Source organism: Chryseobacterium aahli, from assembly GCF_022699665.1.
GTDB lineage: Bacteria > Bacteroidota > Bacteroidia > Flavobacteriales > Weeksellaceae > Chryseobacterium > Chryseobacterium aahli.
Window position 1 is genome coordinate 57,672 of the sequence record NZ_JALDNB010000003.1, and the last position, 115,343, is coordinate 173,014.

Annotated in this window: 102 protein-coding genes and 2 pseudogenes (2 of these 104 cut by a window edge); 64 read left to right on the plus strand and 40 right to left on the minus strand. The window is 34.1% G+C overall.

Features of this window, described 5'->3' with window-relative positions; genetic code table 11:
• The 20 genes from MQX03_RS06380 to rimO all read left to right on the plus strand — a co-directional run.
• Nucleotides 1-344 carry the 3' end of a glycosyltransferase gene (locus MQX03_RS06380; RefSeq protein ID WP_242802165.1) on the plus strand. 859 nt of this gene lie to the left of the window's left edge, so 344 of the gene's 1,203 nt are visible here — the last part of the coding sequence; the start codon falls outside the window, past its left edge; the stop codon is at nt 342-344.
• The gene (locus MQX03_RS06385) at nt 334-1,506 is read left to right on the plus strand and encodes a glycosyltransferase (RefSeq protein WP_242802166.1); all 1,173 of its coding nucleotides are present in this window, start codon (nt 334-336) and stop codon (nt 1,504-1,506) included. Before MQX03_RS06380 ends, MQX03_RS06385 begins: the two co-directional genes overlap by 11 nt.
• 20 nt (nt 1,507-1,526) lie before the next feature.
• Nucleotides 1,527-2,804 (plus strand): hypothetical protein, encoded by a 1,278-nt coding sequence (locus MQX03_RS06390; protein ID WP_242802167.1) that lies wholly within the window; start codon nt 1,527-1,529, stop codon nt 2,802-2,804.
• Between the two features lie 590 nt (nt 2,805-3,394).
• Nucleotides 3,395-4,537 (plus strand): N-acetyl sugar amidotransferase, encoded by a 1,143-nt coding sequence (locus MQX03_RS06395; protein ID WP_262916916.1) that lies wholly within the window; start codon nt 3,395-3,397, stop codon nt 4,535-4,537.
• Nucleotides 4,538-5,152: an imidazole glycerol phosphate synthase subunit HisH gene (gene hisH, locus MQX03_RS06400; protein WP_242802169.1), complete on the plus strand. Its 615-nt coding sequence runs from the start codon at nt 4,538-4,540 to the stop codon at nt 5,150-5,152.
• A 3-nt stretch (nt 5,153-5,155) separates the two neighbouring features.
• Nucleotides 5,156-5,929, plus strand: a complete 774-nt coding sequence (locus MQX03_RS06405; protein ID WP_242802170.1) for an AglZ/HisF2 family acetamidino modification protein — start codon at nt 5,156-5,158, stop codon at nt 5,927-5,929.
• A gap of 37 nt (nt 5,930-5,966) precedes the next feature.
• Nucleotides 5,967-7,001: a polysaccharide biosynthesis protein gene (locus tag MQX03_RS06410; RefSeq protein WP_242802171.1), complete on the plus strand. Its 1,035-nt coding sequence runs from the start codon at nt 5,967-5,969 to the stop codon at nt 6,999-7,001.
• A gap of 24 nt (nt 7,002-7,025) precedes the next feature.
• Nucleotides 7,026-7,430 (plus strand): WxcM-like domain-containing protein, encoded by a 405-nt coding sequence (locus MQX03_RS06415; RefSeq protein ID WP_242802172.1) that lies wholly within the window; start codon nt 7,026-7,028, stop codon nt 7,428-7,430.
• A 55-nt stretch (nt 7,431-7,485) separates the two neighbouring features.
• Nucleotides 7,486-8,604, plus strand: coding sequence for a polysaccharide biosynthesis C-terminal domain-containing protein (locus tag MQX03_RS06420; RefSeq protein WP_242802173.1), 1,119 nt, complete (start codon nt 7,486-7,488; stop codon nt 8,602-8,604).
• Nucleotides 8,605-8,624: 20 nt separating this feature from the next.
• Nucleotides 8,625-9,758, plus strand: coding sequence for a non-hydrolyzing UDP-N-acetylglucosamine 2-epimerase (wecB, locus tag MQX03_RS06425; RefSeq protein WP_242802174.1), 1,134 nt, complete (start codon nt 8,625-8,627; stop codon nt 9,756-9,758).
• Nucleotides 9,759-9,853: 95 nt separating this feature from the next.
• Nucleotides 9,854-10,975 (plus strand): glycosyltransferase family 4 protein, encoded by a 1,122-nt coding sequence (locus tag MQX03_RS06430; RefSeq protein ID WP_242802175.1) that lies wholly within the window; start codon nt 9,854-9,856, stop codon nt 10,973-10,975.
• A 39-nt stretch (nt 10,976-11,014) separates the two neighbouring features.
• A complete protein-coding gene (locus tag MQX03_RS06435; RefSeq protein ID WP_242802176.1) occupies nt 11,015-11,242 on the plus strand; it encodes an acyl carrier protein in 228 nt (75 codons plus the stop codon).
• A complete protein-coding gene (locus tag MQX03_RS06440; RefSeq protein ID WP_242802177.1) occupies nt 11,243-11,989 on the plus strand; it encodes an SDR family NAD(P)-dependent oxidoreductase in 747 nt (248 codons plus the stop codon). It begins immediately after the preceding gene.
• A gap of 5 nt (nt 11,990-11,994) precedes the next feature.
• Nucleotides 11,995-12,993 carry a 3-oxoacyl-ACP synthase III family protein gene (locus MQX03_RS06445; protein WP_242802178.1) on the plus strand — a complete coding sequence of 333 codons (999 nt, stop codon included), beginning with the start codon at nt 11,995-11,997 and terminating at the stop codon, nt 12,991-12,993.
• A gap of 1 nt (nt 12,994) precedes the next feature.
• Nucleotides 12,995-13,954, plus strand: a complete 960-nt coding sequence (locus MQX03_RS06450; RefSeq protein WP_242802179.1) for a GNAT family N-acetyltransferase — start codon at nt 12,995-12,997, stop codon at nt 13,952-13,954.
• Nucleotides 13,951-14,790 (plus strand): polysaccharide deacetylase family protein, encoded by an 840-nt coding sequence (locus tag MQX03_RS06455; RefSeq protein WP_242802180.1) that lies wholly within the window; start codon nt 13,951-13,953, stop codon nt 14,788-14,790. Before MQX03_RS06450 ends, MQX03_RS06455 begins: the two co-directional genes overlap by 4 nt.
• A gap of 1 nt (nt 14,791) precedes the next feature.
• Nucleotides 14,792-15,685 carry an NAD-dependent epimerase/dehydratase family protein gene (locus MQX03_RS06460; protein ID WP_242802181.1) on the plus strand — a complete coding sequence of 298 codons (894 nt, stop codon included), beginning with the start codon at nt 14,792-14,794 and terminating at the stop codon, nt 15,683-15,685.
• Nucleotides 15,686-15,687: 2 nt separating this feature from the next.
• Complete coding sequence (locus MQX03_RS06465; protein ID WP_242802182.1) at nt 15,688-16,650, plus strand: MraY family glycosyltransferase; 963 nt, start codon at nt 15,688-15,690, stop codon at nt 16,648-16,650.
• 12 nt (nt 16,651-16,662) lie between these two features.
• Nucleotides 16,663-17,208 (plus strand): dTDP-4-dehydrorhamnose 3,5-epimerase, encoded by a 546-nt coding sequence (gene rfbC / locus MQX03_RS06470; protein ID WP_242802183.1) that lies wholly within the window; start codon nt 16,663-16,665, stop codon nt 17,206-17,208.
• A 92-nt stretch (nt 17,209-17,300) separates the two neighbouring features.
• Nucleotides 17,301-18,602: a 30S ribosomal protein S12 methylthiotransferase RimO gene (rimO, locus tag MQX03_RS06475; protein ID WP_242802184.1), complete on the plus strand. Its 1,302-nt coding sequence runs from the start codon at nt 17,301-17,303 to the stop codon at nt 18,600-18,602.
• A gap of 53 nt (nt 18,603-18,655) precedes the next feature.
• Here rimO and MQX03_RS06480 read toward each other — a convergent pair whose 3' ends face one another.
• Complete coding sequence (locus tag MQX03_RS06480) at nt 18,656-18,817, minus strand: hypothetical protein (protein WP_242802185.1); 162 nt, start codon at nt 18,815-18,817, stop codon at nt 18,656-18,658.
• Nucleotides 18,818-19,255: 438 nt separating this feature from the next.
• On the opposite strand from MQX03_RS06480, the gene MQX03_RS06485 reads away from it, so the two are divergent.
• Complete coding sequence (locus MQX03_RS06485) at nt 19,256-19,627, plus strand: septal ring lytic transglycosylase RlpA family protein (protein ID WP_129534668.1); 372 nt, start codon at nt 19,256-19,258, stop codon at nt 19,625-19,627.
• A 58-nt stretch (nt 19,628-19,685) separates the two neighbouring features.
• Here MQX03_RS06485 and MQX03_RS06490 read toward each other — a convergent pair whose 3' ends face one another.
• On the minus strand, nt 19,686-20,450 hold the full coding sequence (locus MQX03_RS06490) for an exodeoxyribonuclease III (RefSeq protein ID WP_242802186.1): 765 nt from the start codon (nt 20,448-20,450) through the stop codon (nt 19,686-19,688).
• A gap of 200 nt (nt 20,451-20,650) precedes the next feature.
• The gene (gene porX, locus MQX03_RS06495) at nt 20,651-22,195 is read right to left on the minus strand and encodes a T9SS response regulator signal transducer PorX (RefSeq protein ID WP_129534666.1); all 1,545 of its coding nucleotides are present in this window, start codon (nt 22,193-22,195) and stop codon (nt 20,651-20,653) included.
• A gap of 256 nt (nt 22,196-22,451) precedes the next feature.
• Between porX and MQX03_RS06500 the strand changes: the two genes are divergently transcribed.
• The 9 genes and pseudogenes from MQX03_RS06500 (at nt 22,452) to MQX03_RS06535 (ending at nt 29,583) form a co-directional block, all read left to right on the plus strand.
• Nucleotides 22,452-23,657 (plus strand): HD domain-containing protein, encoded by a 1,206-nt coding sequence (locus tag MQX03_RS06500; RefSeq protein ID WP_242802187.1) that lies wholly within the window; start codon nt 22,452-22,454, stop codon nt 23,655-23,657.
• A gap of 89 nt (nt 23,658-23,746) precedes the next feature.
• Nucleotides 23,747-24,778, plus strand: a complete 1,032-nt coding sequence (lpxD, locus tag MQX03_RS06505; protein ID WP_242802188.1) for a UDP-3-O-(3-hydroxymyristoyl)glucosamine N-acyltransferase — start codon at nt 23,747-23,749, stop codon at nt 24,776-24,778.
• A complete protein-coding gene (locus MQX03_RS06510) occupies nt 24,771-26,168 on the plus strand; it encodes a bifunctional UDP-3-O-[3-hydroxymyristoyl] N-acetylglucosamine deacetylase/3-hydroxyacyl-ACP dehydratase (RefSeq protein WP_242802189.1) in 1,398 nt (465 codons plus the stop codon). Before lpxD ends, MQX03_RS06510 begins: the two co-directional genes overlap by 8 nt.
• Entirely contained in the window at nt 26,169-26,957 is a 789-nt protein-coding gene (gene lpxA, locus MQX03_RS06515) for an acyl-ACP--UDP-N-acetylglucosamine O-acyltransferase (RefSeq protein WP_129534663.1), read from the plus strand.
• 16 nt (nt 26,958-26,973) lie between these two features.
• A complete protein-coding gene (locus MQX03_RS06520) occupies nt 26,974-27,321 on the plus strand; it encodes a hypothetical protein (RefSeq protein ID WP_242802190.1) in 348 nt (115 codons plus the stop codon).
• Nucleotides 27,322-27,344: 23 nt separating this feature from the next.
• The gene (gene efp / locus MQX03_RS06525; RefSeq protein ID WP_129534661.1) at nt 27,345-27,911 is read left to right on the plus strand and encodes an elongation factor P; all 567 of its coding nucleotides are present in this window, start codon (nt 27,345-27,347) and stop codon (nt 27,909-27,911) included.
• A 190-nt stretch (nt 27,912-28,101) separates the two neighbouring features.
• Nucleotides 28,102-29,004, plus strand: a complete 903-nt coding sequence (locus tag MQX03_RS06530) for a UDP-3-O-(3-hydroxymyristoyl)glucosamine N-acyltransferase (protein ID WP_242802191.1) — start codon at nt 28,102-28,104, stop codon at nt 29,002-29,004.
• A gap of 58 nt (nt 29,005-29,062) precedes the next feature.
• Nucleotides 29,063-29,281: pseudogene (locus MQX03_RS20580) on the plus strand (helix-turn-helix domain-containing protein); the annotation flags it as partial.
• A 131-nt stretch (nt 29,282-29,412) separates the two neighbouring features.
• The gene (locus tag MQX03_RS06535) at nt 29,413-29,583 is read left to right on the plus strand and encodes a hypothetical protein (RefSeq protein WP_242802192.1); all 171 of its coding nucleotides are present in this window, start codon (nt 29,413-29,415) and stop codon (nt 29,581-29,583) included.
• Between the two features lie 108 nt (nt 29,584-29,691).
• On the opposite strand, the gene MQX03_RS06540 is transcribed toward MQX03_RS06535, so the two are convergent.
• The 4 genes from MQX03_RS06540 to MQX03_RS06555 are packed head-to-tail and all read right to left on the minus strand — an operon-like array spanning nt 29,692 to nt 39,343.
• The gene (locus MQX03_RS06540) at nt 29,692-30,126 is read right to left on the minus strand and encodes a hypothetical protein (RefSeq protein ID WP_242802193.1); all 435 of its coding nucleotides are present in this window, start codon (nt 30,124-30,126) and stop codon (nt 29,692-29,694) included.
• A 2-nt stretch (nt 30,127-30,128) separates the two neighbouring features.
• Nucleotides 30,129-33,623: a DUF6443 domain-containing protein gene (locus MQX03_RS06545; protein ID WP_242802194.1), complete on the minus strand. Its 3,495-nt coding sequence runs from the start codon at nt 33,621-33,623 to the stop codon at nt 30,129-30,131.
• 7 nt (nt 33,624-33,630) lie between these two features.
• Nucleotides 33,631-37,779, minus strand: coding sequence for a DUF5977 domain-containing protein (locus MQX03_RS06550; RefSeq protein ID WP_242802195.1), 4,149 nt, complete (start codon nt 37,777-37,779; stop codon nt 33,631-33,633).
• A 7-nt stretch (nt 37,780-37,786) separates the two neighbouring features.
• Nucleotides 37,787-39,343 (minus strand): T9SS type A sorting domain-containing protein, encoded by a 1,557-nt coding sequence (locus MQX03_RS06555; RefSeq protein WP_242802196.1) that lies wholly within the window; start codon nt 39,341-39,343, stop codon nt 37,787-37,789.
• Nucleotides 39,344-39,875: 532 nt separating this feature from the next.
• Here MQX03_RS06555 and MQX03_RS06560 point away from each other — a divergent pair.
• From MQX03_RS06560 to MQX03_RS06570, 3 genes are all read left to right on the plus strand, one after another.
• Entirely contained in the window at nt 39,876-40,340 is a 465-nt protein-coding gene (locus tag MQX03_RS06560; protein ID WP_242802197.1) for a hypothetical protein, read from the plus strand.
• 727 nt (nt 40,341-41,067) lie between these two features.
• A complete protein-coding gene (sucD, locus tag MQX03_RS06565; protein ID WP_129534654.1) occupies nt 41,068-41,940 on the plus strand; it encodes a succinate--CoA ligase subunit alpha in 873 nt (290 codons plus the stop codon).
• A gap of 124 nt (nt 41,941-42,064) precedes the next feature.
• Complete coding sequence (locus tag MQX03_RS06570) at nt 42,065-42,709, plus strand: porin family protein (RefSeq protein WP_242802198.1); 645 nt, start codon at nt 42,065-42,067, stop codon at nt 42,707-42,709.
• Nucleotides 42,710-42,801: 92 nt separating this feature from the next.
• On the opposite strand, the gene MQX03_RS06575 is transcribed toward MQX03_RS06570, so the two are convergent.
• The 3 genes from MQX03_RS06575 to MQX03_RS06585 all read right to left on the minus strand — a co-directional run bounded on the left by MQX03_RS06575 (nt 42,802) and on the right by MQX03_RS06585 (nt 45,479).
• Nucleotides 42,802-44,112 (minus strand): ABC transporter permease, encoded by a 1,311-nt coding sequence (locus MQX03_RS06575; protein WP_242802199.1) that lies wholly within the window; start codon nt 44,110-44,112, stop codon nt 42,802-42,804.
• A 4-nt stretch (nt 44,113-44,116) separates the two neighbouring features.
• The gene (locus MQX03_RS06580) at nt 44,117-45,028 is read right to left on the minus strand and encodes an ABC transporter ATP-binding protein (protein WP_242802200.1); all 912 of its coding nucleotides are present in this window, start codon (nt 45,026-45,028) and stop codon (nt 44,117-44,119) included.
• A 100-nt stretch (nt 45,029-45,128) separates the two neighbouring features.
• Nucleotides 45,129-45,479, minus strand: coding sequence for a T9SS type A sorting domain-containing protein (locus tag MQX03_RS06585; protein ID WP_242802201.1), 351 nt, complete (start codon nt 45,477-45,479; stop codon nt 45,129-45,131).
• Between the two features lie 119 nt (nt 45,480-45,598).
• Between MQX03_RS06585 and hemB the strand changes: the two genes are divergently transcribed.
• Nucleotides 45,599-46,588, plus strand: coding sequence for a porphobilinogen synthase (gene hemB, locus MQX03_RS06590; protein WP_129534648.1), 990 nt, complete (start codon nt 45,599-45,601; stop codon nt 46,586-46,588).
• Between the two features lie 84 nt (nt 46,589-46,672).
• On the opposite strand, the gene MQX03_RS06595 is transcribed toward hemB, so the two are convergent.
• Both MQX03_RS06595 and MQX03_RS06600 read right to left on the minus strand, forming a co-directional pair.
• On the minus strand, nt 46,673-47,401 hold the full coding sequence (locus MQX03_RS06595) for a hypothetical protein (protein ID WP_242802202.1): 729 nt from the start codon (nt 47,399-47,401) through the stop codon (nt 46,673-46,675).
• A gap of 82 nt (nt 47,402-47,483) precedes the next feature.
• Nucleotides 47,484-47,774: a TM2 domain-containing protein gene (locus MQX03_RS06600; protein ID WP_242802203.1), complete on the minus strand. Its 291-nt coding sequence runs from the start codon at nt 47,772-47,774 to the stop codon at nt 47,484-47,486.
• A 326-nt stretch (nt 47,775-48,100) separates the two neighbouring features.
• Here MQX03_RS06600 and lptB point away from each other — a divergent pair.
• From lptB to MQX03_RS06615, 3 genes and pseudogenes are all read left to right on the plus strand, one after another.
• Nucleotides 48,101-48,826: pseudogene (gene lptB / locus MQX03_RS06605) on the plus strand (LPS export ABC transporter ATP-binding protein); the annotation flags it as partial.
• Nucleotides 48,827-49,333: 507 nt separating this feature from the next.
• On the plus strand, nt 49,334-51,058 hold the full coding sequence (locus MQX03_RS06610; RefSeq protein WP_242802585.1) for an ABC transporter ATP-binding protein: 1,725 nt from the start codon (nt 49,334-49,336) through the stop codon (nt 51,056-51,058).
• Between the two features lie 244 nt (nt 51,059-51,302).
• Nucleotides 51,303-52,256, plus strand: a complete 954-nt coding sequence (locus MQX03_RS06615) for a helix-turn-helix transcriptional regulator (protein ID WP_242802205.1) — start codon at nt 51,303-51,305, stop codon at nt 52,254-52,256.
• A 302-nt stretch (nt 52,257-52,558) separates the two neighbouring features.
• Here MQX03_RS06615 and MQX03_RS06620 read toward each other — a convergent pair whose 3' ends face one another.
• Nucleotides 52,559-53,050, minus strand: a complete 492-nt coding sequence (locus MQX03_RS06620) for a DinB family protein (RefSeq protein ID WP_242802206.1) — start codon at nt 53,048-53,050, stop codon at nt 52,559-52,561.
• 454 nt (nt 53,051-53,504) lie between these two features.
• Between MQX03_RS06620 and MQX03_RS06625 the strand changes: the two genes are divergently transcribed.
• From MQX03_RS06625 to MQX03_RS06640, 4 genes are all read left to right on the plus strand, one after another.
• Entirely contained in the window at nt 53,505-54,074 is a 570-nt protein-coding gene (locus tag MQX03_RS06625) for a cob(I)yrinic acid a,c-diamide adenosyltransferase (protein WP_242802207.1), read from the plus strand.
• 1 nt (nt 54,075) lies between these two features.
• Complete coding sequence (locus MQX03_RS06630; protein ID WP_242802208.1) at nt 54,076-54,717, plus strand: tetratricopeptide repeat protein; 642 nt, start codon at nt 54,076-54,078, stop codon at nt 54,715-54,717.
• On the plus strand, nt 54,714-55,340 hold the full coding sequence (locus tag MQX03_RS06635) for a thiamine diphosphokinase (RefSeq protein WP_242802209.1): 627 nt from the start codon (nt 54,714-54,716) through the stop codon (nt 55,338-55,340). The genes MQX03_RS06630 and MQX03_RS06635 overlap by 4 nt, the downstream gene beginning before the upstream one ends.
• A gap of 119 nt (nt 55,341-55,459) precedes the next feature.
• Nucleotides 55,460-56,851: a type III PLP-dependent enzyme domain-containing protein gene (locus tag MQX03_RS06640; protein WP_047442472.1), complete on the plus strand. Its 1,392-nt coding sequence runs from the start codon at nt 55,460-55,462 to the stop codon at nt 56,849-56,851.
• Nucleotides 56,852-57,012: 161 nt separating this feature from the next.
• Here MQX03_RS06640 and MQX03_RS06645 read toward each other — a convergent pair whose 3' ends face one another.
• Nucleotides 57,013-57,675: an HAD family hydrolase gene (locus tag MQX03_RS06645; protein WP_242802210.1), complete on the minus strand. Its 663-nt coding sequence runs from the start codon at nt 57,673-57,675 to the stop codon at nt 57,013-57,015.
• Nucleotides 57,676-57,920: 245 nt separating this feature from the next.
• Here MQX03_RS06645 and speB point away from each other — a divergent pair, with 245 nt between their 5' ends.
• From speB to MQX03_RS06660, 3 genes are all read left to right on the plus strand, one after another.
• On the plus strand, nt 57,921-58,772 hold the full coding sequence (speB, locus tag MQX03_RS06650; RefSeq protein WP_242802211.1) for an agmatinase: 852 nt from the start codon (nt 57,921-57,923) through the stop codon (nt 58,770-58,772).
• Between the two features lie 69 nt (nt 58,773-58,841).
• A complete protein-coding gene (locus MQX03_RS06655) occupies nt 58,842-59,705 on the plus strand; it encodes a bifunctional helix-turn-helix domain-containing protein/methylated-DNA--[protein]-cysteine S-methyltransferase (RefSeq protein WP_242802212.1) in 864 nt (287 codons plus the stop codon).
• Nucleotides 59,706-59,807: 102 nt separating this feature from the next.
• A complete protein-coding gene (locus tag MQX03_RS06660) occupies nt 59,808-60,416 on the plus strand; it encodes an alpha-ketoglutarate-dependent dioxygenase AlkB family protein (protein WP_242802213.1) in 609 nt (202 codons plus the stop codon).
• 225 nt (nt 60,417-60,641) lie between these two features.
• On the opposite strand, the gene MQX03_RS06665 is transcribed toward MQX03_RS06660, so the two are convergent.
• Entirely contained in the window at nt 60,642-62,501 is a 1,860-nt protein-coding gene (locus MQX03_RS06665) for a CocE/NonD family hydrolase (RefSeq protein WP_242802214.1), read from the minus strand.
• Nucleotides 62,502-62,565: 64 nt separating this feature from the next.
• On the opposite strand from MQX03_RS06665, the gene MQX03_RS06670 reads away from it, so the two are divergent.
• Nucleotides 62,566-63,069: a hypothetical protein gene (locus tag MQX03_RS06670; protein ID WP_242802215.1), complete on the plus strand. Its 504-nt coding sequence runs from the start codon at nt 62,566-62,568 to the stop codon at nt 63,067-63,069.
• A 71-nt stretch (nt 63,070-63,140) separates the two neighbouring features.
• Here the strand turns inward: MQX03_RS06670 and MQX03_RS06675 are convergent, their stop codons facing one another.
• The 3 genes from MQX03_RS06675 to MQX03_RS06685 form a co-directional block, all read right to left on the minus strand.
• Nucleotides 63,141-65,915, minus strand: a complete 2,775-nt coding sequence (locus tag MQX03_RS06675) for a TonB-dependent receptor (protein WP_242802216.1) — start codon at nt 65,913-65,915, stop codon at nt 63,141-63,143.
• Nucleotides 65,916-66,010: 95 nt separating this feature from the next.
• Nucleotides 66,011-66,430 (minus strand): SH3 domain-containing protein, encoded by a 420-nt coding sequence (locus MQX03_RS06680; protein WP_129534632.1) that lies wholly within the window; start codon nt 66,428-66,430, stop codon nt 66,011-66,013.
• Nucleotides 66,431-66,436: 6 nt separating this feature from the next.
• The gene (locus tag MQX03_RS06685; RefSeq protein ID WP_129534631.1) at nt 66,437-66,928 is read right to left on the minus strand and encodes a BON domain-containing protein; all 492 of its coding nucleotides are present in this window, start codon (nt 66,926-66,928) and stop codon (nt 66,437-66,439) included.
• Between the two features lie 210 nt (nt 66,929-67,138).
• Here MQX03_RS06685 and MQX03_RS06690 point away from each other — a divergent pair, with 210 nt between their 5' ends.
• The 3 genes from MQX03_RS06690 (at nt 67,139) to MQX03_RS06700 (ending at nt 69,785) form a co-directional block, all read left to right on the plus strand.
• Nucleotides 67,139-68,389, plus strand: a complete 1,251-nt coding sequence (locus MQX03_RS06690; RefSeq protein WP_129534630.1) for a dicarboxylate/amino acid:cation symporter — start codon at nt 67,139-67,141, stop codon at nt 68,387-68,389.
• Nucleotides 68,390-68,460: 71 nt separating this feature from the next.
• The gene (locus MQX03_RS06695; protein WP_242802217.1) at nt 68,461-69,177 is read left to right on the plus strand and encodes a phytanoyl-CoA dioxygenase family protein; all 717 of its coding nucleotides are present in this window, start codon (nt 68,461-68,463) and stop codon (nt 69,175-69,177) included.
• An 11-nt stretch (nt 69,178-69,188) separates the two neighbouring features.
• Nucleotides 69,189-69,785, plus strand: coding sequence for a hypothetical protein (locus MQX03_RS06700; RefSeq protein WP_242802218.1), 597 nt, complete (start codon nt 69,189-69,191; stop codon nt 69,783-69,785).
• 73 nt (nt 69,786-69,858) lie between these two features.
• Here MQX03_RS06700 and MQX03_RS06705 read toward each other — a convergent pair whose 3' ends face one another.
• Nucleotides 69,859-72,663 (minus strand): GH92 family glycosyl hydrolase, encoded by a 2,805-nt coding sequence (locus MQX03_RS06705; RefSeq protein ID WP_242802219.1) that lies wholly within the window; start codon nt 72,661-72,663, stop codon nt 69,859-69,861.
• 182 nt (nt 72,664-72,845) lie between these two features.
• Here MQX03_RS06705 and MQX03_RS06710 point away from each other — a divergent pair, with 182 nt between their 5' ends.
• From MQX03_RS06710 to MQX03_RS06725, 4 genes are all read left to right on the plus strand, one after another.
• Nucleotides 72,846-73,790 carry a hypothetical protein gene (locus MQX03_RS06710; RefSeq protein ID WP_242802220.1) on the plus strand — a complete coding sequence of 315 codons (945 nt, stop codon included), beginning with the start codon at nt 72,846-72,848 and terminating at the stop codon, nt 73,788-73,790.
• Between the two features lie 14 nt (nt 73,791-73,804).
• A complete protein-coding gene (locus MQX03_RS06715) occupies nt 73,805-75,865 on the plus strand; it encodes a metallophosphoesterase (RefSeq protein WP_242802221.1) in 2,061 nt (686 codons plus the stop codon).
• Nucleotides 75,866-76,040: 175 nt separating this feature from the next.
• A complete protein-coding gene (locus MQX03_RS06720; protein WP_242802222.1) occupies nt 76,041-77,144 on the plus strand; it encodes an Mrp/NBP35 family ATP-binding protein in 1,104 nt (367 codons plus the stop codon).
• A gap of 41 nt (nt 77,145-77,185) precedes the next feature.
• On the plus strand, nt 77,186-77,434 hold the full coding sequence (locus tag MQX03_RS06725) for a NifU family protein (protein WP_242802223.1): 249 nt from the start codon (nt 77,186-77,188) through the stop codon (nt 77,432-77,434).
• A 99-nt stretch (nt 77,435-77,533) separates the two neighbouring features.
• Here the strand turns inward: MQX03_RS06725 and MQX03_RS06730 are convergent, their stop codons facing one another.
• The 8 genes from MQX03_RS06730 to ppk1 form a co-directional block, all read right to left on the minus strand.
• Nucleotides 77,534-77,815 (minus strand): nucleotidyltransferase domain-containing protein, encoded by a 282-nt coding sequence (locus MQX03_RS06730; RefSeq protein WP_242802224.1) that lies wholly within the window; start codon nt 77,813-77,815, stop codon nt 77,534-77,536.
• Nucleotides 77,803-78,462, minus strand: coding sequence for a hypothetical protein (locus tag MQX03_RS06735; protein ID WP_242802225.1), 660 nt, complete (start codon nt 78,460-78,462; stop codon nt 77,803-77,805). Before MQX03_RS06735 ends, MQX03_RS06730 begins: the two co-directional genes overlap by 13 nt.
• Nucleotides 78,455-79,144 (minus strand): hypothetical protein, encoded by a 690-nt coding sequence (locus MQX03_RS06740; RefSeq protein WP_242802226.1) that lies wholly within the window; start codon nt 79,142-79,144, stop codon nt 78,455-78,457. Before MQX03_RS06740 ends, MQX03_RS06735 begins: the two co-directional genes overlap by 8 nt.
• Before the next feature lie 173 nt (nt 79,145-79,317).
• Nucleotides 79,318-80,697: a T9SS type A sorting domain-containing protein gene (locus tag MQX03_RS06745; RefSeq protein ID WP_242802227.1), complete on the minus strand. Its 1,380-nt coding sequence runs from the start codon at nt 80,695-80,697 to the stop codon at nt 79,318-79,320.
• Nucleotides 80,698-80,921: 224 nt separating this feature from the next.
• Nucleotides 80,922-83,990: a choice-of-anchor I family protein gene (locus MQX03_RS06750; protein ID WP_242802228.1), complete on the minus strand. Its 3,069-nt coding sequence runs from the start codon at nt 83,988-83,990 to the stop codon at nt 80,922-80,924.
• A gap of 164 nt (nt 83,991-84,154) precedes the next feature.
• Complete coding sequence (locus MQX03_RS06755) at nt 84,155-84,931, minus strand: hypothetical protein (RefSeq protein WP_242802229.1); 777 nt, start codon at nt 84,929-84,931, stop codon at nt 84,155-84,157.
• A 155-nt stretch (nt 84,932-85,086) separates the two neighbouring features.
• Nucleotides 85,087-85,971 (minus strand): Ppx/GppA phosphatase family protein, encoded by an 885-nt coding sequence (locus MQX03_RS06760; protein ID WP_242802230.1) that lies wholly within the window; start codon nt 85,969-85,971, stop codon nt 85,087-85,089.
• A gap of 277 nt (nt 85,972-86,248) precedes the next feature.
• Entirely contained in the window at nt 86,249-88,318 is a 2,070-nt protein-coding gene (ppk1, locus tag MQX03_RS06765; RefSeq protein WP_242802231.1) for a polyphosphate kinase 1, read from the minus strand.
• 469 nt (nt 88,319-88,787) lie between these two features.
• Between ppk1 and dnaK the strand changes: the two genes are divergently transcribed.
• The 4 genes from dnaK (at nt 88,788) to MQX03_RS06785 (ending at nt 96,378) form a co-directional block, all read left to right on the plus strand.
• A complete protein-coding gene (dnaK, locus tag MQX03_RS06770) occupies nt 88,788-90,674 on the plus strand; it encodes a molecular chaperone DnaK (RefSeq protein WP_242802232.1) in 1,887 nt (628 codons plus the stop codon).
• Between the two features lie 92 nt (nt 90,675-90,766).
• Nucleotides 90,767-91,579, plus strand: coding sequence for a hypothetical protein (locus MQX03_RS06775; protein ID WP_242802233.1), 813 nt, complete (start codon nt 90,767-90,769; stop codon nt 91,577-91,579).
• Between the two features lie 333 nt (nt 91,580-91,912).
• Nucleotides 91,913-94,831, plus strand: coding sequence for a SusC/RagA family TonB-linked outer membrane protein (locus tag MQX03_RS06780; protein WP_242802234.1), 2,919 nt, complete (start codon nt 91,913-91,915; stop codon nt 94,829-94,831).
• 53 nt (nt 94,832-94,884) lie between these two features.
• Nucleotides 94,885-96,378, plus strand: a complete 1,494-nt coding sequence (locus MQX03_RS06785; RefSeq protein WP_242802235.1) for a RagB/SusD family nutrient uptake outer membrane protein — start codon at nt 94,885-94,887, stop codon at nt 96,376-96,378.
• Nucleotides 96,379-96,514: 136 nt separating this feature from the next.
• Here MQX03_RS06785 and MQX03_RS06790 read toward each other — a convergent pair whose 3' ends face one another.
• Nucleotides 96,515-96,913: a DUF7674 family protein gene (locus MQX03_RS06790; protein WP_229985645.1), complete on the minus strand. Its 399-nt coding sequence runs from the start codon at nt 96,911-96,913 to the stop codon at nt 96,515-96,517.
• Nucleotides 96,914-97,633: 720 nt separating this feature from the next.
• On the opposite strand from MQX03_RS06790, the gene MQX03_RS06795 reads away from it, so the two are divergent.
• The 4 genes from MQX03_RS06795 to MQX03_RS06810 all read left to right on the plus strand — a co-directional run bounded on the left by MQX03_RS06795 (nt 97,634) and on the right by MQX03_RS06810 (nt 102,680).
• Entirely contained in the window at nt 97,634-98,647 is a 1,014-nt protein-coding gene (locus MQX03_RS06795) for a nucleoid-associated protein (protein WP_229985643.1), read from the plus strand.
• Between the two features lie 222 nt (nt 98,648-98,869).
• Nucleotides 98,870-101,080, plus strand: coding sequence for an ATP-binding protein (locus MQX03_RS06800; protein ID WP_242802236.1), 2,211 nt, complete (start codon nt 98,870-98,872; stop codon nt 101,078-101,080).
• Between the two features lie 14 nt (nt 101,081-101,094).
• Nucleotides 101,095-101,646: a biliverdin-producing heme oxygenase gene (locus MQX03_RS06805; RefSeq protein ID WP_242802237.1), complete on the plus strand. Its 552-nt coding sequence runs from the start codon at nt 101,095-101,097 to the stop codon at nt 101,644-101,646.
• Nucleotides 101,647-101,753: 107 nt separating this feature from the next.
• Nucleotides 101,754-102,680: a malate dehydrogenase gene (locus tag MQX03_RS06810; protein WP_129534611.1), complete on the plus strand. Its 927-nt coding sequence runs from the start codon at nt 101,754-101,756 to the stop codon at nt 102,678-102,680.
• A 296-nt stretch (nt 102,681-102,976) separates the two neighbouring features.
• On the opposite strand, the gene MQX03_RS06815 is transcribed toward MQX03_RS06810, so the two are convergent.
• From MQX03_RS06815 to MQX03_RS06825, 3 genes are all read right to left on the minus strand, one after another.
• Nucleotides 102,977-103,366 carry a RidA family protein gene (locus MQX03_RS06815; protein ID WP_242802238.1) on the minus strand — a complete coding sequence of 130 codons (390 nt, stop codon included), beginning with the start codon at nt 103,364-103,366 and terminating at the stop codon, nt 102,977-102,979.
• A 75-nt stretch (nt 103,367-103,441) separates the two neighbouring features.
• Nucleotides 103,442-104,011 (minus strand): Crp/Fnr family transcriptional regulator, encoded by a 570-nt coding sequence (locus tag MQX03_RS06820; protein WP_242802239.1) that lies wholly within the window; start codon nt 104,009-104,011, stop codon nt 103,442-103,444.
• A 42-nt stretch (nt 104,012-104,053) separates the two neighbouring features.
• Nucleotides 104,054-104,962, minus strand: coding sequence for an NAD(P)/FAD-dependent oxidoreductase (locus MQX03_RS06825; RefSeq protein WP_242802240.1), 909 nt, complete (start codon nt 104,960-104,962; stop codon nt 104,054-104,056).
• An 84-nt stretch (nt 104,963-105,046) separates the two neighbouring features.
• On the opposite strand from MQX03_RS06825, the gene MQX03_RS06830 reads away from it, so the two are divergent.
• Nucleotides 105,047-105,421 carry a Fur family transcriptional regulator gene (locus MQX03_RS06830; RefSeq protein WP_242802241.1) on the plus strand — a complete coding sequence of 125 codons (375 nt, stop codon included), beginning with the start codon at nt 105,047-105,049 and terminating at the stop codon, nt 105,419-105,421.
• Between the two features lie 4 nt (nt 105,422-105,425).
• On the opposite strand, the gene MQX03_RS06835 is transcribed toward MQX03_RS06830, so the two are convergent.
• The 4 genes from MQX03_RS06835 to MQX03_RS06850 form a co-directional block, all read right to left on the minus strand.
• Nucleotides 105,426-106,217 (minus strand): SDR family NAD(P)-dependent oxidoreductase, encoded by a 792-nt coding sequence (locus tag MQX03_RS06835; protein WP_242802242.1) that lies wholly within the window; start codon nt 106,215-106,217, stop codon nt 105,426-105,428.
• 51 nt (nt 106,218-106,268) lie between these two features.
• Nucleotides 106,269-106,850 carry a TetR/AcrR family transcriptional regulator gene (locus tag MQX03_RS06840; protein ID WP_242802243.1) on the minus strand — a complete coding sequence of 194 codons (582 nt, stop codon included), beginning with the start codon at nt 106,848-106,850 and terminating at the stop codon, nt 106,269-106,271.
• A gap of 102 nt (nt 106,851-106,952) precedes the next feature.
• A complete protein-coding gene (locus MQX03_RS06845; protein WP_242802244.1) occupies nt 106,953-107,657 on the minus strand; it encodes a hypothetical protein in 705 nt (234 codons plus the stop codon).
• Nucleotides 107,658-107,766: 109 nt separating this feature from the next.
• Nucleotides 107,767-109,530, minus strand: a complete 1,764-nt coding sequence (locus MQX03_RS06850) for a S41 family peptidase (protein WP_242802245.1) — start codon at nt 109,528-109,530, stop codon at nt 107,767-107,769.
• Nucleotides 109,531-109,637: 107 nt separating this feature from the next.
• Between MQX03_RS06850 and pafA the strand changes: the two genes are divergently transcribed.
• Nucleotides 109,638-111,281 carry an alkaline phosphatase PafA gene (pafA, locus tag MQX03_RS06855; protein WP_242802246.1) on the plus strand — a complete coding sequence of 548 codons (1,644 nt, stop codon included), beginning with the start codon at nt 109,638-109,640 and terminating at the stop codon, nt 111,279-111,281.
• A 180-nt stretch (nt 111,282-111,461) separates the two neighbouring features.
• Here the strand turns inward: pafA and MQX03_RS06860 are convergent, their stop codons facing one another.
• From MQX03_RS06860 to MQX03_RS06880, 5 genes are all read right to left on the minus strand, one after another.
• A complete protein-coding gene (locus MQX03_RS06860; RefSeq protein WP_242802247.1) occupies nt 111,462-111,779 on the minus strand; it encodes a barstar family protein in 318 nt (105 codons plus the stop codon).
• A 130-nt stretch (nt 111,780-111,909) separates the two neighbouring features.
• Entirely contained in the window at nt 111,910-112,218 is a 309-nt protein-coding gene (locus MQX03_RS06865) for a GIY-YIG nuclease family protein (protein ID WP_242802248.1), read from the minus strand.
• A gap of 62 nt (nt 112,219-112,280) precedes the next feature.
• On the minus strand, nt 112,281-112,763 hold the full coding sequence (locus MQX03_RS06870) for a ribonuclease domain-containing protein (protein WP_242802249.1): 483 nt from the start codon (nt 112,761-112,763) through the stop codon (nt 112,281-112,283).
• 98 nt (nt 112,764-112,861) lie between these two features.
• Complete coding sequence (gene nadE / locus MQX03_RS06875; protein WP_242802250.1) at nt 112,862-113,656, minus strand: NAD(+) synthase; 795 nt, start codon at nt 113,654-113,656, stop codon at nt 112,862-112,864.
• 12 nt (nt 113,657-113,668) lie between these two features.
• Complete coding sequence (locus tag MQX03_RS06880; protein ID WP_242802251.1) at nt 113,669-114,196, minus strand: GNAT family N-acetyltransferase; 528 nt, start codon at nt 114,194-114,196, stop codon at nt 113,669-113,671.
• A gap of 122 nt (nt 114,197-114,318) precedes the next feature.
• Here MQX03_RS06880 and gldB point away from each other — a divergent pair, with 122 nt between their 5' ends.
• Together gldB and gldC are read left to right on the plus strand one after the other, a co-directional pair.
• Nucleotides 114,319-115,305, plus strand: a complete 987-nt coding sequence (gldB, locus tag MQX03_RS06885) for a gliding motility lipoprotein GldB (RefSeq protein ID WP_242802252.1) — start codon at nt 114,319-114,321, stop codon at nt 115,303-115,305.
• A gap of 23 nt (nt 115,306-115,328) precedes the next feature.
• Nucleotides 115,329-115,343: the beginning of a gliding motility protein GldC gene (gene gldC / locus MQX03_RS06890; RefSeq protein WP_129534593.1), read on the plus strand. Its footprint extends 312 nt past the window's final position; only the first 15 of its 327 coding nucleotides appear in the window; it begins with the start codon at nt 115,329-115,331; its stop codon lies beyond the right edge, outside the window.

The window sequence follows — 115,343 nt, forward strand, 5'->3', positions numbered from 1 at the left end:
CTGATGCTCTCATTCACGTTGAAAGTGATTTATTGGAATATAGATCACTTACAAAACTTTCCGTATCTACTAAAATTCCAGAATATTTAAATACGAATAAACTTGTAATAGCTTATGGTCCCAAAGATATTGCATCCATAAAACTAATATCAGATAATAATCTCGGTTTGGTTATCAATCATCAAAATGAGGTAAGAGAGAAAATGGATGAAATTCTCAAAAATCCTTCGCAGATTGCTGTTTTCTCTGAAAATGCCAGAAATTATGCATCATCCTATTTTAACATTGAAAAAAACAGTTTAAAATTTAAACAATTGATAGAAAACATCATCCATGAAGATTAATTTTATTGGAGGTTTCTTTCCTGAAGATCAACTTTCAGATTACATAAATAGCACCAAAGGCGATTTTCATTACGCTGCAGATTCGCTTCAAAAATCTATAATTTCTGGATTAAAGATTAATTCAATTGAAACCAAGCTTATTACAATTCCATTTTTAACCAACTATCCTAACAATAGTAATATTATTGTAAAAGGTCATAAAGGAAGCAAGTATAGCAGTATTCCATTTATTAATTTAAAACTAATTGATTCATTTAGTAAATCCATCAACTTAAAAAAGTTTATTATTAATGAAATTCCTAACAAAGAAGATGAGATATTGCTAATTTATGGAATGTTCGATTACTTTCTAAAAGGTATTCCCAATACTTACAAAAATAAGATAAGCCTTATAGTTCCAGATTTACCTGCAATGATGGGTGGAGATATGAAAAAGTTTCATATTAAAATGTACATTAAGTATGTTGAATATATGATTAAGAAAAATATTCATAAAGTAGATTCTTTCGTATTCATATCAAAATATATGAAAGATATGGTTGATACAAAAGGAAAACCTTGGGTTGTAGTTGAAGGTATTTACAATAATCAAATTAATGTAGAATTACCTTCAAAAGAAGAAAGTATTACGATTCTTTATACAGGAACATTAGCAAAAAGATATGGAATAATAGAATTAATCAATGCTTTTAGTTTGATTGAAAATCAGGATTATAAATTATGGATTTGTGGAGACGGAGACGGTAGAGAAAATGTGGAAAATGCGGCAAAAAAAGACGCTCGTATAAAGTACTTTGGAATAATACCCAATAATGAAAGCTTGGTGCTTCAAAGAAGAGCAACAATCCTTGTTAATCCAAGGCAAAATAATTCAGAATATACTAAGTATTCATTTCCATCAAAAACTATGGAATATTTAGCTTCGGGAACGCCGACCATAATGTACAAATTAGATGGTGTTCCCGAGGAATACTGCAAATATTTTTTTTCTCCTAAAGATAACTCTGAAAATAGTCTCAAAGAAAAAATTATAGAAATAGCTGTTTTAAAACAAGAAGAGAGGGATAGTTTTGGGAAAATAGCACAAAATTTTATTTTTGAAAATAAAAATCCTCAGGTTCAAGTAGAGAAAATTATAAATATGGTAAAAGACCTAATTTAAAAATTACTTATATTTAAATTATGAAAAAAAGCAATGATTCAAAATTATTAATATTTCGTTTTACTTTTATATGCTTGTTTCTTATCGCATCTATTTGCTACGGGCAAATTAAAAATACCATAAATGTTGCAAAAAAAGGAATTTATCCCATAAAAGGAATTGAGACGGATCAACAAAAATATGCTCGCTGGGAGAAGATTGAAGCCTTGTTTCAGGATGCAAGAAAAAATAAGTTCAACCTTTTTTTTCCAGCAGGTGTGTATGATGTAGGATCTAGAAATTTTCCTTTCAGAACCCCAGAATATGTAAAGAATGATCTTTTATTAGATTGCGCAAACATCACAATCAGTGGAGAAAAAGGAACAATTTTTATGACCTCAGGAACAGGTGGGGATGTTTTGCAACTTAACAAAGTTAAAAATATTACCATTAAGAATTTAGAGATTACAGCAACGATACAGAATCAAAAGAAACATGGTTCAAATGGGATTTCTATAACCAACGGTTTTGATAATATTAATCTTGATAATATAAAAGTTTATGATTTACCTGGTGTAGATGTAGAAACCTGGGTAGATGGGAACAAAGGTTTAACAATTCAAAGCGATATAGGAAGTACATCTTATATGGGAAGCATTACTGCAAAAAATATTTATGTAGAAAATGTAGCTTATGGTTTCCGAATGGATACCGGGCATCTTTCTGATCTTCTCAAAAATTATAAAACGATAAAGGTTGATGTTGAAATGACAGTCAAAAAAGCATTTCAAGGATTCTCCATGGAATTTGGAATGTCTCAAAATGATATACCAGATAATGCCAAATTAAATATTAAAGCAAATATAAAATTACAAGATTGTCAACAATATATTCGACTCGGAAGAGTAATTGGAGGGAAATATAATTTTGAACTTAGTAAAACCGAAAATGATAATAGAATTTTTAATGATTACAACAATAAAAAATGGTTATCAGTTCATGATGGGGTTTTTGGATTTATTTCCTATTATACCAAAAAAACAGATGTGACAATAAAAGGAAATATTGGTAATGTAGATACAAAAGTATGGATCGGAGCGGTTGGGAATATTGTAGAACCATTTAATTTGAGAAATAGCACAGAATATAATAAATTTTATTTTGACATAGGTGGTAAATCTTCAGATACTGATTTACGCCTCATTTCTGTTGCAGGAAATTCTTTAAATAATAATGAGATTAAAATTACTAAGAGAACAACAGATAAAATTCCTCTTGAATTTACATCCAATTCAAATAATTTAATTAAGTTAAAGTAGAAATTTTAGACTTTCGATAGGAGTAATTTATAAACAGTTTGATAATTATATTTTGTCAAACAATATAAGTTTATATAAAATAAAGCACTTTTGATAATAGACTATATCGGCTCATTCGGAACAGCAGTTTTTACCGTTTTCTTGATGTCAATTATTTTAAAGAAAGTCAGGTTATTTTGCTGCGATGAAAAAAATAGGACTATTACATTCTTATTAAAAGATAAACCAAATAGTATAAAAAAGTTTTGTTGTGATTGCCGTTAATAAAAATGGGATTTTATCCGAAGATAAAGAAAATAGATTTCTAGTTTATAAACAACCTATCAATTCTTAGTTAATAATCTAAATGAATTTGTTTTTAATAAAAGTAATCTATTATACAAATTGTAACAGCCATCGCTTAATATAGAATTTTGAATTACAATGTATTTTCTATTTTTTGTAATTATTTATTTTATAGCTTAATAACTAAACTGAAAAATTCTCATCAATATTTTTTAAGTTTAAAATATTATCTAAATTATCACACGAATTCGCAACAATTCACAAAATAATTATTCGCAAATTCATACCTTTGCAAAAAACTTTGGATGATTAATCGCCCTTATCAAATCTGCACAAAAACAATAATGGATACTACGGATCCCAATATTGTTTTTAATGATAAAGGAGAAAGCGATTATTATACCAATTACATTAAGAATATAAAACCCAATTGGCATACCAATGATAAGGGTTATAAAGAATTAATGAGAATTGCAGGAAATATAAGAAAAAATTCTAAAAACAAAGATTTCGATTGTATCATTGGTCTTAGTGGTGGTTTAGATAGTTCCTATGCGGTATACGTGGCTAAAGAAATTATGGGTCTTCGTCCATTGGTTTTTCATGTTGATACTGGCTGGAATACCAATCAAGCAGTTTCAAATATCGAAAAAATTATTGATGGTTTACAATTAGATCTCTTTACAGAAGTCATTAATTGGGAAGAGATGAAAGACCTTCAGATTTCTTTTTTAAAATCTCAAATTTCTGATCAAGATTTACCTCAGGATTATGCCATTTTCTCTGCACTTTATCGATTTGCCAAAAAACATAAAATCAATAGTGTAATTACAGGAAGTAATTTTTCTACAGAATGTTGCAGGGAACCTGAAGAATGGGGCGGGTTTACAGGTATTGATAAAATATTAGTAAATGATATACATGGTCAATTTGGCACAATACCCCTCAAAACATTTCCTTTAGTAGATATTTTATCTTATAAGATTTATTACAGATATATTCATGGAATGGCTATTTATAAGCCACTAAATTTATTTCCTTTTAATAAAATTGATGTAGAAAAATTGCTTAATGAGAAATTTCAATGGCAACCCTTTCAACACAAACACCACGAATCTCGTTTCACAAGATTTTATGAAGATTATTGGTTGCCAAGAAAATTTGGCTATCAAAAAAGAAAAGCCCATTTCTCTAGTTTAATATTAACCGGACAAATGACGCGTGAGGAAGCACTAGAAAGAGTTTCAAAACCAGAACTTTCTGAAGAATTTTTAATGAAAGAGTTCGAATATGTTGCTCATAAATTAAAGATGACTACTGACGAGTTGCAGCAAATTTTCGAAGGAGAAAATAAAACCTATAAAGATTATAAAAATAAAATGGGTCTTATTAAATTTGGTGCACAAGCCATGCAGAAATTAGGCTTAGAAAAAAGATTATTTAGATAAATGATAACACTTATTGATTACGGTGTAGGAAATATAAATGCTTTTGTAAATGTGTATAAAAGGGTAAATATTCCTGTGAAAATTGCAAAAAATATACAAGATTTAGAAGGTGCTCAAAAACTTATTCTTCCTGGCGTAGGACATTTCAATCATGCAATGTCTCAACTCAATAATTCGGGAATGAGAGCAAAATTAGATGAGTTGGTTTTAGAAAAAAAAATCCCGGTAATTGGCATCTGTGTAGGGATGCAAATGATGGGGAACTGCAGTGATGAAGGAAATATGGAAGGTTTGAAATGGATTGATGCTTCTGTGAAAAAATTTGATGAAACGAAAATAAATCAAGTCACTCGTCTTCCGCACATGGGTTGGAATGACGTAAAACCAAAAAAAGACTTAGCATTATTCAAAGGTTTAGAGAATGACGCTATTTTTTATTTCCTACATACCTATTATTTTGAATGCAATAACCCAGATGATATTATGGCTATTTCACATTACGGTATTGAATTCGCCTGCGCAGTACACCATGAGAATAAATACGGAATTCAATTTCATCCCGAAAAAAGCCATCATTATGGCGAAATATTACTCCATAATTTTGCGAAACTTTAAGATATGCTTAGACCGAGAATAATTCCAAGTTTATTGTTGCAAGATAATGGTTTGGTAAAAACTATAAATTTTAAAAACTCGAAATATGTGGGAGATCCCATTAATGCGGTTAAAATTTTTAATGAAAAAGAAGTTGATGAGCTTGCTATTTTCGATATTGATGCTACAGCAAGAGGTTTAGAACCTAATTATGGCTTAATTGAAAGAATTGCAAACCAATCTCGTATGCCTCTTTGTTACGGTGGCGGTGTAAAAACAGTAGAGCAGGCACAAAAAATATTCTCATTAGGGATAGAAAAAATTGCACTCAGCTCTGCTGTACTTCAAACTCCAGAACTTATTACAAGAATTGGTGATAAAGTTGGTGCACAAAGTGTTGTAGTAGTTTTAGATGTTAAGAAAAAATTATTTGGAGGATATGAAGTTTGTACTCATAATGGTAAAAAAGGCACCGGAATAAACCCATTTAAATTTGTAGAATTAGCGCAAAATTTAGGAGCAGGAGAAATTATAATTAATTCCATTGATCAAGATGGAATGATGAAAGGTTATGACATGACTCTTATCAATAAAATACGAGAGAAAATTTCACTTCCTCTTACAGTTTTAGGCGGTGCGGGATCTTTAAATGATATCAAAGAAGTGATCAATGAACACAAAATTATTGGGGTTGCTGCAGGAAGTTTGTTTGTATTTAAAGGAGTTTACAAAGCAGTATTAATTAATTATCCACCAAGAGAAGTGAAAGAAAAATTATATTCCTCCCATCACTCTTAATAAATAATAGAGAAAAAGTAAAAATTAAAACAATCAAATGAAAATAAATAACAAAATCTTACTTATCACCGGAGGAACCGGCTCATTCGGGACAGCTGTTCTCAACAGATTTTTACAAACAGACCACTTCAAAGAAATCCGTATCTTTTCTCGCGATGAGAAAAAACAAGATGATATGAGAAACTTGTACAAAAATGATAAAATCAAATATTATATAGGCGATGTAAGAGATTTTTCAAGTGTAGAACCAGCCACTAGAGGAGTAGATTACATATTCCATGCGGCGGCACTAAAACAAGTTCCTTCTTGTGAGTTTTTTCCTATGCAGGCCGTAAAAACTAATGTAGAAGGAACACAAAACGTTATTCGTGCGGCGGCAGCTAATAAAGTACAGAAAGTAATCTGCCTATCTACTGATAAAGCCGCATATCCAATCAATGCAATGGGGATTTCAAAAGCGATGATGGAAAAAGTAGCGGTTGCAGAATCGAGAAATCTTACTGAAACTGTAGTTTGTCTTACTCGTTACGGTAACGTAATGGCATCAAGAGGTTCTGTAATTCCTTTATTTTTAAATCAGATTCAAAAAGGAGAACCTATTACTATAACTGATCCGAATATGTCGCGTTTCTTTATGTCGTTAGAAGATGCTGTCGATTTGGTTTTATTTGCCTTTGAACATGCAAACCCTGGAGATTTATTTGTAAATAAGGCTCCTGCAGGAAGTATAGGTGATTTGGCAAAAGCTTTAATTGAATTAACGGGTAAAGAAGTTCCTGTAAAAGTAATAGGAACCCGTCATGGAGAAAAATTGTATGAAACACTTTGTACTCGAGAAGAAATGGCAAAAGCAGAAGATATGGGAGATTTTTATCGGGTACCGGCAGATAATCGTGACCTTAATTATGCACAGTTTTTTTCGGAAGGTGAGGAAGAGGTTGCACAAATTGAAGATTATCATTCCCATAATACCGAGCAGCAAGGAGTAGAAGGTTTGAAAAAACTGATTTCTAACTTACCCTTAATCCGAAAAGAAGTTTTCGGAGAAGATGTTTTACAGTACCCTTATTAGATAATAAAAATAATATTTAAATTGATGCTGTTAGAGGGCAAAAAACATCAAGACGAAAGAGGAATTATCACTTATAATAATGATTTTGATGCTACAGAAATAAAAAGAATTTATACCATCGAAAATCATTCGACAGATTTTATTCGTGGTTGGCAGGGACACAAAATTGAGCAAAGATGGTTTGCTAGTATAAAAGGAAGCTTTGAAATTTCTGTAATTGAAGTTGATGATTTTACAAATCCTTCAAAAGATTTAATAATTCAGAAATACATTTTAACAGATGATGCGCTAACTTACCTTCATATTCCGTCGGGTCACATTACAGCAATTCTAGCCAAAGAGAATGAGAGTAAACTTCTCGTTTTAGCCGATTACGCTTTAGGAGAAATCAATGATGAATACAGGTACAATTTAGATTATTTTAAATAAAATAAAATTTAAAAGAGCTGGTCAATGAAACTAGCTTAAGAAAACATATATTCAAATGAAAAAAGTCGGAATTACCGGACAGAATGGTTTTGTCGGAAAACATTTGTACAATACTTTAGGGTTATTTCCTGAAGAATTTCAGAGAGTTGATTTTAATAAAGAATATTTTGAAAATGAAACTCAATTGGATCAGTTTGTTGCAGAATGTGATATTATTATTCATTTAGCTGCGATGAATCGTCATGAGAGTGAGCAATTTATCTATGATACCAATGTCAGTTTGGCTCAGAAATTAGTTGATTCTCTTAACAGAACTCATTCAAAAGCTCATGTTATGATTTCCTCTTCTACACAAGAAGAAAAAAATAATCTTTACGGCAAATCAAAAAAACAAGGAAGAGAAGCTCTAGCCAATTGGGCGGAAGAAAATGGAGGGAAAATTACAGGATTAATTATTCCGAACGTATTTGGAGCTTTCGGGAAGCCTTTCTACAATTCGTTTGTTGCTACATTTTGTCATCAGTTGACTCATGGACAAATACCAACCATCGCAACAGATGGAGAGGTGAAGTTGATTTATGTTCAGGAGTTGGTTGATATAATTATTAATGAAATTCGAAAAAGCGAAAGCAAACGTGAGTTTATTATTGAAGCCACATCTATTAGGAAAGTTTCTGAAGTTTTATCATTGTTGAATGACTATAAAACGAAATATTTTGATGGCGGAGAAATTCCTGTTATTAATAATTCATTCGAACATAATTTATTCAATACTTATCGTTCTTATATTGATTATAAAACACATTATCCGGTAAAACTCAAACAACATATCGACCCAAGAGGGGCTTTTGTAGAAGTGATTCGTTTGGGAATTGGCGGGCAATGCTCATTTTCAACAACTGTTCCAGGAATAACCCGCGGAAATCACTATCATACAAGAAAAATTGAAAGATTTGCGGTGATTAGAGGAAAAGCTTTAATTCAGTTAAGAAAAATAGATACCGATGAGATTTTAGATTTTTATTTGGACGGCGACGACCCTGCTTATGTAGATATGCCGATTTGGTATACACATAATATCAAAAATATAGGAGAAGAAGAATTATATACAATTTTCTGGATCAATGAGCCTTTCAATCCAGAAGATGCAGATACTTATTTTGTAGAAGTTTAGACAAATATTAAAATATTAAGATGAAAAAATTGAGAGTAATGACGGTCGTAGGAACTCGTCCAGAAATTATCAGATTATCAAGAGTATTATCAGCTTTGGATGCTTCTGAAGCTATTGAGCATATTATCGTTCATACGGGACAAAATTATGATTATGAACTTAATCAGATTTTTTTTGAAGATTTAGGACTTCGTAAGCCAGATTATTTTCTGGAAGCTGCGGGTAAAACAGCTACAGAAACGGTAGGAAACATTTTAATTAAAATTGATCCCCTTTTAGAAGAATTAAAACCTGAGGCTTTTCTGGTTTTGGGAGATACTAATTCATGTCTGTGTGCGATTCCTGCAAAAAAAAGACAAATTCCTATTTTCCACATGGAAGCTGGTAACAGATGTTTTGACCAGAGAGTTCCGGAAGAAACAAACCGCAAAATCGTAGATCATACTTCGGATATCAATTTGACGTATTCTGATATTGCAAGAGAATATTTATTAAGAGAAGGGCTTCCAGCAGATCGTATTATCAAAACAGGGTCGCCAATGTTTGAGGTTCTGAATCATTATTTACCTCAAATTGATGCATCAAACGTACTAGAAAAATTAAATTTAGAAGAAGGTAAATTCTTCGTAGTATCTTCTCACCGTGAAGAAAATATCAATTCTGAGAAAAATTTTAAAGGTTTGATGGCTTCTTTAAATGCAATTGCAGAAAAATATCAATATCCAATTATTGTTTCTACACATCCTCGTACACAGAATATGATTGACAAGATGCAGATTGAAATGCGTCCTGAAATCCAATTTCTAAAACCTCTAGGTTTTCATGATTACAACGCTTTGCAGAAAAGATCGTATGCTGTATTATCAGATTCAGGAACTATCTCGGAAGAATCATCGATATTAAATTTTAGAGCTCTTAACATTAGAGATGCTCACGAAAGACCAGAAGCAATGGAAGAAGCGAGTGTAATGATGGTTGGGTTATCTCCTGAGCGTATTTTGCAGGGTTTGACTCAAGTTTTACAACAAAAAATAGGAACGGAAAGAAATTTCAGACCAGTTTCAGATTATTCGATGCCGAATGTTTCTGAAAAAGTTGTCAGAATTATTTTAAGTTATACAGACTATATTAATAGAGTAGTGTGGAGCAAATAAAGAAAAAAAGTGTATTAATTGTTACTCAAAATTTTTATCCGGAAAATTTTAAAAGTAATGATATTGCATTTGAACTTAAAAAGAAGGGCTATGATGTGACAGTATTGACTGGAATTCCAAATTATCCTCAAGGGAAATACTATCCGGGATATGGGTTTTTCAAAAGAAGGATTGAAACTTTAGAAGGAGTGAAAGTTTACAGATGTCTGCAGATACCCAGAGGCAAAAAGTATACTAAAATTTTACTGCCGTTAACCTATGTGAGCTTTATGTTTTTCGGCTCGCTTTGGGCAATTTACTTGGGCCTTTTTAAAAAGTTTGACTCCGTATTTGTTCATCAGGTATCGCCCATTACTCAGACTCTTCCTGCAATTATTGTAAAGAAAATGCAGAGAAAACCATTAATACTTTGGGTATTGGATTTATGGCCGGATGCATTTATTTCAGGATCGGGAATCGAGAATAAAACCATTATTTCATTGCTTGGAAAATACGTAGGTTTCAGCTATAAAAACAGTGATAAAATTCTTATCAGTTCCAAAGGATTTAAAGAATCTGTTAAAGAAAGGATAGGAGAAGAAAATAAAATACAGTATTTTCCTAATTGGGCGGAAGATACATTTCAAGATATTACAAAACATTCTATTCCTTCGTTACCGGATGGTTTTAAAATAATGCTTGCAGGGAACCTTGGTGTCTCTCAGAATCTGGAAAATATATTGTTTGCAGCTCTAAAGCTTAAAAATGAAAATGTAAGATGGATTATATTGGGAGATGGAAGTAAAAAACTGTGGATGGAAAATTTTGTAAAAGAAAACTCACTCCAAAATAGTGTTTTTTTAATGGGAAAACATCCTATAGAAACAATGCCTGTTTTTTATGAAAAAGCAGATATTATGCTTTTAAGTCTCAACAATAAATATGATGATTTAAAGAAAGTAGTACCTGCAAGACTACAATCTTACATGACCGCAGGAAAACCTGTACTCGGTTTTATTGAAGGGGCCGCAGCAGATGTGATAAAAGAAGCTGATTGTGGATATACAGTAAATCCGGATGATGTAGATGGATTGGTAGATTTAATTAAAAATAAAATAGTTCAAAATTCTCGACAGCTGTCTTTACTCGGATCTAACGGTAAAAATTATTTTGACACTTATTTTACTAAAGAAAAATGTATAAATAATCTAGCTATGACAATCGATATGCTAAATTAATATTTAGTATTTTTGCCTTTAAAATTTAAAAATAATAATATGGATATTAATAATTTCATCTCAAAATTTTCAGAGCAGTTTGAGGATACTAATGCAGCTGATTTTTCAGCAGAAACTAAGTTTAAAACATTGGATGAGTGGTCTTCTTTTATTGCTTTATCTATAATTGCTATGGTTGATGAAGAATACCAAAAAGAAGTTACTGGTGAGGATATTAGAAATAGTGAGACTATACAGGATTTATTTGATATTCTAAGAAAAAAATAAATGCATAATCCATTTTCTCTTGCTTCAAAATCAATTCTAGTTACAGGTGCATCATCTGGAATTGGAAAGTCTATTGCAATAGAGTGCTCAAAAATGGGTGCTAAATTGATTATTCTGGGTAGAAATGAAGAACGATTAAGAGAAACATATAATGAGCTGGAGGGAGATGATCATCAGATGTTCTTTGCTGAATTAACCTCAAAGGAAGATATTAAAGCTTTAATAAATGCTTTGCCCGTTATAGATGGGCTAGTAAATGCGGCTGGTATTTTAAAAAGAATTCCGTTTAAATTAATGAATTCCGATATTTTGGAGGAAGTCATGAGTATCAATTTCTTTGCACCAGCAATGCTTACAAAAGAGTTGATACATCATAAAAAAATAGTAAAAGGAGCATCTATTGTCTTTATTTCATCAATTTCAGGTAATTATTGTTCATCGCTCGGAAATACAGCTTATTCCTCTTCTAAAGGAGCACTCAATTCTTTGTCAGAAAATATAGCCCTTGAATTATCCGCAAGAAATATTAGAGTTAATACAGTGAATCCTGGTATGATTGATACTAACATGCTTTATCAGAAATCAATTTCGGAAGAGCAGATAAAACAAGATTTAGAAAACTATCCTCTGAAAAGATATGGAAAACCAGAAGATGTTGCGTATGCAGTAATTTATTTACTTTCAGAAGCAAGTTCTTGGGTTACTGGTTCTAGCCTTTTAATAGATGGAGGTTTTACATTAAAGTAAACATAATGAAAGCATATATAAAAGCTATTTCGTATTATTTACCAGAAAAAATTTATACCAATCAAGATCTTGTAGAAGATTTTCCTGAATGGTCGGTTGATAAAATAGCAGAAAAAGTTGGAATTGACGAAAGACATATAGCTGCTGAAGACGAAACGGCAGGAAGTATGGCTGAAAAAGCAGCATTAAATCTTTTTGAAGAATGGAATATAGATTCTTCAGAAATTGATTTCGTTATGCTGTGTACACAAAGTCCGGATTATTTTTTACCAACAACTGCATGTGTAATACAGAACAATCTTAATATACCTACCAATTCTGGAGCAATTGATTTTAACTTAGGTTGCTCAGGGTATGTTTATGGTTTAGCTTTAGCTAAAGGATTAATCGTTGCTGGAGTTGCAAAAAATATACTGCTTTTAACGGCCGAAACATATACCAAACATATTAATCCAATAGATAAAGGCAACAAGACTATATTTGGAGATGCTGCGGCAGCAACATTAGTGTCCACGGACGGGATGGCCGAGATCAAAGAATTTGTTTTAGGAACAGACGGGAAAGGTGCAGAAAACCTTATGGTGAAAACCGGAGGTATGAAGTATAAAAATAAAATGGATCAGGTAGAAGAAGATGAAAATGGAGCCGAAAAACATTCTGATTATCTTTATATGAATGGTTCGAAGATTTTTAATTTTACACAAAATAATGTACCGAAACTTGCACAGCAGACATTAGAAAAAAATAATCTCGAGAAATCTGATATTGATTTATTTGTATTTCATCAAGCTAATAAATACATGATGGAATTCTTGAGAAAGAAAATGAAAATTGAAGAAGAAAAATTCTATTACTACATGAATAAAGTGGGAAATACTGTTTCTTCAACAATACCGATTGCACTTTCTGAAGCAATGAAAGAAGGGAAAACCGAAGGGAAAAAAATTATGCTTGCCGGGTTTGGGGTGGGCTACTCATGGGCAGGAACTGTATTAGAATACTAAAATGATAGTAACATATAAAAAAACTACTGAGCTTTCCGATGTAGAAATACAGAATATCTGCAATGTTTTTTCACAAGTTTTTCCTGAGCATTCCAGATCAATATCAGATTTTAAAAATGAATTTCTGAATACAGATTATGGATATTCTTTTCACGGGTTATTGATGGATGGTGAAAAAATAGTTGGCTCACAAAGCTATATTCCTTTTGTATATTTAATCGATGGTATTAATAGGAATGCTTGTTTAAGTGTTGATACGATGATTTTAAAAGAATACAGGAATTTTGATAACATCTTCGATTTATTGTCGAAAGGACAAAAATTATTAAAAGAGTCAGGTTTTTCTTTTGTATTTGGTTTCCCTAATGATAGTGCCTATCCGCTTTTAATTAAAGGACTTAGAGAAAAGGACATCGGTGATCTAAGGACCTATGTACTTCCCTACAAAATAGGAGGTGTTAAAGAAAATCTGAAAAGTTTTAATTTTGTATCGAAAATATTCTCAGCCGTTTTAATTAAGTTGTCATTATTTTCAAGAAATAGAGAAATAATAACATACAGAATTCAAAAAAATCGTGCGAAATTTAATAGCTATCGATATAAATGGTTTGATGCGGATTATAGAAAAATAGTTAAAAAAGACTTTGAGTTTTTTTATAAGATCAAAAAACATCAGGGAGTTGAAACAGCATTTTTGATTGATGTACATCCACTTAATAAGAAAAATTTTGACGAAGCAGTTCGTTATATTTATAAGTTGGAAAAGAAAAATTTTGATATCATTTTATACATCGGGCATCTTCATTTTACACCATTGAGTCTGATAAAAATTCCTAAAAAGAACGAGCCTAAAACATTTCATTTTACAGCAAAAATTCTTGATTCAGAATCCATTACACCTGAGGTATTATATGATGTAAATAATTGGGATGTTAATCTTTCTAATTATGACTTACTATGAAACTACTTACATTTGATATAGAAGATTGGTATAATTGTGATTTTATTGATAATGATTTTAATTGGGATCGTCATGAAGTCAGAATATATGAAAGTGTTCAGCGTATCTTGGATGATCTGGAGAGAAGAAAGATAAGAGGTACTTTCTTCTGTCTTGGTTGGTTGGCAGAAAAACACCCCGATGTTATTAAAAGTATTGATCAGTATGGTCATCATATAGGTTGTCATTCCTATCAACATGAATTATCATTTAGATTTACTCAAAAAGAATTTGAACAAGATACAAACAAGGCGAAAAAACTTTTAGAAGATATTATTGGAAAAGAGGTAAATGCTTTTCGTGCACCGGGTTTTTCAATTACATCTAAAAATCTTCATTGTTTTGAAACTCTTCTCGAATTGGGTTTTAAGTACGATGCTTCGGTCTTTCCTGCAAGCCATGATTACGGAGGTCTACCTGAGTTTGGAATATCTGAACCATTTATTATTGAAACCCAATCTGGTATTTTGAAAGAATTTCCAATGAATGTTCATCAGGTTTTTAATAAAAATTTAGTTTTTTCAGGAGGTGGGTTTTTCAGGCTTCTTCCTTATTCACTTATTAAGAAGTTTACGAACAATACAGAATATTTAATGACATATTTCCATCCGCGGGATTTTGATACGGGACAACCCGTCATTAAAAGTCTACCTGTAATAAGGAAATTTAAATCATATGTTGGGATAAAAGGGGCATTTAAAAAATTCAACAGATATCTAAGCGACTATGATTTTTTGGATATTGAAGAGGCTGATAAGCAAATTGATTGGGAGAAATCAAAAAGAATAAAATTATAAAATGAAAATCGTAATTACGGGAGCTTCGGGTTTTGTCGGTCAAAATTTATCAAGATATCTGACTGAAACTGAGTTGAAAGTTTCCGGGCTTTCTTTACGTAATGAATGGGCTTTCCCAAAAGGAACTGATGCCATTATCCACCTAGCAGGTAAAGCTCATGATACTGCAAATACATCTGCTGATGAAGAATATTTTAAGATAAACAGAGATTTAACAATTCAATTTTTTGATGAATTTTTAAATTCGAGTGTTAGAGATTTTATCTATTTCAGTAGCGTAAAAGCAACAGCGGATACGATTGATAGTATTTTAGATGAAAATCATCATTCTAATCCTAAAACACCTTACGGAAAATCAAAATTAGAAGCCGAGAAATATTTGCTTTCAAAAAAATTGCCAGATGAAAAAAGGCTTTTCATTATCCGTCCATGTATGATTCACGGTCCTGGAAACAAAGGAAACCTAAATCTTTTGTATAAAGTTGTTCAAAAAGGAATTCCATGGCCTTTGGCAGCTTTTGAGAATAAAAGATCATTCTTAAGTATTGATAATTTAAACTTTTTAATCGGAAAAATATTATCCAATAAAAATATTCCTTCAGGAATTTATAATTTTGCCGATGACGATTCTATCTCTACCAATGAACTTGTAAAAATAATTGCGGAAGCTTCTGGTAAAAAAACTAAGCTATGGAAAGTTTCAGCAAACTTCATTTCTAATATCGCTAAGTTGGGAGATATGATAAAGTTGCCACTCAACTCAGAAAGATTAAAAAAACTAACAGAAAGTTACATCGTTTCTAATGATAAAATTAAAAAAGCTTTAGAAATTAGTAATCTTCCAATGTCTGCGAAAGAAGGATTAGCAAAAACAATTAAAAGCTTTCAATCATAGTAATGATATATCTTATAATAACAACCTTTCTATTCATATCCATGTTGGTCTATTTCAAAATAGCCGACAAATATAATATTATAGACAAACCCAACCACCGAAGTGCACACACACAAATCACTTTACGTGGCGGTGGAATTATTTTTCCTATCTCATTCATTCTTTTTTGTTTATTTAATTTAAATGAAACGATAAATCATTATTGGTCTTTTGGTTTAGGCTTATTGGCAATCTGCACAGTAAGTTTTATTGATGATATCAAACCATTGTCAAACAGAATTAGGTTATCAGTTCACTTAATTTCTGTGATTTTACTCTTGTATTTTACAGGAGCTTTTAGCTTAATGCCATATTGGGTTTGGCCAATACTATTTATTCTTATTATTGGTACTTTAAATGCCTATAACTTTATGGATGGTATTAATGGAATGGGGGGGACATACAGTTTAGTCACCTTGGCGGCATTACTTTATATTAATAAAGAAGTAGTAATTTTCACAGAAAATGATTTCATTATTTATCCCATTTTAGCTTCTTTGGTTTTCTTGTTTTTTAATTTCAGAAAAAAAGCAAAATGCTTTGCAGGAGACATCGGAAGTATGGGAATGGGCTTTTGTGTAATTGGTCTTATCACTTTGCTGATTATGAAGACCCAAGATTATAAATATATTTTGTTGCTATCAATTTACGGAATGGAAGTTGTCCTGACAATTATCGAGAGACTACTATTGAAAGAAAATATTTTTGAGGCACACAGAAGACATTTATATCAGCTTTTTGCCAACGAAAAAAAAGTGTCTCATTTGATTATTAGTTCGGTTTATGCTGTTCTTCAAGTGTTAATCAACATATTTTTAATAAATTCACAACTTCCCATTTGGGCTCTTATTCTTGTCATTTTTATTCCGATTGGCGGAGTTTATTTAGCTTTAAAATGGAGTTTAAAAAAACAATACAATCTATAACATTACACATCTATGAAAATAAAAGAAACACCACTTAAAGATTGTTACATCATTGAACCGACAATCTTCGAAGACGACAGAGGTTACTTTTTCGAAAAATACAACGAACAAAAATTCGAAGAATCGACCGGAATGAATGGTCATTTCGTACAAGATAATATCTCAAAGTCTTCTTATGGAGTTTTGCGTGGTTTACATTTGCAAAAAGGCGAACATGCTCAGGCAAAATTAGTATCATGTTTAGAAGGCAGAGTGTTTGATGTCGCTGTAGATTTACGTAGAGATTCTCCAACTTTTGGACAATGGTTCGGGGTTGAATTAACTCCGGAAAACAAATTACAACTATATGTACCAAGAGGTTTCGGACATGGTTTTTCTGTTTTAAGTGAAACAGCAATTTTTGCTTATAAATGTGATAACTTTTATAATAAACAATCTGAAGGAAGTGTAATCTGGAATGATAAAGATTTAAACATCGATTGGAAGCTTCCCGAAGATGTCATCCAATTGTCTGAAAAAGACAGCCAACTTCCCACTTTTTCTGAAGGCAATTTTTAAAAATTAAATTCATAACCACTTATTTTTAAGTGGTTTTATATGTTTAAGATACAGAGTTATATTTTGTATCTTTGCACACTCAAAATAGAAAGATGCGTACAAAATCTGTAGGAAAGAAGAAAATAAATATTGTAACCCTTGGTTGTTCCAAGAACGTTTACGATTCAGAAGTTTTGATGAGCCAGCTTAAGGCTAATGGAAAAGAGGTGGTGCATGAAGATAAAGGCGATATTGTAGTTATCAATACCTGCGGATTTATTGATAACGCAAAAGAAGAATCAATCAACACCATTCTTGAGTATGTTGAGGCGAAAAACAGAGGTGAAGTAGAAAAAGTTTTCGTTACAGGCTGTCTTTCTGAGAGATACAAACCAGATTTGATAAAAGAAATTCCTGATGTTGATCAGTATTTCGGAACAAGAGATTTGCCTATTTTACTGAAACATTTAGGTGCGGATTATAAACATGAATTGGTAGGAGAGCGATTGACGACCACACCAAAACATTATGCATACCTTAAAATTTCTGAAGGCTGCGACAGACCTTGTTCGTTCTGTGCAATTCCTTTGATGAGAGGCGGTCACATTTCTACTCCGATTGAAAAATTGGTGAAAGAATCTCAGAAACTGGCAAAAGTAGGAGTAAAAGAATTAATCTTAATTGCTCAGGATTTGACTTATTACGGTTTAGATATATATAAGAAGAGAGCTTTGGGCGAACTTCTGAAAGAATTGGTAAAAGTAGAAGGAATCGAATGGATTCGTCTGCATTATGCTTTCCCGAGTGGTTTTCCGGAGGATGTTTTAGATATCATCAGAGAAGAGCCGAAAGTTTGTAATTATATAGACATCCCGCTTCAGCACATCAATTCAGATTTATTGAAATCGATGAAACGTGGGACAACACACGAAAAAACAAATGCTCTATTAGATAAATTCAGAGAGAAAGTTCCGGATATGGCGATTAGAACAACTTTAATCGTAGGTTATCCAGGTGAAACTGAAGAAAGATTCCAAGAATTGAAAGAATGGGTGAGAACACAGAAATTCGACAGATTGGGATGCTTCACTTATTCTCATGAAGAAAATACAGGAGCTTACGTTTTAGAAGACGATATTCCGCAAGAAGTGAAAGAAGCAAGAGTAGAAGAGATTATGGAGTTGCAGTCACAGATTTCTTGGGAGAAAAATCAAACTAAAATCGGCGAAGTTTACAAATGCGTTTTCGATAGAAAAGAAGGAAATTACTTTGTGGGAAGAACGGAATACGATTCACCAGACGTAGATAATACGGTTTTGGTTCCTGCAGAAAATACATATATCTCAATCGGTGATTTTGCCAATGTAAAGATTACTTCTGCAGAAGAATTTGATTTATATGGTGAACTTGTGTAAAGCACAATAAGATAAAAAACGAAAACCAATGATTCAGTCATTGGTTTTTTGTTTTAAATATTTTTAGAATACTTTTTTTTTATTTTGGCAGCTTTTCCGCCCTCCGTTCCCGCTTTTTTCCAAATTTCCGAAGCTTTGTCCTTGCTATAATTTGCAAAAAGAGCTCCACTCAGGTCGGGCTGTTGCAATTCGATGCATAAAACGTGAAAAATCATTAATTAAAGCGTTGATGTAGATATTCTCCAAATTCTTTTCCTGCAGAAAATATTGAGATTAGGAGTACGGCCAGAATTAAAACGAGTAATATCTTGTTGTTTTTCAATTTTTCCATGATGCCTTTTATCAATAAGTAGTTGTTTTTTTTGATTAGTTACAACCAGATTTTAGCAAAATCACAATTTTTTAAATAATTGATTTTTAAACTGTTGTAAACTGAATCCGTCTCTAAGTGAGCTTGAAGCAGTTAAATCCGTTAACTTTTTGCTTCTAATTTTAACGTTTTTTAACATAGCTACTTAAATGCCCTGATAATAGGCAGTTACAATTTTATTTAAGATATTTTTAACTTTTATTTAAGGCTTGTTAACATTTAAAATAGGTGAGTAAGAAGTTTCACTATACTTTTGCCCTGTCAAACAATAAAATAATTCAAAATGATGAAAAGATTCATTCTCGTAATCATAATGATGATTTCAACACTAGGTATCTATTCTTTCAAGAATGATGCCGAAGATGCGAAGAAAACAAGTTATGCGTCGTACTACCACGACAAGTTTAATGGTAGAAAAACAGCTAGCGGAGAAATTTTTAATAATTCAAAACTAACCGCAGCACACAGAACGCTTCCTTTTGGAACCGAGATCAAGGTAACCAATCTGAACAATGGAGAAGAGGTAATTGTAACGATTAATGATAGAGGGCCTTTTCATTCATCAAGAGCATTAGATATGTCTAAAGCTGCGTTCGATGAAATTGGGGGAATCAAAAAAGGTATCATCCCAGTAGAGTACGAAATTGTCGATTAAATTTAATACGATTCTTAAAATTAAATAAAGCCAGCTGATTCAGCTGGCTTTAATGTTTTTAGACGTTTAGTTCAATTAATGCAGGGCAATGATCAGAATGCACTGCTTCCTTTAAAATAACGGCTCGTGAAAGCTTATCTTTCAGAGAATATGACGCAAAGTTATAATCTAGTCTCCATCCCTTATTATTGGCTCTTGAATTTTGTCTGTAGCTCCACCAAGTGTAATTGTTTGGTTCCTGATTGAAAAACCTGAAGCTGTCTATCAATTCGCATTCATTAATGAAATTGGTCATCCATTCTCTTTCCATCGGTAGAAAACCTGAAGTATTTTTTAAGCCTACCGGATTATGAATATCAATCGCTTCATGACAGATATTAAAATCCCCTGAGATAATCAGATTCGGAATTTCTTTCTTCAAATTTTTAATGTATTCTAAAAAATCATGACAGAATTGCATTTTAAATTCCAGTCTTTCAATATTCGAAGCTGAAGGAACATAAACTGAAATAACAGAATAGGCATCAAAATCTGCACGGATGATTCTTCCTTCATTATCATAACTTTCAATTCCGCAGCCGTATTCTACGTGATGAGGCTTTGTTTTAGAAGCAATTCCGACTCCGCTGTAGCCTTTTCGCACTGCTGAATGCCAATAACTATGATAACCGATTTTCTCAAGACTTTCGATGTCTATTTGGTCGTTTCCGGCTTTGCTCTCCTGAATGCAGATAATGTCTGGATCGGCAGTTTTCAACCAGCCCAGGAAATCTTTCGTAAAAGCGGCTCTGATTCCGTTGACATTGTAGGTGATTAATTTCATTTAGAGAATATATATTTTAGAGTATTAGAAATCTATAATTATTAACCGCAAAAGTAACAAAAGAAACTTTTGAAGTTTTATTATCGCTGAAAATCTTTTTCTCCATTTGCGGTAAAAAAACATTTCAGAAATAAAAAAACTCGAGCGGAAAAAATCTTAGATTTTTTCCGCTCGAGCCCAAAATTATAACTATGAAAAAACTATTTTGGTTCCAAAACACTTATTGGAATAATACATTCTTCTAAAGAAATTCCTCCGTGCTGGTAGGTTTCCTTATAATAATTTACAAAATGATTGTAATTTTTCGGGTACGCTAGAAAGATATTGTTTTTGGCAAAAATATATTTCGAACTTAAATTTCCTTTAGGCAAGAATATTTTTTCAGGATTCGTAACTGCCCAAACATCTTTCTCGTCATACGTCAAGCTTTTCCCTGTTTTGTAACGTATATTGGTTGAAGTTTCTCTATCTCCAACAACACGACTTGGTTTTTTTACGTAAACGGTTCCATGATCGGTTGTGATAACCAATTTATACCCGCTTTCTGCAGCCAATTTGATAATCTTAATTAAAGACGAATTCTCAAACCAATTCGAAGTTAACGAACGGAAAGTTTTATCATCTCTGATTAACTGATCAACAATATGATTGTCTGTTTTTGCGTGAGATAATATATCAATGAAGTTGTAAACGATCACTAAAAGGTCATTATTCTTATGCTGATTAAAATCTTCGTAAATCTTTTTCTCAAAATCGGCATTCAGAACCTTTAGATATTTCATCGATTTAGAATTCAAACCAATTCTTTTCATCTGATCTTCTAAGAAATCACGCTCATACTCATTTTTATTTCCGTCTTCATTATCATTAAACCATTTATCCGGAAAACGTTTTTCAATTTCTGAAGGAAGCATTCCTGCGAAAAATGAATTTCTTGCATATTGAGTCGCAGTCGGAAGAATACTGTAATAGTAATCTTCAGATACTTTATTGTAAAATTTAGTAAATAAAGGCTCAATGACTTTCCACTGATCGTATCTTAAATTATCAACCATCAGCAAAAGAACTTTATCTTTTTCAACTTCAGGTTTTACTTTATCTCTGAACAACGTGTGGCTCATCAATGGCTTATCGCCACCATTCAACCAGTCTTCGTAATTGTTTTCAATGAATTTAGCGAACTGAATATTAGCTTCTTCCTTTTGAGATTGCAGCAAATCGGCAAATTCGTTGTCGGCAACTTTGTCAAATTTCAATTCCCAGTTGACGATTTTTTTATAATATTCTGCCCAATCCTGGTACGTCCTCAAATAAGAAAGTTCCATAGAAAGGTTTCTGAATTCCTGCTGATATTGAATAATAGTCTTCTGCTCGACAAGATTATCTTCCTGAAGATTCTTTTTTAGAGATAATAATATTTGGTTAGGATTTACCGGTTTCAAAATGTAATCTGCAATCTGAGATCCGATTGCTTCTTCCATGATGTGTTCTTCCTCACTTTTCGTAACCATCACGATTTTCAGAGAACTGTCTTTCTCTTTAATCATTGGTATTGCTTCAAGACCGGAAATTCCGGGCATGTTTTCATCAATAAGCGTCAATGCAAATTTTTCTGAATCTATCAATTCTAAAGCCTCGTTCACATTATTTACGGGAGTTACATGGTAACCCTTCTTTTCTAAAAATACGATATGAGGTTTGAGTAAATCTATTTCATCATCGATCCATAATATTTTTTCTGACATAAAAGTTTAATTTTTTCTATGGTTATTGTATCAAAACTGCGACCAAAGGCCTTTAACAAAAGCCAAATTGATACGCCTAAAAGTTAAATCTTAGTTAAAGATATTTTTGATTTTAAATATAAAATATGTGGTATGAAGATAATCTAAAATCTCCGGTTTTAAAAGCATTATTAATAAAAATTCATTCGATTAAATTTCTCAATTTTCTCTGAATTAAGTTTAATACCTTAATTTTGCATTCATCACAGTTATTTCAATGCAGAACAAGCTTAAAATTATCAACGATCCTGTACACGGTTTTATTAAAATTCCTCACGAAATCTTATTCGATATTATCGAACATCCTTATTTTCAAAGGTTAAGAAGAATTTCACAGACCGGACTTTTAAATTTAATTTTTCCCGGAGCAACTCACACAAGATTTCATCATGCTTTAGGTGCGATGCATTTGATGTTTACTGCTTTGGAAACTTTAAAGCAAAAAGGAATTCAGATTTCTGAAGAAGAGGAAAAAGGAGCAATGTTGGCAATTTTAATGCACGACATCGGTCATGGTCCATTTTCTCATGCGTTGGAAAATATGTTGATGGATGACTGGCATCACGAAAATCTTTCTTTATTATTAATGAACAGATTAAATGATGAGTTTAATGGGCAGCTTTCAACGGCTATAGAAATGTTTCAGGGTAAATACCACAGGAAGTTTTTTAATCAATTGATTAGTTCACAATTAGATGTTGACCGTTTAGATTATTTGAAAAGAGACAGCTTTTTTACAGGAGTTTCTGAGGGAAATGTAAATACCCAAAGAATCATCTCAATGATGAATGTCTGCGAAGACGAGCTGGTGATTGATGCAAAAGGTGTTTATTCGATTGAAAATTTCCTTACCGCAAGGATGTTCATGTACTGGCAGGTGTATTATCATAAAACATCGGCTTTGGCAGAATTTATTTTGGTGAAAATTTTAGAAAGAGCTAAATATCTGGCTTCTCAGGGAGTAGATTTGCCCGCGACTGAAAATTTAAAGTACTTTCTCAATCGTGAGAAAAGCGAAGAAACCGATGAAGATGTGCAAAGATTTACCCAAATGGATGATAATGATATTATTCATGCGATGAAATTATGGCAGTCTTCGGATGATTTTATTCTTTCCTATTGGTGCCAGTGTGTCATCCAGAGAAATCTTCCGAAAACGATTATTTCTTCGCAACCTTTCGATCCGGAATTTGTGAAAGAAAAAATAAAAAGCACCAATGAGTTTTTAGGAATAGACAATGCTCACGAACTTGTACATGAGATTGAAAGAACGTTGTTGCCCTACAATACAGAAAAACAGCCTATATATTTATTACAGAAAAGTGGAAAAATATTAAGACTTGACGAGTCTGAAGACCAGCTTTTATCTGGTTTGATTACCAATAAAACCACACGTTACATTCTTACTTTTCCAAGACATTAATGAATTTAAATTCTTAAAGAATATTAAAATCTGTATTCCTCAAACTAAAAAATGTTGGTGAATAATAGAATTTGTTATCTTTGCAGAATATGGAATTCACAGCTTCGCAAATTGCGAGTTTTATTGACGGAAAAATTATAGGTGACGAAAATGCACTTATAACAGGAGTTTCGCCTATTGAAAGTGGGGAAGCAGGGCATCTTTCTTTTATTGCCCAAGAACGTTTTTCGCATTATTTAGATACTTCAAATTGTTCCGTTCTTATCGTTTCGGAAAATATTTTAACTAAAGACAGTTACGACCAGACGATCATTGCTGTGAAAGATGCTTATCTTTCTTTTCAGGTTCTGATGAATTTATATCAGGAAATGCAGGGAAGAAAAGAAGGTGTAGAAGACGGTGCTTCTATTCACGATACCGCAGTGGTAGGTGATAAAGCCTATGTCGGAGCATTTACTTATGTTTCTGAGAAAGCCAGAATCGGGGAAGGATCACAGATTTATCCTCAGGTTTATATCGGAAAAGGGGTGAAAATTGGTAAAAACTGTAAAATTGACAGTGGTGCCAGAATCTATGATTACTGCATTATTGGTGATAATTGTGTCATTCATTCCAACACAGTGATTGGTGGAGATGGTTTTGGTTTTCAGCCGACTCCTGAAGGTTTCAAAAAAATTCCTCAATTAGGAAATGTGATCATTGAAGATGATGTTGAAATAGGTTCAAATTGCAGCATCGACAGAGCAACTATTGGTTCAACGGTAATTGGTAAAGGAACGAAAATTGATAATCTGATTCAGATTGCACACAACGTAAAAATCGGTCAGAACAATGTGATCGCTTCACAAACTGGTATCGCAGGATCTACAATTGTAGGTGACTGGAATCAGATTGGCGGTCAGGTTGGTATCGTAGGACATATTAAAATTGGAAATCAGGTGAAAATTCAGGCACAGAGTGGTGTGAATTCTCATGTGAATGATAAAGAAACGGTTTACGGTTCGCCGGCAATCAGTTATAACGACTATCTTAGAAGTTACGTTCATTTCAGGAATCTTCCTGAGCTCGTAAAACGAATAAATAATCTTGAGAATAACTCAAAAGATCAGACTAATGAGTGATATGCAAAAAACACTTCAGGAAGAGGTTACTCTATCCGGAATTGGCCTTCATACTGGTAAAGAAGTAAAATTGACCATTAAACCTGCTAAAGAAAATACAGGTTTCATCTTCGTAAGAACAGATTTAGAGGGTCACCCTCAGGTCGAGGCTGATGTAAACTATGTTGTAGCTACTGAAAGAGGGACAACTCTGGAGAAATTAGGCGTAAAAATCAACACTTGCGAGCATCTTTTAGCAGCATTAGTAGGTTGCGATATCGACAATGCTTATTTAGAGATGGATGCTTCAGAACCTCCAATTTTAGATGGTTCTTCTAAATTTTTTGTAGAAGCAATCGAAAGCGTAGGAATCGTGGAGCAAAAACTTGCCAGAGAATATTTGGTAGTGAAAGAAGTTCTAAGTTACAGCGATCCTGCAACCGGTTCTGAGATTACAATTATCCCTTCAGATAATTACGAAATTACGACAATGGTAGATTTTGGGACTAAAGTTTTAGGAACTCAGAATGCTACCATAAAAAATATTTCAGAGTTTAAAGAAGAAATTTCTTCAGCAAGAACATTCAGCTTTTTACACGAATTAGAAATGCTTCTTGATCATGGTTTGATCAAAGGAGGAGATATTTCTAATGCCATTGTATATGTTGATAAAGATCTTACTGTTGAAACAACAGAGAAATTAAAGAAAGCCTTTGGTAAAGATCACGTTGCAATCAGACCCAACGGAATTCTTGATAATTTAACTTTAAACTTTCCAAATGAAGCTGCAAGACACAAGTTACTTGATGTAATTGGTGATTTAGCTTTATGCGGAGTTAAAATTAAAGGTAAAATTATTGCCAATAAGCCAGGACATTTTGTAAATACTCAGTTTGCTAAAAAACTGAACCGTCATTGGAAATTACAGAAAAAGAAAAACGTTCCTGACTTTGATTTAAATAAAGAACCTGTTTTTGATATCAACGGAATTATGAAGTTGATGCCTCACAGACCGCCGTTTTTATTGATTGACAAGATTCTTGAATTATCAGATTCTCATGTGGTAGGTTTAAAGAATGTGACGATGAACGAGCCTTTCTTCGTGGGTCACTTTCCGAAAGAGCCTGTAATGCCGGGGGTTTTACAAGTTGAAGCTATGGCACAGACAGGCGGTATTTTGGTTTTGGCAAGTGTGCCGGATCCTGAAAACTATTCTACTTATTTCATTAAAATGGATAAAGTAAAATTCAAGAGAAAAGTAGTTCCTGGTGATACTATGATTTTCAAAATTGAATTGATTGAACCAATCAGAAGAGGTATCGTGCACATGCAGGGTTACGGATATGTTGGTGACACGATAGCAGTAGAAGCTGAGCTTATGGCTCAGGTTGCAAAAAATAAAGTTGAGTAAATGATTCATCAATTAGCCGCCGTTGATAAACGTGCAAAAATCAGTAAAAATGTAATTGTAGAACCATTTACAACCATTGCAGGTGATGTGGAAATAGGTGAAGGTACCTGGATTGGATCTAACGTGACAATCATGGATGGTGCGAGAATCGGAAAAAACTGCAGGATTTTTCCTGGAACGGTAATTTCTGCTATTCCTCAGGATCTGAAATTTGATGGTGAAGATACGCAGACCATCATCGGTGATGATACAACGATTAGAGAATGTGTTACCGTAAACAGAGGGACAAAAGCTTTAGGTTATACTAAAATTGGCAGTAACTGTCTGATTATGGCAACTTCTCATATTGCGCATGACTGTGTGATTGGTGATCATGTCATCATCGTTAACGGATGCGGTATTGCAGGTCACGTAGAAATAGGTGATTTTACGGTAATGGGTGGCTTAAGTGCTGTTCACCAGTTTGGAAAAATTGGGAAGCACGTGATGATTTCCGGAGGAACTTTGGTAAGAAAAGATATTCCGCCTTATGTAAAAGTAGCTCGTGAGCCGATGTCTTATGCAGGAATCAATTCTGTAGGTTTGAGAAGAAGAGGCTTTACCAATGATAAAATTTTTGAAATTCAGAAAATTTACAGAGCAATCTTTCAGATGAAAATGAACGTTTCTCAGGCAGTTTCACACATCGAAAAAGAAATGCTTCCTACAGCTGAAAGAGACGAAATTCTACAGTTCATCCAAAACTCTCCAAGAGGTATCGTAAAAGGATACGGAACAGGAAAAGAATAATTTAAATTGAATCAGAATGAAAAATTTAGTATTAATTTTTACAGCATTTTCTTCTTTTATTTTTGCACAGCAGAAAAAAGTGGTGTCTTTGAATCTTAAAGATTCAATTGCAGTAAGAAATGTAAATTCAATTCTGGATTATTCTAAAATATCTTTTTCAAATTTAAATTCTGACCTAAAAAGTTCATCAGAAGTCAACAAAAATTTAGACCAGCTTTTAATTAATACCACCAATTTTAATACAGTAATAAATAATCGTGCAGTAACTGCAGCAGATGCAGGGACTTATTACAAACCTAGAATTGACGGGATGGATATGCTTGGAAGAAAGGTTTTGAGCCTTCAGGTCTACAAATCAAAATAAAAAAAATAACATACAATAATTAAATGGCAACAAGTAACGATATAAAAAAAGGTCTTTGCATCGAGTACAGCAATGATATTTTTAAAGTAATCGAATTTATGCACGTAAAACCAGGAAAAGGTCCTGCTTTCGTGAGAACAAAATTAAAATCGGTAACCAACGGTAAAGTTATTGATAATACTTTTTCTGCAGGTCATAAAATTGACGAAGTGAAAGTTATTACAAGAAAATTCCAATATCTTTATGATGATGAGAATGGTTTCCACTTTATGAATAATGAAGATTTCTCTCAACTATACTTAGACAAAGAAATGATCGAAAACTCTAATCTGATGAAAGCAGGTGAAGAAGTAACGATTATTTTGAAAGAAGTTGATGAAACTCCGCTTTCTGCAGAGCTTCCTCAATCAGTTTATTTAGAGGTGGTTGAAGCTGATCCGGGTGTGAAAGGAAATACAGCGACCAACGCTCTGAAAAACGCAATCGTTGAGACAGGAGCGAGAGTAATGGTTCCTTTGTTCATTGAAGCGGGCGACAAAATCAAAGTGAGCACAGAAGACGGTTCTTACTTAGAAAGAGTAAAAGAATAATTATTCAAAATAATAGGAAGCTGGAAGTATAACAACTTTCAGCTTTCATTTTTTAGGGCAGCAATTGTAGTTTATCCTGAGCTTGTCGAAGGATCCTCAAGTCGGGCTGCGGCTCACACCGAAAAACAAATCTTGTCTAAGTTTCAAAACCAGACAAGGTTGATTAAACTAAAAAAGCATCATTAAAAGTATGACGTTTCATCAGCCACAAAAACTAAAAACAATTGCAGATCTTATCGGAGCAAAATTTGTGGGTTCCGAAGATTTTCAGGTTTTTGGCACCAACGAAATTCACAGAGTAAAATCAGGTGAAATTGTGTTCGTTAATCATCCGAAATATTACGATAAAGCTTTAAATTCCGCTGCTACCATCATCTTAATCGACAAAGAAGTGGAATGCCCGGAAGGAAAAGCATTGTTGATTTCCGACGATCCGTTCGGAGATTTCAATAAAATCAATACCCATTTCACCAAAATCTACAACTTCACCGAAACCCTTCATGATGTAGAAATAGGAGAGGGTACAAAAATCCATCCATCCGCAGTCCTTGGAAACAACATCACCATCGGAAAAAACACCATTATCTTCCCGAATGTAGTAATCGGAGACCGCACAGTGATTGGAGATAATGTCATCATTCAATCCAACACCATTTTGGGGGGCGACGCATTCTATTACAGAAAATTAGACGGAAATTTTGACCGTTTAATCTCCGTAGGAAACGTGATCATCGAAAACAATGTAGAAATCGGAAACGGCTGTACGATCGACAGGGGAGTGACAGATTCTACCATTATTGGTGAAGGTTCAGTTTTAGATAATCAGATTCAGATTGGGCACGATACCGTGATTGGTAAAAAATGTTTAATCGCTTCTCAGGTCGGTATTGCAGGCTGTTGCATCATCGGTGATGAGGTTACTTTATGGGGGCAGGTTGGCATCGCTTCAGGAAACAATATCGAAAGTGGTTCTGTCTTACTAGGTAAAACCGGAGTCAACCGAGATCTAAAGAAAGGAACCTACATCGGAATGTTTGCAGAAGATTATAAAACTTATCTTAAGAAAGAGGTGAAGTTGAGAAATCTTGAGTGATGTGAGTTTGTAGAAATCTAAAATATATTTTCAGTAAGTACGAACTGAACGTGGGGAAAATGTTCCGTCGATTGACGTAGCTACTAAAATTGCTGATGCTTTAGGCGTTACACTTGATTATCTCGTAAAAGACGGACAGTATGAGCAGATCGACAACGATACGCTGAAAAAACTAAAAGCCATTCAGGAACTTGATAGCGATACCAAAGCTCACATATTTGCAACCATCGATGCTTTTATCAAAGCCTCTAAACTTAAAAATATTGCTGCAATGTAGTTCTGTTTCCGTATACAAAACAAAACATATAACACAAAAAACCTCGCAAAATGCGAGGTTTATCTTTATCTGCCACACGATAAAATCGTGCGGTAGCGGAGGGGGAAGTTGCCATCAAAATTGCAGATGCTTTGCAGGTTTCTTTGGATTATCTCGTAGGTAAAACTTCTTTGGAAGTTGATCAAAATACTTTACAACGTATTGAGGAGATTGGTAATTTACCAAAATCTGCTAAAGAACAAATTTATTTGGTTATTGATGCTCTGGTAAGAGATTATAAAGCTAAAAAAGCGTATTCGTAGAAAAATTACTGCCACTATAAACAAAAAACCCTCGCATTTTGCGAGGTTTTTATTTATCAGCTCAAAGTTACAAACTTTGCGCAGCGGGGGAGCGAGGGAACGCTCGCATTAGCGTGATAGTTTATCTTTTAAATAATGAAGTTTTTTCACATCTTCTGTTTCCCATCCTTGCTGTTTACAATAATTACTTAAAAAAATAAGATTCTGTAAAATTTCACGATAAGCATCTTCTATGTTTATTGTAAAATCCATCAATAAACTTACATTGTTTTCAATTAATTCGACACTACAATCACCAAAGTCATTTTTTCTAATTTTAATAGAAAAAGGACCATCCATAAAATAAAAATCTTCAGATATTGTAAAGTTACTCATTATCCTGTAAGATGATTCAATCCAATTATTAACAAGAACTATAATAAAATCATTCCAATTTTTTTCTGGAAAAAACTTCCCATTAAAATCAAAACATATAATTCCCGTAATATTGTCTCTATGTTTTGCAAAAGAATTGCTATCAATTCGTATTTTCAATTTATTCATAGTTATTTTATTGGATAAGCAGTTTCTATTGTTTTAGTTTGGGTATTAAGCCACATTTCCACATTATTACCTCTCAACAAAACTCTTTCTCCTTGTGTCTTAATTTTTGTACTATTTCTATATGCTTCACGAACTAATTTTTCAATTTGTCTTTCCGATAAATTTTCAGGAAACATTGTTTTAAGAGGACTTAGACGTGACCCTCCTTTCATGTGTCCCGAAGCAATATGTTCTATATCCACAAGTATGTTTTTCCATGCAGGAAGATTTGCTGATTTTGTTGTCTTTAAGGTTTTGGCTAAACCTCTACTCAGAGCTCTTGTAGCTCCTTTCCTTCCAAAATCAGGAACTTCAAGCAATGTAAAAGTATCCTCAAAACTTGTAGGCATCCTTTGCTTAACAGGACCTGAATCAAATGGATTAAAATCTGAAACATCGTAATAAAAATCTGTGTATGCTCTATTTATTTCATAACTATCTTTAGATAGAGAACTATTATTTGTGTAATATTTAGCAAAATTTTTTGCTGTTGCGAAGTCAATAGGATTTACAATAATCGTTTTATTAATACCATCGTTTATTGTAACTTCTTCTCCTGTTCTTCTATGCTTATAAGTAGTTGCATGCATTTCAGGTCTCTCGGCAATCATTCCGGTCGGGTCATTGTAGAAGATAGGATTATTATCTGCATAACTATACGGTTCAAAAGTTTCTTCACTCATCGGGTCGTGTACCCCCCATCTACCAATATCAGGCATATAGAATCTTGCACCGTAATCATACATCCCGGTCTCTTGAAGTTCCTTGCCGTTGTACTTATACTGATAAGCATTTTGAGTAGTTGCTGTATAATTATGCATCAACCCAAAAGGATAATAATTATTTACCTCAACAATTTCTCCCGGCTTCCAAACATCATAACAACCTTTTTTAGGTTTACATTCGGTTGTTGTATAATATCTCGGCTGCACGACACCATCATTATTACTATCGGAATAACTCAACCTTACATTCCCTAAATGATCACTAAAGTTATAAATATACTGACCTATTAGCGCATCATAATATCCTTCTGTCGTAGGAATAATTCTCAGTTTTATTACTGGAATTTCATTGGGGTCAGGAAGATAGGTTCCAGTCCCGTTCCATGATTCATGTGAAAATGTAGATTTATATTGAAACCCATGTAAGTAATTTGTCTCTAAATTTCCAAACAACTTCTTCAGTTTTACTCCATCTGCACTGTAGATGAAATTTGTTATCTCAGAGTTTTGGGTAATCTGCTTTGGTAAATTTAAAAAATTATATTGGATTGAGGAAATACCTTTATCCAAATGCTTGGTCATATTGCCATTCCCATTGACGGTGTTATTATCGTACTCGATAATGTTATGATTGACTAAATATGGGTAGCCGTTGCTGTTTCCAATCTGCTCTTCAGTCACTTTTGTAAGTCTGTTTCCTAGGTAATCGTATTTTAAATTATCTATTGCCAATGCTGTTGTACTTCCTCCCGGTAGTAAACCCTGTGACCGCTGTAATCTGGTAATATTTCCATTAAGGTCATATTCCATTTTCTCAAAATATTCTTTCGAAGTTTCGTATCCTGCCTTTTGATAAAAACCGGCAGATAGCCTGTTTAAACCATCATAGACATAACCATATCTTTTCAAAGGCTCATTGGACTCTGTCTGGGTTTTCCAAGATACTTCAGCGATATTTCCATTATACTTTGGTTTTACTATAAGATTGGTAAAGTCAGAATTAGGCATTTCTATTCCCTCTCTAAGGTTATAATTAATCTTGTATCCAAACAAATCATCACCGCTTAAATCACTAGGATCATTGATCTGCGTCATCCAACCTCTGATATTATACTTATAATCAACTGTTTGAAGGCTATTTCCTAAAACCACACCTCCAACTTTTTTCGTTTTCAACTGCGAAAGCTCATTATACTCATTCTGTGCTAAAATCTCTTCAGGATTGTTGTCTACTTTGTGCTTATGAACCTGCAACCTGTTCTGATGATCGTAGGTGAAATTTTCTGTGATTACTTTTTCAGTATCACCATTCAGTCTTTTATGTTTTGTAATTGCCTGCAATGGTGTTCCCGAAAAGTCAAGCAAAGATTCTGTCTTGGTATAGCCACCTAGATGATTGATAGAATGGCTTGCAACAGGTCTTCCTTTGGTGTCGTACCAAGTGTAGTTTTTTGTCCAATTGTCATCTTCAATGTTTTTCACATAAGAAGCAACAGGTAGTGTTTTGGTGCTGATGTTGTATAGCTGCGCATTTTCGTGCAGGATATTCTGTCCCAAAATCTGGGTAGGTATTGCTGGGCTTCCTACAGGATAGATATCATAATAATTTACAGATAATACGGTTTCTATATTGAAGAAATACACGTTACTATAGTAAATCTCCATGCCGTTCTTTGTGAAACTGCCGTTTGTACTTTCTGTAATCACCTGATTTCCTGCCTGGCTCTGCATGCTTTCCCTGTTGCCTCCGGGCAGAATGCCTGTATAAACCACTCTGCCAAATCGATCATATTTGGTAATAAGCCATTTTTCCTGTTGTTGCAAATTGGCATCCTGAGTCATAATCAAACGATCTGCTTTATCATACACCATATATTCCCATCCTTTTCCGGGAAGCTTCTTTTCTACCAAACGGTTTCTACCGTCATAGCGATATTGATAATACAGGTTTTCTACTGTGGACGGTTCTACCGAAGGCGCCGAAGCTAATGGTGGAATAACAAATGCGAGCTGATTATATTCGTTATACACATAATACGTATCTGTATTTTCTGTAGCACTCAAAACTTTTCTCACGAGAAGAGTCTGCCCCTGTCCGTTTTTGAATTCTATGGTTTTGTTTCCGTCTTCATCAGTTATGGTGTTCTTATATAATTGTGAGGGCTGGAAATATTGAAGGAGCTGAACAGCGGTTTGCGTTCTGCCTTCAACCCAAGTTGTGGTAGTTTCATATTTTCTTACATAGTCGCTAGCTATGTTGGCATCATAATCAAATTTTACAGGTTTACCAGTCCAGTCATTTCCTACCTGGATCTGCTGCTGGACTCTGTCTAGTGGTGAATTTTCCAGTATTTTCTCAGCATATATTTTCTCCGATCCGTAGATATCGGTTTGTGTGGCATTGGAAAGCGGCGTGGGTACAATAGCACCATTCATTGTTCCACTCTGAGGTACGGGAAGATAATCTTTGATTTGTCTTCCAAAACCATCATATTCGATGTGGGTAACGATATCTCTTCCTAATGGTGAGGCTTTGACATTAACGATCTGTTTAGGTCTTCCCAAACCGTCAAAATATTGTACAGTCTCAGCAATCTTGGGGTTAGCTATCGTAGGATCGGTTATATATGTTTTTGTATAGACATAATTTTCTGTTGTGCTTGGTACTGTAGTCTGCGCATGGGATAATCCCACTACAAACAGGGTACTGATAGGGATGAGTATTTTTTTCATGTGTGTTTTATTTTTGATATTGGAAATTAAAGGTAGAGGGTGTTGAGGAATAAACTACCGTACCAGAAATCAGTTTTAGAGTTAGCTGACCTGATGTATTAATAATCATATTCCACACAATTGATCCATTATTAATAACAATCGTTCTATTCACAGATGGTGCACATGCTGATGCTACACTGCCTATATATACTCCTTGACTCCAATCCAAACTCGAAGATTGATAAGGAAGGGCAAAAGTATATTGCACATTAATAGAGTTTGTTGCAGGTTTGTAAACAAAATTTGAATAATAGTGTGATACATAGTAATTATCCGTAGGAGTAAATGGACAATTTACATCAGCTGCAGGAATGCAGCTAGCATTTGTGTTTGCTAAGTTTTGTCCATTTGTGGCTAACTCATCTGATGCTTTTTGATTAGCATCTGCCTGGCTGATATTAGAACTATAAGTTCCCTCATTTATTTGATAAACATAATAACCTCCAACATGATTAGGTGGACAATTATTTTTTTGAAATGAAGAACTAAAGGACTGATTTAAATAAGTTATACTATTTGCATTAGAATTTGGAATAAATCCTTTATAGTTATAATTATATTCTTTAAGAATATTTCCAGATGAATCTTTGACTAACTGAAGCCTATTTGAAGTATTATACTGAAAAAATTCACTAATTCCTGATGGTGGGGTAATACTTCTAATTCCAATCAATGGATCATAAGTATAAGTAAAAATTTTAAAATTAGCTAATTCCTGTTTTTTACGAAACTGATTAAGCTTATTTAAAAGATTTTCTTCCGTTTCCACAGGTGTTAAATTGTAAGCAGAAGGATTGAAATCTTTTTCTGAAGCAGCCAAAATATCGGCAATATGTAGCTCTATTTGAGAGAATGATGCCCCTTCAACTTTCGCTATTGGATGTTCTCTGTTATATCCCCAAACGATTGCGGTTTTGAAAGAGTCAATCCCATGAGATAAAGTAGAATATTGTATAATATTTCCTTTAGAATCATACAAATCATATAATAGTTCCTGATTTGGCACTGATGCATTATCTAGACTATAACTTAGCACTGAGGTTGGAAGTACTAATAATGATGTATTAGTATTTTTATTATAAATAATCTTAGATTTTGCAATAGTTTTTCCATTATTTTTAGTTTCTGTTTCTAATGGAACATCAATTATATGAGCATTAAGCATATTTGTATCGTTCAGATCGGAGGCATATTTAAAAGTTGTTTCAGAAGTTTCGTTATCTGGATATATTATATTTTGCTTTTCCAGTTGCTTATATATGCTGTTATTGTAAGAAAAATTTTCACTTCTACTAAGAGTTGGTATTCCATTAATATAATCAGTAGTAATTTTTGTCTTAATCTTATCAAAACCTGAATAGATTTTAAAATAAGGAATATATGTTGAACTTAAATGTCCTGTAGGGTTATATAAATTAAAAGGGATTAAAGTTGTTGGCGTCCACACGAAATTTGGCCAATTATTGCTAAGATCAATATGTCTTGATTGCATAGGCTCAAAATTGCATGTGAACTCTGAAACATCTACTAGGTCAGTATTGATTTCTTCAACTTCATCCATATCTTGTTCGATGGATTCACCATTATATTCAAAAGTTTCTTCTTTTAAAATTTGATTATTTTTAAAGTAAATATTTTTTAAAAGCTTACCCCTATGCCAATCTTTAGGTTCTTGATTTCTTGATAAAGAACTAGATGGGATATCGCTAAAATATGGATCCTGAAATGTAAAATAACTAGATTCTTTAATTTCCTCATTTGTCAGTATATTGATATCCTTTTTTGTGATTTTTGTATATCCAACATTTGAACCTGAAGTTTTATAAAGTGGAAGTAAAGGTTCGCTTGAAGTTTTTAGCGAGAGTGCATGATTGTTAGTAATATCATTTGCGGGTCCTGTAAACCCTGGTGTTCTAACATGAATAATTTCATTATAGTCGGGAACACTTAATATTTTCCCAGATGAAATCTCATTATCATTTATATATGAGTATTTAGATACATACTGCGGTGAGGCATTATCCTGTAAATAATTATTTATTTGTTTTATTCTCAATCCGCCAATTCTTGCTTCATCTTTTAATTTTCTTCTAAATTTGAGTGATACACTTGAGTTGTGATTAATATTGTTAGCTGGATATTGATTTAAAAGAGGCTGGTAAATTATCATCACCACTCTGTAAATACCTGAAGAGAGTGAACCATTTACCCCATCATTAACGTTTAGTTTTCCTTCAATCACTCCACTAGAATTAGATGATTTCGAAATTTCTCCAAGTGTCAAAAAGTGTGAATATAATCCTCCAACTTTCTTTTGCAATTCAAAAACCACATAATTATATTCTCTGTTAACATTTTGATAATTTGGATGTTTCAATGTCAAATCAGATGAAATAGAAAGGGATTTTTCATTGATAGAAGCAGATTTATCAATATCTGTAATTTCAAAATCTTCACCAAATACAACTTTATGACCACTAGGATAGTTGGGAAGTTGAACATTAGAAGGAGCTGGATATAAATTGTTTAAATCATATCCACTCACATTTAAATTGCCACTTTTTAAAGAATATCTCTCATCTGATATTTCATCAAAATATCTTTCCACTCTTTGATGTGGAATTGCTTGATGATTTTCATAGATAAATTCCTTCTTTCCACCTTCAGGATATTGGATGCTTTTTAAGCTGAATATTTGAGAGTACCAATTATGAATACTTTTAGTTTTCGGATTAAAATTACTTAATGAACTTGAATTACCAAAAACACCTCCATTAAAATAACCCCAGTGATCCCTTGCTATAGTAGATTTAGAAGGAATTTTATCGAATAGGTAATAATCAAAAGCATAATTATCATTTGAATTAAAATTGTCATTTGCTCCATAAATTGTTTTTATCGAATTCAGTTTTAATCTCTTATTTATTACATTAGCATTAGATGCATTAGGGTTTCCTGTAGAAGCATCATAATTTGCATCAAAGTAGCTGTGACTAAATTCCATTTTCTTAATTACGGTTCCTGTAGAGTTGTAAATAAATATTTCTTTCAGCTTTTTGGAACCTACCATCATATCTAATCTATCATCGTAATTGAAATGTATTTCTCCACCAGGAAATAGAATTCTATAAGGAAGGTTATCTTTATTAGTCACTTCATTGCACTTTAGATATTCTGATGAGCTTGTACCATTGTGATGAACAAAAGTACTTGTAGGAAAGAAATTAGTACATAAAGAATATTCTATTGGCTGATAAGTATATGAAATATTATTTCCTTTTGGAGAGGTTATACTTCCTATCTGCCATGTCTGATCAAACATCCGTCCGCCCGTCATTAATTTATACATTGATTTGATACCTTCTCTACCAAAGTTGACTTTATAACCATTAGGAAGAGTAAATATAAAATCTATATTCTTTTTTGTATAAGAACCATATTGAGTATTCGATAAATTATATTCAGTCTTAATATCATCAAAAGGAATTGCAACAAATCTAGAATTTTTTTGACTGTACATAATTTTTCCTGAATGCCCCTGCATACTGTAAAAAAACTCGTCTGGCCTTGCATCAAAGCTTTCGTATGCACCTAAAGGATCGCTTGCATAGTAAGCACTTTTATAAAAATTTATATAATCTTGGGTCTGTGAAAATATACCTGAAGCACAAAACATTTGACCGAAACCAACAGATCCCCCAGAACTTGTTACGTTTGGAGGTATTTTTAAAAATCCAATACCCCTGCCTTGCTGATTATATGGTGTTGTCATTAGGTAATTTTCATCCAATGCTCCATGATTAGTCCTATTAATTTCCCCACCAATATTGAGAGACCAACCCAAACCTACAAAGGTTGATTCTTCATCTGTCTTTATTCCTCCTGTGTTGTACGAAATAAAAATTGGAACTTCCATTCCATCTAAATTGATTGTGTAAATAGGAATTGAAATACTCGGCTGACCTGTATATAAAGATACATTATTAACAAGTCGTTTTTTGAATTGATAAGATTCAGGCGCCATTGGAGTTTTAAAATCTAATTCAGTTGACTTTTGCCCATATATTAAGTTTATCAGTGTAAATGATAAACTTAACAAGTATATTTTTTTCATTGTGTTTTTATTTTTTAATTATTTTAGCATTCGCTGTTTTATTTGTATCCGTTTTTATCGTCACCAAATATGCTCCCTGAATCAGATTCTGCGTATTGATCTTGGTCACCTTATTTTTGGTTTTCAGACTTTGTAATTGTCGGCCTCCCATATCGTAAAGCACAATATCAGCTTCCTTAAAATCAAAACCAATCTCTACATAACAGTAATCAGATACAGGATTCGGATAAATCTTAATGTCTGATTTCTCAATCAGCTGATCCAGTTGTTTATCACCCAGCTTTACAATCTTCCAGTTCTCTTTTCCTAACTCTTCAGCACTTGTTCCTGCCAATATAATTGAACCGTCTCTGTTTAATTTAATGTCAGATAATCGCTCTTCCTTTTTTCTGGATTCTCCTTTCACATGCTTTCTCCACTGCTCATTACCGTCCTGATTCAGATACAGCATCCAGAATGTTTCATCATCTGCTTCTATTCTCCCTTCCGCCTGAGTATAGCCACCTAGTAAAATTCCCTGAGTTAAATCTTTATTCTTTTCTCTTTCATCTTTCCTCTGAATCACATTCATCCCCATCAGAACATCCCTGTTTTTAAAATTGTAAGATTTCTGCCACAGTTCTTCACCCCGATCGTTTAAAGAAATCAACCAAATATCAGTACCTTCTTCAATGCCTACAGATTTATTTCCAGATCTTTCAGATCTCGATTCTCCGCCAACGATGAATCCTGAAGTAGTCATAGCCAAAGTTCGTAGGTGATCATCACCCTTGCCTCCGTAATTCTTTTCCCATTCTACTTTTCCGTCTTTATTGAGTTTTATAATCCAGTAGTCTCCTTCACCAAAGTTTTCAGTTTTCTTTGACCCGCCTGCAGTACTTCTGGAATACATTCCTAGTAATGCACCTCCGTCTAAAGTCGGAATCATCTTTTCGACTTCATCCAGACCTTTTCCTCCTAAAATAAGTTGTGAAAGTTCTTTTCCGTTTTTATCGATTCTTGAAATCAGGATATCTTTAGACCCAAAACCTTTCGGTGCATTCTGAACATTTCCGGCAACAAAAAATCCAAAATCTGTAGTTTGGATAACAGCTCTGGCTTCCTCATCCTGTGAAGTTCCCAAAGTTTTCTGCCATAGCTCATCACCAAATTCATTGATTCTGATCAGCCAGATATCCGAACCGCCTTTAGCGTCATCTTTTTTATCCAAACCTTTTCCTGAGAACGAAGTTCCAGCCAACAGAAAACCTCCTTCCTGGGTAGCCACCGTGGCTGAGAGAAAATCATGGTTCTGTCCTGAGAAATATTTTTCCCAGACTTCTTCACCCTGCTGATTCAATTTAACGAGATGGAAATCGTAACCGTTGTTTTGTTTGTTTTCAGAAGTAAGCTTTTTCGATTGAATAGAGCTTCCTGTAATGAGGTATTGCTGATCGATTGTTGTGGTGACTTGTGAAAGAAAATCCTGAGTAGAGGATTTAATGTCTTTCTGCCATACCACATCCTGAGCATACCATACGGCAGTTGTGCAGAGTAAAACTGCACTCATGTAGAGTTTTTTCATGATTTGGTTTTTTTATTTTTTATTGCTGCGAATTTAACTTTTTTTAACACATGTCACAATAGTTTGATACAAATTTCACCATTATGTAATATTTATTTTAACAAAGCTAAATCACTGATGCGACAAAACTTGACGTCTTATATTTTCTGTAGGGAAATCTGAATATATCACATAAGCTTAATATGAAATAAAGTAGAGTTAAAATGTTGATTCGATAGTAACTGATTATAAACCAGAACTAAAATTTTAATTTTTGATATTCTAAGTATTTGTACATATTAAAATATTTTTTACATTTGTCATTATTCTTAAATAAAACACAATGACGACAAAACAATCAAACAGGCTCAATATGGCCAAAACCCTCAAGCAGTTTTTTTCCGTTGAAAACAGTAAATACTCCTGAAATAATCCTCTTACCCTGAGAATTTCAGAGCTCAATACAATTATCAGCAATCTTGATGCTTTAGCCGAAATTCAGACGACCGACACTACAGCAAATACAGGTTTAAAGACAGACGCCAGAACAGTAATGATTGATCTTACGGTTGCGTATGCAAATACCGCTGCAGATTATTTTGATGACAAAGACAGCCCTCTTGCAAAACAGCTTACAACGAGTAAGTCAAAAATCAAAAACATGACTGGAGTAGAAGCTAAAATCTACTGCCAAAAGCTGTATAATTTGGTAAACGAAAATACAGAAAATCTCAATCCGGACTATGTAACGACATCCGAAGCAGAAGAGTGGCTTACCGCAATTAATAATTTTGATGCCAAAGCGTATGATGCAGACGTAAGGATAGACACTACACAAAACGCAACGCATGATCTGAATAATGAATTTAAAAAGCTTAGCATCTGTTTAAGTAAACTAGACAGGCTGATGAAAAAATATGATATTCTCAATAAATCTTTTCACGGTAATTATAAGCTTTCACGCAAAACCTCAGATTTGGGAACCCGACACAATAGTGAACTTCCAACAAAAGAATAAATATATAAAATGCCTGATTTTTAATCAGGTTTTTTTGTGACATTACCTCAATCATTTGTCAAGATTTCTTACCGAGCTATACAGAAAACATTCTATAGCGGCAAGTTCGTTTTCCGGAGCAGACAGATGATATTCCGGGTAATACATGAAGCATTCCGTAGTGTACAGTTCATTTTCCGAAGCAGACAGATGATATTCTGAGGTGTACAGAAAGTATTCCTTTATGTACAGATCATATTCCGAAGCGTACAGCTGTCATTCTTAATCAGACATTCCACATTCAGATACCTTCATCTCATATTCAGGAGTGGGAAGCTCATATTCCTCAGCTGCCAGATCGTATTCAGCAATAAACAAAATACTCTCATACTATATAGATGTAGTTTCAAATCACATACATCTTATTTCTATTCATTGAAAGAAAAAATCCACTTTCAGAAATTGATATTATGAAAAATTCATGAGGTTCTTAATAACTCTCTGTTTAGAAAAAAAATAAAATCAGTATGTTTGCAGCGAGGCAATTTTACTTAAAAATTAAAATAAAATCATACGCTTAGAACAGATTATTCTATTCTTAATCGCTCAGAAGTGATTTGCCCGATTGTATTTCTTTTGATTTTTTTTAATAAAGGTGATAAAGATTAGTCTGATGGTTTTATCTATAATCAAAGAAAAATAAGTAAATTTGTGAGCATTAATAAAAATAAATTAAAACAACAATAAAATGTCAATTTTAGTAAACAAAGATTCTAAAGTAATTGTACAAGGTTTTACAGGTAACGAAGGTACTTTCCACGCTGGTCAGATGATCGAATACGGAACCAACGTAGTAGGTGGTGTTACTCCGGGAAAAGGAGGTAGCGAGCACCTTGGGAAGCCGGTATTTAATACTGTTGCTGACGCTGTTGCAAAAGCTGGAGCTAATGTAAGTATCATTTTTGTACCACCTGCATTTGCTGCAGATGCTATCATGGAAGCTGCTGAAGCGGGTATTAAAGTAATCGTATGTATTACAGAAGGTATTCCTGTTGCAGACATGGTAAAAGTAAAATCTTATATCGCTGACAAAGAGTGCAGATTGATCGGGCCAAACTGTCCGGGAATCATCACTTCTGATGAAGCTAAAATTGGTATTATGCCAGGTTTCGTTTTCAAAAAAGGGAAAGTAGGGATCGTTTCAAAATCTGGAACTCTTACTTATGAAGCTGCTGACCAAGTTGTAAAAGCTGGTTACGGTGTTTCTACAGCGATCGGAATCGGTGGTGATCCAATCATTGGAACTACTACAAGAGAAGCTCTTGAATTGTTCATCAACGACCCCGAAACTGAAGCGGTTGTAATGATCGGTGAAATCGGTGGTGGTCTTGAAGCTGAAGCTGCAAGATGGTACAAAGCTAGTGGTTCTACAAAACCAGTTGTTGGTTTTATCGCTGGACAAACTGCTCCTAAAGGCAGAACAATGGGGCACGCAGGTGCTATTGTTGGAGGTGATGAAGATACAGCTCAGGCTAAAATGGAAATCATGAGAGAAAACGGTATCAATGTAGTAGATTCCCCTGCTGACATTGGTGTTACTGTTGCAAAAGTTTTAGGATAATTAAACACTAAATATTATGAAATCGCCTTTCCTGATTGAGGAAGCTATTCAATGATTTTGGTAGGCGATTACATAACTTGTTCCGACTAATCGGGATGACTATTAAAAACAATACAAACTACATATGAAAAAATTTTTATTAGCATCAGCTTTAGCATTTTCTACTTTATCATTCGCACAGATTGATTTTAGTAGTACAAGATTCGGTGTTACTGCTGGTGGAAACTATTCGAGAGTAAAAAATGCACACAATCCTTCAGGAGCTAGATTTGCTTTTCAGGGTGGTGTTTTAGCATTAATCCCAATGGGAGGTTCTAACCAGTTTTATCTTCAGCCGGAAGTAGTATACTACGGTGCCGGAGAATCTGGAAAAGATAAGAATGCTAAAGGTGTAAAAGGTTATGATGCTGTTTATGCTAATAACTACATCAGTGTTCCTGTATCTTTCAAAGGATATTTTTCTGAAGCAGAATCAGAATTCTTTGGATTGATTGGTCCAAGATTTAATTTTTTACTCGATCAAAAGGTTAAAAATGAATCTCGTGAAATCTATAGAACAGATCAACTGGGTAAAGCAAAATCATTTAACTTCGCAATAGGCGCAGGTATTGGTTATAGCTACAAAAGACAGCTCGAATTGGCTTTAAAGTATGATTTTGGTTTATCAAATACTTATCCAAATCTGGATGAAAGCAAGTTAGATCCAAATTCAGCTAAAAAGAAGTCTGAGCAGGTTATTAGTTTAAGCTTAAGCTATATCTTCGAATAAAAATTTTTCATTCAAAACATAAAAAAATCCCGGGATAAATATCTCGGGATTTTTGTTTTTATTTTAAATATGATGTTTGATGGCAAACGGATTTAACTCCTAATCCACTTCCAAAGCTCTTTCAGCGTAGCTTTATTTCCATACATCAAAATTCCAACTCTGTAAATCTTTCCGGCTAAGAAAATCATAAAAATAGTCGTTGCCAATAATAAGAAAATAGATAAAGCAATTTCCCAAGCCGGAACGCCGTAAGGAATTCTCGCAATCATCGCAACAGGAGACGTAAAAGGAATTATTGATAACCAGAAGCCTAAAGGCCCATCCGGATTATTCATTAAAGAAAAACTTCCGTACATCCCCAAAGTCAAAGGCAAAATGGCAAATAAAGTGAATTGCTGTGTTTCGGTTTCGTTATCCACTGCAGAACCGATTGCTGCGTAAATTGAGCTGTAAAAGATATATCCTAAAAGGAAAAATACGATAAATACAAAGATGATCAAAGGGAAATTAAGTTCCAATAAACTATGAGAAATCTGTGTGAATATTTGTAAAATATCCAATTTGCTTAAAATACCTTCATCACCTCCCGGCATGTTTTTCTGCATAGAAGAAAATCCGGTGTTCAAAACTAATGCGCCAATTACAGACATAGATATCCAGACGAGAAATTGTGTTAAAGCAACCATTGTAACCCCGAGAATTTTCCCCATCATCAGTTCAAAAGGTTTTACCGATGAAATGATAATTTCCACAACACGGTTGTTTTTTTCCTCAAGAACGCTTCTCATGACACGTACTCCGTAAATGATGATGAACATGAAAGTAACATACATTAATCCTAAGCTTAGTGCCGTTTTTACGCCAAAAGCAAGGTCAGAATCTTCTTTATTATCTTCTGATACGTTGATTGTTTTCAGTTCAAAATTTTTATCAAGATTATCAAGCTGCGATTCTGCAATGCCTAATTGTTTGATTTTCTCTTTCTTAATTACATTGCTAATATCAGAGATGATGCGCTGTTTGGTATCAAGACCGATTTTAGTATTAACAACTAATCTTGTGTTTTTTTCCAAATCATCAAAATTCTGACTTGCTATTTGAGGTAAAATCAAAATACCATCTAAAGACTCGTTGCCTTTAAGGTTTTTAAGTTTAGATTTTTCATCTGCTATTGGAACAAAAATATATTCCAGCTTATCATTAGATTTTAGCTGACCTTTAAAAAGCCCGCTGTTGTCTACCACTTCAATCACATTGTGAGATTCGTTGGCTTTAAACATTAGTCCGATAACCGCTCCGAATCCTATGATCATTAATGGAGCTAATAAAGTCAGTAAAATGAAAGATTTTTTCTTAACCTGCGTAAGAAATTCTCTTTTTGTAATTAAATATATATTGTTCATAGATTTAAGAATGATTACCTACGGCATTAATAAACACTTCATTCATGCTCGGAATTTTTTCGTCAAATGATCTTACTTTTCCTGCCTGTACAAGATCCAGTAAAATATCATTTTGATTCACCGTGTTTTTAAGATCAAAAGAAATTAGATTATTTTGCTCAGACAAGTTGAAAATTTCATACTTATTTTGGAAGTTCTGAAGTTGTTCATTATTCACATCAGAAAGCGTAATTCCAAAAATATTCTTCTTGAATTTTTCTCGCACATCAAAAACTCTTCCGTCGATTATTTTCTTAGAATTATCAATTAGTGCAACATAGTCACACATTTCTTCCACACTTTCCATTCTGTGGGTAGAAAGAATAATGGTGGTTCCATTATTTTTAAGTTCAATGATTTGATCTTTAATTAAATTTGCATTGACAGGATCAAAACCTGAAAACGGCTCGTCAAGAATCAACAAATGTGGTCTGTGAAGAACAGTTACTACAAACTGAATTTTCTGCGCCATTCCTTTGGATAGTTCAGAAAGTTTCTTCTTCCACCATTGATCGATATGCAGTTTTTCAAACCATTTTTTGGCTTCATTCAACGCGTCATTTTTTTTCATTCCCTTCAGTTCTCCGAAGTAAAGAATCTGATCTCCGACGCTCATGTTTTTATATAAACCTCGCTCTTCAGGCATATACCCGATGTCTTTGATGTGATTAGGATTGAGCTTTTCTCCATTGATGAAAACATCTCCGGAATCTGCTTGTGTGATTTGATTGATGATACGGATAAAAGAGGTTTTTCCTGCTCCGTTGGGTCCTAGAAGACCGTAGATACTTCCTTTCGGCACATGTATGCTAAAATCATCCAATGCTATTTTTTTTCCTGCATTGTAGGTTTTAGTAATATGTTCAGCTTTTAGCATTCAGTTGTTTTTTATAATGAGTATAAAAATAATCCGAAAGTTACGGAATTAAAAGAATTTTGCTAAAAGAAAAAATCCTGATGTTGATCAGGATTTAATATTATTGTTTTACTATTTGAGTAACCTTTTGCGTATTGTCGCTGAGAATGTAGCGAATCAGATACTTTCCGGGCTTTAATTTTTCAATATTAATTTCAGCTTTGTTTGTATTGACATTATAGTTGGCAACCTGCGTTCCCAATATCGAATAAAATATCACTGATTTAATTTTTAAAGAAGAATCTTTGGCTTTTACTACCAAAAAGTCTTTCGCGGGGTTTGGGTATGCAGTAAGAACCCCATCATCAGACTTTTGAGAAGTGGAGGAAGGCTCTTTGATTTGTGCTTTAATATTGTCGGAAAAACCAACAAAAGCGCCCATAAATATAATTAAAAGTAAAAGTTTTTTCATCTAACGTATAATTTGCATAATTATTACTAACAAAAGTAATAAATTCTATAATCATCTGCAATAGTTTTTTATAGAACTTATATTAAATTTGCAATAAATTATTCAAAAAGTATTCCAAAATGATATATTCAAGAAACAGAAGATTGAGAGTAAATGAATCTATGAGAGGTTTGGTAAGAGAATGCAGCCTTTCTACAGACGATTTTGTAATGCCGATCTTCGTAATGGAAGGTGAAAATAAAGAAGAAGCAATTTCTTCAATGCCGGGAATTTTCAGACGAAGTATTGATTTGACGGTTAAAGAATGTAAAGAATTATTTTCTTTAGGTGTAAAAGCAGTCAATCTCTACATGAAAGTTTCGGAACATTTGAAAGACAACACGGGAAAAGAAGCCTGGAACAAAGATGGGTTGATGCAAAATACCATCAAGGCCATAAAAGATGCTGTTCCTGAAATGGTGATTATGCCTGATGTTGCTTTAGATCCATATTCAATCTATGGTCACGACGGAATTATAGAAAACGGTAAAGTCTTAAATGACGCAACCAATGATGCTTTAGCAAGAATGTCTGTTTCCCATGCAGAAGCCGGAGCAGATATTGTGGCACCGAGTGACATGATGGATGGCAGAGTGTTGGCGATTCGTGAAGCGTTGGAAGAAAGTGGTTTCCACGATGTGGGAATTTTGAGTTACGCTGCAAAATATGCTAGTTCGTTCTACGGACCTTTCAGAAGTGCTTTAGACAGTGCACCAAAAGATAATATGGAAATTCCGAAAGATAAAAAGACCTATCAGATGGATTTTCACAATTCTCGTGAAGCTTTAAATGAAGTTTTTAAGGATGTGGAAGAAGGTGCAGATATCATCATGATTAAACCAGGTTTGCCGTATTTGGACATCGTTTCAAAAGTGCGTGAAGCCATCGATTTACCAATTGCAGTTTACAACGTAAGCGGAGAATATGCCATGTTGAAAGCAGCGGCTCAAAATGGTTGGCTAGACAACGATAAAGCAATCATTGAGAGTTTAACGTGTTTCAAAAGAGCAGGAGCAGATATGATTTTCACGTATGCTGCGAAAGAAGCTGCGATTCTTTTAAACAGGTAATTAGTTTTAAGTTATTAGTTATGAATTATAAGTTGCAAGAAAACGTTCTTGACTCATAATTCATAACTAATAACTTTCAAAAAATTATTTAAAATCAAAATCTTTCCCTTTGGTAAATTTTGCTGCAAAAGGAGCCTGATTTCCGGAATATTTTAAAACAAAATGCTTTTTCGTATCCGTATCAACTTTGGCTTCCACTTCTACATCCTGTGTCTGAAAACTGACATCTAAGCCAACTCCAGATTCTTTTTCCAGAAAAATTTCTACACTTTCAGCATAGAATAATGAAGTACTTAAATAATTAAATTTAATATTTTTCCGATACGTTTTCGATTCAGAATCTGTGAATTCAGAATATTTTCTCAGAATTTCAATTCCTGGAGAATCGATGTTGGTAATTCTAGATTTTGTCACTCCGTTCACACGTACAGAAAAACTTTTCGCACTGTTGATGTTTCCATTGATTCCGATATTAAAAAGAGATGGCAACGCGAGACCATATTCAACCATACTTTCTTTGGTAAATTCAAAATCAGGAATCAAAGCTGGATGTTTGGGAATACTTAAAAGTTGATCTTTTACGGTTTTTAACTGCTCATCAGAGAATAAAAATCCGATAAGATTATTGTTGGTTGTTCTCCAGTTTCTCCCGTTCCATTCGTAAATTTCACAAAGCAACGTGTCTGCGGAAGAATGGGGAAGAAGGTCAATGTCCTGCCATTTGAAAACTTCTTTTGCGTAAGGTCTGCGGTTGATGAGATTAATTCCTAAATCTAATGCGAGTAAATCGGTTAATTGTTGATTATTTTTCATAAAATTTAAATTGTAGATAGTGATTTAAATTTAAGAAAAATATCAATTAATCAGATTCGTAAAAGGAAAATTTGTATTAAAATTACAACCAGCCTTTTTTGTTGTGAACATACGTATTGTCAAATTGCTCGTCGCTCATAAACAAATAAATAATTCCCTCGATAAATGGAATGATTGAAGCTGCTCCGAAAGTAACAACATTTAGAACCAACTGAATAACTCCTTCTTTTGTATATCCCAAATAGAATTTGTTTAAAGCTAACCAACCGACAAGAAGACCTAAAAGTGCAGCCGGAATTTTCTTCTCTGATTTATAAGGCATATTATTTTGTTGTTGAGCATTGCCGTCTTTTGTGTAACCGTAATTTTCCATAATAAATTTTGTTTTGTTGTTTTAGATAAGTAGCAGTAATACAGCCATCGTTACAGAAGATTTCAGAATTAATGGAAAATTAATATTGATTTATACGATTGTTTGCAATTTGTCGTCATCAAGAATACATTGTATTTCATTGTTAAGTTTCCGCCGTTGTTTAACTTAACAACGGTCAAGATTTAAAATTCTTTGTTTGGCTTTGCATTAAATTAAATGTTATGAAAAATTGCGGAAGTTCAATTTGATTTATTAAAATATCATAAAACTGAAACAACCATTTTTAATCTGAAATTTAAATTCAAAAAAACTTTATCTTTGCCTTTATGATTTTACGAGGAGAAAACTTAATCAAAGAATACGGTCCCAAAAAAGTTGTAAAAGGCGTTTCTGTACAGGTTCAGCAGGGAGAAATTGTAGGTTTGCTGGGTCCAAATGGAGCCGGAAAAACCACTTCATTTTATATGATCGTAGGTTTGGTAAAGCCGACTTCGGGAAGAATTTTTCTTGATAAACAGGAAATTACCACCGATGCGATGTACCGAAGAGCCCAAAAGGGAATCGGTTATTTGGCACAGGAAGCTTCCGTTTTCAGAAAACTGTCTGTGGAAGATAATATCATGGGAGTTTTGCAGTTGACGAAACTTTCAAAACGTGAACAGCAGATCAAATGTGATGAGCTGATTGAAGAGTTTTCATTGCAGCATGTCAGAAAAAACCGTGGAGATTTACTTTCCGGAGGTGAAAGGCGTAGAACGGAAATCGCAAGATGTCTGGCAACAAGTCCTAGCTTTATTTTATTGGATGAGCCTTTTGCCGGAGTTGACCCGATTGCCGTGGAAGATATTCAGAAAATTGTAAGAAGTCTTACCGACAAAAACATCGGAATTCTAATTACCGACCATAACGTACAGCAGACGCTGGCGATTACCAATAAAACATATATTATGTTCGAAGGGAAAATCTTAAAAGAAGGTCTTCCGGAAGAATTGGCAAATGATCCGCAGGTAAGAGAAGCATATTTGGGAGAAAATTTTGTTTACCAAAGTATTTTCGACAAGCCAAGTAAGAAAACATACGCTTACAATATCTGGGCAGGGAATTTTGAATCTAAATCTCAGCTACAGGGCTTTGTGAATGAACATTTCGCTCAATATGATGATTTAAGATTAATGTATGGATTTGAAGATATCAGTTTTGCATCTTTAGCAAATTCTGAAATTGAGCATATTTTTGCTGACGTTGTGGATAAAAATGCGAACAATTCTTTTGTTTTCCAAAAAAAGGAAATCAATTCACAATATTCTTTGGATCAGGCTGAAACGGAATCTAAAGCTGCGAGTAAATCTGAACTTCATTATCTGACGACTTATATTTACGAAGGATAAAATTAAATTAAAGCAATTTATTTGCTGTAAAATATAATAAAACGTACCTTTTCTCTCTGAAACGGTACGTTTTTCTTTTAAAACCAATTCATGGCAAAACCATTCACAAGAGCACTCAGTATTTTCGGGATTTACAGACAACTAAAACCTTTTATCAAACCGTATCGTTTGATGATTTATGGAACCTTGTTTCTTACTTTTTTAGGAGCAATAACGGCTCAGGTCAATGCGGTAGTTTTAAAATATACTGTTGACGAAGTTGAGAAATTAACCAAACTTCCCAGTCCGATGTCGCAGGGAATTCATGTGCTTTTGGTGATTTCTGCAATACTTTTAGGAAAAGAAATTGCCAATATTTTTATCAGTTTCGGGCAGAAATTTTATGGTGAAAAAATCAGAATTAATGTAAGTTCGGTTTTAGCGCAATCAGCAATTGATAAAATTTTGACCTACAAAGTTGCCTATTTCAGTGATGAAAACCATGCTTCAGGAAAATTACAAACCAGAATTGATCGGGGAATAGAGAGCTTAACAAAGCTTGTTCAGAACTTTTTCATCGATATTCTTCCTATGTTTTCGAATGCCATTATTGCTTTGGTTATCATGTACATGCAGAACGTTTATGTAGGTTTGGTTTCTACAATTATCGTCCCGATCTATTTTTACGTAACCTCGATGCAGGCGAAAAAATTGGGTGGTGTAAGAAGGCAGCTTCGAAATCAACGCGAGCAGAAAACTTCGGGTTTATTAAATTTGATCAATTCAATATTGGTAATTAAAAGTTTTGTTAGGGAAAAATTTGAAGGTAAAAAGCAATTTGATTTGCAAATGCAACTGATGGAAAGTCAGATGTATACCCGTAAAACCAGCTTTATCTATGAAGGTTTAAAAACATTCATCGAGCAGATCGGGGTGGTTCTTATTATTTTACTGACGGTTTATTTAGTGCTGAATCAGCAAATGACAATTGGTGCTATCATGCTTCACATTATGTTGTTCAACAACGTCTCTTCGCCTATCAGACAGCTTCACAGGATTTATGATGACATGAATGATGCGATGATTTATGCCGAAGGTTATTTTGAAATTTTAAATGCAGACGAAGAAGCTGAACCCAACGGAACTTTAAAGGAAACCAAAACTTCTGAAAATTTTGAACTGAAAAACGTCAATTTTACCTATCCAAACGGAACGCAAGCTTTACATAAGGTCTCAATGACCATCGAAAATGGGAAAACCACGGCGCTGGTTGGCTTAAGTGGTGCCGGAAAATCTACAATCATTAACCTTTTATGCAAATTTTACCTTCCGGATGATGGCGAGATTTTATTAGATGGAATTAATCTCAATCGGTACGACAACGCTTATCTAAGAGACGATATTGGTCTGGTTTTGCAAAAAAACCACATCTTCCAAGGAAGTATCGAAGATAATATTCGCTACGGAAATATGAATGCCAGTTTTGAAGAAATTGAAGAAGCCGCCAAAAAAGCATATCTCCACGAGCAGATTTTAGATTTGCCCGAAAAATATCAACACGATGCAACTCAGCTTTCTGGCGGACAGCAACAGAGAATTGCGATTGCAAGATTATTCTTAAAAAATCCACCGATTATTTTCCTAGACGAACCAACGGCAAGTTTGGATGCGATTGCAACTGAACAAATTAAGAACTCATTAGATGCCATCAAAGAGGGAAGAACAGTGGTGATTATTTCACACTCGCTTTCACAGATTTTAGATTCAGATAAAATTTATGTGATGAAAAAAGGTTATGTCGTGGAAAGCGGAACGCATGACGAATTGGTGCAGATGAATGGAACTTACAGAGAAATTTTTGATGCTTCCGCGAGAAGTTTGAATCTAGATAAACTGGTTAATTCTTTCAAGAATTAATGTAGCGATGTAACTATTTAACAATGTAGCAATGACTTAAACCATTAAGGAATTTTAGTTGGTAAGATTTTTTAAGGTTCAGATAAATCTGAATTAAGCGGTTCGCTTAATGAATATCTTCAGATATTTCCTTAACAACACTTAACAACTTATACATCTTAATGGTTAAAAATTTTAAGCATTTCAAAATTTCAAAGTTGATGAAGATTAAAGTAAATTTGTATCATTTGAACAGATTTTCTACATGAACGACCATTACCTCAAAAAACTCGACCGCGTCACTGCCATTCTCACCCAATTACAATCAAAACCGATTGTAAGAGCTCAGGATTTAGCCGAAAAATTTGAAGTGAGTGTAAGAACAATTTACCGTGACATTAAAACACTGGAAAACGCAGGAATTCCGATTATTGGTGAGGCAGGAAGCGGTTATTCTTTGATGGATGGTTACAAACTTCCGCCCGTGATGTTTACCAAAGAAGAAGTTTTAAGTTTTATCACTGCCGAAAAACTGATGCAGAAATTTTCACATGAAAGTTTGGGAAACCACTATAAAACGGCAATGGAAAAACTGCGTTCAGTGCTGAGAAATTCAGATAAAAATTTAATTCAGAATATTGAAAATCAGATTGATATTTTTGATTACAGTCCGAAATCTGACGATTCTATAAAAAACGTTATCCCGATTATTCTGGAAAGTATCGCCGATAAAAAACAGCTTTCTATTGAATATCAAAGTTTTGGTGCAAAGGTTTCAAATCGTACCATTGAAGCGGTTGGGATCTTTTATGAATTTACCTATTGGTACATTATGGCTTTTTGTACTTTAAGAAAAGATTTCAGACAGTTCAGAGTCGACAGAATTTTGAAAATTTCAAAAACAGAAACTTCTTTTTCACAGGAATACGGGAAAATCAATGATCATCGAAGAGTTGCCTCAAAAACGACTACAAAAGTAAAATTATTGGTCGATAAGAAAATCATGGGATATTTAATCAATTCCAAAAGCTATTACGGATTGATTGAAGAAATAGAAACCGATAAAGGGATCGAAATGACCTTTGAAACAGAATGGATTGATGAAGGGTTTCCACGCTGGCTGATTACTTTTGCAGACTATGCCAAAATCCTGGAACCGGAATTATTAAAGACTAAAATGAAAGATTTAGTTCAAAAAATTTCAGAAAAGTTATCGTAAAAAATCTCCCACAGATCATCACAGATTTTTTGAATTTAATCTGCTTCATCTGCAAAATCTGCGGGAGAAAATTGATTCACAAAGAAATTATTCTCATTCATCTGTGGAAATCCATGTGATCTGTGGGAAACCAAAATCATTCGTGCCAATCAGTGCATTCGTGGCAAAAAAAATCTCCCACAGATTCTACAGATTCTCACAGATTTTAAAATTTAATCTGCTACATCTGCAAAATCTGCGAGAGAAATGAGAAAAACTATTCTCAATCATCCGTGCAAATCTGTTTGATCAGTGGGAAATAATTAAAATCTTTCCCAAAAGAAAGGCGGCTCAATTCCCAAAGCTCTCAGATAAACAAAACCCTGTCCACGATGATGTACTTCATTATCCACAAAATAAAGAATATTCTGATACACCGGAAATTCGTACTGACCAAATAAGTTGAACGTTTCCTGAAATCTTTCCTCTGAAATCTGATTAAAATAATGATTAATCACTTCCGTTTCAGAATCCCATTTCGCCAAGATTTCTTCTTTTGTTTTCGGTTGAAAAGCTTCTTCAGAAAATTCTTCAGTTTGGCTTTCGACGATTCCTTTTAAAGCAGGACCTGCAATGCTGATTAATTCAACGGCTAATTTCGCAAACGGTCTCATTCCGCCAATAGAAAACTCAAATAATTCTTTTTCAGGGAACATTTCAATCACTCTTCTTGTCAGGTTTCTGTGTCCTTGCCAATGCTCTAATAATTGTGCTGAAGAGATAACCTGTGTCGTTGCTGTTGCTGTAGTTGTCATAATTTTTGTTTTAAGTTGTTAATCTTATGACAAAGATAATTCAGGTTAATGACAACAGTTTGTCAGTAGGGTTTTTGATGTTTAAAAATTATTTTATTTTTTTTCAAATAATTAAATATTTCTCACGTTAGATGGATATCCGATACACAAATGTTTCAATAGTAAATATGTAGAGGTAGATAAATAATTTTGAATGAGGCCAATCTTTCGGGGTTGGTCTTTTATTATAGGTAATGAATAATGTGTTTAATGAGTAGTTTTTTCAGAAGCTATTCCGGCTATCCGCTGTATCTTTTTTTTTGAAAAAAAAGGATGCCGCTTCTATCCGGGCTAGGAAATCAGTTTTTTTCAGAACATTTGGGTTTTCATTTTTTCCTCTTTGTAAAAAAAACTAATTTAGTAACATGAAAAAGCCTTGATTAATTGGGTATTCAGAAACAATAATAATTTACCTATGAAAATATATACCAAGACAGGAGATAAAGGACAAACTGCTTTATACGGCGGTACGAGAGTTTCGAAAGCAAGCGCCAGAGTAGAGAGCTACGGAAATATTGATGAACTCAATTCTTTTATCGGAATTTCAAAAAGTCATATTACGGACGATGAAGTTTTAAAACAACTGAAAAAAATTCAGTTTGACTTATTTACAGTCGGTTCTGAAGCAGCAACTCCGGTGGATAAACTGATGTTAGCGAATGGAAAATCCCGTCTTCCTTTAATTATTTCCGACACCGAAATTGAAGAACTGGAAAATTGGATGGATGCTTTTGAAGAAAAACTAGAGCCGCTTCAATATTTCATCCTTCCTGGAGGCGGAAAATCTGCAACTTTTTTACATGCCGCAAGAACGATTTGCAGAAGAGCCGAACGTTCGTTGGTTTTCTTAAATGAATCTGAAGAAGTGCGTCCTGAATTGATTAAGTATTTAAACAGACTTTCAGATTATCTTTTTGTTTTGGCAAGATGTATTTCAAAAATCAACAACGAACCGGAAGAATACTGGAATCCGAACGAGAGATAAAATGAAAAAAATATTTCTACTATTCATACTTTTATTTTCTCACTCTCTTTTTTCTCAGGATATTACGGTTTATCTCGATGAAGGAGATGAATTGATCTCTAAAAATAAATTCTCTGATGCAGAAAATACTTTTAGAAAAGGTTTGAAAGAAAGTCCCGACAACCCGATTTTAAAATCACAATTGGCTTTGACGTTGATCAATCAGGATAAAAATGAAGAGGCTGAAAAGGTGATTGGCGAAATTTTAACTTTGCAACCTGAATTTACTGCTGCACTTTGGTATGGTGGAATTAATAATTTTAATAAAAAAGTACCGGATTTTAGAAAAGCTATTTCTTATTTTGAGAAAGCCTATCCTCTGATTGATATAAATTCTCCCCAATATTTTGTGGTAAATTATTACATCGGAAGATCTTATAGAAAACTATTGTACAGAGAAGGTCTTACGTTTCAGGAAGTCGAACGTATGCTGGAAACGTATAAAAAATATATTGAACTGCAGCCCAATGCCGAAGATATTATCGATGCAAAGAGTTTCGTGAAGAAAGTAGAGGAAAAAAGACCCGGTAAAAATGTAGGAAAATGGATTATTACAACAGAACAGAATGTTGAAGAATTAATCAATAAAACAACAGCTCAATGACAAAAGTTTTATTATTCATCAACGGCGATGCCCCGAAATCATTTCCTGATCCTGAAAAATATGATCTGATTGCCTGTACTGACGGTGCATTTCATTATCTGAAACAGTTGGGTTTTCCTTTAGAAAAATTAGATTTTATCTCCGGTGATTTTGATTCACATTCGGGGGCTGATGAAAATGTATATGAAGATAAATTTATCTACACTCCGGATCAGGAAAAAACAGATTTTCATAAAGCTTTAGAGATTATTGCAGAAAAAGGCTTTAAAAACATCGATGTTTTTGGCGGAAGTGGAGGAGAACAAGATCATTTTTTAGGAAATCTCACCGTTGCTTACACCTTTAAAGAAAATTTAAACATAAAATTTTATGACGAGTTTTCTGAATATTTTTTTATTCCTAAAACTTTTGTCCTGAAAGATGTAAAAAATAAACTCGTTTCACTGTATCCTTTTCCGAATGTTGAAGGTGTGACAACGAAAGGTTTGAATTGGGCATTAACCAATGAAAATCTGAGTATTACCACAAGAATCGGGACGAGAAATTTTGCCGTGGAAGATGATGTTTCGATTGAATATCAAAAAGGAGATTTGCTGATATTTGTTGGTCGAAATTATCTCTGATTTCTACATAGAAAATAACGATTTCAGTAATATAAAATCTGTGAAAACTTTAAGAAAATTTAAAACTAAAAAATCAAACTTTTTTAGCAATTTTGCATTCTTAATTCACTTGTCAAAAAATGAAAATAAAATACTCGGAACTTATTGATCAGACATTGTATTTTCCAACGGAAGAATTCAATGTTTCTGAGAACAATTTGTCTTTTCACGATATTCCATTGATGGAAGTTGTTGAGAAGTTTGGAACGCCTCTTAAGGTAAGTTACCTCCCGAAGATTTCTCAAAATATTCAGAAAGCAAAAGGCTGGTTTAAGGAAGCTTTTGAGAAAATCGATTACAAAAAAAACTACAGATACTGCTACTGTACAAAATCCAGCCATTTCAAATTTGTGATTGAAGAAGCTTTGAAGAACGATATTTCTATCGAGACGTCTTCAGCTTACGACATGGATATTGTAAAATCGCTTTACAACGAAGGAAAAGTAACGAAAGATATTGAAGTGATCTGCAACGGTTTCAAAACCGATGATTATCTGGCGAAAATTTCAGATATGATCAACAGTGGTTTTGAAAACATCACTCCGATTTTGGATAATTACCGTGAGCTGGATAAGCTTACTGAAAGCATCGATACCACTTTCGACATAGGAATCAGAATCGCATCTGAGGAAGAACCGAAATTCGAATTTTATACCTCAAGATTAGGAATCGGATATAAAGATATTATTCCGTATTACAGCCAGAAAATTGCAGAACACCCGAATGCAAGGCTGAAAATGCTTCACTTTTTCATTAATACTGGGATCAAAGATACTGCGTATTACTGGAATGAATTGTATAAATGTCTTCGTGTGTACGCACGTTTGAAGAAAATTGCTCCGGAAGTTAATTCATTAAATATAGGTGGTGGTTTTCCAATCAAAACTTCTTTAAATTTTGATTATGATTACCAATATATGGTGGAAGAAATCGTTTCTCAGATCAAAAAATTCTGTGAAGAAGAAGGAGTGGAAGAGCCAAACATTTATACAGAATTCGGAAGCTTTACAGTAGGTGAAAGTGGTGCGAATTTGTACAAAATCATTTCGCAAAAACGCCAGAATGACAGAGAAAAATGGAACATGATCGATTCATCTTTCATGACCACACTTCCAGATACCTGGGCGATCTCAAGACACTTTATCATGCTTCCTCTGAACCGTTGGGAAGATTCTTACGAAAGAGTTTTCTTAGGCGGACTGACTTGTGATTCAGATGATTATTATAACTCTGAACAACATACTAATGCCATTTATTTACCTGTTTTCAGTGATACAAAACCATTATATATAGGTTTCTTCCATACCGGAGCATATCAGGAAACAATTGGAGGTTATGGCGGTGTTCATCACTGTCTGATGCCTCAGCCGAGACATATTTTGATTCAAAAAGATGAAAATGGAGAATTCCAATATGAAATCTTTAGAGAAAGGCAGGAACCTGAAGATATTTTGAAAATATTGGGTTATTAAGTCATTGCGAGAAGCGAAGCGACGAAGCAATCTTATCAATAGAAACGGGTATGTCATCCTGAGCTTGTCGAAGGAAGCCCGTTTTCATAAAATAAAAAATCAATTGGCTTTAGCCCAAACTTACAAAGAAAATGGCTCTCAAAAACTTGAGAGCCATTTTTTTATTTAAAATATGTTGAAATCTTATCAACTTCTAGTTCAGAATAATCCGAAACCACAATATTCGCCAAACTGTAGTCCTGATTATGGGTATGCAGACTTCTATACGCTGCACAGAAAATATTGGCACGATTTGCCGCCAATATTCCGTTGGTAGAATCTTCAATGACCATACAGTTTTCAATAGGTTCGTTTGCCATTTCAGCAGCCTTAATGAAAATCTCAGGATGAGGTTTTGATTCTTTTAAATCAGCACCGCTGATTTTTCCACTAAAATATTTTTCAAGTTCAAATTTCTCAAAAACCATATTAATGGTGGTCATCGTTGCGGAAGATGCGAGAATCAGGGTAATTCCGTTTTCGTAATAATGTTGAATTAATGCTTTTACTCCGGGAATCAAATCAAACTCTTCATCATGATAAAAGTAATCTTTAAAATGAGCCCTTTTGATTGCAGCAATCTCTTCAAAAGTTTGAGGAAGATTGAATTTTTGAATTAACGTTTCGCAAACTCTTTTCGTGGAAGCACCGGTGAAGGAAGTGTAAAGTTCTTCCGAAACTTCAATTCCCAATTGATTAAATGTTTTGAAATACGCTTTTCTGTGCAAAGGTTCTGTATCTACAATAACGCCATCCATATCGAACAGCACAGCTTTTAAGGACATATTTTTGAATTTTTACAAAGGTAGGGAATTTGGCTGGATGCTAGAAGTTGGATAATGGATGTGACGTCTCGTAGTGATGAAATAAAGAATTTGTTTGTATTATTAAGGATGTGTTTTTTTGTTTAATTGGGGAGAATTTTAAAATCTAACTAAATTTATTTTTTCACTGTAAAAACTTTCTTCTTCAATCTCCCAGCTTCCATCTTTTACTATCTTTGCAAAAATCATTTAACTTTAAAAACATTATGAAAACATACGCAGGAATTCCTGAAGAAAATGCTTCATTAGAAAATTCAAAAGTAGTATTGGTAACGGTTCCTTACGACGGAACGTCAACTTGGGGAAAAGGCGCTGATAAAGGTCCGGAGTTGTTCTTGGATGCTTCTGAAAACATGGAGCTTTATGATATCGAAACAGGAACTGAGCCTTATCTGGAAGGTGTTTATTTAGCTGGAGAAGTTTCAGAAAATTCAACACCTGAAGCAATGACGGAAGCGGTTTATCAAAAAACAAAAGAGCTTTTGGCAACAGATAAATTGTTCACGCTTTTTGGTGGAGAGCATTCGGTTTCTATCGGTTCTATTCGTGCGGTTGGAGAAAAATTTGAAAATCTTACGGTTTTACAATTAGATGCTCACACAGATCTTCGTCCGGAATTCCATGGTTCTACTTCTAATCACGCTTGTGCGGTTTTTGAAGCAAATCAGAAACATAATTTAGTACAAGTGGGAATTCGTTCTATGGATGTTGAGGAAGTTGAATATTTACCTGAAGGAAGAGTGTTTTTCGCTCATGAAATTGCAAACAATGAAAACTGGGTGAACGATGTTTTGGAAAAGGTTTCAGGAAATGTGTACATCACAATCGATTTAGATGCTTTTGATCCATCAATTGCTCCTTCTACAGGAACTCCTGAGCCAGGCGGTTTGCAATGGTATCCAACTTTGGAATTATTAAGAAAAGTTTTCGAAAAATGTAATGTTGTTGCGTTTGATATTGTTGAATTAATGGATTCGGCATATTCAAAACCAAGTGCTTTCTTAGCAGCAAAACTTTATTATAAAATGTTGGCGTATTATCATATCAACAGAGATTAAAATTCCGCAGGAAACGGATTTTTTCTTTCAGTTTTTCTTTTGAAATTTGTGATATAAAACAAAATGAAAATGTCCACACAAGAAGAAATAGATTATCAGAGAATTGCCAAAGCGATTGAGTTTATTCAAAGCAATTTTAAACTGCAGCCGAATTTGGATGAAGTTGCTGAAAAGGTCAATTTGAGTCCGGCACATTTTCAGAAAATATTTACAGATTGGGCAGGTACAAGTCCGAAGAAATTTTTGCAGTTCATCAGTCTTGAACACGCAAAAAGTTTACTGAAAGAAGAAAAAGCCACGTTGTTTGATGCAGCTTTAGAGACCGGACTTTCAAGTACGAGCAGATTGCATGATTTGTTTGTGAAGATTGAAGGAATGTCGCCTGCAGAATATAAAAACGGCGGTAAAAATTTAAAGATCAATTATAGTTTTTCTGAAAGTCCATTTGGAAAAATCATCACAGCTTCCACAGAAAAAGGAATCTGTTATATGGCTTTCGAAGAAGAAGATAAAGAAAATGCATTGAGAGATTTACAAAATAAATTTCCCAATGCATCTTTTATTGAAAAGGAAGATGAATTTCAACAAAATGCTTTGTCTATTTTTAATAAAGACTGGTCGAAACTTAATACTATAAAACTTCATTTAAAAGGAACTGATTTTCAGTTGAAAGTTTGGGAAAGTTTACTAAAAATTCCACTTGGGAAATTATCAACTTATGGAAATTTAGCTGGTGAAATTGGAAATCCTAAAGCTTCAAGAGCAGTTGGAACGGCAATTGGAAGTAATCCCGTAGCATTTTTAATTCCTTGTCATAGAGTGATACAATCTTCGGGGAAAATCGGAGGTTATATGTGGGGAAGTGACAGAAAACAATTGATCATTGGCTGGGAAAGTTCAATGATTTATTCTGATGATTCTATTGTAATGTAAATAATTTTCTCCAGCAGATCACACAGATTTTTTTGAGCTTATTCATGAAAATATTTGTGCAGTTTGTGTTTCAATATTTAATCTAAATAATAATTAGAACAGATGAATCTATTTGAAGAAATGCACGATTTCCCCATCAATATTCTTCCCAAAGATGGAGTTACAGACTATTACGGTAAAATTTTTTCTGATGAAGAATGCGAAAAATATTATCAGTATTTGTTTAATCAAATTCCTTGGGAAAATGATGAAGCTGTAATTTTTGGAAAACTGATTATCACCAAAAGAAAAGTCGCATGGTTTGGAGGAAAAAAGTTCGAATACACCTATTCAAACAGAACAAAATACGCCAAGCTCTGGACTCCCGAATTGTTAGTCTTAAAACAAAAATGTGAAGAAGTTTCTGGTGAAAAATATAATTCATGCCTGCTGAATTTATATCACGAAGGAAGTGAAGGAATGGCGTACCATAGTGACGGAGAAAAAGATTTGAAAAAACATGGGGCAATTGCTTCTCTGACTTTCGGAGCAGAAAGAAAATTCTCTTTCAAACATAAAGTTTCTAAAGAAAGAATTGATATTTCACTGGAAAACGGAAGTTTATTGGTAATGAAAGGAACAACCCAGGAAAACTGGCTTCACAGGCTTCCGCCAACCACAAAAGTGAAAACTCCAAGAGTAAATTTGACTTTCAGAACGATTGAAGAATGACCGAAAGTTTTAAGTAAATTTTGTCATTCTGACGAATGAAGAATCTCCATAATTTGAAACAGATTCTTCATTCCGTTTCACTTCATTCAGAATGACATATGGTGTAGAATTTTTCTCTCGCTGATTTTGCAGATAACGCAGATCTTTTTAAATACAATCATCTACAAAATTTGCTTAATCTGCAAGAGAATAAAAAAAGCTGTTCAAAACGAACAGCTTTAAAATTTATTTCAAAACCTCAACTTCAATTGCAGAATCTTCAAAGACTTTAATAAAAGCTTTTGTATAATCTTCCTTAGTCGCCATATTCGGGTTTTCTAAGAATTTCTGCGGATTCACTGAGAAAAGCGGAAACCATGTCGAAGAAATTTGTATCTGAATTTTGTGTCCTTTTTTGAATGTATGTACCACATCCTGCAATCTGAAATTCACTGCCGTTTTCTGATTCGCAACCAAAGCTTCAGGTTTTTCTCTTGAATTTCTGAATCTTGCAGGCATAATTTCGCTTCTTACCATTTGGTGATAATTTCCGTAAATGACACCTTCTTTCTTTTCTGCAGGTTTAAAATCTTCGGGATAAACATCAATTAATTTTACGGCAAAATCTGCATCGGTAGAGGTGGATGCGATATTTAGTTTAGCTAAAATTTCTCCTGCAAACGTCATGTCTTCTGTCAGAACATCCGTCGTGAAAGTTAATACATCGGGTCTTCCGACAGCAAATCTTTGGTCTTCCGACATATAATTTCTTGGAGTAAATCCGTTAAAATCTTTGAGATTATCTGAACTTAAAACCGGATTGTTCGGATCACTGTAGTATTCTGAAGAACCTTGTCCTAAAGTATTTTTTAAAGTACCGTTGGCTAAATAAAAATTGATTTTCTGAGCATTTTTTGGCGGATATTGAGCAAATTCTTTCCATTCTTTGGCTCCGGTGTCGTACATCACCGCTTCGGGTAAACCTGCGTCTTCTTTTGTATTTCCTTTTAAATAATGATTAAAAAATTTAGTCTCCAAATTTTTCTGATAATAGGTTGCAATGCTGTCACCGAAATAGATTTGATTATGGAAATGTTTTCCTTCTTCACGTCCCCAACCACCATGAGAAAATGGTCCCATTACGATCGTGTTTTTAGCTTTCGGACTTGTTTTTTCAATAGTTTTATAGATATTCAGGGGTCCGAAAAGGTCTTCCGCATCATACCAACCTCCAACGGTCATTACTGCATGATTGATGTTTTTAAGATGGGGTAGAAGACTTCTTTTCTGCCAGAATTCATCATAATTCGGATGATTCATAATCTCGGTCATGAAGAAGTTGTTTTTGTAGTATTTTTCATATCCATCTTTCAAAGTTCCCATTTCTCTGTAGAATTTCAAACCGTCTTCTGAGGTAGGTTTAATCATAGAATCAGAATACCAGGCTTTTTGTTCAGGTTTTGTTTTCTGAACTCCAAAAACCGGAAATGTTTTAAAATAACCTAACATAAATTTTCCGTTGTGAAGAAAATCATCGTTCCAGAAGTCAGAAATCGGAGCTTGTGGTGAAGAAGCTACCAAAGCCGGATGTTGCGCCAAAGTCCCTACAGCAGTGTAAAATCCGGGATATGAAGTTCCGTATTGTCCTACTTTTCCGTTGTTGTCTTTTATGTTTTTAACTAACCAATCAATGGTGTCATAAGTATCAGTGCTTTCGTCGACGTCTTTTTTTGTTTTGCGTTCAACCTGCGGTGTCATATTGGTGAATGTTCCCTCGCTCATGTATCTTCCTCGCACATCCTGGAATACAAAAATGTATTTGTCTTTCATTAAATATTGATTCGGACCAATCTTAGATTTGTATTCGTTTTCACCATAAGGAGCAATGCTGTAGCAGGTTCTCTGCATCAGAAAAGGATATTTTTGTTTTTTCGAAATATCTTTTGGAATATAAACAGCAGTAAAAAGTTTTACTCCGTCACGCATCGTAATGTAAAATTCTTTTTTAGTGAAATTATCTTTCACAAAACTGTCTGTCTGAGCCGGATTTTGAGATTTTCCTAAAATAAAAAATAAAATAAGAACAATTGAAAAAGGAGTCTTCATAGTAGAAATTTGTTGCTAATTTAGAGAAAATTGTTCTTTATATTTGATATAAATTTTAAATAAAATGGCTATTTGGCAGTACACCGTAATATTAATTCCGACTGATAATTTTGAAGAAAATTATAAAGAGTTTATAAATCAGATAGAAACAGATTACAGAAAAGAAACTTATTTCTTTTGGAAAAATTATTATTTAAATAAAAAATTGATTGCTAAAAAAATAGATTCTTATATTTCTGAATATAAGAGTGAAACAAAAAATTCAATTTATTGGAAGGGCAATGTAGAAAAATTTCAAGACAATGATTGCAGTTTGTTTTTTGAAGGAGATAACATCAAAGAATTTGATATTAGGTTTGATATTAGAAATAAAGAAAATGTCAAGACATTTGTTGAATTAATTTTGCAATTAGCTACTGAACATAAACTTAAATTTATGAATTTGAAATATCACTTTTTTGAAGCGCACAAGGATCTGCTTATAAAAGATATAATGGAATCTAATGCAACGAAATTTTTGACTAATCCAGAAGAATTTTTAAAATCACTTACTGACAATGCGCAATAAAAAAGAAATTCAAAAAGAAAATGACCAGAATTACTCCTGATCACTTCAAATATATAAAAGGTTGGTTTGGTCTATTTTACGTTGGTCTTTTTTCCTGCAAACTTATTCAGCTTCATTGAGAGAGAAAACATGATATATCTTTTTAAAATAAGGTCTTCTCGATCTTCAAAATAAGCTGGCATGATCGTTCTTCTTACACTTTGATTTTGGTTCAGAACATCATACACTTTCACTTTTGCCGTGAGTTGTTTATTGAAAAAAGAATATCCTAAACTCGTGTTCCAGAAGTAAAAATCTCTTTTGAAACCTGGTGCTATATTAGACGTTGTGTTGTATTCAAAATCGTTGCCAAAGACCAGTTTTGTTTTAAAAATATAGTTGGTAAGCTCCAATTTTGCAACCTGATTGGCGGTTTTTACCCTTCCAATATCATAGTTTGTATAATCTGAGAAACTGTAACCAATTCTGTATGATGGTTTTATTGTGATTTTATCTTTGATTTCATACGTAAGATTAAATCCGGGATTAAAGTTGTAAGAATTGCTGGTATATTGTACAGCATTGATGAATCCTCGGCTGTAATTATAGCTCACGCTGAATCTTGGGTTTAAGGTCAATTTATTCTCTTTCCATTTAAAAGTTTTCGAAAAGCCACCGCCAAGGTAGAGATTTTTGTTTCCGCTCACATTGGCGTAGGTGATAAATTGTTTCCCAGAGTCGTCGAAGTAGGAGTAATTCACTACATCATTATTTTTATAAGTGAAATTTAAACTCATATAATAATTGATGTTTTTTACGATATTAAAATTATTAAAGTATAAATAAGAAGTGTTACTCCAAGAATTTTTAAGATCTGGATTTCCCTGATAAGCAATTAATGGATTCACAAAATCTACGTAAGGTGTCAATTGATTTGCTGAGGGTATCGTGTACTGTGCACTGTTGTAAAAGCTAAGTCTTTTGTTTTGCGAAAACTGATATTGCACATTCATGCTGTAATTAGGAAGTGCAAAATTTTTCTGGAGATTATACTGCTGCTCGTCAAAAACCGAACTTACCTTCATATCTGTGATTTTAAAATCGAGATTTGCCCAGATATTAAGTTTACTTTTATTTAATTCAAAAGATAATTCCGGAGAAATTTCGTTGATCTTCTGATTCATAATATTCGACAAATCTGAATTGTAGTTAGAGTATTTTCCTGTATTCTGATCAAAATCGCTTACATCTCTGAGATTGCTGTCTAACTTGTTTTCGTAATTTAAACTTAAACTAACAGTTGCAGAATCAGAAATCGGCTCAGTATACCCCGTACCAAATTTATAATTGTTCGTCTGATTTTTGGTCTTAGAAAGCTGATTTCTTATATCGGCAGGATCTGTCGTTTGATAAAAAATCGTCTGAGATTTATTCAGTTGATCTCTCTTTGCTTCAGAAATCGAACTGCTTAAATTGGCATACACAGATCTACCTTTTTTCTTAAATCTTTTGGTGACATAAATATTCGGGTTGAATGAATTATTCTCAGAATCTGTACTTGTAAAAGACTCATTTTCGTTCAGCAGAAGGTCATTTCGTAAAGTATTAGATTTCGAATTATTAAAATTAAAACTTTTTGTTTTTGAGAACGAAGGTGAAAAGTAGATACTCGTAAGTGAATCTAGTTTGATGGTAGCTGAAGTATCGAAGCTATATTGTCTGTTATCGTTCTCACCATTATTTTCAGAGTTGGTTTTCAGTGTATATTCGGGAAGAAATGTAGTACGAGAAACTTTAGATCTCGTCTCAAGATTGCTATCAGCCATCATTACGCTGAATCTATCGAGTTCGGCATTCTTAGACAATTTATCGCTGTAACTAAAACCTATTGTCGTCGATTTTTGAATTCCTTTGTTATTTCCGCTGCTTCCATCAGTGTAATAGGTATTTCCGCCTGAAGTTACGACGCTTCCTCCCTGCATCAACCAAGAATTTCTGCCGTGTCCCATACTGTCGAAAACCTCATCGTTAGAGAACCCCTGAGAGTTGATGTTGTTTGATGACGCGAGCAGGCTAATCTTAGTATCATTTTTAAAATAACTTAAAAGTCCGCTTCCTTCATATCTTTTATCCGAACCGTAGCCCAATGTAAGACGAGATAGCAATCCTTTATTTTTCTTTTCATCAATATTAAAATTGATGGTCGTATTATTAGATTTTGCTGCTTTTCCGCTGAGTTCTTCTTCTTTGGTTTTTGTGGTTGTAAACTGTATGTTTTTAATAATATCAGCCGGAAGATTCTGAAGGGCAATTTTTCCGTCTTTGTCGAAGAAAGGTTTTCCGTTGATCATAATTTGGTCAACTTCTTTTCCGTTAACGGTAATTTTTCCGTCATTATTGATTTCTACACCTGGAATTTGCTTTAAAAGTTCCTCAATTTTGCTGTCGGGTCTTACTTTTATAGCCGAAGCATTAAATTCAATAGTATCTTTTTTAATTTTAACAGGCGATGCAGTGAGCGTGACTTCCTCAATGTTAAATACCGAATTTTTTTCAAGTTCAATATCTCCCAGCGACATCGACTTCGTGATGCTTTCAAAATTTTTGGAGTAGGAGATGAGTTTTTCTGCGTCGATTTTAAGAACGGTTGGTTCGTTCAGTTCGTCATATTTTAATGAAAATTTACCTTCACGATTGGTTGCGGTGTAATTGATGATGGATGAATCTTTCTGTTTGAGAAGGTAAACGGTGGCATTTTCCACAGGTTTTTTTTCAAAATTGGAAACCTTACCATCGATGCTGAGTTTTTGTGCATTAAGTAAAACTGCGTTGAATACAACAAACAACAGCAATAGAATTTTTTTCATCTAAATATTTTTGATGCGCAAAAGTATAAAAAAAACATCCCCAAATGGAGATGTTAAATGTTAAATATTTCTGAAAAGCGTGAGTTTTTATAAACTTATGCTTTCAAATATCTTGAGTATGCGTAACCTTCTTGTCCGTCAGCAGTTTTTACTTTCCACCAATCGTCAGAAGTTTGTTCTACTAAAGTAACTGAAGAACCTTTTGCTGCTTTACCAACAATAGCAGCTTCTGTAGAAGGCTCTTGTCTGATGTTTAGGTTAGAGTCTTCTGTTGCAATCGTAAGCGCTGCACCAGCTGCAAGACCTGCAACCTGTACATCGATATTGATATCTGAAGCAGAATAGGTAGAGTCAATTGCTCCTAACGCGTTCCAAACTGCATCTTTTGCTGCAGTATTAGAAGCGTTTCCTGTAACATAAAGGATACCGTCTTGCTCCTGAACCTGAAGATTTGAAACTCCCGCAGACTGAGCTGCAGAAACCACACTTGAATATTTATCTTGTAATGTGCTCATCTCTAATTATTTTACAGTATAGTTAAAGTTTACTTTTCCAACTTTCAAAGCATCTACAGATTCTTTGATTTTTCTAGCTTGTACAGAAGATGCAGTTCCTGTAAGAGTCAATTCTCCATTCACTACTTCTACTTTCACAGATGGGAAATCTTTCAAAGCATCTTTCACTTTTTGCTGAACCATAGGATCTACAGCAGCCGTAGTTGCTACCGGTGGTGGAGGTGGAGCTACCTCAGCGATAGTCGCCATATCGTGTACGTCTTTTACACCTTTGATTTCTTTTAGAGATTTGATAGCTGCATCTTTTTCAGCTTGTGAAGCGAATGTTCCTCCTAAATGAGCAACACCTTCTTTTACTTCTACTGTTGCAGTAGGATTAGCAGCAACAATTGTAGTAGCTGAGGTCTGAAGATCAGCATCAGATACTTTCTTTTTACACGAAATAGATCCAAACGATACTGCCAAAGCTAAGGCAGACATTGCGATTGTTTTTTTCATAATTGATTTAATTTAATGTTTTAATTAGACTCAAATGTAATAATAAAATCTATACCATTTATCTAAAAAATAAATAAATATATCAATGTTTTAATTTAATTGTTTCATTATCTGTATATTAATTTTTTCTCATTGAATTTTAAGTAATTTTAACATAAGTTTAGGCTTCATCAATAAAACCATTATATTTGTGGCTATTGAACTCTATATATGAAAGGACAGAATAAATTATTTATAGCAATTATCATTGCATTGGTAGTGGGTGTTGCAATTGGTGGATTTGTACACATTCAGTATCCTGAAAGTGCGAAACCATTCTCTCAAAACATCAAACTTTTGGGAACCATTTTCATCAGATTGGTACAGATGATCATTGCACCATTGGTTTTTACAACTTTGGTGGTGGGAATTGCCAAAATGAGTGACATCAAAATGATCGGAAGAGTAGGGTCAAAAGCAATGCTTTGGTTCATTTCAGCTTCTCTCGTTTCATTATTTATAGGTTTGATTTTGGTGAATTGGCTTGAACCAGGCCACGTAACGAAACTTCCTATTCAGGATGCAGCGTCTGCTGACGAACTTTTAAAATCGAGCAAAGGTTTCTCAATGGAAGATTTTGTGAAACATGTTATCCCTAAAAGTATTTTTGAAGCTTTTGCAACCAATGAAGTTCTACAGATTGTAGTTTTCTCTATTATGTTCGGAGTTGCTCTGGCGAATTTGGGTGACGAATATGCTCAACCTGTCATCAAATTATTTGATGTCATTGCTCATGCAATACTGAAAATGGTAGGTTATATCATGTGGTTTGCGCCGCTTGGAGTTTTAGGAGCAATTGCAGCAGTTGTTGCGACCAATGGTTTTGAAATTTTTAAAGTCTACGCAATTTATCTCAGAGACTTTTTCTTTGCGATAGCCGTATTATGGGCTGTGCTTTTATTGGTTGGATATTTGATTTTAGGCAAACGTCTTTTTGAATTATTAAGAAGAATAAAATCTCCATTATTAATTGCTTTCTCCACAACAAGTTCTGAAGCTGTTTTTCCTAAATTGGTTGAAGAATTAGAAAGATTTGGGTGTAACAATAGAGTAGTGTCATTTATTTTACCTTTAGGATATTCATTTAATTTGGATGGAAGTATGATGTACATGACGTTTGCATCAATTTTCATTGCTCAGATCTACGGAATCGAAATGTCTATCGGACAACAAATCACCATGCTTTTGGTTTTAATGTTAACTTCAAAAGGGATTGCCGGAGTTCCGAGAGCTTCTTTAGTTATTATCGTGGCAACATGCTCAATGTTCGGAATTCCGCCTGAGGGAATTGCTTTAATTTTACCAATCGATCACTTCTGTGATATGGCGAGAAGTATGACGAATGTTTTAGGAAATGCTTTGGCAACTTCTGCGGTTTCTAAATGGGAAGGGCAGCTTGATAACCATGGAGGAGATCTATAAATATGAATGATGTGCAATTGGTAATGAGTAATACGAGCAGAGAACTTTGACTCAAAAAAATTAAACTTACAATGTTGAATTTACAACAACATAAAAATACAATTGCTGATAAAGGATTTTCCGTTATCAGCAATGTTTTTTCTACGGAAGAAATTGGAAAAATAAGTAAAGTCATTCAAAGTATTGACACTTCAAAAGAAACGTTTAGGAAATCGGAAGACCTTTTTGCGATACGTCAGTTTTTAAAGGAGATTCCTGAAGTAAGAGACTTGATTTTTAATGAAAATTTAAAAACAATCATCAGAGAAATTTTTGGCGAAAACTATTTTGTTGTTAAAAGTATTTACTTCGATAAACCAGAAAAGTCAAACTGGTACGTTGCCTATCATCAGGATTTAACAATTTCGGTTGATAAAAAAGTTGAACTGGAAAATTTTGGTCCGTGGACAACGAAACAGAATCAGTTTGCCGTTCAGCCACCTTTGGATATTCTTGAAAATATTTTTACCATAAGAATTCATTTAGACGATACTGATGAAAATAATGGAGCCTTAAAAGTAGTTCCAAAATCTCACGCAAAAGGAATTTACAGACCCGAAACCATCGATTGGGATGTGGAAACAGAAAATATCTGCAACGTTGAAAAAGGCGGAGTTATGATTATGAAACCGCTTCTTCTTCACGGTTCAAACCGCACAACGAATGGAAAGAAAAGGAGAGTCATTCATATTGAATTTTCGGATAGAAAATTGCCTGAGGAGTTGAATTGGTCGGAAAGAATGAATTAAGAAAAATAAGAATGATAAAAAGAAACTGGCTTTTAATTCCAATGCTGATTATTGGATTTTATTATAATCTGTGGAGAATTCAAAATGCGGATACTGAAATGGTGTTTCAGGAGTTTATTTATGGATTTCTGCTTTTGTTATTTTTAATTTTTCTTGGCTTTAGTATCAATAAAGATTTAAAAAAATATAACATTTCAAAATCATTTAAGAGTTTTACTCCTTCAATTATCGGTTTTTTGATATTAATATCCTTTGCAATTAATGCTTTTGTTCTTAGCTTGAGAGATAATTCTCCTGTTCTAATTCAGGCAAGTTACGACGGAGATTATAATGGTGCTTGGTTTGAATTTAGGAAAGATGGCACTTATAAATTTGTAGACCATGCTGGTGTAGGAGCAGATATTACAAGAGGGAATTATCAGATGAAAGACTCAATCATTATTCTCGATAAAAATGAAATTGGAAATATAATTGTTTCAAATACTTTGTTGTTTCGAGAAGAGAATTATGGGGATTCTAAATTTAAAGTTTTATATCAGATTAATAAAAATCATATAATTATAAATCCAAATTTTAAATTTTTAGTTAACGATGATTTACAAGATTGAAACTATATGAAAGCATAATAAAAAAACCTCTTTCCAATCGAAAGAGGTTTTACTGTATAAGATATCTGAATTTTTACTTCACAGCAATCTCATCCACGAAAATATACGCATCTCCACCAGCTCCTTGATGCCATTCCGGAAGTTTTCCAAAGTGATAGGCTTTTACCTTTAGATAACGAGCTTCGGTTGGAAGAACTTCAGTTGAGAAATCTTTCACCTGAACTGTTTCATCCTTCGCATCAATGTTATTTTCCAAAGTTTTCAGAAGAATGAATGTTTTCCCATCCATTGAAGCGTAGTATTCCACTTTTTTAGGCATTAAAATCCATGCTCTGCTGTCCTGTAAGTAGGTTGAAGAAATGTGATTGATTTGCTGAGGTGATTTAAAATCAATAATCGCTTCTACAGTTTGTCCCTGATAACCTTGCCATTCGCCTTTTCTCCAATTTACATCACCGTTGATGCCGTCGATGATAGACAGTTTTCCACCTGCTGTGTATTGAGGATTAACGTTAGCATTGATAGTAATATCCCAATGGTTTGGTCTTCTGTTGAAATTGGCTGTGGTGATTCCGCTTTTCTCGCCATTTCTTTCGGCGTACGTTGAAACCTGTGTCGTTTTACTGATCGTGAAAGGTTCTTTATAGACTTTAAAAGTTTTTCTAACGTTAGCATCATTTTCATCCATTGTCATGTAATAGACTTTATCTTTTTCGTTCAAAGGTTTGATTTTCACCTGAGTCGTAAAATCAAACAGTCGATCCGCAGCAATTACCGGAGATGCGGTTTGTTCTGTATATTTTAAATCTTTAGCAGCTTTTACATTTTCAAAACCTAAATGTTTAAGTTCACTTTTTGGAGTGCTTTTCGTAATAACTCTTGTCGTTCCATCTTCCAAATGAAGTTTAATTTCATCAAAATAAGGCGTTACGGTTTCCCATTCAGGTTTCCCTGGAGTAACTGAATAAATTCCCATTGAGCTTAAAATAAACCATGCGCTCATCTGTCCGCAATCTTCATTTCCAATCAAACCATCTGGTGTGTTTTTGTAGAAATTATCAAGAATATATTTGATTTTTTCTTCAGTTTTTTGAGGTTTATCAACAAAATTATAAAGATAAGCGATGTGATGACTCGGTTCATTTCCTTGAGCGTATTGTCCCATCAATCCAGTTATGTCCACCTGTTCTCTCCCTGTCGTTTTATCGGGAGCTGCGAAAATAGCATCAATAAATTGTTCAAATTTTTCTTTTCCGCCATGAGCTTCAATCAAGCCCGGAATATCCTGCGGAACGAAGTAAGAATAATGCCACGAATTTCCTTCTGTGTAATTGTTATTCACTTCTCTCGGATCAAACGGCTCATACCAGTTTCCGTTCTTTCTGGCCTGCATAAAACCATTGTTTGGATTGTAAAGATTTTTCCAGTTTTGAGAACGTTTCATGAAGTATTCGTAATCTTCTTTTTTGTTTAAAATCTTCGCCATCTGAGCAATACACCAGTCATCATAGGCATATTCGACAGTTTTAGAAACGCTTTCATGCTCATCATCAATACTGATGTAGTTATTTTGTTTGTAAGCATTTAAACCAAAAATATCCTTCATTGCTGAATTTTTTGAAGCTTCAAACGCTTTTTCATAATCAAAACCTGTAATTCCTTTAGCCATTGCATCTGCAATCACAGAAACACCGTGATAACCAATCATACATTCGGTTTCGTTGGAAGCAAGTTCCCAGACAGGAATTCTTCCACCTTGTTCACGTTGCTTAATGAAAGTATTCACAAAATCAGCAGTTCGTTTTCTGTCGATTAATGTCATTAAAGGATGTTCGCCTCTGAAAGTATCCCAAAGCGAAAAAACGGAGTAGTATCCGAAATCTTTCGCCATGTAAAATTTGTTGTCTCTCCCGCGGTATTTTCCGTCGACATCCATATTGATATTGGGTTGCGTGAAAACGTGATATAAAGCGGTGTAGAAAACTGTCAGTTTGTCTTTGTCGGCAGATTTGACTTCAATTTTGGATAGTTCTTTGTTCCAATCTGCAACTGCTTGATTTTGAATTTCGTTAAAATCATTCGATTTTCCTTCAGCAAGCATGTTTTTTCCGGCACCTTCATAATCGGTTGGAGAAATCGCCACTTTCACGCTGATTTTTTCGCCACTTTTAACAGCAGTTGTGAAAGCTAAAGCTAATTTAGTCCCAGAGAAAGTATTATTTTCATTTTTACCGTTGAAATCTTTTTTTGAGATTTTCATAGGTTTTGAAAACTCAATTCTTGCATAAATATATTGATTGGTTGCCCAAGCTTCACTTCTTCTGAAAACTTCGATGGTTTTGCTGTCGATGATTCTTACTTCACCTTCCAGCAATTTATCTCTGTGATTTAAATCTAAAATAATATTGGCGTTTCCAGTTTTATTAAATTTATATTCATGATAACCGACTCTTTTTGTCGTGGTCAAACGTACATCAATATTGTGTTTATCTAATTTAACCGAATAAAATCCAGCCGTAGCTTTCTCGTTTTTATGAGAAAATTTTGATGAATATTCTTTCGGGGCCAGTCCCGGAACTCCCATTGTCGGCATCAGCATAATATCTCCGTAATCCGAAACTCCCGTTCCGTTCAGATGGGTGTGCGAAAATCCGTAAATCACCGAATCTGAGTAGTGATAACCGCTACAGCCATCCCAACTTCCGTCAATTCTGGTGTCGGGTGAAAGCTGAACCATCCCAAAAGGCACAATTGCACCGGGAAAAGTATGACCGTGACCGCCTGTTCCGATAAACGGATTAACGTATTGAGAATAATTCTGAGCCTGTAAATAAAGGGTGAAAATAGAAAAAAAAAGTACGAATTTTTTAGAACTCATTGTAAATAATTTGATGTAAAAATGGTAGTAATTGATTTTAACAAATCTAACAAAAATCAACTACATATTCCAGATTCGTAAATAAATTTTATAATCTGGTAGGTAGGAAATCACCATAAAGTAGTATATCAATCAATCTATAAATTACTTAAATTTGATTATAACTAATAATAATCAACGCCATGAACTTTAAATTAATTGAAGTCGCCATCGGGCTTATCTTCGTGTATCTGCTACTCAGTATTTTTGCGATGGTTTTTATGGAAATGATCTCTACGTTTCTGCGAATGAGAGGCGAATTGCTGAAAAGTACAATTGAAAAAATGCTCTTCAACAAAAATGAAAATCCTGAAAAAATCAACAAGTTTTATGATCAGCCGCTCGTTCTTTTTCTGGGTGATGATGTGACAACGTGGTCGTTTCTGGATCGATTTATTTCAAAAAAATTTAAAAAGCTTCCCAGTTATCTTAAGTGTGAAGATTTTTACAACACGTTTCTCACTTTTATTAATGATGAGAAATTCTCAGATTCTCTTACAGTAATCGAAGCGAAAATCTCTGCAGCTCCTTTTGCTGAAAATACAAAATCACATCTCCGTTTTCTAATTCAGAAATCTAAAGGTGATGTCGTGAACTTTAAGAAGGAAATCTCTGCATGGTTTGAAGAATGTATGGCTCGTGCAAACACCTGGTATTCCAGAAAAGTACAGTATATCCTACTTTTCTTGGGTTTTGTAATTGCTGTTTCGGTAAATGGAGATACTTTGAGAATGATTCAAAAACTTAATAACGACGAAAAATTAAGAAATGAACTGGTACAATCTGCTAGTGATTACATCAAGGAAAATCCTGATGCTCCGAAAGCTAAAACAGATGTGATTAAAAAGAAAATAGGAGAAGAGTATAACAGCCTCATCAGCGAATCTCATCAATTGTTAGGTTGGGAAAAGAATTTGGATAAAAAATATTTTGATGATCACTTCGATTTTCAGAATATTTTATCCAAATTTTTTGGATTTTTACTTACCGCAGTTGCCATAAGTCTGGGTTCAAATTTTTGGTTTGATCTGCTCAAAAGGCTTTTGAATATAAGAACTTTAGGAAAGCCAACACAAATAAACCAATAATAAAAACGAAGGTCATGAATTATATTATTATACTCCTCATTATTGTTGCGTTCGTTGTGGTAATGTTGATCTTAATTAAAATTTGGGAGGTCAGATTTTTTAAGCCCAAGCACATTGAAATTTCTCTTTATAAAGACGAATTGGATGAGTTGATGAATGAGCCTGAGAAAAAGATAACAAGCAGCTATTATTTTATCCCAAGAAATAGTGTTGAATGGTTTAATCTTCCAGGACTTCTCAATACTTTCAAAAGAGTGTCGCTTTCTACTGATACACTCTCTATCATTGATAAAAGAGAGGTTCAGGACAGTTTCGGAAAAGATTTTAGTGATGTCCCGTTTCAAAGGCAATTAGACAACAAATCGAATGGCGAAAAAGCTTTCTGGTTTGATTTTACGGCAGATACTGGAGATGGTTTTGATTCTACAATGAACGTTTTTTATCCGCTTACACGCAACAAAATTTCTTATCAGTACGGAACAGGTTTTTTAGAGCTTGACAGAGCAGATATGTTGGTTGTTGGAGGAGATTTGGTGTATCCAGATGCTACTGAAACCAATTATATTGATCGTTTTAAAGGACCTATCAGATTGTTATTTCCATCTGATAAACAGAATGTGAAAGGTGGACGTTTTGCTAAAAATAATACCTTACTTGTTGCCACTCCCGGTAATCACGATTGGTATGATGGTCTGAATGCTTTTTTCAGAATGATGTGCCAGCAGAAAAGGGTAGGATATTACCAGACGATTCAGCAAAGAAGCTATTTTGCATATAAACTTACCGATAGAGTCCATATTTTGGGTGTGGATAATCAATTAATGGGAGATGTGGATATTCCTCAATTGGAATATTTTGTAAGATACATCGTAGATTTGGCAAAAACGAAAACCAAAATTAAGCAGTATTTCATTCTTTTGATTGCTGAACCCAATTGGTACGGCTATGTTGGTGAAGACCGTGGGAAAAGAAGACAAAGGATGGATAGCTTAGAGTATTTTATCATGGAAATGAAAAAGACTGCTCAATATTCTCATGTATTAGAAGAAAATCCAGATTTTGAAATAGAATTTAAAATGATTTTGTGCGGAGACATACATCATTACGCTCATTACGAATTTTTTCCAAAAAGCGAAGAAGAAAAAATTGACATCCAGCATTTGGTAACTTCTGGCGGAGGTGGTGCTTTCGGGCATTTTACAGATTTTCTGCAGGAAAAGATAAGAATTCCTGATTTTACCACCCGATTCGGTGAATTTGTCAATTATAAATTAAAGAAAACCTATCCAGATAAAGAAAATTCTAAGAAATTAAACCATTATAATTTACTTTTCCCATTTTATAATATTTGGTTTACTGTAATGCTTATCGGCATTGCATTTTTCAGCAGCTATATTTATGTGCATAATGATGGCTTTTTTCTTCGCACTCTTGCTTTGCTTTTAATGCCTGTCATCGTAACATTTATTGTATATAAAGTTGCCTCGCCAGAACGATCTAGCAAAGAAATCTGGATCGATAATTTTTTGTACAGCATTATGTTTTTATCTTCATTTTGCCTGCAGATTTTTATGATGAGAGATTTATACGACAGTATGAAAATAGATAATGTTAATATAGGAACTTTTTTAAGTAATAAAATTCCACAATTATTCAATCTTTTCAATTTAGATGAAGAAAAAACAAATGACTTTTTAAATTTTAATGAAAGAAGATCTATTGTGTTTATTGTTTTAGGTCTTTTGCAATCATTTTTCTTCGGTTTTTATCTCTGGTTCTGTTATCGTTTTTTCGGAAAACACGTTACAGAAGCTTCAAGCAGCAGAGTATTAAAACATAAGAGAAATTTTTTAAAGTTTAAAATCACCGATTCACAAATTACCGTTTACACTATTGGAATTGAAAAGTGTTATCCCTGGAAATCGCTTTTAAAAGGTAAAAAAGCTGTCGATCTGCAAAAAGAAATTTATAAATCACAGGAAAATCCCGAAGTGTTTCTTAAAGAAAAATTCGGAGATATGTACGATAAAAGCGATTACAAAATCATTGATAAATTTAGTATTGAATTAAATTAAAAGAATTCGTTGTTCGATTTTAACAAAAGTAATTTTTATCTTTTTTTTGATATAGGATTTAATTAAAAACTTTGAAAATAAGTAAAAACAATCTATAAAAGAATTTGTCTATCTGTCTCTTTATTGATTCTAAATAGCTAAAATTTCCGTAAATTTGTAGACAATTTATATTTTTATGTTGACTAAAGAAAAAGTTCAGGATTTCCTTAAAGAAATAGAAGTAGATGATTTGGTGAGTAACTTTCAGGTAATGGGCAGCGATGTGTATATCGACATGACCGCTCATTCACCGGCAATGCACGAAAAGAAGAAGCTTGAGGCAGCAATGAAACAGGCTTTTGCAAGTGAATTTGGAGAAGAGATTAATTTAAAACTAAAAATAGTTTCTCCGGAGCCAAGCGAAGTTCAGCTAAGTCAGATCAAAGGAAAACAAATCCCTGGAATTCAAAATATTATTGCCATTGCATCCGGAAAAGGAGGTGTTGGTAAGTCTACGGTTGCTGCTAATCTTGCAGTAACTTTAGCAAAAATGGGTTTCAAAGTCGGAATTTTAGATGCCGATATTTACGGGCCGTCTGTTCCAACCATGTTTGATACAGAAGGTCAAAAGCCGATTTCTGTAGAAATTGACGGGAAAAATTTGATGAAACCTATCGAAAACTACGGTGTGAAAATGCTTTCCATCGGATATTTCTCAGGAGCAAATCAGGCGGTAGTTTGGAGAGGACCAATGGCTTCAAAAGCTTTAAACCAGATGATCAGAGATGCAGCTTGGGGAGAATTAGATTTCTTGTTGATCGACCTTCCTCCTGGAACTGGTGATATTCATTTATCTATCATTCAGGAAGTTCCGGTAACAGGAGCAGTGATTGTAAGTACACCTCAACATGTTGCTTTGGCGGATGTGAGAAAAGGTATTGCAATGTTTAATATGGAAAGTATCAACATTCCTGTTCTTGGATTGATAGAAAATATGGCATATTTTACGCCGGAAGAATTACCTGACAATAAATATTATATCTTTGGAAATCAGGGAGCGCAATATTTGGCAGATGATTTAAATATTCCTGTTTTGGGTGAAATTCCGTTGATTCAGAGTATCAGAGAAGCGGGAGATGTGGGAAGACCTGCAGCGCTTCAGGAAGGCACTAAAATTGCAGAAATTTATGTAGAAACTGCAAGAAAAATGGTAGAGAGTTTAGTAGAAAGAAATAAGTTTCTACCGCCTACAGAAGCCGTGAAAATCACGACAATGGCAGGTTGCTCACCAAAAAAATAAATAATGATTTCAAATTAATTTTTGAAAAACCAAATTCGAATATGGAGACAAATATAGCACACGAACAAACTGTAACCAAGGTATTGGAAGCTCTTGAAAGCATCCGTCCGTTTTTAAACAAAGACGGTGGCGATATTGAGCTTTTGGATGTAAAAGATAATACCGTTTTCGTAAAACTTCTGGGAAACTGTTCAGGTTGCTCTCTTAATTTCTCAACACTGAAATTAGGGGTAGAAAATACCATCAAACAACACGCTCCCGAAATTGAAAAGGTAGTGAATGTAGAATAAAAAATACGACGATATATTTTTTGAAGACAGATTTCTTTTGAAGTCTGTCTTTTTTTGCTTTTGATATTATATACTAATTTTTTTTATAAAGGTTTTTTGTTAGTTTAATTTTTTTGCTGCTACCATTTTTATGAATTGTAATTCCTTTTCTTCATTAAAAGTTATACAAGTTAGATGTGGAAAAAAATCAGCAAATTCAAAATTAATTTTAGCTTTTACTTCTTTCAAAACTTCGTAGTTGTTGTAAATTATTAAAATATCAATGTCGTGATAATTTTTTCGTTTTAGACTTGAACCAAATAAATAAAATTCAAAATCAGTACAATTAATTTTATGCAAAAACTCAAGAAATTTTTTTTCAAAAAGTACTACTTCCCCCATTTAGAATTTAATTTTCCCAAAAAAATTCCCCATTTGCAAATATCAATTCTTAATTTGTCACCGACTACAGTAGCTTGATCTGTAATTGAACCATTAGGGTTTGTCTTGACAACTACATGAAAATCGCCATATAGGTCAACGGCAAATCTAATTGATTCTGCTGTAATGTCATAATCGTTTATCATAATTACAACTATTGTAGGTAGTCCAATCCGTGTAACTCTAATTCTTCTATTGTCTAATCTTTCAAAGCTTTTGACTTTTTTGTGTTGTCTTAATCCTCTAGAAACAAAAGAAAATTCTTTATCAATCAAAATATTATTATCTCTCTCATTACAGTATCTCATGAAATCTCCTAAACTACCAAATGAGATATTTTTATCATTTAGAAATTTTGTTGTTTTTGCAGATATATTATACTGCTTTTTTATATTAACAATAAAATTTAAATCAGAATATTTTTCACAAATTTCTTCTATTTTTTCATGCTCTACTATTTCCAAAGAAAGAATAAAACTATGAAAGTTGATACCTTTTTTTCGCTCTATCTCTATTAGATTTTGATCTATTGATATTATTTTTTTTGCAGAATTAAAATCTTTTAATTTTTCTATGAGAAAATTTTTTGACCAATTATCACTATACATATATCGAGACTATTTCTTTTGGAAAACGAATTCCAGTCGTTGTTGAATTAAAAATATGTTTTGCTTCAAAATCATTTATGTGTTGTTTAAAATTTTGAAATTTTTCTTTTTCATTATCATGTAGTAAATGATAATTAGCTTCAATTATATTCAAAATTTTTCTATTATTTGGTATTATGATAGTTCTTATTTTGTTTAACCAAAGTTCAGGCATTTCACTTTCAGGGTTAAATCTTTCTTCAGTTTCAGGACCATATACATCAAAAATAGTTTTATTCTCCAAAAATAAAGGGTCTATGATTTGTTTAACGGCTGCTCTATTATCAAATTTTTTAATTGAAAAAACTTTTGCTAAATTTTCTTCATGATTGAATTTCCATTGTAAAATTAATGATTCTGGAAAATCTTCTTCATTTTTATCGATTACTGTGTGACATGTGGGACATAATAAAATCAAATTATTGTAATTACCTTTATCTACTGATTTCATAACACTATTTTTTCTTGCACCCTCGTTGACGCTTATAATATGTGCAATTTCAGCAATGTGGATTTCTTTCGAAGAAAATGTTTTAAATAACGGTTGATTGCAATCAGGATTTTGGCAATAACCGCCTGAGTTTGCAAATAATTTAATTTTTGTAAAATTGTTTGGATTTGCTTTTCCTCTCGAACATGTCATTTAAGTATAGTATTTTATAATTCCAATTACTTCAAATGTACAAAGTTTTTAACAATATTCAAGCTTAACTCAAAATGTAAAGAAATATTTATAGGTTAATTTATTTGGAGACATTTTCTATATTAAAAAGCCCCGGAAAATCCCGAGGCTTAACAAAATCAAATATGAAAATTTTACTTTACAATTACTCTCTTCACTTCTCCTTCTGAAGTTTTAATTAAATAAACTCCGATGTTTAGTTTGGAGGTGTCGATGGTTAAGGCAGATTTTTCTTTTCCAAGAATTTTTCCGCTCATATCGTATAACTCGTAGCCCTGGGTTTTGTTGAAATGTAAGTTTTTTCCTTTATTTACAGGATTCGGGAAGATGTTGAACGTTGCTTTCTCGGACTTCACTTCGTTAGCTGACAGGCTTGCATTTGAAATATTATATTTAGCAATAATGTAGTATGACGTATTGCCTGTGTATTTGTCTCCTGCCGCGTAGATAGAATTATTTTTTACAATTAGAGAGGTGTAAGACCCATCAACGCCTGTTTCTTTGTATGAATTTTGATTATTGATTTGCACCAAATTCCCCGAATTATTATAATGAGAAATAAAAGGATGCTCAGAGGTTGTTCCTCCTACAAAATAAAATTCGTTTCCATGATTAACAAAATTACTGTAGAAATCAAGAGTATTATTATCATTGGTCAGATTAATAGTATTCGATAGACTTCCCGCCGTGTTGATGTTATAAAATAGGTTGTTGTCTAGATCCAAAGAATTAATATTTCCATTGACGTCAATTTTTGAAAAATAATAACTTGATGCCGGATAAGTAAAGTTTCCATTTAGACCAAAACTGTTTACAATTGTTCCTGTTAATGTTGTTTTACTTATTTTATCATTATGAAAATTTAGTATTTCTGAACCAGATCTTAGTATATAACCATTATTGTTTTGTACAATAATTCCATTATTTCCGTAGCTGTTATCCGTTGTGCCGTTTGATAAAAGCTTAATAAATCTTGTACCTGTAGATAATAAGATTGAACTATCCGATAAAACTACGGTGTTGTTGTTGCGGAAACCGTTCGCTCCGTTAAAAGTAGTGGTAAATTCTCCAGCAGTACCAAATGTAGTATCTAGTGATCCGTCATTTAGATTATATCTTCTGATACTTATTTGTGCTGATGAATCTTCCGACGTTTTTTGAAATGAAACTAAAATTTTATCCGATCCTTGAGGTATTATTGTGAAATCGCTCACATAATTTGGTAGCGTTAAAGTACCACCAATCCCGAAAGAATTATCATAGCTTCCATCTAAATTAAGTTTGTAAATTTTATTTGGAGTTAATGAAACAGATGAAGGAACGTCTTTTCCGTAAACAAAAAGTTTATTGTCGGCACTTTCTATAATCTGCAAATCATCAGCTTCACCAGTTAATGGTATTGAAACTATTCCATTATTTCCAAAAGTTGTATCTAAATTGATGGTTTGTGCGTTCAAATTTAAATAAAAAGTGGAAATCATTGCGATGGCCGTAATAGTAATTTTTGTAGTCATAAAGTCTATTAATTTTTTGCGCGAATTTAGTTGTTTTTTAGTTTTTTTATCTGTTGTACATCTAGAACTTTGTTGTACTAGAGTAAGTAAAACTGCTGAGTAGATAGGATTAAACGGCTGTATTTATAGTAAAATGAAATGTTCTATTTTCGAAAAATCTTTGTTTGAAAAAAAGCCCCGGAAAAAATTACCGAGGCTTCATTAAAATCAAATATTTATAAAAACTACTTTACAATTACTCTTTTTACTTCACCTTCTGAAGTTTTAATTAAATAAACTCCGGTGTTTAGTTTTGAGGTGTCGATTGTTAAGGCAGATTTTTCTTTTCCAAGAATTTTTCCGCTCATATCGTACAATTCATAACCCTGAGCTCTGTTGAAATATAGGGTATTTCCTTTGTTCACAGGATTCGGGAAGATGTTGAATGTTGCTTTCTCGGTTTTAACTTCACCCGTAGATAACGTTGGCGAAAGGGCAACTTCGTACATCGACAAAGTTCCGCTGATCTCGTTGGCAACGATAACGTAACCTTTTCCATTATTCATATTTACGGACGGAATATAAGTAATTCCCTCTGGACCGTTGTCTCCTCCAAATGCAGAAGTTGATCTTGAATGTTTGTAATCTACAAAAGTCACGTTGTTCGGATCTGTAACGTTATAAACCATCACGCCTCCGGTTCTTTCCAAAGTGATAAATGCGAAAGTTTGTCCATTAATAGTTCCTAAAGTTACACCTTCAGGTTCAGGACCTTTTGCACGACTTCGGGTTTTGGCTCCGTTGGCTTCGTTATCGGCATTGAAAATCAATGGATGGTAGGCTGCAACATGTCTTTCAAACTGATCTCCGCTATCGAAAACCAACTGTTTGGTGTCTGTATTGAAAATTGAGAATGATCTTGCTCCCAAAGCGTGAATTTCTTCGTATTCAGCATCACCATCTGTATTTCCATTTACACTTGTCGTTCTGAATCTTCCTAAATTATGCGAAGCTTTTAAAATCGAAGCATTCGGGAAAACCGTTGAATCTAAAGTATATCCATTGGCTCCAACAGTTGTTCTTTCACTAAATCCGCCTAAATCTTTTTCGTCTCCTTCGTTTGCAGTAACCAGATAATTGGTGTTTCCTATTTTATAAGATGCCATTGCATCCGGATTGTAATACGCTTTCACTGGCCAGTTGGCAATTAAAACTTCTCCATTATTGTCTGAAGCGTCGAAGCCGTTTCCTGGAAGGCTCATATCTTTTTTACCTAATCCCCAAATTCCAGTCAATGCTTTTGTCGCTAAATTAACCTCAATGATCGCATTGTTTTCCTGACAAGAAACCCATGCTTTCTGACTGTCCGGACTGATGGCAATATATTCAGGTTCTAAATCCTGCGCCAAAGTGCTGGTCGACTTTACTTTTCTTCCTCCGGTCGCTGCCAAAGTAGTTTCCATTCCGTTAAATTGCGTGAAACCAAGTGTGGTAACATTCGTCTGCGTTAAAGCCTGAATTCCTGCTACCGTCAAAGTAGGCACATCAATAATGCTGATTGAGCCTTCAGGATCTACCGTGTACGCATCGTTGGGTTCGCCCTCGTTTGCGGTCATCACTTTTGTTCCGTCTGGTGTAAATGTAATCATGTCTGGTAAAACACCAACATTTAGTTGTTTCAGGAAAACTCCATTGATGTCGAAAAATACAACCGAACCATTTCCTTGAGGATTCGTTCCGTTCGGAGAAGCTACTGCGATAATTCCGTTCTTTACTGCGATGCTCGTAATTCCTCCGTAAGGCGCCATATTAACAGTTTGAATAACTGTTGGTGTAGTCGGATTTGAGAAGTTAATGATATCAAAAACATCTGTCAAAGAACTGATCGTAAATAATCTTTGTGTTGCAGCATCATGAACTACTATTTCTGTCGAACTTGTGCTGTTTCCTGAAGGATCAAAACTTCCGATATAATTTAACTGAATCTGATTGGAAGCAACCGGTGCGGCTTTATCATTATCAATAATATAAATCGTAGAATTGGCATCGCCTGTAATCGTTGCACCGACCGGATTCTCAAGACCAACCACAAAATATTCAGCCTGCTGTTCTTCCAAAGTATCGTCGATGATCGGAATATTAACTGTGACGCTTGTCGTTGAAGGCGTAATATTGATGGTTTGATTAGCTAAAGTAAAATCACTGCTGTTAGCGGTGTTGAATGAAGCAGATTTTACTACCAAATTCACAGTTGCATTCGAAGGGTTGGTCACATTGATTTTAAATGCTAATGTACCTGCATTTTCATTGACTTTAATTAAATTTTTATCTAAAGCAATGCTTGTTGCTGCCGTTGTGAAAGTACTTGAAGTAGCTGTTGTTACTGCATTGTCGCTGGTATCTTCAACTAAATTAGGTTTTAAAGCTAAATAATAAGCCTGATTCGGAACCAAACCAGCCGTTGGAATTACCGTTATTGTATTGTTGACGAAAGTCGTGGTGAAAGGAACAACAGTTCCCGTTGCGTTGTTCAATCTTAATTCAACTAAACTCTGAGCGTTAGCAGAAGTAATCGTAGAATTGTCAATCAATCTTACATTTTCATTGAATGTGATTGTAGGATTTACCGTTGTAGAAGCGTTGTTCAAGTTGTTTGCAGGCAAATATGCAACGGTCGGTGGAGTAGTATCAACACCTCCGGCTGGAGTGGCATCAACGGTGAAGTTATCAAATCTGTTGTTTCCAACAGCTCCTCCGCTACCTTGAGAGAATTCTACTTTTAACTTAAAATTTGGGTTGTTTGAAACTCCTGCAATTGCTGAAAAATCAAATGTAATCAATTGTGGGTTGGCATCTTGTGAGGTTACCGTCTGGTAAGGTACAAAAGTAGTTCCGTCTAAAGAGTAAAACCAGTTTTGATTTCCTGCCCCGGAACCCGATCTTCTAGTAGTAAATTTTACGACAACATTGTTATATCCTGTAGTTGGTAAAAGAAACTGCACATTTCCGTTGATCGGATAATTATATCTTAAATGCGTTCCGGAAGCGTCGCCGTTTCTTGCGTTTAAATTATCGACATTGAAATTTTGATTGGTACCATTTGAAAAATCAATGTAAGTATCAGTATTTCCTGTTCCGGTAGACACTGCTGTGATTGAACCATTCAAAAGCGATGATGTAGGAGCAGTAATTGCTGCAAGAGATGTACTATTGTTAAAGTTCCAGTAATGAACTAATGTGGTCTGTGCAGTAAGCGCGCCGTGAAATAATGCAGCGATAGGCAGTAAACCTCTCAAAAGATATTTGTTCTTCATTTTTACAATTTATTATTTGTGCAAAAATGAAGGTTGTAGGTTGTGAGGGTTTTAAGGGAAGGTTATGAAATGGTTAATTATTTGTTTGGAATGTGATGTAATTTTAAATTACTGTTAAAGATTTAAAAAATTAGTACCAAAATGTCCGTCTGCAGAAGTGTTTTTTATTTTTTTTCAAAACACTGTGAACCAATTGCGCCACCACCGTATTCCAGAACAATGTTATCTTTATAAAAAATATATTGACAATTGTTGTTATATTCTATTTTTTCTTTCTCGTTAAGGGGTTTGTCGAAAATTTTATATGAATACTTTCCCATTCCGCTCCTTGCGAAACCTATATTTGTAATCTTTCCGTTTTGTATCGAAATACAATTTGCTTGATTTAAAAGTTTTTTAATTTCATCAAGAGTTTGATGTGTCCATCCAATCGACTTAAGAATTTTTTCCAACTCATTAGAATTTGGTTTCAAATTCCAATTTTGAGAAATAACCTTTAAATCATTAGTTCTTTGAATATCATCTGAATTTTCCTTTTCACTCTTGTATTTCAATTTGTAGATTTTAATACTAATTTCTTCTGTAATTGTAAAAATTTTGTTCTCTGGTTTAAATTCGATATCCACTATATAACTTTTAGGTATAAGTTTCTGATATTCTACCTTCAATATTTGAATCTCTGATTTTTTGTGCTCAAAATTTTCTATTAGTTCTTTTTTACTACTCTCAGGCATTGAAGCCATAAATAGTAAAAATTCCTTTTCTTGTTCATTTCCACTCTTGTATGTTTTAATGAAATCCTCATGCATTTCAGCAGGTAGTTTTTCAACAATAACATTGAACAAAGAATCTTTGTCAATATTTTCTCTAAATTTTATATTTTGAGCATTTAAATTTATTGCCGAATAAAGCAAAGTTAGAATAATTGTAATTCGTCTCATAGTCATTTTTGCTATCTCTCAAATTTATGCATTGCCAAGCAAAAATTACATAACATTACCTAAATTCAGTCTATGTATTTAACAAATATTTCTCATTCGGATGTTTACATTTGAATTTTGTTTTGATGACGTAATTACTGCTAAATTTCAAGAAATTATTCCTCCCCCAAAACTCTCTCATAAATATTATGAATCAATCCATCCGCAACAGAAATTTTCGGAACAAAAATCTTGTTGATATCTGCCCAATGCATCACGAAATTGTAGATTTTCAAAGCGTGAGCCAAAACATCGGCTCTGTCTTCTCTGAAACCGTATTTTGTCATTCTCTCCTCAACAGTCAGACTATTAAATTCTTTGTAAGCATTTTTTAAATAGGCAATTGACATAGGTTTGCCGTCTTTGGTTTTGCTCATCGAGAATACTTTATTGATGTTTCCGCCGGAACCGATGGCTACAATTTGTTTTTTGCTGCTGATGTTGGCTTTTATTTCTTCTTTCATTTCTTTCCAATTGTCTTCTGTCACGAGATTGTTGAGAAGACGAATCGTTCCGATGTTGAAAGATTTTTCGTAGACCATTTGATCGTTTTCGTAGAAGGTAAGCTCTGTAGAACCACCGCCAACATCTACATAAAGATAGGCGAAATCTTTGTCAAGACCTTCTGCAACGTGGTTTTCGTAAACCAAAGTCGCTTCTTCATCCCCAGAAATAATTTCGATGGAAAGATCAGCAAGATTTTTTACTTTTTCAATAATTTCCTTTCCATTTTCAGCATCACGCATTGCGCTCGTGGCGCAGGCTCTGTAATGTTCAACTTTATAAATTTTCATTAAATCACTGAAAATTTTCATCGAATCTAAGACCATTTTTTCTCTTTCAACCCCGATTTTTCCAAGGGTGAATACATCCATTCCTAATCGCAGAGGGATTCGCAGGAGATTTAATTTAATAAATTCAGGTTTTCCGTTTTGAATTTTTACCTCGTTGATTAAAAGTCGGGCTGCATTACTTCCTATGTCTATCGCTGCAATGATCATTTTAGATTGTATTTTATTGAATTTCAGTTGTTTAATTTAAAATCGAATGTTTTTAAAAAACGAATGTACAAAAATTAATTCTTTATGTTAATTTCAGAGCTGATTTAATATTCATTCTTGAAAATTTTAAACCATTAAGAACATTGAAGGATTAAGATTGATTTAGGATCAATAAAATTGATTTAAGTGTCCTGCTTAATAATTTTACCTTGGTAAAACTTAAAAAATCTGAAGCTTATTTATCCTTAAAGATTTAATATCCTTAATGTTTCAAAATCTATTTCCCAGTCTTTGCTTTCAGATATTTATATGTTTCAATTTGAGAGCGGCATTCTTTCTGGTCGTTGCTGATGTATTCGTTGCTCAGTTTTTTATCTAGAATTCTCGCTTTCACATTATCTCTTAATTGAATATCAAGAATATCTTTCAGCTCTTTTTTTAGATTTTTATCAGTAATTTTTGCGGCGGCTTCAATTCTGTAGTCTAGGTTTCTGTTCATCCAGTCGGCAGATGAAATATAGATGTCTTCAGCACCTTTGTTGTAGAAATACATTACTCTTGCATGCTCAAGATATTCGTCTACAATACTGATGGCTTTTATTTTTTCTTTAAAATCTTTCTGATTAATGGCACAATAAATTCCACGTACAATTATTTTAATCACTACACCGGCTTCTGCAGCTTCGTACATTTTTAAAATCAATCCACGATCACTTATAGAATTGGCTTTTACGATCATTTGTGCTTTTCTTCCCGCTTTTGCTTCTTCAATTTCTTTATCGATATGCTGCACAATTTTTTCACGCATAAATTGCGGACAGACCATTAGATTTTTGCAGGTTTTCAACACCGAAAGATAATCTTCTTTCGGTTTTTTAAGAACGGTAAAAACTTTATTAATATCTGCCATAATGCCTCTGTCAGAAGTCATTATCAAGTGGTCACCATATATTCTTGCTGTTTTTTCGTTGAAATTTCCTGTGCTTACAAAACCATATTGTAACGTTTTGTTATGTACACGTTTTTTAATAATACACAGTTTAGCGTGAACCTTCTTATCTGGAATTCCTATTAAAACTGTGATTCCTTCAGGTTCAAACATTTCTTTCCACATCAGATTCGATTCTTCATCAAATCTTGCCTGAAGCTCAAGCATTACCGTCACTTCTTTACCGTTTCGAGCAGCGTAAATTAAAGCGTTGCTTATTTTTGAGTTGCTGGCTAAACGATAAGCGGTGATCTGGATAGATTTTACATCAGGATCCATTGCAGCTTCACGTAGCAAATCGATTACTGGTGTGTAAGTGTGATAAGGAAAACTTAATAAGACATCTTGTTTCAAAATTACATCGGTTACTCTTTCACCGTGCTCAAAAGCCTGATGCGTAAATGAAGTTCTTTCAACAGGTTTTTTATAATATTCAAAAACATCCGGGAAATCCATAAAGTGTTTGAAATTATGAATCTTTCCACCGGGGATGATGCTGTCTTTCTTGCTTAAATTTAATTTTCGGATGAGCAGTTCGAGCAAAGCCTTATCCATATCTTTATCGAAAACAAAACGGGTAGGTTTTCCTTTTCGTCTGTTTTTAAGACCTTTTTCTATTTTCTCGGCAAAATTGGTTTTGATGTCATTATCGATGTCCATTTCTGCATCTTTTGTGACTTTAAAAGAATTGGCAGAAAACTCGTCATATCCGAAATAGGAAAAAATGTGTGGCAAGTTAAATGTAATGACATCTTCTAAAAGCATGACATTTTTTTCTTCTAAATCTTCCGTAGGCAAAAGGACAAATCTTCCCACAAAACGGGATGGAATCTCAATAATTGCATAATTGCTGTGATATTGCCAGTCTTTTTTCCTCATCGCCACACCCAGATACAAACTTTTGTCTCTATAGTAAGGCATCGGCGTATTTTCGTGAAGAAGAATAGGAATAACATTAGATTCTACCACTTCATCAAAATATTGTCTTACAAATTCTTTCTGTCTGGCCGTAAGGTTTTTTGAAGTTTTAATGAAAACTTTCTGGTCTGCCATTTCAACCTGAATTTTTTTCCAGGTTTTGTCGAAATCTGCCTGTTGGGTGATGACAATTTCGTTAATCCTCTGAAGAATTTTTGATGGCGGCTGATAGAAAGATTCGGCAATTACTTTTTCCTTAAAATCCATGGCACGCTTAAGACCGGCTACACGCACTCTGAAAAATTCATCTAAATTGTTGGAAAAAATCCCAAGAAACCTGATTCTAAGATGCAAAGGCACATTTTCGTCCATTGCTTCCTGTAAAACTCTTTCATTAAACGCCAACCAGGTAATATCTCTGGGATTAAAATGTACAGACATAGGTATTAGTAAAATTTATCAAAAATAATAATAAAACTCATGTTTTATCTGATTCTAAAGTTAATTCTTAATTAAATTTTTAGTTGAAGAAAAAGTCATTAAAACAGTGAAATTATTTTTTAGACACATAATTCACATTAGATTACAGAAAATGTTTGAAAGCAACAGAAGACTTCGGCAGGCTCAGCCTGACACCGGCGATGATTAAAAAAATCTAAATAATGTCATCTGAGCTTATTGAAGGATTTTGTAAACTTTTTAATAATAAGCTTTTTAAAAATCTTTGTCATTTTTGAGGTGAAAAAACAAGTTGATTACTGTCATCTTAGAACATATTATGTTTAAAATTTGTCTCGGTTTTTATTTAAAAATAATTGAAACTGTCAATTTGTCACAAAAATTCTAATGGTACAGATATTGAGAAAGTGAGAGTGTAATTAAACTTTAAAATTAGAAAAATATAAATATTATGAGTAAAATAATCGGAATTGACTTAGGTACTACCAACTCTTGCGTTGCAGTAATGGAAGGTAAAGATGCTGTAGTTATCCCTAATGCAGAAGGAAAAAGAACAACGCCTTCTATTGTAGCGTTTACAGAAGATGGTGAAAGAAAAGTGGGTGATCCTGCAAAAAGACAGGCTGTAACAAACCCTACAAAAACTGTATATTCTATCAAAAGATTCATCGGGACACATTTCAAAGATGATGCTTCTGAAGTTTCAAGAGTACCTTACGCAGTTGTAAGCGGCCCAAATGATACTGTAAAAGTAAAAATCGACGACAGAGAATATACACCACAGGAAATTTCTGCAATGATTCTTCAGAAAATGAAGAAAACTGCTGAAGATTATCTTGGACAGGAAGTAACAAGAGCGGTAATTACTGTTCCGGCTTACTTTAACGATGCTCAGAGACAAGCTACTAAAGAAGCTGGTGAAATCGCAGGTCTTAAAGTAGAAAGAATCATCAATGAGCCTACAGCAGCAGCTTTGGCTTATGGTATGGACAAGTCTCACAAAGATCAAAAAATTGCAGTTTACGATTTAGGAGGTGGTACTTTTGACGTTTCTATTCTTGATTTAGGAGACGGCGTTTTCGAAGTATTGTCTACAAATGGTGATACACACTTAGGAGGTGATGACTTTGATGATGTAATTATCAATTGGATGGCAGACGAATTCAAAGCTGAAGAAGGTGTTGACTTAAAATCTGATGCAATCGCATTACAAAGATTGAAAGAAGCAGCTGAAAAAGCAAAAATCGAATTGTCTTCTTCTCCTCAAACTGAAATCAACCTTCCTTATATCACAGCTACAGCTACGGGTCCTAAACACTTAGTGAAGCCTTTGACTAAAGCTAAATTTGAGCAATTATCTGCTGACTTGGTAAGACGTTCTATGGAGCCTTGTAAAAAAGCGCTTTCTGATGCAGGTCTTTCTATCTCAGATATCGACGAAGTAATCTTGGTTGGTGGTTCTACAAGAATCCCAATCATTCAGGAAGAAGTTGAAAAATTCTTCGGTAAAAAACCTTCAAAAGGTGTTAACCCAGATGAGGTTGTAGCAATTGGTGCAGCTATTCAAGGTGGAGTTTTAACTGGAGATGTGACAGACGTACTTTTATTAGACGTTACGCCACTTTCTTTAGGTATCGAAACTATGGGTTCTGTTTTCACTAAATTAATTGATGCAAACACTACAATTCCAACTAAAAAATCTGAAGTATTCTCTACAGCTTCTGATAACCAGCCGGCTGTAAGCATCAGAGTAGGACAAGGTGAAAGACCAATGTTCAACGATAACAAAGAAATCGGTAGATTTGACTTGACAGATATTCCACCAGCACAAAGAGGAGTTCCTCAAATCGAAGTAACTTTCGATATCGATGCAAACGGAATCTTGAGCGTTTCTGCTAAAGATAAAGGAACCGGTAAAGAGCAGTCTATTAAAATTCAGGCATCTTCTGGTCTTTCTGACGAGGAAATCGAAAGAATGAAAAAAGAAGCTCAGGAAAACTCTGCAGCAGATAACAAGAGAAAAGAAGAAGTTGAAATCTTCAACAAAGCTGATGGATTGATCTTCCAGACTGAAAAGCAATTGAAAGAATTTGGTGATAAATTGTCTGCAGACAAAAAAGCAGCGATCGAAACTGCTCACACAGAATTGAAAACCGCTTTCGAAGCTAAAAATGGTGACGATGTAAAAGCTAAAACCGAAGCTCTAGATGCAGCTTGGATGGCAGCTTCAGAAGAAATGTATGCACAAGGTCAAGGCGCTGAAGCAGGAGCACAAGATCAAGGTCAGGCAAACGGAGCAGAAGATGTTCAGGATGCAGATTTTGAAGAAGTTAAATAAGACTCAGCGAGTCAAGCAATAATAGAATCCCCGAGCTTAAGAGCTTGGGGATTTTTTGTTATTTTGTAGAGTATTAAAAAAATATATTTTCTATGATGAAGAATCTATTGAATAAAAACCTGATTTATTTAGGATTGTTTTTTGTTGGTGTTATATTGCTTATAGTTTTTTTCACTAAAATTAAAAAAACTGATGAAGATGTTCATCAAAGTAAATTTGAGGAGACGAAAAAATATATAAAAGGTTCGATAGCAAATGTAAATACAAGTCAAGTATATATTTTAGAGCCAACTCCTGAATATTCTATAAAAAAACCACTTATTCTTAAAGTTGTTGATGTCAAAACAGATACAATAAAGATGATGAGGTTTTCGAAAGATAAATTCATAAATCTTAATCCTTACTTATCTGTAAAGGAATTACTTAAAGAAGAAAATAATGGAAGGACTGTTTCACTTTCCAAGCAAGATTTAATAAAAGCGATAAGAAATACAGACGAAGTTGTTGCATCTCCAAAATCTGATTTTCTTTTTGAAGGGGCAAAGTATTGGATTTCGACTGTTTATAATATGGGAAGCCCATTCTTTGAAGTAAGAAAGTTTCGGAAAGATTTATATAGTGGAAAGGATGGTGGTTTTGTTATAATAAATTATGGAGGAAGCGGTAAAATTTTATCAATAAAACCTATTGAAAATGAAGTGAGGATAATTACCCAGTTTCCCAAAAAAATATCATATTTTGATAATAATGGAATTCAAAATGCTTTTATAAAAGTTGAAGCAGAAAATCTTTATTATGATAAATATTACAATTTTAATATGGAAGTTTTAGATTCACTTAATCATAAACTTTTATTCAAAATTCGTTTGAAGTCAAATGATAACTATATTTATCAATTTAAATAAAGAATAGAATATCAATTATCAACCAATTATTAATAAATGAATCCCCATGCGAAAGTTTGGGGATTATTTTTTGTTTACAAATGAAGCATTTCAGACTCCTTTTGCGATTTACATATATTAATGAATTGTTAAGTATTTTATAATGAGTTGTTTATTGTTTATTCTTTCCACTGAAATCTGAGCAGGTAACTGCAGGATAGCAGAAATTTATGATAACTATACTTTTAAGAAAATTAAAACATGAGAAATATCATGTCTTTAGGATTTAACCTTTCTTAAGTTTTAATTTAAATACAAGCATCAAGTAAATAATCAATAATCACCAATCTTAGAATGAAGAAATCTATAGTAACTCTGGGTATTTTATTAAGTACCACAAGTTTTATCTTCGCACAGGAAAAACAACCGACCGGTACGACCAAGAATCAAGATACGATACAATCCAATAATAAAACTAAGGATATCGAAGAAGTAGTTATCATTGCCTACGGTACCCAAAAAAGAGGAGAAGTTACCGGTTCTGTGGGTAGAGTAAGTGCTGAAAGCTTTAAAGATCGTCCAATTTCGAGAGTCGACCAGGCATTAACTGGTCAGATTGCAGGGGTTAAGACGCGTGCTACTTCAGGAAAACCTGGCGAACCATTAGAAATCAGAGTTCGTGGTACCGCTTCAATTTCTGCAAGTAATTCACCTGTTTATGTTGTTGATGGGATGGTTGTAGACGATATGGCAAACGTTTCTCCTGATGATGTGCAATCGATTGAAGTATTAAAAGATGCTGCTTCTACAGCAATGTACGGCTCTCGTGGTTCAAATGGTGTAGTGATCGTCACAACAAAAAAAGGAACGACAGGAAAACCATCATTCACTTTCTCACAGTATTATGGTGTACAAACTATCGAAAAAAAGCTGGATATTATGACCAGCTCAGAATGGATAGATTATGCAACTGAATCGATCAACAAAAGGTGGGTTGCATTAGCGCCGGGTAATTCAGCATCAGATAGTTACGAAGTAAGGGCTAAGTATTTTAACTTAGCAAATACGACCAACTACAATTTGGCTAATGTTCAATATATGATTGATCCTCGATGGGGGACCAATCAGGTCGCTAATATCGATTGGCAGGATGCGTTTTACCGTCCGGCATCCATTCAAAATTATCAATTGGGAGTGCGAGGTGGAAATAAGAATGTGAAATATGCTATTTCAGCTGCGTATTTCGATCAGGAAGGTTTGGCGCTCAATACCGGATTCAACAGGTTTAATTTAAGCGCTGTGGTTGATGTCAATATTTCAGATAAGTGGAAAGCTGGAATTGCATTGAGACCAAGTTATTCTCAAAGTTACGGAGCAGCAGTAGACGGAAAAGACAATGAAGCGCACAAAATGCTCTCGATGGTTCCTGTGGCAGAATTGTCGGCAGGTCTTTATACAAATTTCTGGAAAAACGACCGATACCGATGGGCAAGTTCTTCACAGAGTCCGATTGGGGCACTAGAAAACACGACCAATAATACCAATGAATTCAGGTTACTATCCAGTTTATATATGTCTTATGATATTTTGCCAAGTTTAAACTTAAAAATTTCAGGAGGGGCAACCAATAACTTTAATCTGAATAACGGATATACACCAACTTTTAACTTAGTGACCAATATTCCGGGGCAGGTAAGCATCGCCAGCCGTAGAACGGTGAATTATAACCGCTATTTAGGAGAAGCTTTATTATCATATAAAAAAACTTTCGGAGATCACAGTGTTAATGCAATTGCAGGTTATAGTGCTGAAAATTACAGAACAACAAGTCAATATAACCGGAACAGAGGATTTCCTAATGATGATCTAAAGACCTTTAACTTCACACAATCTGCATCTGTACTTAACTCAGAATATACCGCTTCAGAATGGATGTTGGTTTCTATGTTTGGTCGTGTGAACTATGATTACAAAAAGAAATACATGTTGTCTGCCAGTATTCGTAGAGATGGATCTTCGAGATTTGGGTGGAATAATCTTTGGGGAACATTTGCAGCATTCGGAGGTGCTTGGAAAATAGATGAGGAAGAATTTTTAAAGGATTCAAGCTGGTTAAGCAATCTAAAACTTAGATACAGCTGGGGTGAGAACGGAAATAATTCTATTGGCGACTACAGAGCATTTGGAACACTTGCAGGCGGAAATTACTCATTTGGCGGAAATCTTTCAAATGGTTTGATTCCAAATACAATTCCCAATCCAGATTTAACTTGGGAAAAAACAAGATCTTCAGATTTTGGTTTTGAATTAGGATTATTCAACAGAATTGATTTTACAGCCGATTATTATATCAAAAAAACCAATGACCTTCTTTTGCAACAGCCAATACCATACGTTACAGGGTATAACATCATGTGGAAAAACGTAGGTTCAGTGCAGAACAAAGGTTTGGAATTAGATTTAACGACAAAAAATTTAACAGGAGCTTTCAAGTGGAATACATCTGCTAATATCGCATTTAATAATAATAAAGTATTGCAGTTAGGAACTGATAATGCACCTATTTATACAGGTTTTAGTAACAGTACCAATATTATTCAGGTAGGAGAAGAGCTTAATTCATTTTACTTGTATGAAGCAATAGGCGTGCTTTCTAGCGCAGATATTGCCAATGCAGGTATTGCTAAAACCAATGGCGCAATCGCTGGTGATACAAAATACAGAGATGCAAACGGTGACGGAATTATCAATGAAAACGACCGTCATATTATCGGAAGTCCAACTCCTGATTATTACTGGGGTTTTACCAACACTTTTTCTTACAAAGGATTTGATCTTTCTGTATTTTTCCAGGGACAAAAAGGTGGGTACAGCTATGCTTTGCTAGGTCGCGCAATTGACCGTCCAGGAATGGGTACTACAACCAATGTGATGGGGAATTGGGCAAACCGCTGGCGTTCTGATGCAGAACCAGGAGATGGAAGAACTCCAAGATTAGATGGTACAACAGGGAGTTTGCTAGATACAAGATGGCTGTACGATGCAACTTATATTCAGCTTAAAAATATTACTTTAGGATATAATTTTGAGCAGGATTTAGTGAATAAATTAAAAATTTCTAACCTTAGAGTGTATGTCAGCTTAGAAAACGTCTGGAGAAAAGACAACTATTATGGTGGCTACAACCCAGAATCTGTACAGTCAGACGGTACCGATTACGGAGCATATCCGAATGCGAAAGTGTATATGATGGGCTTAAACTTTAACTTCTAAATTTTAAAAAAATGAAAATCACTAAAATAAATACTTCCCTTTTACAATTAAATATGAAATCTCTTACAAAAGCATTGATTTGCGGAACTATAATGCTTGGGATGCTCAGTTGCGAAGATGATTTAATGCTGGAACCTGAAAATAATATTACCCAAAATTCTTTTTATACTACCGAATTACAGATTCAGCAGGCTTTGTCCGGAGTATATTCAGCAATGGTGAATGCTTCATCAAGAGGAGGGTATGATGTTAATTTTTATCTATTGGCGTCAGAAGTTCGCTCAAATAATTTTAATGCAATTTCACAAAACGGAAACAGAGATTATTACGCAATCAACCGTTTTCAGGATACTTCTTCCACTGATGAGATGGAAATTCTTTGGGAAGATGCTTATCAGCAGATCTCTTACGCAAATACGCTTTTAGCGAGAATAGATGCAGTGCCGTTTGCAAATCCGGCAACTAAAGAACAATACCGTTCTGAAGCTCGTTTCTTAAGATCTTACGCATATTTTGAGTTGATGAGAAGTTTTGGAAAAGTTCCATTAATCGATAAACCTGTGAGTCCTGAAGAGGCGGCTAAAATACCAAGAACAGATCTTGCGACACTTTACAATTTCATTACATCAGAAATTGAAGCATCGGTAGCAGGTTTGAAAGATGTATATGACGCCGCAAATAAAGGAAGAATTACGAAGTCTGCAGCTCACGCCATGTTGGGGAGAATTTATCTTACAGGATCAGGATATCCGCTAAATAACGGTTCTTATGTAGCGAAAGCAAAAGATCATTTGTCTGCAGTGATTCAGGGTGAAGGTCAGTTCGTGACTTTTGCTCCTAATTATGCAGATCTTTTTAAAAGTGTAAATGATAATAAGTATCACATTTTTGAAATTCAGCATATCGGTGGAGGTTTGTCTCAGGGTTCTTATTTGCCAAGTTATGTTTCACCGAATTTTGGTTCTGCTGATCCCTATTACAATGCACAAGGCAGTTTATTCAGTTCTGCTGAATTAGGTGTTTCACAATCATTGATTGATACTTATGAGCCGGGAGATTTAAGACTTCCTTTAACGATCAAAACAAGTTTTATTGGGACAAACGGACAACCTGATCAGGCGAAATTTTTCGTAAAATTCCGTGAAAAAGGAATTGTTCTCAGTAACCGTTACGACTGGCCAATTAACTTCCCGATTATACGATATGAAGATGTTATGTTGATGTATGCCGAAATTTTAAATAATGAGGGAAGTACAAGTGCAGCTGTTTTTTATTTAAACAAAATCCGTCAGAGAGCAGGCCTTGCACCAGTTTCTGCATCGATATCTGCTGCTAATTTTACTACAGCACTTCGTAAAGAAAGAAGAGTAGAGTTTGCTGGGGAAGGTGTGTATTGGCATGATTTAGTACGTTGGAATACCGGAGTTACGGTTATCAATCAGGCTGCTGCCCAGCTAAACTATAATTACACCATTACAACCAATGATTATTTGTATCAGGTACCTTTATCTCAAATTCAGGTAGCGGGATATGATCAGAATCCCTAAAATATCTTTTAAAAAACTTAAATATAAAATCCCCGAGCATAGGCGAGGGGATTTTTAGAGAAATATCTAAATAATATTTATTTAAATAAAACGACTGCGCCCAAGCTAAAAGCTTGGGCGCAGTCTATTGCAAAATTTAATTCTTCTTAAACATAATCTCATCCAGTCTCGTCTGGTTAAGATAAATCTGTTGAAATTCTACCGGCATATACTGATACAGAATGTTCCATTGTTGGCTGTCAGTATGTTTTTTTAAGCTTCCGAATGACCTGATAAATAGATTTTCGATAATGTGTTTTACATTGAAAGTTCCGTTTTTGTAAATCCATTCCATCATTTTGATGTTTCTGTTGACAATGTTGATTTTAGATTCCTTTAAAAGAACTTTTAGATAATCAACGGTCGACTGAATAATGCCCGGAAAATTGTTTTGTGCAGAAAGCTGCGAAATTTCGTTCTGAATTGATGGATAAAATATTTTTAAATGCTCGATTGCCTGAGTTTCATTAATAGTATCCGCTTCAAAATTCTTCATTGTTAAAATATTTTTTTAAACATTCTAAGAGTTACTAAAAGTGTACCAAAACCATCAGGAAAAAATTAAAAAAAATTAATGTTGTTTAATTTAAAATTAAAAACGATAATGGTTAATAAACTCTTTGTTGATGAATGTTTTGAATACTTTGGCTAAAATAACTTTTTGCTAACTGATTGATTTTTAAATCTATTTTAAAATGTTGTTTTTGATCAGGATGTAACGAAACCTTTAAAATATGTAATGAAATGGAAATGGTGATCTCAGAGAAATAATTTTTTGCTGACAATTTCCATAATTATTAATGTCTCTTCTATAATTATTGTGTCAATTTCAAAATGATAAGTGACAAAATGTTTAACTGAAAATAATAAAAGCTTTCTGACAATGTTTTGATGTTCAATTTTCATCTTTAAAAATTTTCAATAAAAATGAGTTCCAAAGTATCGTAGAAAAAGGACGAGAAAATACATCCAAAGCAATTGCTGTATAAAGCATGAGAGTTAAAACCTTAGCTGACTTCGCTGAGTGAAACGCCTTTGCGAACGATTAAACAGTATGATTTTAAAAAAACTTTGTGTACTTTGCGTTTTAAAAAAAGCTGCAATACTATTATAAATCCCAAGCAGTTCTGCATTTTAACACAAAATTTTGAAAAATTATTTTTTGTCGTTTTTAATCCTCAGATTGAATATCTTTGCAGTCCACAAAAAATCAAAGATGTTTTCAAAAATTGCAGTACACAGAGTCGGAAATAAAATCAACGGTGAATCACTTATTCTTTCTCAGGAAGAACTTCAGCTGGATGAAGGAACCGTAGAATTGTTGGAGAATTATTTTTTAGGTTCATTCAAAACCGAAGAAACTTACCAGTTTTACAGTGATTCTTATTTGGTCAATAATCCCGTATTCAGTTCAGTGTCAGAAATTTTTGAAGACAAAGCGAAGTTCCTTTGGGAATCTGAAAACCTGGCAAAGCATCTCTTTGAAGCTGCCGAAAACCCACGAGTTCAGGGTGGCGAATTGTTTGTTGTTTATTTTGAAGACGACAGAGAAGGTGACGACAAAGTGGATAAAATCGGGATTTTTAAAACCGAAAAAAGAGAATCTTTCCTAAAGATTTTCCCTAAAAATGAATCATTCGAAATAGATAAAGATCAGGGAATAAGCCTTTCAAAAATCGATAAAGCAGCATTGATTTACAACAGCAGTAAAGAAAGCGGTTACGTACTTTCTGTAGTTGATAATAACAAAAATGGCGACATGTATTATTGGTTCGAAGATTTCCTGAAAGTGAAGCAGCGTGACGATGAATATTTTCACACCCAAGAGGCGTTGATGGTTTATAAAGATTATATCATCAAGCAGCTTCCTCAGGAATTTGAGGTTTCAAAGGCAGATCAGGCAGATTTTCTGAATCAGTCGATTAATTTCTTTAAAGAAAAAGAAGAATTTAAGCTGGATGATTTTGCGGCTGAGGTTTTGAAAGATGAGCATGTCATTGAAAGCTTTAATAATTTTAAAACCGATTACGAGCAGGAGATGCAGATCAATATTGCAGAAGAATTTCCAATCAGTGAAGCGGCAGTTAAGAAAACGCAGAGACATTTTAAAAGCATTATTAAATTAGATAAAAACTTCCATATTTACATTCACGGAGACCGAAAAATGCTGGAGCAGGGTCAGGATGAAAAAGGAAAATATTATATGCTTTACTTTGATAAAGAGGTTTAAAAAAGATGAGTAATTTAATATTGTAAGGTATAGAATATTATGCATATCACAGAATATTTTAATAAAAATTAACTGTTATGCTTTGATAATCAGATACTCATGTTAAATTACTATTAAAAAGTGATAATTTTTATTAATAATCAGTACAAATTTCAACTTGGGTACCACAATGTATTTATCGGGCAGTAAAAATGATTAACTTTGATTCTTTAAGTGTTATTTATGAATTTTGTTGAGTGTCATGATGAGCCCATCCATATACCGGGCTACATACAAAGTTTTGGTTATCTGATTGGCATCGATGCAGTATCTCATACCATTACATTTTTCAGTGAAAATATTACAGATATTTTTAATACCGAAAATTCTGAAATCTTTTTTGGGAAGAAATTGACAGATTTTCCGGAGCTTTTTCAGACTGTTATGACTTCTGATATTTTCGAATCTTTAGAAAACCTTACCCGCAGAGACAACGAAACATACTTCGATAAAATTTTTATCGGAGATCAAGAATATCACTTCTCGATTTTTAAAAGCCAGAATCAGATTTTTTTGGAATTTGAAGCACTTTTAAAAAATCATGAAAAACGAATCACCAATAAGTACGATAATTTCTACATCATCGATAATGATCAGGAAATTTGGGATCAGCTTTTAAGCACGCTTTTCAATATCATCAACTATGACCGAATCATGGTCTACAAATTCATGGAAGATGGTTCCGGTAAAGTGATTGCCGAAAAAGCCAATGATAGTCTTGAAAGTTATTTAGGCTTACATTATCCCGAATCTGATATTCCGAGACAGGCTCGTGACCTTTATAAAAAGAAAAGAAAAAGGATTTTCAGTAATGTGTATGCAGAGCCGGTGAAGTTGGTCAGCAAAACGATTGATACCATTGATCTTACTTTTGTAGCTTCACGTGCAATGTCGCCTATTCATGGGCAGTACATCAAAAACTCAGGCGCTTCTTCAAGTTTCAGTGTGTCAATTATTATTGATGACAAACTTTGGGGCTTGGTGACTTGTCAAAATTCTGAACCCAAACATATTGATCTTGAAGACCGTGTGCAGGCCGGCATTTTTACAGTGCTGGCATCCAATGCCTATTCTTCATTTAAATCAAAAAAAGAATTAGAATATCGTTTAGATTTAAATTTAAAAGCATCACAGCTTAAATCTGAATTTTTAAAGCATAATACCTTATTCGAATCGCTTATAGAAAACAAATCTGAAATCAGAAATCTTCCTGAAGCAGACGGTTTGGCAGTAGTTTCAGAAAATTATGTCGTGACCGACGGTGTTACTCCCCAGCGTGATGTTATTCACAAAATCGTCGATTGGGCATATCGAAATACTGAAGAAACCATATTCATGAGCCGTAGTTTTCTAAAAGATTTCGGTAATGAATTGGGTCTTGATGAAACAGCAGGTGGTATAGTCATTTATTTTGTTGAAAAAAGCAAAAATGAATTACTGATCTGGTTCAGAAAAGAATTTGACGACCACATCAATTGGGCAGGAAAACCCGAAAAGAAAATCGAAGTATTTTCTCAAAACGGAGAAGAAAGAAATATCATTTCACCGAGAACTTCTTTTGAAGCTTTTAAAGAAGAAATAAAGGGGAATTCCAGAAGATGGAGCAGCAGAAACGAAATTGCGATACAATCAATTCGTGATGTGATTTTGGAGACTTCTCACCGACAGTACGTCACCATCAAAAGACTGAACGAGCAGCTTAAAAAAGTAAATGAAGAATTAGACAGTTTTTCATATACGATTTCGCATGATTTGGGAACTCCGTTGACAGTAATGAAACTGAATGCGCAGATGTTGCTGAAAAGTCTTTCAGATATTTCTGATAAAAACAAACATAAAATCAGTTCTATTATTGACGAAATCGACAATATGGCTGAAATGATGCATGACGTTTTGCAATTAAGCAGAGCCAAGCACAGCGAAATTGAGCTGGAAGATTTAGAAACACAGCATACCATTGGAAAAATCACCGAAAATGCAAAAATGACTTTTGACACTCCGAAAAGCGTAGTAGTGGTCAAAGATTGTCCAAACGTTATGGCTGACAAAACTTTATTGCATCAGGTGTTTTTAAATATAATCAATAATGCAATCAAGTATTCATCCAAACAGGATCAGCCTGAAATTCTGATAGAAGGAATGGAAGATGGAGAGCAGGTTATTTACAAAATCACCGACAACGGTATCGGAATTCCTGAATCTGAAAAGCACAGAATGTTTAAGATTTTCAACAGGATGGATAATGCCAGAAAATTCAAAGGAAACGGAATCGGTCTTTCAATTGTTCACCGAATTATGAATAGAATTGGCGGAAATGTCGATTACGAAAGCAGTATTAACGGAACTTGTTTTATTTTAACGTTTCAAAACCCTAAATTTGTGAAACAACTTTAAATTTAAAACAAAAAATGGTATCTGAATATTTAAAACAAAACACCGCTGAGTTTCATGATGCAGCTGAAAAATTATTTAGTTCTGATAAAATTTTCAGCAAAACGTTCACTTTAGAAGATTATAAGAAAATCATCAATACCAATTATCTGATGCTTCTTCACAGTGAAAACAAAATATTCAGTAACCTTTCAGCAAAATTTTCAGAAAAACTTCATTTAGATAAAAGAGTCAAACTTCCGTTGATTGAAAAAGATTTGGCGAGTTTAGACTTAGACAATCAAACGGCTTCTCACGATCTTGAATTTGCCAATGAGCATGAAGCTTTGGGAGCAATGTACGTGATTGAAGGTTCTACTTTGGGTGGAAACGTAATCGCAAAGCAGCTTTCAAAAACTGAAGGTTTTGATGATGTTACATTCAACTTTTTCGGATGCTATCAGGAAAATACAGGACCGATGTGGAAGAACTTTAAAGAGGTTTTGGATACTGAAGTTACCGAAGAAAATTACAACGAAGTATTGTCAGGAGCTAAGAAACTCTACACTTTTTTATTAAACGTTAATTAATTTCCTTAAATAATAATTAAAATTCCCGAAAGATTGCCCAATTTTTCGGGAATTTGTACATTTGGGAAGCAAAAATTAAAGCTAACAAAATAAACAATAAATATATTATGAAAGTAACCGTAGTAGGTGCAGGTGCTGTAGGAGCAAGTTGTGCAGAATACATCGCAATGAAAGACTTCTGTTCGGAAGTAGTTTTAGTAGATATCAAAGAAGGTTTTGCTGAAGGAAAAGCAATGGACTTGATGCAGACTGCATCTTTGAACGGATTTGATACAAAAATTACAGGTACTACAGGAGATTACAGCAAAACAGCAGGTTCTCATGTAGCGGTAATCACTTCTGGTATCCCAAGAAAACCGGGAATGACAAGAGAAGAATTAATCGGTATCAACGCAGGAATCGTAAAAGAAGTTACTGAAAACTTAGTTAAAAATTCTCCTGAAGTAATCATCATCGTGGTTTCTAACCCAATGGATACTATGGCTTATTTGGTACACAAAACTTCAGGTCTTCCTAAGCACAAAATCATCGGTATGGGTGGTGCTTTAGATTCTGCAAGATTCAAATACAGATTAGCTGAGGCTTTAGAAGCTCCAATTTCTGACGTAGACGGTATGGTAATCGCTGCTCATAGTGATACAGGGATGCTACCATTATTAAGCAAAGCAACAAGAAACGGAGTGCCTGTAACTGAATTCCTTGATGACGCAAAACAAAAATATGTAATAGAAGAAACTAAAGTAGGAGGTGCTACCTTAACTAAATTGTTAGGTACTTCAGCTTGGTATGCACCAGGTGCAGCAGTTTCTGTAATGGTTCAGGCAATTGCTTGTGACCAGAAGAAAATGATCCCTTGTTCATTAATGCTTGACGGAGAATATGGCGAAAGCGATATCTGCTTAGGCGTTCCAGCAATCATCGGTAAAAACGGTGTTGAAAGCATTGTAAACATCACATTGACTGCTGACGAACAATTAAAATTTGCTGAAGCTGCACAAGCAGTAAGAGAAGTAAATGGTGATTTGAAGTTTTAATTTTTATTAAACTTTTAATATAAAAAAAACAGCGTGCCCTTTGGGCGCGCTGTTTTCGTTGTTACAATCTTGATAAGTACGTTTCTAATTTTGTATTTGCTTATTGGAAAAAGCTTCTAAAGTCTTTTATTAATAGGGGTGGGCTTTAGCCCGACCACAATTGAAAATTTCAAATTTGGCTTTAGCCAAAACTTATTCTTGGAGTTAATTCAATGAGGGTTTACGATAAAAAAAGCTCTCGATACGCTTTGCTACTCGAGCTGACGATGTATTGAATATCTCTCTTTTAAAGAAAATTACTTCACAACGGTCGCTTCCATTTCCACTTTCAGCGTTTCAAACAGAGTTTTAACTTCAATTACTGTGCTTGCCTGCTTAATGCCATGCTTTGTAATCCAGTTTTGCCAGATGTCGAAATTCTCAAAAAATGCGGGATGGTCTGTTGTATAAACATTTAATCGAACAATGTTTTTCAATTCAAATTCAGCCTGTAAAATAATTTTCTCAATATTTTCCAGGGTTTTGATGATTTGAGTTCTCATGTCAGCATCACTTGTAATTCCGTTATCGTCAATGGCGGTTTGCCCTGAAACGTAAAGCGTGCTCTGAATATTTTTAACTTCCACAGCTTGTGCATAATTTCTGTCGTCCTGCCAAGTCCACGGGTTGATGATTCTTTTTTCCATGTTGAAATATTTTAATTAAATTAATGAAACAAAGTTCGGCAGAACTGAAATTTTATACTGTGACCTGCGTCACAATTATTTTGATTCCAGAAAAAAGCGGCTTAAAGTTTCGCGTGACAGACCTAGGTAAGCGGCCAAAGTGATTTTTGGTATTCTCTGCAAAAGAGAAGGGTAGTATTTCAGAAACTGTTCGTAGCGTTCTTTTGCGCTCATCGTCATCAGTGAAAGAATTCTTCTTTGGTTTGAAATATGTCCGCCGATGGCTTTTTTCAAAAAGAAATCAGTCATTTTGGGAACTTCAGTCAGAAGTTGTTGATAATCATTAAAAGAAAGTTTTAAAACTATCGTATCTTCCAGACATTGCAGTGACTTAGTAGCTTTTGATTGTGTGTAAAATGCTGCATAATCGCTTTCCCACCAATCTTCCATTGAAAACGAAATGATGTGTTCTTTGGCTTCAGCGTCAGTGTAAAAAAGTTTTAGAAGACCTGAAACAATAAAATAGACATGGTCTACCTGATCATTTTCGCTGATGATCATTTCACGTTTTTTGAAATGCTGTTCCGTGAAAAATGATTCAACAACCGAAAATTCTTCGTCTGTCAAAGGAATTGTTTTGTTTATATGGTCTTTGAGGATGTTCATTAGGTTTAATTTAATAAATAGATTGAATAATCTATCTTAGTTCTAAAAACAATCCGTCACCAATTCCATATTCACCATTGCGCCAGCTACATTTCCTGTCATCACAGCGTTGGAAACCGAACGCATCATCGAAGAATTGTCACCGCAAACAAAGAGCCCAGGAACATTTGTTTTCTGAAACATATCTGTTTTGATATGACCCATTTCTGTGAGCTCGCAACCTAAACTTTCAGGGATATCAGAATGTTGCTGAAAAGGAAAAGCTCCATAAACCGCTTCAAAATCGATTTCTTTTTCATCATCAAAAACAAGGCTTTTTACATACCCATTTTCATTTTTCAACTCTGAAATTTCTGTTTCAATAATGTCAATCTGATTGTTTTTAAGTTTTTCAAATTGTTCAGAAGTGAAATTGGCTTTTCCTCTTGTCATAATCGTAACATTTTCTGTCAGATTTTTTACTAAAGAAGCGATGTGAACAGCCTTATCTCCATTCGCAATAATTCCAGTTTTCTTGCCTTTGTATTCATAACCATGACAATACGGACAGTGAATAAGCGAAATTCCCCATGATTCTTTAAAACCTTTGATGTTTGGAACTTCGTCAATTATTCCAGTGGCAACAATGATTTTTTTTGATTTAAAAGTTTCACCGTTTTCTGTTTGAATTTCGAATCCGAAGTCTGTTTTTTGAGCTGAAACCGCTTTACCATCATAAAAATCAACCGTATCATATTCTTCAACCTGACTTTTAGCTATTGTTGAAATTTTGGCAGGTGAACTTCCGTCATGAGTCAGAAAATTATGCGAATGAGGCGTTTGTTCATTACAAGGTTTTCCACTGTCGATGACCAAAGTCTTTCTTAAAGATCTTCCTAAAGCCATTGCGGCAGATAACCCTGAGTAACTTCCCCCGATAATGATAACGTCAAATAAATTAGGCTGTTTCATATGATATAACTGATTTTTCTTGTTTAAATTCTTGCCAAAGTTAGAATAATTTTTTATTATTGCAACATAATCGCATTAATAAAAATGAAACGAAGAAGTACACCTACCAAAGAAGCCGTTCTTACATTGCTCACCAATACCCGGAAGGCGATGAGTCAGGATGCGATCGAAAAAAATATTGATGTGAATATGGATCGTGCTACAATTTACCGTGTGCTCAACCGTTTTTGTGAAGACGGAATTCTCCACCGCATCGTTGCAGAAGATGGCAAACAGTATTTTGCAGTCTGCATCAAATGTGAAGAAAAGAAACTGGCAGACCATCATTTTCATTTCCGATGTACGAATTGTCTGACGATAGAATGTCTGCCGGTTCCGGTGCAGTTTTCTTTACCACAAGGATATCAGGTAGCAACTGTAAATTGTATTTTGACGGGTGTTTGTAAAGATTGCGCTTAGGACTTTATATAGTTTTCAAAACACCACCATCTGCTCTCAGACTCGCTCCGTTTGTTGCAACAGATAATGGACTAGAAAGATATGTTGCAAGATTGGCAATTTCTTTTGGATTAATAAATCTTTGGAGCAAAGAATCTGGATTGGTTTGTTGTATGATTGCAGCTTTCATCTGATCTACAGTGATGTTTTGAACTTGTGCAAAATGTTCTATGGTCGAAGCCACACCATCAGAATAAGTCGGTCCGCCAAGGATTGTATTGACAGTGACTTCCGTGCCTTTGGTTAATTTTGATAAACCGTTGCTGATTGCCATCATCGAAGCTTTTGTCATTCCGTAATGGATCATATTTCCCGGGATGTTTACTCCAGATTCACTGCTGATGAACAAGATTCTTCCCCAGTTTTTTTCCAACATTTTGGGCATAAGCTTTCTTGATAATTTTATGGAGCTCATCACATTCACTTCAAAAATATGATACCAGTCTTCATCGGAAATAGTTTCAAAATTTTTCAGCTCAAAAATTCCGACATTATTAATTAAAATATCAATATCATTTAGCTGTTCAAGCAAATTGTTTACTTCATTTTTATTGGAAAAATCGGCAGGAATTCCTGAAACTTTTGCGTCAGGAAATTGTTCTGTTAGTTGTAAAACTGCTTTTTCAGTTTTTTCTTTTTGTCTTCCGTTGATGATGACTTCTGCGCCTTCCTGTAATAACTGTTGCGCGATTGCATATCCAATTCCCTGTGTTGAACCGCTGATAAAAGCTTTTTTTGATGTTAATTCTAAATTCATTGTAACTAAATTTTATTTTTGTAATGATTAATCCAAAAATGGATAAAAAAATTAGCTGAGAACAGCCAATTGCATTTCTATTTGTTGAGACAAGATTTTTTTATCGGGATACATTCGTCTTAAGGTATTCAGACCGCACCAAAAAGTGATGAGGTATTTTCCTAAAATAGATGCCTCAGTTTTATTTTTTAATTCTCCTTTTTCTTGAGCTTCTCGGATCGCTTTAGTGTACATTTCTTCAACTTCTTTAAGGATTTGTACGGCTTCTTTTTCCAGATTCTCATCAATGTAAGTCATTTCTACAACTGTATTTGCGATGATGCAACCTTTTAAATGAGCAGGTTCGTTTTCATCAGCAATTGCCCGGAAGAAATCTTTAATCAGTTCAATGGGGGTGTTATTTTTCTCCAGATTATTTTTAAATTCAGCAAAAGCCAGTCTTCTCTGGTTGATTACTTCTTTGAAAACCTGCTTTTTTCCCCCTTTAAATGTATTGTAAAAACTTCCGCTTCCTGCTCCGGTAACGGTTAACAGGTCATTCAGTGAAGTCGCAGTATAACCTTTTTTCCAAAAAATATCCTGTGCCTTATTAATGAGTTCTGCATTGTCGTGAATGTTGGGTCTTCCTCTCATTTTATTTTTGTAATGATTGATACAAAATTAGCAAAATATATTTAACAACAAACATTTTCATAAAAAAACATATTGAAATGTGTTTTAATATTTGGAATAATTTTAATTTTTGTCTTTTAAAGAATCTACTTTCGGTTTTTCTTCGACAATAGACATTTTATTTTCAAAAGGTTTAGCTTCTAAAACTGTAATGCTGGTCTGTTCTTTTCCAAGATTGTATTGTACGAAAACGGTTTTCTCAGTACTGCGGATGATGTAGGTGTTTACGTTTTTCCAGTTGTTGCAAGAGTGCATATATCCTAAATTATATGCTTCTGGATCTTCTTTTTTCAGGCGTTCTTCTTCACCTTCTCTTAGCGGTTCGCCGGTATTTATTTTTACACCACCCACATTTTTTATCAGCTCATCAAAACTCTTCTGAATCTCGAGCGGAGAGAATTTTTTGTCTTTAAATTCCTCAGATATTCTTATTTCTGCTTTAAAGGTTTTTCCTTCCATTACAGTGTACGTTCCGTGATCATAGAAGTATTCTTTATCAAAATCTTTGGTTTGTCCGTTACCATGATATAAGCTGGGGTCGGTAAATGCATAACCTTCCGGAAGCTTAAAATAAGGGAAGATTCCATGAAATTTATCGGTCACCGGAATTTTACTGATGTTGTAACCCGTATCTGAAATTGCTTCTCCTGAGTTATCTGTAACGGAAGTCACAGTGGTAGAATCTTGCTGAGGTGCCGGTTGCTCTTTTTTATTGCATGACCACAAAGTAAGTGCCGACAAGGCATTTAGTAAAAGGATATTCTTCATAATTCAATCTATTGAGAGGTGTCGTTATGCTTTTCTGTGGTAGCAAAATTGGTGCTAAAGAGGGTGAAGACTATTTAAAATTATGTTAAATAGTAAATAAGGTGATTAATTATTTCAAATCATTCAAAACCCTTTCAAACTCTAAGTCTTTTTTATCTAAAATATCCTGGTCTTTATATTTTATCAATTCATTGATTCTGACTCCTATTTGCTGGGTTTGGGAGTTGTCTGGGTAAAAGATTCCGTTTCCTGTAAATTCTAAAAGGTAATCTCCGGGTAGTTTTACTTTCACCAAATCACCATCTCCACCGGAAGTTTGCTGGCCAATGGTTAATGATTGAGGAAATATTTTCTGCAGACTCATAGAGTACCATTCGCTTGCACTTCGGGTTTCAGAATTGACGAGAATAAAAACTTTTCCTTTGTAATTGTATGTTGTTTTATCTTTAATTTTTGGAAAATAATTAGCAGAATCTTCCAGATAAATAAATGTGCCTATATTTTTGAGATTCGGAGCGTAATACTTAGAAAAATAATTTTCTACAGGCGAAAAGTATTTGTAGATGTAATGGAATGGAAAACCACCCCAATCCGGATAAGCTCTCATGTCAAAAACAATGGCTTTTTTCTTTGCAGCACTTCCTAAAATACTATCCATTTTTGCATCTATCTTGTCGTCATCTACATTGTTGATAAAGGCTAATGTTTCGTTGATTTTAAAGTAAGCAACGTCCTTATGAGTGATTTTACGGCTTTCTAGCTTCTTGATTTTATCTTGAAGATAATTAACAATAATCTCATACTTTTCCTTATTGGAAGTGTCGATCATATCAATTTTTGTAGAAACTTTCTTGTTACTCTTAGCTGATTTTAGTTCTAAAATTTTTTGCGGAAGATCATCGGGCCAGATGAGATTATTTTCATATTTCGAAAGAACATACACCAACTTTTCTCTGTTTGAAGTAGATAAAAGTTCTCCTTTTTCTTTAATGATTTGAGAAATGCTTTTTCCATTGACGGATGTGATTTTGTCGCCCACGTTAATTTGAGCTTTTGAACATATTTCAGGTAAAATAAGATGCGTTACCAAAATGTGATCATTAATAATCTGGAAATCAAATGGCGCAAGATAGGTCATGTGATAAATATCTTTCCTGTAATTCAGCTGTTTGTAAAAGCTAAACGCATGGCTGTCTTTAAATTTTGAAACCAATTTGGCTAAAATAACTTCAAAATCTTTTCTCGAATTTATCTTTGAGTTTTCATCTAAACTATTGTTGAAATATTCATCAAAGCCTTTGTCCATGATATACTTATGTGGGAAGAGGTAATCTACAACTCCCTGTATTTTCACCAGAGCCAACAAACGATATTCTAAAGGCAAATTTTCTGTTTTGGAGAAAGAATATTCTTTTTCATCACTGACCAGTTTACCTTTTGGCAGGTTTTCAAAATTGTATCGATGCTTATAAATATTGTTGAGCAAATCTTTATTGCCAGCGCTTATTTTTTTGTTCTTCCGAAACCAGTCAAAATTCTGATTCTGCAACATCAGATCCTTTGAAGTCTCAGCGGGAGCAGGTGTAATGAAATTCTTATTCAGCTTCGACGTTAATTTATTGATGACGGCATTGAAATCATCATCAGTATTGATACCTTTTACATTTGCCAAAAACAAACTGTCGGCATTTACTTTTCCGCTGGCAAGATCGGGATGATAATATTTGAGGAAGTTCCAGGTTTTGAAAAAGATAAATTGTTGTTCGGTTTGTGCGAACAGGTTTTGTTGGAAAAGGAATAATACTAAGGAAAAGATTATTCTCTTCAGATGAAACTTAGATTTAGGCATATTGATTTTTGTGATTGGAATCATTTTTAGCTGTGATTTAAACTAAAAGTTAGTGTGTCAAATTTAAATAAAATTTCACATACCAAAACCCTGAAAACCCGTAAATTTGTGGTCACAAAAAAAGTTATTCAATGCTAAGGAAAATTACGATTGCTGCAGTTACTTTCATTTCTTTAATGACGGTGAACGCTCAGAAAAGCAAGAAATCACAGTTGGAAAGACCAAAATTGGTAGTAGGTTTGGTAATCGATCAGATGAGGTGGGATTATTTGTACCGTTTTTATGACAAATACGGCGATGATGGTTTCAAAAGATTGCTGAACAAAGGTTTTTCTTTTAATAATGTAATGATTCCTTATGTTCCTACGGTTACAGCGATTGGTCATACCACCATTTATACGGGTTCAGTCCCATCCATTCACGGGATTGCCGGAAACGACTGGACAGATAAGGCAACCGGAAAAAATGTGTACTGTACGACAGATGCTGAAGTAAAAGGTGTGGGAACAAATGATAAGATTGGTGGTCATTCGCCAAAGAATCTTTGGAGTACAACAATTACCGATCAGTTGAGAATTGCAAGCAATTTCCAGTCGAAAGTTGTCGGAGTTTCATTGAAAGACCGGGCGTCTATTTTGCCGGCAGGTCATAATCCGACCGGAGCTTTTTGGTTTGATGAAACGAACGGGAATTTTGTGACAAGTTCTTATTATATGAGCAGTTTGCCGGATTGGGTAAACAAGTTTAACGATCAGAAATTAGCTGAAAAATTGGTTGCTAACGGATGGAATACGTTATTGCCTATTAATCAATATACAGAAAGTACAAGAGACGATGTGCCTTGGGAAAAACCTGTAGGAACTGCGAAGAATCCAACTTTTCCTTACAGCAATCTTGCCGCAGATTTTGCAGTAAATAAAGGTGTCTTAAGAACTACACCATTTGGAAATACCTACACTTTAAAGTTTGCTGAAGCTGCCATCGATGGATATCAGTTAGGGGAAGATCAGATTACAGATTTTCTAGCTGTAAATATTGCGTCTACAGATTACGTGGGTCATGCCTATGGACCGAATGCCATTGAAGTGGAAGATACCTATTTGAGATTAGATATTGAATTGGCGAATTTCTTCAAAATGCTTGACAAAAAAGTAGGGAAGGGCGAATATTTGGTTTTCCTTTCGGCAGATCATGGTGGCGCTCATGCTGAGGGTTTCATGAAAGAAAATAAAATGATGACCGGATTTTTTGATGATGGTTTAGAGAAAAATCTCGGTGCAGAATTAGAAACAAAATACGCTTCAAGTAAACTGATTTTAGGGATTGATAATTACCAGATTTATCTTAATCATCAGCTGATTACAGAGAATAAATTAGATGAAGTTGCCATCAAAAAAAGCATCATTGAAAATCTAAATAAAGATCCACGTGTTTTATACGCAGTTGATTTGAAAGACGTAGCCAATGCTCCTATTCCTGAGCCAATTAAAACCAGAGTAATCAACGGATACAACTGGCAGCGAAGTGGTGATATTCAAATCGTTTCTCATGACGGAATGCTGCCTACCTATGCTAAAAAAGGAACAACACACAGTGTCTGGAATTCTTATGATGCACACATTCCTCTCATATTTATGGGTTGGAAAGTTCCTCATGGCGAAAGCAATGCTTCGCATTTTATGACCGATATTGCACCCACCATCGCTCAGTTTTTAAGAATTGAAAACCCAAGTGGAAATGTAGGACAACCACTAATGGAAGTTTTAGGAAAATAAGATTTTAAATATACCCAACAGAATCGGGGGGGGGGCACACACGCCCCCCTCTGATGTGTGTTTATTTTTGAAAAAACCCCCCCCCCCGCCGGGCCCCCCCCCCCCCCCCCCCCGATTCTGTTGGGTAATGATTTCCTCTATAGGAAACCTTGAAGGTTTAATTCTGTCGTAAATAATTTATTACTCAGTTGTTTCATCTTCATCAGAAGCCCCTTCTTCATCGTCATACTGTTCCAGATAATATGCAAAAGAAAAATCTTCCACATCATCTTCCGTGTCTTCTAAAGTAGTTAGTAAGTCTTCGAAGATTTCTAGCTGATCTACACTCATATTGACAAACTCTAAATGCAGAGGCATTTGCAGTTCACCAGAAATAACATCTGAAAGTGCGTCGAGATTATCCCCGAAATGAGCGGGAAGTTTAATTTTTTCTTTAAGCTGAGTATAAAAATCTTCGTAATCTCCGAGGTCTGCGAAGTCGATGTATGTTGTATTCATAATTTTATTTAAATTTTTACTGTGCAAATGTATGGGTTTTTATGTCATTGAAAGACTGTAGTGGTTACTGTCATTGCGAGAAGCGTAGCGACGAAGCAATCTCGCAGCGAATCTTGAGACATCTCTAATTTCAGAAACGATCCATAATATTTTGAATATCATCCTTCAAATCTCTCCAATCAGAATTTAATGAATTTATTAAATTTAATTTCTTTTGTCTTGAACCTGCTTTTATCTGTTTTTCCCGAAAGATTGCATCTCCAATTTCCTGAAATGCTTCCCAATATACCAACTTATTAACATTGTATTTTGCACTGAAACTCTGCTCGTGAAACTTTTCTTTATGTTCCTGAACTCTTTTCGGGAGATTTGAAGTAACACCAGTATAAAGAACGGTATTGTTTTTATTGGTCATGATATAGATAAAGCCGGATTTCATTTGTGTTATTTTAATATTATTTAAAAGATTGCTTCGTCGCTTTCGCTCCTCGCAATGACAGATTACTGCTTCTCAAAGCTCTTATAATGATTTTTAGTTAAATAAACCTCTCCATTTTTAGTAAAAACAATTCGATCGCCATTTCTGTTTCCACAGCTGTAATTAACATCGGCTTCAAAGTATTTCACCCCTTTCGGCAGCTTTCCTTCTCGGTTTCCAAAGTAATCTCCACCAATTGCTTTTTCGGGAAGAACTTCACAAAGATTTCCCTGAGAAGGATTCCATCCCGCTTTCTTGGCTTCATTTTTAGTGATGTAATAATCAGGAAGCTGATGGTTTTGTTTGACGTAATTAATTACTGTATTTTCTTTGGTAAGTTCATCAATTGATTGCCTGTCAGATTGGCTTTTTGAAGCTTTCGAGGCATTCTCAGTTTTAATGGGCGTTTTCTTCTCAGCAATGAAATTATTATAAATATACATCACCGACATTCCGAAAAGAAGTCCCATGCATGCAAAAAGTACAGAACGGATTTTAGAATTCATAGTTAAAATTTTAATGTACCAATGTAACAATCTAGCAATGTACTAATCCAGAAATATTACAACTCATTGGTAAACTGTTATATTGGTAAATTGTTAAATTAATCAACCCTCCATTCTTCCGGAATATCGCACACCGGAATCGGGTTGATCTTATGCTGTGCCGCTTTATTCATTCTACTGAAAATCTTAAACACTTCCAAATCTCTTCCGCTGTAGTCTGCTTCTGTTTTAGTACCCCATTCTTTTTGGATTTTCTCCAATTCAGGATAGGTTGCGCCAATCTGCATTTCGTCGGTTCTTTCAGCATCCCAAAGTCCGTCGGTCGGAATCGCTTCCTGAATGTTTTTAACTAAGTTTAAAGCTTTCGCCAATGCATAAACTTCAGTTTTATAAAGATCTGCGATAGGAGAGACGTCTACACCACCATCACCGTATTTGGTGTAAAAACCAATCCCGAAATCTTCCACTTTATTTCCTGTTCCGCAAACCAAAAGTCCGTTGATTTGTCCATAATAATAGAGAGTAAGCATTCTCAACCGCGATCTTGTGTTGGCAAAAGCCAGTTTTTCGTTAGGGAATTCGTCGTCGTGAACATCAAAAGTTTTGTACAATTCCTCAAAAGCTGGCGTAAGATTCACAGACATCGCTTCAACATTCGGGAATTTAGATTTTAAATCATTCATATGTTCCCAAGCTCGGTTTACCTGATCTTCTTTTTGACGGATCGGCATTTCGATGAGCAAAGTTTTCAAGCCGGTCATCGCTGCCAAAGTAGAAACCACTCCAGAATCTACACCACCGGAAACTCCCAATACGTACCCTTTAACTCCGGATTTTTCGGCATAATCTTTTAGCCATTGCACAATATGATCGATTACTTTTTGTGTCTGCATTGTATATTTTTATTATTTAAAATTTTCTTTTTTAAGTTCGTACCAAAAACAATGGTCGCCTTCATCAATGAATGTTTCTTTTTCCTCGAAACCTAATTTTCTCAAAACATGATTTGATGCATCGTTTTCTACGTCAGCGTAGGCGAAAACTTGGTCAAGCTTCATTTCGTTAAAAGCGTAATTCAAAACGGCAATAGACGTTTCTGTAGCATAACCTTTTCCCCAATACTCCGGTGTGAAACGGTAGCCAAGATCGTGAATATTCTGATGATTGTTGATTTCTTTAATAAGTTTTAAACCGCTCCAGCCGACTAGTTTTCCGTCTTCTTTTCGAATGACAGCCCATCTTCCGATTCCGTTTTCTGTATACTGATTTCGGATGCTTTTAATCATTTCGGCACTTTGGCTGATGTCGGTTAAAGGTTGTATTCCAACATATTTTACGACTTCCGGATTGCTGTCCAGCGCAAAAAAAGCTTCAACGTCTTCGGGAACGATCTCCCTTAAGATCAATCTTTCGGTTTCAAGATAAATATTCATCGTTTGTATGGTCTTATTTTAAAGATTTTAATATAATTTTTATAGTCACAAAAAAATCCTTTTTCGGTATAAGTTTATATTTATATCCTTATTTTTGTAAACTTAAATTTCATGTAAAAATAATGAAGATTTTTAGAATTGCCGCACTTTCATGCCTTTTAGTTTTAAGTTTAAACTCTTGTAAAAAAGAACAGGAAACTGATTGGAAAGTAGAAATAAAAAATCCTGCCGAAAAGGTAGAGGTTACCGATATCTCAAAAGAGTTTTATGACCAGAATGTTTCGTTAGAGCAGTTCACGGCTAAGTTTCCTTGGTTTCAGGGCACCGTTCCTGATGAAGATTTTGGGAAAAGAAGAGCTGATGCTCAGGAAATAAAAATCTACAAAGAAGCGATTAACAAAATTGATCAGAAGAAATTGCAGAATGAGCTTCAGGATTTGTTTTCGCACATTAAATTTTATTTTCCACAATTTAAAAGTCCAAAGATTTTCCTTTTTTCATCGGCTTTACAGATGATTCAGGATCCTCTTTTGTATGATGATAAAACAAATTTCCTGTTTATTGATATTACAGGATTTATGGGTGATAAAAATCCAAACTATAGAGGTTTGGAACTGTATTTTCAGAAATCTATGAACCCGAGCAACATTGTTCCTAAAGTATCAAGAATGTTTGCCGAAAACATTGTTCCATATACAGGAAACAGTCAGAAATTCATTGATTTGATAGTGTATAATGGTAAAATAATGACTTTACAAGATGCATTTTTAACCGAGACTCCAGATTATCTGAAAATGGATTACACCAAAGAGCAATATGATTGGTCAGCTGCAAATGAAGCCAATATTTATAATTATTTTGTTGAAAATAACCTGATTTTTGGTGATGATCATCGATTAGCAGAACGTTTCATTGCTCCCGGGCCGTTTTCAAAATTTTATACAGAAATTGATAATAATTCGTCTCCAATGGTCGGAATTTACACTGGATGGCAGATTTGCAAAGAATATTTAAAAAAGAAGCCTGAAACAAAACTAGTAGATTTCCTAAAAATGGATGCTACACAAATTTTTAATGAAGCAGGTTACAAACCGAAATTAGAAGAATAATAAAGTTTAGAAAAAATAGAAAAATGAGAAAGACTCAA

What these genes read in the sequence shown, in the direction of transcription:
- MQX03_RS06390 (WP_242802167.1), top strand. Translation starts at nt 1,527, where the DNA reads ATGAAAAAAAGCAATGATTCAAAATTATTAATATTTCGTTTTACTTTT.
- rfbC (WP_242802183.1), top strand. Translation starts at nt 16,663, where the DNA reads ATGAAAATAAAAGAAACACCACTTAAAGATTGTTACATCATTGAACCG.
- MQX03_RS06720 (WP_242802222.1), top strand. Translation starts at nt 76,041, where the DNA reads ATGTTGACTAAAGAAAAAGTTCAGGATTTCCTTAAAGAAATAGAAGTA.
- MQX03_RS06490 (WP_242802186.1), bottom strand. Translation starts at nt 20,450, where the DNA reads ATGAAATTAATCACCTACAATGTCAACGGAATCAGAGCCGCTTTTACG.
- MQX03_RS06450 (WP_242802179.1), top strand. Translation starts at nt 12,995, where the DNA reads ATGATAGTAACATATAAAAAAACTACTGAGCTTTCCGATGTAGAAATA.
- efp (WP_129534661.1), top strand. Translation starts at nt 27,345, where the DNA reads ATGGCAACAAGTAACGATATAAAAAAAGGTCTTTGCATCGAGTACAGC.
- MQX03_RS06460 (WP_242802181.1), top strand. Translation starts at nt 14,792, where the DNA reads ATGAAAATCGTAATTACGGGAGCTTCGGGTTTTGTCGGTCAAAATTTA.
- MQX03_RS06870 (WP_242802249.1), bottom strand. Translation starts at nt 112,763, where the DNA reads ATGAATTCTAAAATCCGTTCTGTACTTTTTGCATGCATGGGACTTCTT.
- MQX03_RS06860 (WP_242802247.1), bottom strand. Translation starts at nt 111,779, where the DNA reads ATGAATACAACATACATCGACTTCGCAGACCTCGGAGATTACGAAGAT.
- MQX03_RS06645 (WP_242802210.1), bottom strand. Translation starts at nt 57,675, where the DNA reads ATGTCCTTAAAAGCTGTGCTGTTCGATATGGATGGCGTTATTGTAGAT.
- MQX03_RS06485 (WP_129534668.1), top strand. Translation starts at nt 19,256, where the DNA reads ATGATGAAAAGATTCATTCTCGTAATCATAATGATGATTTCAACACTA.
- MQX03_RS06595 (WP_242802202.1), bottom strand. Translation starts at nt 47,401, where the DNA reads ATGAAAAATAATCAACAATTAACCGATTTACTCGCATTAGATTTAGGA.
- MQX03_RS06705 (WP_242802219.1), bottom strand. Translation starts at nt 72,663, where the DNA reads ATGAGTTCTAAAAAATTCGTACTTTTTTTTTCTATTTTCACCCTTTAT.
- MQX03_RS06695 (WP_242802217.1), top strand. Translation starts at nt 68,461, where the DNA reads ATGTTGAATTTACAACAACATAAAAATACAATTGCTGATAAAGGATTT.
- MQX03_RS06600 (WP_242802203.1), bottom strand. Translation starts at nt 47,774, where the DNA reads ATGGAAAATTACGGTTACACAAAAGACGGCAATGCTCAACAACAAAAT.
- MQX03_RS06630 (WP_242802208.1), top strand. Translation starts at nt 54,076, where the DNA reads ATGAAAAAAATATTTCTACTATTCATACTTTTATTTTCTCACTCTCTT.
- MQX03_RS06660 (WP_242802213.1), top strand. Translation starts at nt 59,808, where the DNA reads ATGAATCTATTTGAAGAAATGCACGATTTCCCCATCAATATTCTTCCC.
- MQX03_RS06825 (WP_242802240.1), bottom strand. Translation starts at nt 104,962, where the DNA reads ATGAAACAGCCTAATTTATTTGACGTTATCATTATCGGGGGAAGTTAC.
- MQX03_RS06795 (WP_229985643.1), top strand. Translation starts at nt 97,634, where the DNA reads ATGTTTTCAAAAATTGCAGTACACAGAGTCGGAAATAAAATCAACGGT.
- MQX03_RS06740 (WP_242802226.1), bottom strand. Translation starts at nt 79,144, where the DNA reads ATGACATGTTCGAGAGGAAAAGCAAATCCAAACAATTTTACAAAAATT.
- MQX03_RS06395 (WP_262916916.1), top strand. Translation starts at nt 3,395, where the DNA reads ATGATTAATCGCCCTTATCAAATCTGCACAAAAACAATAATGGATACT.
- MQX03_RS06480 (WP_242802185.1), bottom strand. Translation starts at nt 18,817, where the DNA reads ATGATTTTTCACGTTTTATGCATCGAATTGCAACAGCCCGACCTGAGT.
- dnaK (WP_242802232.1), top strand. Translation starts at nt 88,788, where the DNA reads ATGAGTAAAATAATCGGAATTGACTTAGGTACTACCAACTCTTGCGTT.
- MQX03_RS06880 (WP_242802251.1), bottom strand. Translation starts at nt 114,196, where the DNA reads ATGAATATTTATCTTGAAACCGAAAGATTGATCTTAAGGGAGATCGTT.
- MQX03_RS06675 (WP_242802216.1), bottom strand. Translation starts at nt 65,915, where the DNA reads ATGAAAAAAATTCTATTGCTGTTGTTTGTTGTATTCAACGCAGTTTTA.
- hemB (WP_129534648.1), top strand. Translation starts at nt 45,599, where the DNA reads ATGATATATTCAAGAAACAGAAGATTGAGAGTAAATGAATCTATGAGA.
- hisH (WP_242802169.1), top strand. Translation starts at nt 4,538, where the DNA reads ATGATAACACTTATTGATTACGGTGTAGGAAATATAAATGCTTTTGTA.
- MQX03_RS06700 (WP_242802218.1), top strand. Translation starts at nt 69,189, where the DNA reads ATGATAAAAAGAAACTGGCTTTTAATTCCAATGCTGATTATTGGATTT.
- MQX03_RS06555 (WP_242802196.1), bottom strand. Translation starts at nt 39,343, where the DNA reads ATGAAAAAACTCTACATGAGTGCAGTTTTACTCTGCACAACTGCCGTA.
- MQX03_RS06680 (WP_129534632.1), bottom strand. Translation starts at nt 66,430, where the DNA reads ATGAGCACATTACAAGATAAATATTCAAGTGTGGTTTCTGCAGCTCAG.
- MQX03_RS06730 (WP_242802224.1), bottom strand. Translation starts at nt 77,815, where the DNA reads ATGGGGGAAGTAGTACTTTTTGAAAAAAAATTTCTTGAGTTTTTGCAT.
- MQX03_RS06585 (WP_242802201.1), bottom strand. Translation starts at nt 45,479, where the DNA reads ATGAAAAAACTTTTACTTTTAATTATATTTATGGGCGCTTTTGTTGGT.
- MQX03_RS06405 (WP_242802170.1), top strand. Translation starts at nt 5,156, where the DNA reads ATGCTTAGACCGAGAATAATTCCAAGTTTATTGTTGCAAGATAATGGT.
- MQX03_RS06725 (WP_242802223.1), top strand. Translation starts at nt 77,186, where the DNA reads ATGGAGACAAATATAGCACACGAACAAACTGTAACCAAGGTATTGGAA.
- MQX03_RS06640 (WP_047442472.1), top strand. Translation starts at nt 55,460, where the DNA reads ATGAAAATAAAATACTCGGAACTTATTGATCAGACATTGTATTTTCCA.
- gldB (WP_242802252.1), top strand. Translation starts at nt 114,319, where the DNA reads ATGAAGATTTTTAGAATTGCCGCACTTTCATGCCTTTTAGTTTTAAGT.
- wecB (WP_242802174.1), top strand. Translation starts at nt 8,625, where the DNA reads ATGAAAAAATTGAGAGTAATGACGGTCGTAGGAACTCGTCCAGAAATT.
- ppk1 (WP_242802231.1), bottom strand. Translation starts at nt 88,318, where the DNA reads ATGTCTGTACATTTTAATCCCAGAGATATTACCTGGTTGGCGTTTAAT.
- MQX03_RS06445 (WP_242802178.1), top strand. Translation starts at nt 11,995, where the DNA reads ATGAAAGCATATATAAAAGCTATTTCGTATTATTTACCAGAAAAAATT.
- MQX03_RS06810 (WP_129534611.1), top strand. Translation starts at nt 101,754, where the DNA reads ATGAAAGTAACCGTAGTAGGTGCAGGTGCTGTAGGAGCAAGTTGTGCA.
- MQX03_RS06440 (WP_242802177.1), top strand. Translation starts at nt 11,243, where the DNA reads ATGCATAATCCATTTTCTCTTGCTTCAAAATCAATTCTAGTTACAGGT.
- MQX03_RS06540 (WP_242802193.1), bottom strand. Translation starts at nt 30,126, where the DNA reads ATGAATAAATTGAAAATACGAATTGATAGCAATTCTTTTGCAAAACAT.
- MQX03_RS06800 (WP_242802236.1), top strand. Translation starts at nt 98,870, where the DNA reads ATGAATTTTGTTGAGTGTCATGATGAGCCCATCCATATACCGGGCTAC.
- MQX03_RS06620 (WP_242802206.1), bottom strand. Translation starts at nt 53,050, where the DNA reads ATGACAACTACAGCAACAGCAACGACACAGGTTATCTCTTCAGCACAA.
- MQX03_RS06655 (WP_242802212.1), top strand. Translation starts at nt 58,842, where the DNA reads ATGTCCACACAAGAAGAAATAGATTATCAGAGAATTGCCAAAGCGATT.
- MQX03_RS06835 (WP_242802242.1), bottom strand. Translation starts at nt 106,217, where the DNA reads ATGAATTTAGAATTAACATCAAAAAAAGCTTTTATCAGCGGTTCAACA.
- MQX03_RS06610 (WP_242802585.1), top strand. Translation starts at nt 49,334, where the DNA reads ATGATTTATGGAACCTTGTTTCTTACTTTTTTAGGAGCAATAACGGCT.
- MQX03_RS06775 (WP_242802233.1), top strand. Translation starts at nt 90,767, where the DNA reads ATGATGAAGAATCTATTGAATAAAAACCTGATTTATTTAGGATTGTTT.
- MQX03_RS06845 (WP_242802244.1), bottom strand. Translation starts at nt 107,657, where the DNA reads ATGAAGAATATCCTTTTACTAAATGCCTTGTCGGCACTTACTTTGTGG.
- MQX03_RS06435 (WP_242802176.1), top strand. Translation starts at nt 11,015, where the DNA reads ATGGATATTAATAATTTCATCTCAAAATTTTCAGAGCAGTTTGAGGAT.
- MQX03_RS06415 (WP_242802172.1), top strand. Translation starts at nt 7,026, where the DNA reads ATGCTGTTAGAGGGCAAAAAACATCAAGACGAAAGAGGAATTATCACT.
- MQX03_RS06820 (WP_242802239.1), bottom strand. Translation starts at nt 104,011, where the DNA reads ATGAACATCCTCAAAGACCATATAAACAAAACAATTCCTTTGACAGAC.
- MQX03_RS06665 (WP_242802214.1), bottom strand. Translation starts at nt 62,501, where the DNA reads ATGAAGACTCCTTTTTCAATTGTTCTTATTTTATTTTTTATTTTAGGA.
- MQX03_RS06815 (WP_242802238.1), bottom strand. Translation starts at nt 103,366, where the DNA reads ATGGAAAAAAGAATCATCAACCCGTGGACTTGGCAGGACGACAGAAAT.
- MQX03_RS06510 (WP_242802189.1), top strand. Translation starts at nt 24,771, where the DNA reads ATGAGTGATATGCAAAAAACACTTCAGGAAGAGGTTACTCTATCCGGA.
- MQX03_RS06465 (WP_242802182.1), top strand. Translation starts at nt 15,688, where the DNA reads ATGATATATCTTATAATAACAACCTTTCTATTCATATCCATGTTGGTC.
- MQX03_RS06780 (WP_242802234.1), top strand. Translation starts at nt 91,913, where the DNA reads ATGAAGAAATCTATAGTAACTCTGGGTATTTTATTAAGTACCACAAGT.
- MQX03_RS06760 (WP_242802230.1), bottom strand. Translation starts at nt 85,971, where the DNA reads ATGATCATTGCAGCGATAGACATAGGAAGTAATGCAGCCCGACTTTTA.
- MQX03_RS06530 (WP_242802191.1), top strand. Translation starts at nt 28,102, where the DNA reads ATGACGTTTCATCAGCCACAAAAACTAAAAACAATTGCAGATCTTATC.
- MQX03_RS06710 (WP_242802220.1), top strand. Translation starts at nt 72,846, where the DNA reads ATGAACTTTAAATTAATTGAAGTCGCCATCGGGCTTATCTTCGTGTAT.
- lpxA (WP_129534663.1), top strand. Translation starts at nt 26,169, where the DNA reads ATGATTCATCAATTAGCCGCCGTTGATAAACGTGCAAAAATCAGTAAA.
- MQX03_RS06785 (WP_242802235.1), top strand. Translation starts at nt 94,885, where the DNA reads ATGAAATCTCTTACAAAAGCATTGATTTGCGGAACTATAATGCTTGGG.
- MQX03_RS06750 (WP_242802228.1), bottom strand. Translation starts at nt 83,990, where the DNA reads ATGAAGAACAAATATCTTTTGAGAGGTTTACTGCCTATCGCTGCATTA.
- MQX03_RS06735 (WP_242802225.1), bottom strand. Translation starts at nt 78,462, where the DNA reads ATGTATAGTGATAATTGGTCAAAAAATTTTCTCATAGAAAAATTAAAA.
- MQX03_RS06500 (WP_242802187.1), top strand. Translation starts at nt 22,452, where the DNA reads ATGCAGAACAAGCTTAAAATTATCAACGATCCTGTACACGGTTTTATT.
- MQX03_RS06560 (WP_242802197.1), top strand. Translation starts at nt 39,876, where the DNA reads ATGATTGATCTTACGGTTGCGTATGCAAATACCGCTGCAGATTATTTT.
- MQX03_RS06865 (WP_242802248.1), bottom strand. Translation starts at nt 112,218, where the DNA reads ATGAAATCCGGCTTTATCTATATCATGACCAATAAAAACAATACCGTT.
- lpxD (WP_242802188.1), top strand. Translation starts at nt 23,747, where the DNA reads ATGGAATTCACAGCTTCGCAAATTGCGAGTTTTATTGACGGAAAAATT.
- MQX03_RS06545 (WP_242802194.1), bottom strand. Translation starts at nt 33,623, where the DNA reads ATGAAAAAAATACTCATCCCTATCAGTACCCTGTTTGTAGTGGGATTA.
- nadE (WP_242802250.1), bottom strand. Translation starts at nt 113,656, where the DNA reads ATGCAGACACAAAAAGTAATCGATCATATTGTGCAATGGCTAAAAGAT.
- speB (WP_242802211.1), top strand. Translation starts at nt 57,921, where the DNA reads ATGAAAACATACGCAGGAATTCCTGAAGAAAATGCTTCATTAGAAAAT.
- MQX03_RS06690 (WP_129534630.1), top strand. Translation starts at nt 67,139, where the DNA reads ATGAAAGGACAGAATAAATTATTTATAGCAATTATCATTGCATTGGTA.
- MQX03_RS06410 (WP_242802171.1), top strand. Translation starts at nt 5,967, where the DNA reads ATGAAAATAAATAACAAAATCTTACTTATCACCGGAGGAACCGGCTCA.
- MQX03_RS06850 (WP_242802245.1), bottom strand. Translation starts at nt 109,530, where the DNA reads ATGATTCCAATCACAAAAATCAATATGCCTAAATCTAAGTTTCATCTG.
- MQX03_RS06745 (WP_242802227.1), bottom strand. Translation starts at nt 80,697, where the DNA reads ATGACTACAAAAATTACTATTACGGCCATCGCAATGATTTCCACTTTT.
- MQX03_RS06455 (WP_242802180.1), top strand. Translation starts at nt 13,951, where the DNA reads ATGAAACTACTTACATTTGATATAGAAGATTGGTATAATTGTGATTTT.
- MQX03_RS06570 (WP_242802198.1), top strand. Translation starts at nt 42,065, where the DNA reads ATGAAAAAATTTTTATTAGCATCAGCTTTAGCATTTTCTACTTTATCA.
- MQX03_RS06790 (WP_229985645.1), bottom strand. Translation starts at nt 96,913, where the DNA reads ATGAAGAATTTTGAAGCGGATACTATTAATGAAACTCAGGCAATCGAG.
- MQX03_RS06635 (WP_242802209.1), top strand. Translation starts at nt 54,714, where the DNA reads ATGACAAAAGTTTTATTATTCATCAACGGCGATGCCCCGAAATCATTT.
- MQX03_RS06840 (WP_242802243.1), bottom strand. Translation starts at nt 106,850, where the DNA reads ATGAGAGGAAGACCCAACATTCACGACAATGCAGAACTCATTAATAAG.
- MQX03_RS06575 (WP_242802199.1), bottom strand. Translation starts at nt 44,112, where the DNA reads ATGAACAATATATATTTAATTACAAAAAGAGAATTTCTTACGCAGGTT.
- pafA (WP_242802246.1), top strand. Translation starts at nt 109,638, where the DNA reads ATGCTAAGGAAAATTACGATTGCTGCAGTTACTTTCATTTCTTTAATG.
- MQX03_RS06580 (WP_242802200.1), bottom strand. Translation starts at nt 45,028, where the DNA reads ATGCTAAAAGCTGAACATATTACTAAAACCTACAATGCAGGAAAAAAA.
- MQX03_RS06550 (WP_242802195.1), bottom strand. Translation starts at nt 37,779, where the DNA reads ATGAAAAAAATATACTTGTTAAGTTTATCATTTACACTGATAAACTTA.
- MQX03_RS06520 (WP_242802190.1), top strand. Translation starts at nt 26,974, where the DNA reads ATGAAAAATTTAGTATTAATTTTTACAGCATTTTCTTCTTTTATTTTT.
- MQX03_RS06625 (WP_242802207.1), top strand. Translation starts at nt 53,505, where the DNA reads ATGAAAATATATACCAAGACAGGAGATAAAGGACAAACTGCTTTATAC.
- MQX03_RS06420 (WP_242802173.1), top strand. Translation starts at nt 7,486, where the DNA reads ATGAAAAAAGTCGGAATTACCGGACAGAATGGTTTTGTCGGAAAACAT.
- rimO (WP_242802184.1), top strand. Translation starts at nt 17,301, where the DNA reads ATGCGTACAAAATCTGTAGGAAAGAAGAAAATAAATATTGTAACCCTT.
- MQX03_RS06670 (WP_242802215.1), top strand. Translation starts at nt 62,566, where the DNA reads ATGGCTATTTGGCAGTACACCGTAATATTAATTCCGACTGATAATTTT.
- MQX03_RS06385 (WP_242802166.1), top strand. Translation starts at nt 334, where the DNA reads ATGAAGATTAATTTTATTGGAGGTTTCTTTCCTGAAGATCAACTTTCA.
- MQX03_RS06755 (WP_242802229.1), bottom strand. Translation starts at nt 84,931, where the DNA reads ATGAGACGAATTACAATTATTCTAACTTTGCTTTATTCGGCAATAAAT.
- sucD (WP_129534654.1), top strand. Translation starts at nt 41,068, where the DNA reads ATGTCAATTTTAGTAAACAAAGATTCTAAAGTAATTGTACAAGGTTTT.
- MQX03_RS06715 (WP_242802221.1), top strand. Translation starts at nt 73,805, where the DNA reads ATGAATTATATTATTATACTCCTCATTATTGTTGCGTTCGTTGTGGTA.
- porX (WP_129534666.1), bottom strand. Translation starts at nt 22,195, where the DNA reads ATGTCAGAAAAAATATTATGGATCGATGATGAAATAGATTTACTCAAA.
- MQX03_RS06830 (WP_242802241.1), top strand. Translation starts at nt 105,047, where the DNA reads ATGAAACGAAGAAGTACACCTACCAAAGAAGCCGTTCTTACATTGCTC.
- MQX03_RS06615 (WP_242802205.1), top strand. Translation starts at nt 51,303, where the DNA reads ATGAACGACCATTACCTCAAAAAACTCGACCGCGTCACTGCCATTCTC.
- MQX03_RS06805 (WP_242802237.1), top strand. Translation starts at nt 101,095, where the DNA reads ATGGTATCTGAATATTTAAAACAAAACACCGCTGAGTTTCATGATGCA.
- MQX03_RS06685 (WP_129534631.1), bottom strand. Translation starts at nt 66,928, where the DNA reads ATGAAAAAAACAATCGCAATGTCTGCCTTAGCTTTGGCAGTATCGTTT.